At 68.2% G+C, this 114,611-nt stretch carries 106 protein-coding genes and 3 pseudogenes (1 of these 109 running past the window's edge); 80 read left to right on the forward strand and 29 right to left on the reverse strand.

The window, feature by feature from the left end; all coding sequences use genetic code 11:
* Together ATL42_RS00010 and ATL42_RS00015 are read right to left on the reverse strand one after the other, a co-directional pair.
* A partial coding sequence (locus tag ATL42_RS00010) for an alpha/beta fold hydrolase (protein ID WP_143556652.1) occupies positions 1-755 on the reverse strand: 755 nt, incomplete at its 3' end.
* Between the two features lie 861 nt (positions 756-1,616).
* Positions 1,617-2,081 (reverse strand): GNAT family N-acetyltransferase, encoded by a 465-nt coding sequence (locus ATL42_RS00015; protein ID WP_211281752.1) that lies wholly within the window; start codon positions 2,079-2,081, stop codon positions 1,617-1,619.
* A 439-nt stretch (positions 2,082-2,520) separates the two neighbouring features.
* On the opposite strand from ATL42_RS00015, the gene ATL42_RS00020 reads away from it, so the two are divergent.
* Together ATL42_RS00020 and ATL42_RS16105 are read left to right on the forward strand one after the other, a co-directional pair.
* Entirely contained in the window at positions 2,521-2,700 is a 180-nt protein-coding gene (locus ATL42_RS00020) for a hypothetical protein (RefSeq protein ID WP_143556653.1), read from the forward strand.
* Between the two features lie 200 nt (positions 2,701-2,900).
* Positions 2,901-3,206, forward strand: a complete 306-nt coding sequence (locus ATL42_RS16105) for an SdpI family protein (RefSeq protein ID WP_169925298.1) — start codon at positions 2,901-2,903, stop codon at positions 3,204-3,206.
* On the opposite strand, the pseudogene ATL42_RS00025 reads toward ATL42_RS16105, so the two are convergent.
* Positions 3,192-4,003, reverse strand: a pseudogene (locus ATL42_RS00025) (transposase family protein). The gene ATL42_RS16105 and the pseudogene ATL42_RS00025 sit on opposite strands and share 15 nt — an antisense overlap.
* Positions 4,004-4,490: 487 nt before the next feature.
* A pseudogene (locus tag ATL42_RS16930) lies at positions 4,491-5,504 on the reverse strand (IS30 family transposase).
* A 298-nt stretch (positions 5,505-5,802) separates the two neighbouring features.
* On the opposite strand from ATL42_RS16930, the gene urtA reads away from it, so the two are divergent.
* The 13 genes from urtA (at position 5,803) to ATL42_RS00090 (ending at position 16,564) form a co-directional block, all read left to right on the forward strand.
* Entirely contained in the window at positions 5,803-7,056 is a 1,254-nt protein-coding gene (urtA, locus tag ATL42_RS00035) for an urea ABC transporter substrate-binding protein (RefSeq protein ID WP_098453595.1), read from the forward strand.
* Positions 7,057-7,159: 103 nt separating this feature from the next.
* A complete protein-coding gene (locus ATL42_RS16805; RefSeq protein WP_281254250.1) occupies positions 7,160-7,411 on the forward strand; it encodes an ABC transporter permease subunit in 252 nt (83 codons plus the stop codon).
* Complete coding sequence (gene urtB, locus ATL42_RS00040; protein WP_281254251.1) at positions 7,408-8,043, forward strand: urea ABC transporter permease subunit UrtB; 636 nt, start codon at positions 7,408-7,410, stop codon at positions 8,041-8,043. Before ATL42_RS16805 ends, urtB begins: the two co-directional genes overlap by 4 nt.
* A complete protein-coding gene (urtC, locus tag ATL42_RS00045; protein WP_098453596.1) occupies positions 8,040-9,191 on the forward strand; it encodes an urea ABC transporter permease subunit UrtC in 1,152 nt (383 codons plus the stop codon). The genes urtB and urtC overlap by 4 nt, the downstream gene beginning before the upstream one ends.
* Positions 9,184-10,107: an urea ABC transporter ATP-binding protein UrtD gene (urtD, locus tag ATL42_RS00050; protein WP_098453597.1), complete on the forward strand. Its 924-nt coding sequence runs from the start codon at positions 9,184-9,186 to the stop codon at positions 10,105-10,107. The genes urtC and urtD overlap by 8 nt, the downstream gene beginning before the upstream one ends.
* A 1-nt stretch (position 10,108) precedes the next feature.
* Complete coding sequence (urtE, locus tag ATL42_RS00055; RefSeq protein ID WP_098453598.1) at positions 10,109-10,801, forward strand: urea ABC transporter ATP-binding subunit UrtE; 693 nt, start codon at positions 10,109-10,111, stop codon at positions 10,799-10,801.
* Positions 10,801-11,103, forward strand: coding sequence for an urease subunit gamma (locus tag ATL42_RS00060; protein ID WP_098453599.1), 303 nt, complete (start codon positions 10,801-10,803; stop codon positions 11,101-11,103). The genes urtE and ATL42_RS00060 overlap by 1 nt, the downstream gene beginning before the upstream one ends.
* Before the next feature lie 9 nt (positions 11,104-11,112).
* Entirely contained in the window at positions 11,113-11,520 is a 408-nt protein-coding gene (locus ATL42_RS00065) for an urease subunit beta (protein ID WP_098453600.1), read from the forward strand.
* Entirely contained in the window at positions 11,513-13,228 is a 1,716-nt protein-coding gene (locus ATL42_RS00070) for an urease subunit alpha (RefSeq protein WP_098453601.1), read from the forward strand. Before ATL42_RS00065 ends, ATL42_RS00070 begins: the two co-directional genes overlap by 8 nt.
* A complete protein-coding gene (locus tag ATL42_RS00075; RefSeq protein WP_245861874.1) occupies positions 13,228-14,010 on the forward strand; it encodes an urease accessory protein UreF in 783 nt (260 codons plus the stop codon). The genes ATL42_RS00070 and ATL42_RS00075 overlap by 1 nt, the downstream gene beginning before the upstream one ends.
* Positions 14,003-14,788, forward strand: a complete 786-nt coding sequence (ureG, locus tag ATL42_RS00080; RefSeq protein ID WP_098453602.1) for an urease accessory protein UreG — start codon at positions 14,003-14,005, stop codon at positions 14,786-14,788. Before ATL42_RS00075 ends, ureG begins: the two co-directional genes overlap by 8 nt.
* 11 nt (positions 14,789-14,799) lie before the next feature.
* On the forward strand, positions 14,800-15,576 hold the full coding sequence (locus tag ATL42_RS00085) for an urease accessory protein UreD (RefSeq protein ID WP_098453603.1): 777 nt from the start codon (positions 14,800-14,802) through the stop codon (positions 15,574-15,576).
* On the forward strand, positions 15,563-16,564 hold the full coding sequence (locus tag ATL42_RS00090) for an energy-coupling factor ABC transporter permease (RefSeq protein WP_098453604.1): 1,002 nt from the start codon (positions 15,563-15,565) through the stop codon (positions 16,562-16,564). Before ATL42_RS00085 ends, ATL42_RS00090 begins: the two co-directional genes overlap by 14 nt.
* On the opposite strand, the gene ATL42_RS00095 is transcribed toward ATL42_RS00090, so the two are convergent.
* The 12 genes from ATL42_RS00095 to ATL42_RS00155 all read right to left on the reverse strand — a co-directional run bounded on the left by ATL42_RS00095 (position 16,527) and on the right by ATL42_RS00155 (position 31,212).
* Entirely contained in the window at positions 16,527-16,808 is a 282-nt protein-coding gene (locus tag ATL42_RS00095) for a DUF4031 domain-containing protein (protein ID WP_098453605.1), read from the reverse strand. The genes ATL42_RS00090 and ATL42_RS00095 overlap by 38 nt on opposite strands.
* 102 nt (positions 16,809-16,910) lie before the next feature.
* Positions 16,911-17,918, reverse strand: coding sequence for an IS481 family transposase (locus tag ATL42_RS00100; protein WP_098453606.1), 1,008 nt, complete (start codon positions 17,916-17,918; stop codon positions 16,911-16,913).
* Positions 17,919-18,037: 119 nt separating this feature from the next.
* Positions 18,038-18,328 carry a WXG100 family type VII secretion target gene (locus tag ATL42_RS00105; protein ID WP_098453607.1) on the reverse strand — a complete coding sequence of 97 codons (291 nt, stop codon included), beginning with the start codon at positions 18,326-18,328 and terminating at the stop codon, positions 18,038-18,040.
* Positions 18,329-18,508: 180 nt separating this feature from the next.
* Complete coding sequence (locus ATL42_RS00110) at positions 18,509-19,234, reverse strand: HD domain-containing protein (RefSeq protein WP_098453608.1); 726 nt, start codon at positions 19,232-19,234, stop codon at positions 18,509-18,511.
* 135 nt (positions 19,235-19,369) lie between these two features.
* Positions 19,370-20,986, reverse strand: a complete 1,617-nt coding sequence (locus ATL42_RS00115; RefSeq protein WP_245861876.1) for a sensor histidine kinase — start codon at positions 20,984-20,986, stop codon at positions 19,370-19,372.
* A complete protein-coding gene (locus tag ATL42_RS00120) occupies positions 20,983-21,711 on the reverse strand; it encodes a response regulator transcription factor (RefSeq protein ID WP_098453609.1) in 729 nt (242 codons plus the stop codon). Before ATL42_RS00120 ends, ATL42_RS00115 begins: the two co-directional genes overlap by 4 nt.
* 122 nt (positions 21,712-21,833) lie before the next feature.
* A complete protein-coding gene (locus ATL42_RS00125) occupies positions 21,834-22,412 on the reverse strand; it encodes an NYN domain-containing protein (RefSeq protein ID WP_098453610.1) in 579 nt (192 codons plus the stop codon).
* 146 nt (positions 22,413-22,558) lie between these two features.
* The gene (locus tag ATL42_RS00130) at positions 22,559-23,332 is read right to left on the reverse strand and encodes a PspA/IM30 family protein (protein WP_098453611.1); all 774 of its coding nucleotides are present in this window, start codon (positions 23,330-23,332) and stop codon (positions 22,559-22,561) included.
* A 65-nt stretch (positions 23,333-23,397) separates the two neighbouring features.
* A complete protein-coding gene (locus ATL42_RS00135; protein WP_245861879.1) occupies positions 23,398-25,422 on the reverse strand; it encodes a TPM domain-containing protein in 2,025 nt (674 codons plus the stop codon).
* A gap of 151 nt (positions 25,423-25,573) precedes the next feature.
* Entirely contained in the window at positions 25,574-27,268 is a 1,695-nt protein-coding gene (locus ATL42_RS00140) for a DNA repair helicase XPB (protein ID WP_098453612.1), read from the reverse strand.
* Positions 27,269-27,338: 70 nt separating this feature from the next.
* The gene (locus ATL42_RS00145; RefSeq protein ID WP_098453613.1) at positions 27,339-29,771 is read right to left on the reverse strand and encodes a helicase-associated domain-containing protein; all 2,433 of its coding nucleotides are present in this window, start codon (positions 29,769-29,771) and stop codon (positions 27,339-27,341) included.
* A gap of 418 nt (positions 29,772-30,189) precedes the next feature.
* Positions 30,190-31,212 (reverse strand): hypothetical protein, encoded by a 1,023-nt coding sequence (locus tag ATL42_RS00155; protein ID WP_098453614.1) that lies wholly within the window; start codon positions 31,210-31,212, stop codon positions 30,190-30,192.
* A gap of 664 nt (positions 31,213-31,876) precedes the next feature.
* Between ATL42_RS00155 and ATL42_RS00165 the strand changes: the two genes are divergently transcribed.
* From ATL42_RS00165 to ATL42_RS00175, 3 genes are read left to right on the forward strand one after another with little or no spacing between them, the layout of a single operon-like run.
* Entirely contained in the window at positions 31,877-32,260 is a 384-nt protein-coding gene (locus tag ATL42_RS00165) for a cold-shock protein (protein ID WP_098453615.1), read from the forward strand.
* 7 nt (positions 32,261-32,267) lie between these two features.
* Complete coding sequence (locus tag ATL42_RS00170) at positions 32,268-33,260, forward strand: DUF3027 domain-containing protein (RefSeq protein WP_098453616.1); 993 nt, start codon at positions 32,268-32,270, stop codon at positions 33,258-33,260.
* Positions 33,257-36,580: a sacsin N-terminal ATP-binding-like domain-containing protein gene (locus tag ATL42_RS00175; protein WP_098453617.1), complete on the forward strand. Its 3,324-nt coding sequence runs from the start codon at positions 33,257-33,259 to the stop codon at positions 36,578-36,580. Before ATL42_RS00170 ends, ATL42_RS00175 begins: the two co-directional genes overlap by 4 nt.
* 35 nt (positions 36,581-36,615) lie before the next feature.
* Here ATL42_RS00175 and ATL42_RS00180 read toward each other — a convergent pair whose 3' ends face one another.
* From ATL42_RS00180 to flgN, 5 genes are all read right to left on the reverse strand, one after another.
* Positions 36,616-37,785 carry an EAL and HDOD domain-containing protein gene (locus ATL42_RS00180; protein WP_098453618.1) on the reverse strand — a complete coding sequence of 390 codons (1,170 nt, stop codon included), beginning with the start codon at positions 37,783-37,785 and terminating at the stop codon, positions 36,616-36,618.
* A 165-nt stretch (positions 37,786-37,950) separates the two neighbouring features.
* Entirely contained in the window at positions 37,951-38,337 is a 387-nt protein-coding gene (locus tag ATL42_RS00185; RefSeq protein WP_098453619.1) for a flagellar assembly protein FliW, read from the reverse strand.
* On the reverse strand, positions 38,334-39,242 hold the full coding sequence (flgL, locus tag ATL42_RS00190; RefSeq protein WP_098453620.1) for a flagellar hook-associated protein FlgL: 909 nt from the start codon (positions 39,240-39,242) through the stop codon (positions 38,334-38,336). Before flgL ends, ATL42_RS00185 begins: the two co-directional genes overlap by 4 nt.
* Complete coding sequence (gene flgK, locus ATL42_RS00195; RefSeq protein WP_098453621.1) at positions 39,239-40,657, reverse strand: flagellar hook-associated protein FlgK; 1,419 nt, start codon at positions 40,655-40,657, stop codon at positions 39,239-39,241. The genes flgL and flgK overlap by 4 nt, the downstream gene beginning before the upstream one ends.
* A 7-nt stretch (positions 40,658-40,664) precedes the next feature.
* Entirely contained in the window at positions 40,665-41,147 is a 483-nt protein-coding gene (gene flgN / locus ATL42_RS00200; RefSeq protein WP_098453622.1) for a flagellar export chaperone FlgN, read from the reverse strand.
* 348 nt (positions 41,148-41,495) lie between these two features.
* Here flgN and ATL42_RS00205 point away from each other — a divergent pair, with 348 nt between their 5' ends.
* The 53 genes from ATL42_RS00205 to ATL42_RS16120 all read left to right on the forward strand — a co-directional run bounded on the left by ATL42_RS00205 (position 41,496) and on the right by ATL42_RS16120 (position 96,453).
* Positions 41,496-42,389 (forward strand): sigma-70 family RNA polymerase sigma factor, encoded by an 894-nt coding sequence (locus ATL42_RS00205; protein ID WP_245861881.1) that lies wholly within the window; start codon positions 41,496-41,498, stop codon positions 42,387-42,389.
* Positions 42,390-42,476: 87 nt separating this feature from the next.
* Positions 42,477-44,021, forward strand: coding sequence for a glycosyltransferase family 2 protein (locus ATL42_RS00210; protein ID WP_098453624.1), 1,545 nt, complete (start codon positions 42,477-42,479; stop codon positions 44,019-44,021).
* A 151-nt stretch (positions 44,022-44,172) separates the two neighbouring features.
* Entirely contained in the window at positions 44,173-45,021 is an 849-nt protein-coding gene (locus ATL42_RS00215) for a flagellin N-terminal helical domain-containing protein (protein WP_098453625.1), read from the forward strand.
* A 216-nt stretch (positions 45,022-45,237) separates the two neighbouring features.
* Positions 45,238-46,098: a flagellin N-terminal helical domain-containing protein gene (locus tag ATL42_RS00220; RefSeq protein WP_098453626.1), complete on the forward strand. Its 861-nt coding sequence runs from the start codon at positions 45,238-45,240 to the stop codon at positions 46,096-46,098.
* A 232-nt stretch (positions 46,099-46,330) separates the two neighbouring features.
* Positions 46,331-47,155 carry a flagellin N-terminal helical domain-containing protein gene (locus ATL42_RS00225; RefSeq protein WP_098453627.1) on the forward strand — a complete coding sequence of 275 codons (825 nt, stop codon included), beginning with the start codon at positions 46,331-46,333 and terminating at the stop codon, positions 47,153-47,155.
* 156 nt (positions 47,156-47,311) lie between these two features.
* On the forward strand, positions 47,312-48,700 hold the full coding sequence (gene fliD, locus ATL42_RS00230) for a flagellar filament capping protein FliD (RefSeq protein WP_098453628.1): 1,389 nt from the start codon (positions 47,312-47,314) through the stop codon (positions 48,698-48,700).
* Positions 48,701-48,742: 42 nt separating this feature from the next.
* Entirely contained in the window at positions 48,743-49,201 is a 459-nt protein-coding gene (gene fliS, locus ATL42_RS00235; RefSeq protein WP_098453629.1) for a flagellar export chaperone FliS, read from the forward strand.
* Entirely contained in the window at positions 49,191-49,538 is a 348-nt protein-coding gene (locus ATL42_RS00240; RefSeq protein WP_098453630.1) for a hypothetical protein, read from the forward strand. The genes fliS and ATL42_RS00240 overlap by 11 nt, the downstream gene beginning before the upstream one ends.
* 153 nt (positions 49,539-49,691) lie before the next feature.
* Complete coding sequence (gene flgB / locus ATL42_RS00245) at positions 49,692-50,033, forward strand: flagellar basal body rod protein FlgB (RefSeq protein ID WP_098453631.1); 342 nt, start codon at positions 49,692-49,694, stop codon at positions 50,031-50,033.
* Positions 50,033-50,437, forward strand: a complete 405-nt coding sequence (gene flgC / locus ATL42_RS00250) for a flagellar basal body rod protein FlgC (RefSeq protein ID WP_098453632.1) — start codon at positions 50,033-50,035, stop codon at positions 50,435-50,437. The genes flgB and flgC overlap by 1 nt, the downstream gene beginning before the upstream one ends.
* Positions 50,437-50,766, forward strand: coding sequence for a flagellar hook-basal body complex protein FliE (fliE, locus tag ATL42_RS00255; RefSeq protein ID WP_098453633.1), 330 nt, complete (start codon positions 50,437-50,439; stop codon positions 50,764-50,766). The genes flgC and fliE overlap by 1 nt, the downstream gene beginning before the upstream one ends.
* Positions 50,766-52,367: a flagellar basal-body MS-ring/collar protein FliF gene (fliF, locus tag ATL42_RS00260; RefSeq protein WP_098453634.1), complete on the forward strand. Its 1,602-nt coding sequence runs from the start codon at positions 50,766-50,768 to the stop codon at positions 52,365-52,367. Before fliE ends, fliF begins: the two co-directional genes overlap by 1 nt.
* Positions 52,364-53,377 (forward strand): flagellar motor switch protein FliG, encoded by a 1,014-nt coding sequence (fliG, locus tag ATL42_RS00265; RefSeq protein WP_098453635.1) that lies wholly within the window; start codon positions 52,364-52,366, stop codon positions 53,375-53,377. The genes fliF and fliG overlap by 4 nt, the downstream gene beginning before the upstream one ends.
* Positions 53,367-54,035 carry a FliH/SctL family protein gene (locus ATL42_RS00270; protein WP_098453636.1) on the forward strand — a complete coding sequence of 223 codons (669 nt, stop codon included), beginning with the start codon at positions 53,367-53,369 and terminating at the stop codon, positions 54,033-54,035. Before fliG ends, ATL42_RS00270 begins: the two co-directional genes overlap by 11 nt.
* A 5-nt stretch (positions 54,036-54,040) precedes the next feature.
* Positions 54,041-55,375, forward strand: a complete 1,335-nt coding sequence (locus ATL42_RS00275) for a FliI/YscN family ATPase (protein WP_425443210.1) — start codon at positions 54,041-54,043, stop codon at positions 55,373-55,375.
* Complete coding sequence (locus tag ATL42_RS00280; RefSeq protein WP_098453638.1) at positions 55,372-55,806, forward strand: flagellar export protein FliJ; 435 nt, start codon at positions 55,372-55,374, stop codon at positions 55,804-55,806. Before ATL42_RS00275 ends, ATL42_RS00280 begins: the two co-directional genes overlap by 4 nt.
* The gene (locus tag ATL42_RS00285) at positions 55,803-56,519 is read left to right on the forward strand and encodes a C40 family peptidase (protein WP_098453639.1); all 717 of its coding nucleotides are present in this window, start codon (positions 55,803-55,805) and stop codon (positions 56,517-56,519) included. The genes ATL42_RS00280 and ATL42_RS00285 overlap by 4 nt, the downstream gene beginning before the upstream one ends.
* A gap of 5 nt (positions 56,520-56,524) precedes the next feature.
* Positions 56,525-58,072, forward strand: a complete 1,548-nt coding sequence (locus tag ATL42_RS00290; RefSeq protein ID WP_098453640.1) for a flagellar hook-length control protein FliK — start codon at positions 56,525-56,527, stop codon at positions 58,070-58,072.
* A gap of 12 nt (positions 58,073-58,084) precedes the next feature.
* A complete protein-coding gene (locus ATL42_RS00295) occupies positions 58,085-58,543 on the forward strand; it encodes a flagellar hook assembly protein FlgD (RefSeq protein WP_098453641.1) in 459 nt (152 codons plus the stop codon).
* Between the two features lie 24 nt (positions 58,544-58,567).
* Positions 58,568-59,740 carry a flagellar hook protein FlgE gene (locus ATL42_RS00300; RefSeq protein WP_098453642.1) on the forward strand — a complete coding sequence of 391 codons (1,173 nt, stop codon included), beginning with the start codon at positions 58,568-58,570 and terminating at the stop codon, positions 59,738-59,740.
* Between the two features lie 146 nt (positions 59,741-59,886).
* Positions 59,887-60,222 carry a flagellar FlbD family protein gene (locus ATL42_RS00305; RefSeq protein ID WP_245861886.1) on the forward strand — a complete coding sequence of 112 codons (336 nt, stop codon included), beginning with the start codon at positions 59,887-59,889 and terminating at the stop codon, positions 60,220-60,222.
* Entirely contained in the window at positions 60,222-60,995 is a 774-nt protein-coding gene (locus ATL42_RS00310) for a motility protein A (RefSeq protein WP_098453644.1), read from the forward strand. The genes ATL42_RS00305 and ATL42_RS00310 overlap by 1 nt, the downstream gene beginning before the upstream one ends.
* Positions 60,992-61,876, forward strand: a complete 885-nt coding sequence (locus ATL42_RS00315; RefSeq protein WP_098453645.1) for an OmpA/MotB family protein — start codon at positions 60,992-60,994, stop codon at positions 61,874-61,876. The genes ATL42_RS00310 and ATL42_RS00315 overlap by 4 nt, the downstream gene beginning before the upstream one ends.
* Before the next feature lie 3 nt (positions 61,877-61,879).
* A complete protein-coding gene (locus tag ATL42_RS16810; RefSeq protein ID WP_281254252.1) occupies positions 61,880-62,398 on the forward strand; it encodes a flagellar basal body-associated FliL family protein in 519 nt (172 codons plus the stop codon).
* Positions 62,399-62,520: 122 nt separating this feature from the next.
* The gene (locus tag ATL42_RS00325; protein WP_245861889.1) at positions 62,521-63,456 is read left to right on the forward strand and encodes a flagellar motor switch protein FliM; all 936 of its coding nucleotides are present in this window, start codon (positions 62,521-62,523) and stop codon (positions 63,454-63,456) included.
* The gene (gene fliN / locus ATL42_RS00330) at positions 63,453-64,169 is read left to right on the forward strand and encodes a flagellar motor switch protein FliN (RefSeq protein WP_098453647.1); all 717 of its coding nucleotides are present in this window, start codon (positions 63,453-63,455) and stop codon (positions 64,167-64,169) included. The genes ATL42_RS00325 and fliN overlap by 4 nt, the downstream gene beginning before the upstream one ends.
* A complete protein-coding gene (locus tag ATL42_RS00335) occupies positions 64,169-64,738 on the forward strand; it encodes a flagellar biosynthetic protein FliO (protein ID WP_098453648.1) in 570 nt (189 codons plus the stop codon). Before fliN ends, ATL42_RS00335 begins: the two co-directional genes overlap by 1 nt.
* Entirely contained in the window at positions 64,735-65,613 is an 879-nt protein-coding gene (gene fliP / locus ATL42_RS00340; RefSeq protein ID WP_245861890.1) for a flagellar type III secretion system pore protein FliP, read from the forward strand. The genes ATL42_RS00335 and fliP overlap by 4 nt, the downstream gene beginning before the upstream one ends.
* A gap of 7 nt (positions 65,614-65,620) precedes the next feature.
* Positions 65,621-65,893: a flagellar biosynthesis protein FliQ gene (fliQ, locus tag ATL42_RS00345; protein WP_098453649.1), complete on the forward strand. Its 273-nt coding sequence runs from the start codon at positions 65,621-65,623 to the stop codon at positions 65,891-65,893.
* 3 nt (positions 65,894-65,896) lie between these two features.
* Positions 65,897-66,655: a flagellar biosynthetic protein FliR gene (locus ATL42_RS00350; protein ID WP_098453650.1), complete on the forward strand. Its 759-nt coding sequence runs from the start codon at positions 65,897-65,899 to the stop codon at positions 66,653-66,655.
* Positions 66,652-67,785 (forward strand): EscU/YscU/HrcU family type III secretion system export apparatus switch protein, encoded by a 1,134-nt coding sequence (locus tag ATL42_RS00355; RefSeq protein WP_098453651.1) that lies wholly within the window; start codon positions 66,652-66,654, stop codon positions 67,783-67,785. Before ATL42_RS00350 ends, ATL42_RS00355 begins: the two co-directional genes overlap by 4 nt.
* Positions 67,786-67,825: 40 nt before the next feature.
* On the forward strand, positions 67,826-69,883 hold the full coding sequence (locus tag ATL42_RS00360; protein ID WP_098453652.1) for a flagellar biosynthesis protein FlhA: 2,058 nt from the start codon (positions 67,826-67,828) through the stop codon (positions 69,881-69,883).
* Positions 69,861-71,111 carry a hypothetical protein gene (locus ATL42_RS00365; protein ID WP_098453653.1) on the forward strand — a complete coding sequence of 417 codons (1,251 nt, stop codon included), beginning with the start codon at positions 69,861-69,863 and terminating at the stop codon, positions 71,109-71,111. Before ATL42_RS00360 ends, ATL42_RS00365 begins: the two co-directional genes overlap by 23 nt.
* Positions 71,112-71,148: 37 nt before the next feature.
* The gene (gene csrA, locus ATL42_RS00370) at positions 71,149-71,433 is read left to right on the forward strand and encodes a carbon storage regulator CsrA (RefSeq protein WP_098453654.1); all 285 of its coding nucleotides are present in this window, start codon (positions 71,149-71,151) and stop codon (positions 71,431-71,433) included.
* Positions 71,434-71,544: 111 nt separating this feature from the next.
* Positions 71,545-73,917: a chemotaxis protein CheW gene (locus tag ATL42_RS00375; protein WP_098453655.1), complete on the forward strand. Its 2,373-nt coding sequence runs from the start codon at positions 71,545-71,547 to the stop codon at positions 73,915-73,917.
* Positions 73,917-74,336: a chemotaxis protein CheW gene (locus tag ATL42_RS00380; protein WP_098453656.1), complete on the forward strand. Its 420-nt coding sequence runs from the start codon at positions 73,917-73,919 to the stop codon at positions 74,334-74,336. The genes ATL42_RS00375 and ATL42_RS00380 overlap by 1 nt, the downstream gene beginning before the upstream one ends.
* Before the next feature lie 55 nt (positions 74,337-74,391).
* Positions 74,392-76,035 (forward strand): methyl-accepting chemotaxis protein, encoded by a 1,644-nt coding sequence (locus ATL42_RS00385; protein WP_098456214.1) that lies wholly within the window; start codon positions 74,392-74,394, stop codon positions 76,033-76,035.
* Between the two features lie 227 nt (positions 76,036-76,262).
* Positions 76,263-77,489, forward strand: coding sequence for a methyl-accepting chemotaxis protein (locus tag ATL42_RS00390; protein WP_245861894.1), 1,227 nt, complete (start codon positions 76,263-76,265; stop codon positions 77,487-77,489).
* 8 nt (positions 77,490-77,497) lie between these two features.
* Positions 77,498-79,243, forward strand: a complete 1,746-nt coding sequence (locus tag ATL42_RS00395) for a methyl-accepting chemotaxis protein (protein WP_098453658.1) — start codon at positions 77,498-77,500, stop codon at positions 79,241-79,243.
* Between the two features lie 137 nt (positions 79,244-79,380).
* The gene (chvE, locus tag ATL42_RS00400) at positions 79,381-80,508 is read left to right on the forward strand and encodes a multiple monosaccharide ABC transporter substrate-binding protein (protein WP_098453659.1); all 1,128 of its coding nucleotides are present in this window, start codon (positions 79,381-79,383) and stop codon (positions 80,506-80,508) included.
* The gene (locus ATL42_RS00405) at positions 80,505-82,118 is read left to right on the forward strand and encodes a methyl-accepting chemotaxis protein (protein WP_098453660.1); all 1,614 of its coding nucleotides are present in this window, start codon (positions 80,505-80,507) and stop codon (positions 82,116-82,118) included. The genes chvE and ATL42_RS00405 overlap by 4 nt, the downstream gene beginning before the upstream one ends.
* Positions 82,119-82,147: 29 nt before the next feature.
* Positions 82,148-83,266: a protein-glutamate methylesterase/protein-glutamine glutaminase gene (locus ATL42_RS00410; RefSeq protein WP_098453661.1), complete on the forward strand. Its 1,119-nt coding sequence runs from the start codon at positions 82,148-82,150 to the stop codon at positions 83,264-83,266.
* Complete coding sequence (locus ATL42_RS00415; protein ID WP_098453662.1) at positions 83,263-84,087, forward strand: CheR family methyltransferase; 825 nt, start codon at positions 83,263-83,265, stop codon at positions 84,085-84,087. Before ATL42_RS00410 ends, ATL42_RS00415 begins: the two co-directional genes overlap by 4 nt.
* Entirely contained in the window at positions 84,084-84,467 is a 384-nt protein-coding gene (locus ATL42_RS00420) for a response regulator (RefSeq protein WP_098453663.1), read from the forward strand. The genes ATL42_RS00415 and ATL42_RS00420 overlap by 4 nt, the downstream gene beginning before the upstream one ends.
* Positions 84,464-84,934 (forward strand): chemotaxis protein CheX, encoded by a 471-nt coding sequence (locus ATL42_RS00425; RefSeq protein WP_098453664.1) that lies wholly within the window; start codon positions 84,464-84,466, stop codon positions 84,932-84,934. Before ATL42_RS00420 ends, ATL42_RS00425 begins: the two co-directional genes overlap by 4 nt.
* 49 nt (positions 84,935-84,983) lie before the next feature.
* Positions 84,984-85,343 (forward strand): response regulator, encoded by a 360-nt coding sequence (locus tag ATL42_RS00430; RefSeq protein ID WP_098453665.1) that lies wholly within the window; start codon positions 84,984-84,986, stop codon positions 85,341-85,343.
* Positions 85,340-85,825 carry a hypothetical protein gene (locus ATL42_RS00435; RefSeq protein ID WP_098453666.1) on the forward strand — a complete coding sequence of 162 codons (486 nt, stop codon included), beginning with the start codon at positions 85,340-85,342 and terminating at the stop codon, positions 85,823-85,825. The genes ATL42_RS00430 and ATL42_RS00435 overlap by 4 nt, the downstream gene beginning before the upstream one ends.
* A 151-nt stretch (positions 85,826-85,976) precedes the next feature.
* Complete coding sequence (locus ATL42_RS00440) at positions 85,977-87,872, forward strand: glycosyltransferase family protein (protein ID WP_245861897.1); 1,896 nt, start codon at positions 85,977-85,979, stop codon at positions 87,870-87,872.
* Between the two features lie 14 nt (positions 87,873-87,886).
* Positions 87,887-89,134 (forward strand): UDP-N-acetyl-D-mannosamine dehydrogenase, encoded by a 1,248-nt coding sequence (gene wecC / locus ATL42_RS00445; protein ID WP_098453667.1) that lies wholly within the window; start codon positions 87,887-87,889, stop codon positions 89,132-89,134.
* The gene (locus ATL42_RS00450) at positions 89,134-91,173 is read left to right on the forward strand and encodes a CgeB family protein (RefSeq protein ID WP_169925299.1); all 2,040 of its coding nucleotides are present in this window, start codon (positions 89,134-89,136) and stop codon (positions 91,171-91,173) included. The genes wecC and ATL42_RS00450 overlap by 1 nt, the downstream gene beginning before the upstream one ends.
* Positions 91,170-93,131: a glycosyltransferase gene (locus ATL42_RS00455; protein WP_098453669.1), complete on the forward strand. Its 1,962-nt coding sequence runs from the start codon at positions 91,170-91,172 to the stop codon at positions 93,129-93,131. The genes ATL42_RS00450 and ATL42_RS00455 overlap by 4 nt, the downstream gene beginning before the upstream one ends.
* Positions 93,128-94,726: a hypothetical protein gene (locus ATL42_RS16115; protein ID WP_143556655.1), complete on the forward strand. Its 1,599-nt coding sequence runs from the start codon at positions 93,128-93,130 to the stop codon at positions 94,724-94,726. The genes ATL42_RS00455 and ATL42_RS16115 overlap by 4 nt, the downstream gene beginning before the upstream one ends.
* Positions 94,726-96,453 carry a DUF6270 domain-containing protein gene (locus tag ATL42_RS16120; protein ID WP_143556656.1) on the forward strand — a complete coding sequence of 576 codons (1,728 nt, stop codon included), beginning with the start codon at positions 94,726-94,728 and terminating at the stop codon, positions 96,451-96,453. Before ATL42_RS16115 ends, ATL42_RS16120 begins: the two co-directional genes overlap by 1 nt.
* Positions 96,454-96,556: 103 nt before the next feature.
* Here ATL42_RS16120 and ATL42_RS16125 read toward each other — a convergent pair.
* A pseudogene (locus ATL42_RS16125) lies at positions 96,557-96,676 on the reverse strand (IS30 family transposase); the annotation flags it as partial.
* A 119-nt stretch (positions 96,677-96,795) separates the two neighbouring features.
* Between ATL42_RS16125 and ATL42_RS00460 the strand changes: the two are divergent.
* Positions 96,796-98,190, forward strand: a complete 1,395-nt coding sequence (locus ATL42_RS00460; protein ID WP_098453670.1) for an IS1380 family transposase — start codon at positions 96,796-96,798, stop codon at positions 98,188-98,190.
* An 86-nt stretch (positions 98,191-98,276) separates the two neighbouring features.
* On the opposite strand, the gene ATL42_RS00465 is transcribed toward ATL42_RS00460, so the two are convergent.
* The 6 genes from ATL42_RS00465 to wecB all read right to left on the reverse strand — a co-directional run bounded on the left by ATL42_RS00465 (position 98,277) and on the right by wecB (position 105,524).
* A complete protein-coding gene (locus tag ATL42_RS00465; protein ID WP_098453671.1) occupies positions 98,277-99,266 on the reverse strand; it encodes an IS30 family transposase in 990 nt (329 codons plus the stop codon).
* A gap of 136 nt (positions 99,267-99,402) precedes the next feature.
* A complete protein-coding gene (locus ATL42_RS00470; protein ID WP_098453672.1) occupies positions 99,403-100,308 on the reverse strand; it encodes an ABC transporter ATP-binding protein in 906 nt (301 codons plus the stop codon).
* A complete protein-coding gene (locus tag ATL42_RS00475) occupies positions 100,295-101,167 on the reverse strand; it encodes an ABC transporter permease (protein ID WP_098453673.1) in 873 nt (290 codons plus the stop codon). Before ATL42_RS00475 ends, ATL42_RS00470 begins: the two co-directional genes overlap by 14 nt.
* A complete protein-coding gene (locus ATL42_RS00480; protein ID WP_098453674.1) occupies positions 101,164-102,981 on the reverse strand; it encodes a glycosyltransferase family 4 protein in 1,818 nt (605 codons plus the stop codon). Before ATL42_RS00480 ends, ATL42_RS00475 begins: the two co-directional genes overlap by 4 nt.
* Positions 102,978-104,201 carry a glycosyltransferase family 4 protein gene (locus ATL42_RS00485; RefSeq protein WP_169925300.1) on the reverse strand — a complete coding sequence of 408 codons (1,224 nt, stop codon included), beginning with the start codon at positions 104,199-104,201 and terminating at the stop codon, positions 102,978-102,980. Before ATL42_RS00485 ends, ATL42_RS00480 begins: the two co-directional genes overlap by 4 nt.
* Positions 104,202-104,369: 168 nt before the next feature.
* Complete coding sequence (gene wecB / locus ATL42_RS00490; protein ID WP_098456216.1) at positions 104,370-105,524, reverse strand: non-hydrolyzing UDP-N-acetylglucosamine 2-epimerase; 1,155 nt, start codon at positions 105,522-105,524, stop codon at positions 104,370-104,372.
* A gap of 172 nt (positions 105,525-105,696) precedes the next feature.
* On the opposite strand from wecB, the gene ATL42_RS00495 reads away from it, so the two are divergent.
* The 4 genes from ATL42_RS00495 to ATL42_RS00510 all read left to right on the forward strand — a co-directional run bounded on the left by ATL42_RS00495 (position 105,697) and on the right by ATL42_RS00510 (position 109,691).
* Positions 105,697-107,541 carry a DUF4012 domain-containing protein gene (locus tag ATL42_RS00495; RefSeq protein WP_098453676.1) on the forward strand — a complete coding sequence of 615 codons (1,845 nt, stop codon included), beginning with the start codon at positions 105,697-105,699 and terminating at the stop codon, positions 107,539-107,541.
* A gap of 69 nt (positions 107,542-107,610) precedes the next feature.
* The gene (locus tag ATL42_RS00500) at positions 107,611-108,138 is read left to right on the forward strand and encodes an LPXTG cell wall anchor domain-containing protein (RefSeq protein ID WP_098453677.1); all 528 of its coding nucleotides are present in this window, start codon (positions 107,611-107,613) and stop codon (positions 108,136-108,138) included.
* Between the two features lie 81 nt (positions 108,139-108,219).
* Complete coding sequence (locus ATL42_RS00505; RefSeq protein ID WP_098453678.1) at positions 108,220-109,104, forward strand: L,D-transpeptidase; 885 nt, start codon at positions 108,220-108,222, stop codon at positions 109,102-109,104.
* Positions 109,101-109,691 (forward strand): CAP domain-containing protein, encoded by a 591-nt coding sequence (locus ATL42_RS00510; RefSeq protein WP_098453679.1) that lies wholly within the window; start codon positions 109,101-109,103, stop codon positions 109,689-109,691. Before ATL42_RS00505 ends, ATL42_RS00510 begins: the two co-directional genes overlap by 4 nt.
* 61 nt (positions 109,692-109,752) lie before the next feature.
* Here ATL42_RS00510 and ATL42_RS00515 read toward each other — a convergent pair whose 3' ends face one another.
* Positions 109,753-110,040: a DUF2530 domain-containing protein gene (locus ATL42_RS00515; protein ID WP_098453680.1), complete on the reverse strand. Its 288-nt coding sequence runs from the start codon at positions 110,038-110,040 to the stop codon at positions 109,753-109,755.
* 677 nt (positions 110,041-110,717) lie between these two features.
* Here ATL42_RS00515 and ATL42_RS00520 point away from each other — a divergent pair.
* The 4 genes from ATL42_RS00520 to ATL42_RS00535 form a co-directional block, all read left to right on the forward strand.
* Entirely contained in the window at positions 110,718-111,269 is a 552-nt protein-coding gene (locus ATL42_RS00520) for a hypothetical protein (protein WP_143556657.1), read from the forward strand.
* Between the two features lie 198 nt (positions 111,270-111,467).
* On the forward strand, positions 111,468-112,946 hold the full coding sequence (locus ATL42_RS00525; RefSeq protein WP_425443167.1) for an NCS2 family permease: 1,479 nt from the start codon (positions 111,468-111,470) through the stop codon (positions 112,944-112,946).
* Positions 112,947-113,005: 59 nt separating this feature from the next.
* The gene (gene manA, locus ATL42_RS00530) at positions 113,006-114,280 is read left to right on the forward strand and encodes a mannose-6-phosphate isomerase, class I (RefSeq protein ID WP_098453683.1); all 1,275 of its coding nucleotides are present in this window, start codon (positions 113,006-113,008) and stop codon (positions 114,278-114,280) included.
* Positions 114,281-114,412: 132 nt separating this feature from the next.
* On the forward strand, positions 114,413-114,611 hold the 5' end (the start) of the coding sequence (locus tag ATL42_RS00535) for a MarR family winged helix-turn-helix transcriptional regulator (protein ID WP_245861902.1). Its footprint extends 269 nt past the window's final position; the window shows 199 of its 468 coding nt (coding positions 1-199); it begins with the start codon at positions 114,413-114,415; the stop codon falls past the right edge of the window.

A 114,611-nucleotide genomic window follows, 5' to 3' on the forward strand; every position in this document is an offset into this window, starting at 1 on the left:
CTGCGGCCGCTCCATCGACGGGAGGTGGGCCACCTCGTCCCACACCACGGCGCTCGCGGTCTGGACGCCGGCCCACAGGTGCTCGCCTGCCTGCCTGATGCTTTCGATGTCGAGCCCTCCGGAGAGGACCAGGGTCGGCACCATGATCTCGCCGTAGCGGTACGGTGCAGCGGGGGAGAGGTCCTCCTCTCGGCGCTCCACACCTCGTCGGGCCACCCGCCCGTGATATCGAAGACGCGCCGCTGCATCGCACCGACCTTGTCCCGCACGCTGGCCGGCACGGCATCTGGACCGCGGCGTGGGCCGTCGACCCATGCACGGAGGTTCGCCTCGACGGCGGCGTCGAGGTCTCCGGCCTCGAGGGCGTTGCCCTCGGCCTCGAAGAACGCCACGAGCTCGTCGGTCCGCTCTGTGAGCAGGGCGCCGCCGGGCGCTACCAGCACGAGCGAGGCGACGGCCTCCGGGCGTTCGAGCGCCACCTCGACCGCGACACCCGCACCGAACGAGCACCCGACCACGTGCACGCGTCCGATCCCGAGGGAGTCGAGCGTCGCGAGCACGTCAGCGCGCGGCGACCACGGCCCGACCGGCTGTGCAGTCGACTCGCCGTACCCGCGAAGGTCCAGTCGCACGACATCCTGCACGGCGGTGAGTGCTGGCCAGACGGGGTCCCACATCCGGCGGTCCGCGATCCCCGCGTGAATGAGCAGGAGCGGGGTCCGCCCGACGGGACCGGAGCGTTCGTGTGCGAGCATCTGGCCAGTGAACGCCCTTGCGCTACCTGAGGCAACGCCTGAACGACAGGTCCGCCCTGACGAGCGGCATGACGAACGTGCCGTGAGCGAGCGTCGAAGGCCTCCGGGATCTCGATCTGCGGCGATCACCCCCGCCGGGCTCGGCGCAGGACCCTCGCACGTGTGGTGACGAAGGCATCCACGGCAGCTTCGTGCCAGCGTTACTCATTCGGCTCCCTCTCTCCCCTCGTCCCTGATGGACGGAACGCTCCGCTCCTTGATGCGCTCGGCACCGACTTTCTCCTCATCGGCGCCGTCATGGGAACGGCCAGGCGCCGGGCCTGAGGCAGGTTGGTGACCCCCACCCTCAGCTCCGATGATCCCTTTTTGGCCCTTCTGGTAGCATTTTTCTGATGAGTGCACTGAACGCAGGACATTGGGCAATTCTTGTCGCGCTTCTCTCCGCGATTCTTGTCGTCGGGGCGCTGGTTGTCGTATTCGTGATTCGCGCGCTGTCTTCGCGGTCAGGGAGTGCATCTCGACGGCAGTCGCCGCCCGACGATAGTCGCCACCCGGACGTCTAGGTCGGCGGAAAGCGTCAAGGCCATCGTTCACTCTGCGCAACGCCGCCGCACCCTTGATCGCGACGCGCGCGAGGGCCGTGACGACCAGTGCACCTCCAAATGCCCGACGTGTGAGCCTGCTCGGAGAGTCTGCGATGGTGACGCATCGTCGGGCCATGCCAGGACGAGGTAGTCCTCGACCGGGTCGATCGCCCTCCCCTGACGTCGTCTCTGGTGGACGCCGGTCACTGGGCCGTGTCGGCACCGTCAGCGCGGTCTGTCCACAAGAGCTCACCGTCGAGCACCTTTGTGGTCAGCTTCATGCTGAGAGAGCGGGCGACGGCGGCCGAGGCCTCGTGCTGGGGGTGGACATACGCCTGCAACGCCGTGACGCCTGCACCCGGAGCCATTCCGCGACGGCGCGCGCCGATTCTTGGGCGTAGCCATTCTGTTGGTGACGCACGCCGACGACCCAGGCGAGGTCAGCCCGGGCCGCGCAGCCGCCCCAGCCTTCGACCGTGGCCTGCACCGTACCGACGAGTTCACCGGACATCCTGTCCCTGAGCATCCAGTTCAACCAGAGCTGCGTGCCGTCAGGGCTCCGGCCGCCTTCGAACCGCGTGTACCGCTCGACGAGCTCGGCGCGGGTCGACGGGACTCCTCCCGTGAACGCGTGCAGATCGAGGCTGTCGAACGTGACGGCGGCCTCGCCGGCATGGGCGACGGAGACGACCTCCAGCTCGAGCCGGGAAGTGCTCAGTGGCGCAGTGGTCAGGATAGTCATGGCGTAACGCTAGCGCCGCCGTTGACGTGCGCTTCGAGGAATGCACGGCAGTCGTCCGCCGAATATCGGGCTCGATCAGCGATTGGCCGGCGACAGTCCGGCCGGTTGCCTCACCGGTTCCTGTGCGTGCCGATCGTGCCGCACAAGGCTGGCAAATATAGGAGACAGCCCGAGCAGCTGTGGGTCATGACGTCGTTGATACGCCTCAGTGTTATCCGGCGGCGACTGGCCATTCTCGTTGAATGTTAAATAACCTGAGGCTGGTCACCTTCAAGCAGAATTGACTGTGCAGGATTGTTGACCTGGTCCTGCGTCATCAGTACAGTTCGAGTGTGCGAATGGTGTTTGGTGTCGACTCAGCCGAAAGCGAGAACCAGGCGGCCACTCGTGTTGCACAAGCGGCGGAGCGGGCGTGATACACCTGAAAAAGGAGTGGGACATGAAGCGTTGGGGAACTATCATGATGAGCGTGGGTGGTGGGATCTTTATCGGGAGTGCTCTACTTCTCGGTAATTCCACCCTGAATGCCGTCGGGGCGGTGCTTATTCTTTTCCCGCCGGTGCTGTTCGTCATCCGGTATGTCGAAGAGAAGATCACTTTTCACAGGCCCGCGCGCTGACCGCTGCCGGGGTCGAAAGGTAGGTCAAGCGCCTGTCGAGGTCCTACGACAGGCGGCAGGCGCTAGGGCCTCGGCACTTGTTTCAGTCTATGAACTGTTCGCGATGTTGAAAGAAGGAGTGGTTTTCAGTGACTAGTCCTGGTTGGGGTGCAGCTATTGCGTGTGCCGCGCTGCTTGTACTGTTGGATACCGTGTTTCTGATGATTGTCATTCAGGCATCGCGTGGTGAGCGGAGCTACCTCGCGGGAATTCGGCTACCGGCACTCATGAAGAGCGATGGCGCCTGGCGCTCAGGCCATACTGCTGCAAGAAAGGCGCTCGTTCCGTTCGCTTGGGCGGGAATTGGGATCGCGGTAGTATCGATTCCATTTCAGGTGATTCCGGTAGTATACGTATGCCTGCTCGGCCTTTGGTTGGTGTTGACAATTCTGTCGCTTGCAGTGGTTTCGGTGGTGGCTGTCCGGGCGGCAAAAGCTGGCTATGAGGTGTTCTCACCAGAGTCTTGATCGGTTGCCTCGTTGAAGGTGGAGTAGGACGAGGGCTGTGGCGGTGTTTTCGGTGAGGTGGGATGGGTCGAGGGTGATCAGGCGTAGGGCTCGCCAGGTGTTTTTGATCAGGGCATTGGCGCGTTCGGCGACGGAGCGTAGCGAGGTCAGGATGCTGTCGCGGGCGACGTTGTCGAGGTCAGCGTTGTTCGTCAGGCGCAGCGGGTGTCAGATCCCGATCCCGGCGCTTTGGTAGCCCTTGTCGGTGAGCGTCACGACGCCCGCTGCGGCGGCCGGCTACAGCGCGGGCAGGGCGAAGGTGCGGGCGGCAGTGATGTCGTGGGTGGAGCCGGGGCTGGCGGGTGAGACCCAGACGGGGTAGCAGGTCGGATCGGTGAGGACCTGGATGTTCCCGCCGCGGGGGTGGTGCTTGCCGGAGTACCAGGACTCGGCGCCGGTGGGGGTCCGTGCAGCGCCGTGGTCGGGATCAAGGTGCCGTCCAGGCATACGGACGGCCAGTCTTCTTCAGCCGCCATTGCCAGAACTTCGTGCAGGTCCGGCGCATGGGCGGCGATCACGCTGATCCCCTCGTGCAGGTACCGGTAGGCAGCCGCGACCGAGATGTCAGCATCACGAGCCAGGGCCGAGACCCGCGCGCCGTCCTTGAACCACCGCAGCACCAAGACCACCTGCCTCCGAGCGGTGCCAGCTCGTTGCCAGCGGCGCCGGTCGATACCGCGGCGATGATCGGTGAGCCATCGAGTGACCACCTCCAGAGTGTGAGCAGGTACGTCGAGGCTGGCACGATAGGTGATCAAGCGGGGACCCAGGGGTCGCGGATGGGTGTTTGGCGACTTTCATCCTGGCGGCTGAGACCCCGCCCACCACACCCACCCCCCCAACCCGCAGGTCAGCGCACCGTCGCGCCCCTCACCTCAACTGCCCTGGTGAGAAAACCTCATTAATCTTTCAAATCTACTATCGATACTGGTCGGAGTCTGGATCACTGGCGCATTTGCTGCGACACCTTTGGTCCGGTGCGAAGATCGTGTCTCCTCGCCATGTGGGTGAGTGCCTGCGGCGACTCGAGCGGCTATGCAGCCCTGACCCTGGACGATGAGGTGGCCGCTCGGATCGGTCGGCAGTCGCCGTGGTGGACAGGCGACGCACGACCGCACTGACGCGGTCTCCGCTCATTTCCCTCGTGCGACCAGCACGTGAGGGTCGGACGGGGCTGACTAGCCCGGTACGTGTCGATCGCGTGGCTCCCGCGCGCCGCGTTCCACCCCCTGAGACCCCTTGGTGTCAAGGCGTGGAAGCAATGGTGGCGTTGAGGAGCTCTTCGAATTTCTCTCGCGGGGTGTAGAAGCCCAGGGCTGCTCGGGTCTGTCGTTGAGCTCTTCGGCGATGGCGTCGAGGTAGGGCTGGTGGTCGGTGATGACGGTGCCCTTGGGCAAGTACTCGCGAATGAGCCCGTTGGTGTTCTCGTTCGTGCCGCGCTCCCAGGGGGACCGGGGTGGGCGAAGTAGACGGGCATCGTCGTGGCCAGTGTGAGGGCGCCGTGGCGGGCCATCTGTGAGCCCTGGTCCCACGTCAACGACTTGCGCATCATGGCCGGCAGGGAGTTCGCGTGCTCGATGAGCAGGTCCGCCAACGGGCCGATGTTTTGCCCTGGGGCAAGCCCAGGATCACCACGAACCGGGTGGTGCGCTCGACCAGCGTTGCGACCGCGGAGCGGCCGAACGCCCCACGACGAGGTCACCTTCCCAGTGCCCGGGAACCCGGCGGTCAGCGACCGTGGCGTCGCGGTCGTCGATGGGGACCATCCCACGATCGGCCCGGTCCGTTCACCTGCAGGTTTGCGGGCCGGCGAGCGATCCGCTTGGAGCGCAGCATCACTGCGTGCTTGGCGAGGTCGCCCTTGGGCAGGGCGTAGATGAACCGGTAGATCGCTTCATGACTGGCCGTGGCGCCGCCAGCAGCAGGGGAATGACTCACCCTCGCAACGGTGGGGCCGACCGCTTCCAGAAGCAACCGGCCTGCGATCTGCCGGGGCGTCCTCGAGCGCTTCAGATCCGCCAAGACCCGAGCCCGAAGCACTTCGTCACCAGCGACCTTGCCGACCTGCGGGCGCCGACGGTTGCGCTCAGCCCGACAGTCCGCCGTCACCAACCGGTACCCCAACGTCTTCGTCGAGTTCCGGACAATCTCACGGCACACGACCGACGGCGCACGGTCGATGTGAGCGGCGATCCGGCGCATCGACCACCCCGCCTTGAGGCCCGTGGAGATCTCAACCCGATCAGCGATCGTCAACATCCTGCGCCCCACACCCGTACCCCTCGCCGACCAGCACTGTTGCTACGACGCTATGACACCAAGCCCCTCCGTCTACCCGCACCTGCCAGGATCGGCGCCCCGCCGCTGTCGAGTCCCGATCGTGACCTTCCGAAATGTCGTGTTCACACGAGTCGGGCACTGCCGAAACAGGGCGTCCTTAGCGTCTACCCACGTGAGCGGCACGCACGTACAGGTCTGGTCTCTGGATCCCCGGAGACCGTTCGTCGCTCACGTCGGCTGATTCCCGGTGGCTGCGGCCACGGCGAAAGGACCCCCGATGACCACATCGCGACGACTGGCCCGCGTACTGCCCGCCTCAGCGCTCGTTCTCGTCCTCGGCCTCTCCGGCTGCGGCGCCAAGACAGGCGAGAGCACCGCAGACACCTCCGCTGCCGCCTCGTGCGTCGAGACCGACGGTGATGCCGTGAAGATCGGCTTCCTCAACTCCCTCTCCGGGACGATGGCGATCTCCGAGCAGACCGTGCGCGACTCGCTCGACCTCGCCGTCAAGGAGATCAACGCCGACGGCGGAGTCCTCGGCAAACAGCTCGACGTCGTCGCGGAAGACGGGGCGTCCGAGCCCACCGTCTTCGCCGAGAAGGCTGAGAAGCTCATCACGAGCGACTGCGTCGCCGCCGTCTTCGGCGGATGGACGTCCTCCAGCCGCAAGGCCATGCTCCCCGTGTTCGAGTCGAAGAACTCGCTCCTGTTCTATCCGGTCCAGTACGAGGGCCTCGAAGCGTCGAAGAACATCTTCTACACGGGCGCCACGACCAACCAGCAGATCGTCCCGGGCATGGACTACCTCAAGGAAGAAGGCAAGACGAAGGTCTTCCTCGTTGGCAGCGACTACGTCTTCCCCCAGACCGCGAACAAGATCATCAACGCGTACGCCGAGGCGAACGGCATCGAGATCGTCGGCGAAGAATACGCACCGATGGGTCACACCGACTTCTCGACGATCGTCAACAAGCTCAAGGCCTCCGGCGCCGACGCCGTCTTCAACACGCTCAACGGTGACTCCAACGTCGCCTTCTTCAAGGAGTACAAGAACGTCGGCCTCTCCGCCGAGACCACCCCGGTCGTCTCCGTCTCCATCGCCGAAGAAGAGATCGGCGGCATCGGCATCGACAACGTCGAGGGCCAGCTCACCGCCTGGAACTACTACCAGACCGTCGACAGCCCCGCGAACACCGCGTTCGTCGAGGCGTTCAAGGCCGAGTACGGCGACGACCGCGTGACGTCCGACCCCATGGAAGCCGCCTACACGTCCGTCTACCTGTGGAAGAACATGGTCGAGAAGGCCGAGTCCTTCGACGTCGCCGACATCCAGGCGGCCGCCGACGGCGTCAGCTTCGACGCCCCCGAAGGCACCGTCACCATCAACGGCGACAACCACCACATCGCCAAGACCGCGATGGTCGGCAAGATCGCCGACGACGGCCTCATCTACACCGAGTGGAGCTCCGAGGAGCCCATCGAGCCCGACCCCTTCCTCGAAGGGTACGACTGGGCCGCCGACCTCTCCTGAGCACACCCGCACCTGAGCGAGGGAGGGAGCACCCGCTCCCGCCCTCGCCCACCTGGACCACCAGCGGACCCCGCTCAGCAGACACCGCACCCGGAGGCGCTCGATGGATGTTCTCTTCTCCCAGCTCTTCGCAGGCCTGAGCCTCGGCTCCGTCCTGCTCCTCGCCGCGCTCGGCCTCGCCCTGACCTTCGGCCAGATGGGCGTCATCAACATGGCCCACGGCGAGTTCATGATGGCCGGCGCCTACACCGCCTACGTCGTCCAAGGGATCGTCTCGAACGCCGGGGTGTCCCTCATGATCTCGCTCGTCGTCGGGTTCCTCGTCGGCGGGACGCTCGGCTCGTCCTGGAGATGACCCTCATCCACCGGATGTACCGGCGACCGCTCGACACGCTCCTCGTCACGTGGGGCGTCGCCCTCGTCCTCCAGCAGGCCGCCCGCAACATCTTCGGTGCACCCAACGTCGACGTCCGCGCCCCCGAGTGGCTCCGGGGCGCCATCAGCATCGCCGGCCTCGACGTGCCACGCACCCGACTCTTCATCATCGCGCTCGCCGTCGTGTGCGTCGTCGCACTCTCGCTCGTCCTCAAGCTCACGCCCCTCGGCCGCCGCATCCGCGCCGTCGTGCAGAACCGCGACCTCGCCGAGACGAGCGGCATCTCGACGAAAGCCACCGACCGCCTGACGTTCTTCATCGGCTCCGGCCTCGCGAGCGTCGCCGGCGTCGCCCTCACGCTCCTCGGATCGATCGGCCCCACCCTCGGCACCAACTACATCGTCGACGCCTTCCTCGTCGTCGTCGTCGGCGGCATCGGGCAGATCAAGGGAGCCGTCATCGCAGCCTTCGCCCTCGGCATCCTCCAAGCCACCATCGAGTACTCCACCACCGCGAGCATCGCCAAGGTCCTCGTGTTCGTCGTCATCGTCGCCTTCCTCCAAGCCCGGCCCCAAGGCCTCGTCTCCGTCCGACAGAGGGGGATCGCATGAGCACGCTCACCGGGCTGCTCGCCCGCCCCGGGCGCACCCGCACCCTCGCAGGGTTCGCGCTCGCCGCCGTCCTGCTGTTCGCCGTCGCACCCGCCGTCCTCTCCGACTTCCGGCTCAACCTCCTCGCCAAGTTCCTCTGCCTCGCGATGGTCGCCGTCGGCATCGGCCTCGCCTGGGGGCGCGGCGGCATGCTCACCCTCGGCCAAGGCGTCTTCTTCGGCCTCGGCGCCTACATCATGGCGATGCACCTCAAGCTCGCCGACGCCGGACCCGACGGGGTGCCCGACTTCATGAGCCTCTACGGCAGCGGAGAGGTCCCCGCCTGGTGGGAACCGCTCCGATCCGCACCCGTCGCGATCCTCGCGATCCTCGTGGTGCCGTGCGCGCTCGCCGCGCTCCTCGGCTTCGCCGTCTTCACACGGCGCGTCCGCGGCGCCTACTTCGCGATCCTCTCCCAGGCGCTCGCCGCAGCCTTCGCGATCCTCCTCATCGGCCAGCAGAAGGTCACCGGCGGCACCAACGGGCTCAACGGGTTCCGGTCCTTCTTCGGCTACGACCTCGCCGACCCCGTCAACAAGCGCATGATCTTCTTCATCGCCGCAGGCGTCCTCCTCCTCATGGTCGCCCTCGTGCGCCAGCTCATGGTCTCCCGCTTCGGCGAGCTCCTCGTCGCCGTCCGCGACCAAGAGAACCGCGTGCGGTTCCTCGGGTACGACCCCGCCGTCATCAAGGTCGTCGCCTACGTCGTCGCCGCAGGCATGGCCGCCGTCGGCGGTGCGCTGTTCGTCCCCGTCGTCGGGATCGTCTCCCCGGCCGACGTCGGTGTCGTGCCCTCCATCGGGTTCCTCGTCGGTGTCGCGATCGGCGGACGAGCCACCCTGCTCGGTCCCGTCCTCGGCGCGATCGGCGTCTCCTGGGCGCAGACGTCGCTCTCCGAGTCGTTCCCCTCCGGGTGGATCTACTTCCAGGGCGCGCTGTTCATCGTCGTCGTCGCGTTTCTGCCCGGGGGGCTCGCCTCCCTCGTCAGCAAGCTCCGGCGCACACCGCGGGAGCAGACCGCCGCAGTCCCCGACGCACCAGTCCCCGACGCACCGCCCACCCCCGCCGCTCCACCCGTCCCTGCGACCGCCGGAGGCCACGATGACTGAGCCGACGCACCCCACACCCACGCCGGTCACCACCGACAGCACCGCACCAGCCGTCGACGGCGCCGGGATCGACCTCGACTCCGCCGGCGCCGTCCTCGGACAGGACACCGACCGGTTCCGGCACGACTACCTCGAGGTGCGCGGCCTGCACGTCGAGTTCGACGGCTTCGTCGCCGTCGACTCCGTCGACCTCACTGTCGTGCAAGGCGACCTGCGGTTCCTCATCGGGCCCAACGGCGCCGGGAAGACGACGATCGTCGACGCCATCACCGGGCTCGCGAAAGCGAGCGGGTCCGTCCGCTTCGGCGGCACCGAGCTCCTCGGGCGCACGGTGCACAAGGTGGCCCGCGCAGGCGTCGGTCGCACCTTCCAGACGGCGAGCGTCTTCGAGGAGCTCACCGTCCTGCAGAACCTCGACATCGCCGCCGGCTCCGGCCGCAGCCCCTGGGAGCTCCTGCGCCGACGCAGCGGCGTCCCCGAGAACGTCGAGGCCGCCATGGAGACCATCGGCCTCACGCACCTGCGCGACGTCCAGGCAGGCATCCTCGCCCACGGCCAGAAGCAGTGGCTCGAGATCGGCATGCTCCTCGTCCAAGACGCCAGACTCCTCCTGCTCGACGAGCCCGTCGCCGGCATGAGCCACGCCGAGCGCGAGCAGACCGGCCTCCTCCTCCAGCGGATCGGCGAGCAGCGCACCGTCGTCGTCGTCGAGCACGACATGGAGTTCCTCCGCGCGTTCGCGTCCTCCGTCACCGTGCTGCACATGGGATCCGTCCTCTCCGAGGGCACCTACGCCGAGGTCCAGGCGGACCCGCGGGTCCAAGAGGTCTACCTCGGCACCGCGGGCGCGTCGCGCGGCGCCCGCCGCACGCGTCCCCGGCCAGCGACCACGACCACCCCGACGACGGAGGCCTGACATGCTCGAGATCCGCGACCTCCACGTCGGCTACGGCCGCAGCCTCGTCCTCTACGACGTCTCCGTCACCGTGCCGTCCGGTGGGGTCGCCGCTATCCTCGGCCACAACGGTGCAGGCAAGTCGACGCTGCTCCGTGCGACGCTCGGCCTCCTGCGACCGCGCTCCGGCACGATCACCTTCGACGGGGAGGACATCACGACGATGCCGACCTACCAGCGCGTCCGCCGCGGTCTCGCGTACGTCCCCCAGGGGCAGCAGTCCTTCGGCGACCTCACCGCACGCGAGAACCTCCAGCTCGTCGCCGACACCCGCAAAGACGGGACCACGCGGCTCGACGAGGCGCTCGACCTCTTCCCCGCCCTGAGCAGCCTCCTCGGCAGGCGGGCCGGGCTCCTCTCCGGCGGCCAGCGCCAGCAGCTCGCGATCGCCCGTGCGCTCATCACCGGCCCGCGCCTGCTGCTCCTCGACGAACCGACCGAAGGCATCCAGCCCTCCGTCGTCACCGAGATCGAAGACGCGATCGTCGCGCTGACCGACTCGGGGGAGATGTCGGTCCTCCTCGTCGAGCAGCACGTCGGCTTCGCGCTCGGGGCCGCCGACGCGTACTACGTCGTCGAGTCCGGCAGGGTCGTCGACTCCGGCGGCGGTGGCGTCGACGCCGAAGACCACGTCCGCGCAGCGATGGCCATCTGATGCACTTCTCACCAGCAGACCAAGAAAAGCTGCTCCTCGCCGTCGCCGGGATGGTCGCCCGCGACCGGCGAGCGCGCGGCATCCGGCTCAACTACCCCGAGACGGTGGCCCTCCTCACCACGTGGGTCATCGAAGAGGCCCGCGCCGGCGGGACCGTCGCCGACCTCATGGTCGCCGGTCGCGAGGTCCTCGGGCGCGACGACGTCATGGACGGCGTCGCCGAGATGCTCCCCGACGTCCAGGTCGAAGCCACCTTCCCCGACGGGCGCAAGCTCGTCACCATCCACAACCCCATCGCCTAGGAGCCCGCCATGGCAGGAATCTCCACCACCGGTCCAGGCGCCGTCCGGCTCGGGTCCGACGCCCCGATCGTGCTCAACGGCGACCGGACGCCGGCCGAGCGGCTCACGCTCGTCATCGAGAACACCGGCGACCGCCCGGTGCAGATCGGCTCCCACCTCCACCTCCCCGACTCCAACACCGCGCTCGCGTTCGACCGCGTCGCCGCGCGCGGCTTCCGGCTCGACATCCCCTCCGGGACGTCGCGCCGCTTCGAGCCCGGCGCGTCCGCCCAGGTCGAGGCGGTCGCGCTGCGCGGCCTGCGACGCGTCCCCGGGATCCAGCGAGACAAGACCGCGGCGCACAGCGACGTCTCCCAGCCCGCACCCACCCGACCCGTCGCGCTCGCACCGACCGAAGGAGACCGCACCGATGGTTGAGGTTCCCCGCGCCCAGTACGTGGCGCTCTACGGCCCCACCACAGGCGACCAGGTGCGCCTCGGCGACACCGACCTGTGGATCGAGATCGAAGAGGACCGCACCGTCGGCGGCGACGAAGCCGTGTTCGGCGGCGGCAAGTCCATCCGCGAGTCCATGGCACAAGGCACCACCACGCGGGCCGACGGCGCCCTCGACACCGTCATCACCAACGCGATCGTCCTCGACTGGTGGGGCGTGGTCCGCGCCGACGTCGGCATCCGTGACGGCCGCATCGTCGCGCTCGGCCGCGCCGGCAACCCCGACATCGCCGACGGCGTCCACCCCCGCCTGCACATCGGACCGAGCACCGACGTGGTCAGCGGCGAGGGCAAGATCCTCACCGCAGGCGGCATCGACTCCCACGTCCACCTCATCTCCCCGTCCCAGATCGTCGAGGCGCTCGCCACCGGGCTGACCACCGTCGTCGGCGGCGGGACAGGTCCGAGCGAAGGCACCAAGGCGACGACCGTGACGCCCGGCGCCTGGCACCTGCGGACCATCCACCGCAGCCTCGACCGCCTCCCGGTGAACATCCTCCTGCTCGGCAAGGGCAACACCGTGAGCACCGCAGCGCTGCGCGAGCAGGCCATGGCCGGCGCCGGCGGCTACAAGGTCCACGAAGACTGGGGCTCCACACCCGCAGCGATCGACGCCGCACTCACCGCAGCCGAAGACTGGGGACTGCAGGTCGCTCTCCACTCCGACTCCCTCAACGAGGCAGGCTTCGTCGCCTCCACGCTCGACGCCATCGGCGGCCGGTCCATCCACGCCTTCCACGCCGAAGGCGCCGGCGGCGGCCACGCACCCGACATCCTCACCGTCGCGAGCCACCCCAACGTCATCCCCGGCTCCACCAACCCGACCCTCCCGCACACCGTGAACACCGTCGCCGAGCACCTCGACATGCTCATGGTCTGCCACCACCTCAACCCCCGCGTCCCCGAAGACCTCGCGTTCGCCGAGTCCCGCATCCGAGCGACGACCATCGCGGCGGAGGACCTCCTCCACGACATGGGCGCCATGTCCATCACCTCCTCCGACGCCCAGGCGATGGGCCGCATCGGCGAGGTCATCACCCGCACCTGGCAGGTCGCCCACGTCATGAAAGCCCGCCGCGGAGCCCTCGAAGCACCCGGCCCCGACACCCTGCCTGCCGACAACCTCCGCGCCCGTCGCTACGTCGCCAAGTACACGATCAACCCCGCCGTCGCCCACGGCATCGACGCCTACGTCGGCTCCGTCGAGCCCGGCAAGATCGCCGACCTCGTCCTGTGGGAGCCCAAGTTCTTCGGCGTCCGCCCGTCCGTCGTCATGAAGGGCGGAGCCCTCGTCTGGGGAGCGCTCGGCGACCCCAACGCGTCCATCCCGTCGCCCCAGCCCGTCCTCATGCGCCCGGCGCTCGCGGACGCGGTCGCCGCCGACGTCTCGTTCACGTTCGTCTCGCCCGCAGCGCTCGACGACGGGCTGGCCGAGCGGCTCGAGCTCGACCGGACGCTCCTCCCCGTCGCCGACACCCGCGGCGTCGGCAAAGCACAGATGCGCAACAACGACGCCCTGCCCACCATCGCGATCGACCCCGAGACGTTCGCCATCCACGTCGACGGCGACCTCGTCGAGCCCGCCCCCGCCGCGAGCCTCCCGCTCGCTCAGCTCTACTCGATGTTCTGATGCACCAGATCACCGGCACCAGCCCCGACGTCATGATGATGCTGCTCGCCGACGCGCGCCTGCCCACCGGTGGTCACACCCAGTCCGCCGGGCTCGAGCCCGCGCTGCGAGCGGGCATGGCGCCGCGCGACGTGCCCGCCTACATCGCGGCGCGCCTCGCCACGACCGCCCGCGTCGAGGCAGGCACCGCGGTCGTCGCGCGGCACGTCGCGCTCCAGCACAGCGACATCCAGCACAGTGACATCCCGCACAGCGACCTCCAGCACGGCGACCTCGCCCACGTGCGCGCCGCCTGGGCCGCCCGCACGCCGAGCCCGGCGCTGCGCGAGACGTCCGAACGGCTCGGGCGTGGTTACCTGCGCCTCGTCCGGCGGCTCTGGGCCGACCACGCGGCGCTCGCCGCGCTCGAACGAGACCTTCCCTCGCGGGGGCGGCCGCCCGGCGGCCCTGCAGCCGGTCCGCAGCGCGTCCTCGGCGGCGTCCCACGCCCGGTGGTCCTCGGCGTCCTCGCCGCGTGCTCCGGTCTCGACGCCGGTCGCCTCGCACGCCTCGTCGCGTACGACGACGCCCAGACGGTCGCGGCGGCGTCCCTCAAGCTCGAGCCCGTCGACCCCGCCGACGTCACCGCCTGGGTGCTCGCGGCCGGCCCCGACATCGACGACCTCGTGCGCGAGGTCGAGGACCTCACCCATCCCGACCAGATCCCTGCCCACGGCGCACCGCTCATGGAGCAGTGGGCCGAGCACCACGCCCGCACCACAGAAAGGCTCTTCAGTGCCTGAGAACCACGTCCCCGACGTCACCCCCGCACCCGTCCGGACCCGATCGCTGCGCCTCGGCGTCGCCGGGCCCGTCGGCACCGGCAAGAGCTCGCTCATCGCTCTCGTGTGCCGAGAGCTCGCCGGCGAGCTCTCGCTCGGCGTCATCACCAACGACATCTACACCGACGAGGACGCCCGGTTCCTGCGCTCCGCCGGTGTCCTGGACCCTGAGCGGATCCGCGCCGTCGAGACCGGGGCCTGCCCGCACACCGCCATCCGGGACGACATCACCGCCAACCTCATGGCTGTCGAAGACCTCGAGGATGACTTCGCGCCGCTCGACGTCGTCCTCGTCGAGTCCGGAGGCGACAACCTCACCGCGACGTTCTCGCCGGCGCTCGTCGACGCCCAGATCTTCGTCCTCGACGTCGCCGGGGGCGGCGACGTGGCCCGCAAGGGAGGTCCTGGCATCGCCCGAGCCGACCTTCTCGTCGTCAACAAGACCGACCTCGCGCCCTACGTCGGCGTCGACGTCGCGCAGATGGTCGCCGACGGCGAGGCCGCCAGGGAGGGCCGCCCCGTCCTCGCCCTGTCACGAGAAGACCCCGTGTCGCGCGCGACCCTCAAGGCCTGGGTGCTCGAGATGCTCGCCGAGCACACCGGCGGCAACCACGTCCCTCAGGACCCGGGGCCGATGGCACCGCACTTCCACGCTGACGAGGACGACGACCACACCCACGACGACCACACCCACGGTGACGGCGAGCACGCACACAGCCACTCTCGCTCGCACGCCTGAACGTCGGCGCCATGACCCAGATCGCCGTGCACGTCGACGGAGGACGAGCCCGGTGCGCCCTGCGGACCGGGCTCCTCAGCCCGCGCGTGCTCTCCTCCGACCATGCGGGTGCCCGCGTCGCGCTCGTCGCGACCGGAGCGCTCCTCCTCGCCGGCGACCACGTCCGGATCGACGTCCGGGTCGGGCCCGGTGCCTGGCTCGAGGTCGTCGAGACGTCGGGGACCGTGGCGTACGACGCACGGGGCGGCGCGGCAGCCTGGGACGTGACGATCCACGTCGACGAGGGCGGGACACTCGTGTGGGAGGGGCTCCCGTTCGTCGTCGCGTCGGGCGCCGACGTGACCCGCCGCACCACGGCGACGCTCGCGCACGGGGCGGTGCTGCTCCTGCGCGAGACCCTCGTGCTCGGCCGGACCGGCGAGATCGGCGGTGACCTCCGGTCGCAGACCCGGTGCTCGCTCGACGGACAGCCCGCGTTCGTCGAGGACCTGCGCCTCGACGTCTCACGCACGGCACCCGGTGTCCTCGGTGACGCACGGGTCCTCGACTCCGCCCTGTGCATCGGGACGCGGCCGCCCCCGAGCGAGCCCGTCGCGGGCCAGGTGCACCTCGACCTCGACGCCCCCGGCGCCGTGCTGCGGTCCGTCGGCCAGCACGCCCACACGGGATCGGTCGGAGCCCGGTGGGCACGGTGGACCGAGCACGTGCGGCACCGCCCTCCGCCCCTCCTGCCCAGCCCTCTCCGTCTCGCCTCCGACCCGAAGGAGCCCCACCATGCACGTTCCTGACCACATGATCGACGACCCGACGTCGGTCGCGACCGCGACCGTCGCCTGCGCGACCCTGGCGTACGCCGCCTACCGCTCGCGGACAGAGCTCACCCGACGCACCATCGCGACGACCGCAGCCACCGGCGCGCTCGTCTTCGCCCTCCAGATGGTCAGCTACCCGGTGAGCACCGGGACGAGCGGGCACCTCATGGGCGGTGTCCTTGCCGCCGCGCTCGTCGGCCCGTGGCTCGGGATGATGAGCGTGACGCTCGTCCTCGTGGTCCAGGCGACACTCTTCGCCGACGGCGGGATCACTGCGCTCGGCACGAACACGCTCCTCATGGCGGTGATCGGGACAGCAGCAGGCTGGGCCGTCACCCGTGGGGTCCAGCGTGCGCTCGGCGGTCGTCTCGCCGACACCCGCTACGCACCGCTCGCGGGAGGCGTCGGTGCGCTCGTGAGCGTGCCGGCGTCCGCGCTCGCCTTCGTCGCGCTCTTCGCCTTCGGGGGCACAGCCACGGTCCCGCTCGGAGAGCTCACCGCCTCGATGCGCTCGGTGCACGCGCTCATCGGGCTCGGCGAAGGGCTCATCACCGCGCTCGTCCTCGCCCTCGTCCTGGCCGTCGCCCCGGGCGTCGCCCGCATCGACGCGCGACGCCAGAGCGCGGCTGCGCTCGTGCACGCACCCGTCGGACGCGCCGTCGGGGCGCTCTCCGGGATCGCGGCCGTCAGCGCGGTCGTCCTCTCGTCCTTCGCGGCAGCGGCCCCTGACGGCCTCGAGGCGACCGCCGCCGAGCTCGGCTTCCTCGACGTGGCCGGGCCGCATGCTCTGGCTGCGCTCCCGCTCGCGGACTACGGCGCGACGAGCGGGAGCCCCGTCGGCGTCGCCGGGCTGCTCGGCACCGTCATGGTCGCTGCGCTCTCGACAGTGCTGCTCGCGGCGGTGCGCGAGCGTGTCGCAGCGCCCGTCACGGTACGGAGCGGGTCCGACGCTCGTGCGCGGTGACGCGCAGACCTGAACCGCGCAGCCGTCGGACGAGCTCGCGACGCTCGACGCGCACCGCGCCGAGCAGCACGAGCGCCTCGTAGCGTTCCGCGGGGACGTCGTAGTGGTCGAGATCGAAGCTGCGCGGGGGCAGGCCCGCCTCCCGGGCGAACGCGTGCAGCTCGTCGAGCGACTCGTCGCTCACGAGGTGTCCCCAGACGGTCGAGTGCTTGGGCCACAGGGGAGAGTCGAGGAGAACGGTCACACGGCATCATCGCACCGGCGGTCTCACCGGCGCGAGAGAACCGACCACGGGGCAGCGAGCAGGGGGAGGCCCGCGCCCCGTGGCCGGGGTCGTGGGGGCCGACTAGATGTTCTGTGTCATGACGTTGGTGACACGTGCTGGCATGCGTGAGGCTGGGGGTCGGTCACCGATTGCAGTATGGGGTCGATGGTAGTTGTAGTGGATGTTCCAGACGGTGATCGCGTTGGCCCGCTGTGTCTCTGAGGTCCATTCGGTGGCGTAGAGGAGCTCTTCGGCGAGCGTGCGGTTGTAACGTTCGACCTTGCCGTTGTGCTTGGGCGTGTGGGGGCGGATGCGCTGGTGGCGGGCGGCGGTGCCCGCGATGGTGCGGTGGAAGTCGCGGGCGCGGTAGTTCGACCCGTTGTCGGTCACGACGCGGGTGAACCGGGTGATTCCGTGGGCGGTGAAGAACGCCCTCGCGCGGGCCCAGAACGCGATCGTGGTGACTGCTTTCTCGTCGGGCAGGGCCTCGGTGTAGGCCAGGCGGGAGAACCCGTCGACGGCCGAGTGCAGGTAGACGTATCCGGCTCTGGCGCCCCTGGTCTTGGCCCGGTCAACGGCCTTGGCTGCCTCGGATCCGCGGCCGTGAGCCCGCCAGCCGCCACCGTCGGGGATCCGCCCGACCTTCTTGACGTCCAGGTGGACCATGTGGCCGGGATACCTGGCCACGATCTTCTTGATGACTCGGTTGCTCGCGCCGGTGGGGTCGATGTCCCGGCGCCGGGAGATCCCCAACCGGCGCAACCAGCGGGCGACGGTCACGGGCGCGATCTGATGACCCTCACGGACCAGCTCGAGATGAATCTGTCGGGCCGTCCACTTGTGGGTGCGGCGCAGTTCCTCGATCCGTACGACCACCTCGGGCGGGGTCTGGGTCGGGGACGAGTGCGGGGCGCTGGACCGGTCGACCAGACCGACCTCCCCGACGGCTTCGTAGCGGCGCAACCACTTCGTCACCGTCTGGCGGGCGACGCCCGCCTCGGCCGCGACGTGAGCGATCGGACGGTACTCGCAGCGCTGCACCAGGCGCAGTCTTCCGGCTGGGGTCAACGGGGCATTAGCGTGGGTCATGAGGGGTAGGTCCTTCAAGCAGGCGGATGTAGGAGTACTTCCATCCTGCAAGACCGGGACCTACCCCTTCCTCACGCCCACACTCCCCGGCATGTCACCAACGTCATGACCCACAACAACTAGAGCGCGAAGTGCCCTGCGGCCATGCTCTCTGCGTCCTCGTACGTCGTGGCGGTGCGGCTCAGCGCCGCGGTGATGGCGTCGAGCCCGGACTCCACCTGGGTCTGGGTGACCTGCCACTGGGCGACGACACCCGAGAAGGTCGCCGCAGCCCCGCCCGTCCACGAGCCCTGGAGATCGGTGAGGTTGCGCATCATCGTGGCCACCTCGGTGCGGATAGACGTGACCGAGATGTTCACGGCCGTGCTCGCACCGGCCACCTGGCTGACGTCGACGCCGAACTTGCTCATTGCTGCCTCCTGTTCACGCGCCGGCCCGGCACCCGGGCGACGACGGTGCGCCGGGAGGTTCCCCGGCGCTGTGAGAAGGACGCTAGGGCGCGCAGACGAGAACCGGGCGGGCGACGCCGGTCGATCAGGGACGCGCTCGCGCAGGCTCGCCCTGTGGGCAGGCTCTACGACGGGCAGGCTCTACGACGCAGCAGCGCTGGGCGGCGCGGCGTCGAGCCGGCGCAGCTCCTTCGCGATGCGCGACGCCTCGGCCCCGAGGTTCTGGCGCGCAGCCTCTTCCCACGCCGACCCGAGCGGGCTCGCGTAGAGGGCCTTGCGGCCGAGGAGCTTCGTGAGGATCCGGTGCCGTGCCGTGAGGTAGTCCCGGAGCGGGATGTGCTCGTACTCCTTGCGGATGTCCTCGAGGTACGCCTTGTAGCGCTGCGGCTCCGTCGCAAGGATCCCCATGTCCGCGTCGCAGAGCACCGCGCAGTCGAAGTCCTGCGGGATGGACTTGTGCCGCACGAGCGCGGTGACGAGCGACGTCACGCGCTCCGCGTCGCGGTCCGGGACCCCGAGGCCGAGGAGCTCCTCGCGGGCGAGCGCCGCGCTCGCGACCTCGTCCTCGCCGCCGTGGGCGGCGTACGCCACGTTGGACGCTGCGTTGAAGATCGCCCCGTGGTACCAGGCGGCCAGTCGTACGAGGTCGGGTTCGTGCGTCTCTTCAGCGAGCTCGTCGACGCGGCTGAGAACGTCGGCCAAGTGCCGGACCGTGTGATAGACCCGGCACGGCTCGCTCCACCGGTCGAGCAGAGCGTTCCCGACCCGCTGGATGTCGGCGACGGGTGCGGTGGCGCCAGCCGCCGTACAGCTCCGGACCCATGAGGACAACAGCCACTGAGGCGCATCTGCGCTGCCAGGAGGCATGGACCAGCTTTCGACGGGTGAGCGTGAGCGCTCACGTGAGGTCTACGACCCGTAATCGTATCTCCGGATCGTCCGATGTACGTGGGGGACTGTACCGCCCACACCGAGCCAGGTCGAAGACTGCAGGTGAGAGGCCTACGCCTCCGCAGCTGCGGGCAGCTCGATCCGCACGGTGAGCCCACCGCCCGGCGTCTCCTGCACCCGCGCTGCACCGCCGAGACGCTCGACGATCGCTGCGACGATCGCGAGCCCCAGGCCCGAACCGCCGGAGTCGCGGTTGCGGGACGAGTCGACCCGGAAGAACCGCTCGAAGACCCGTTCGCCGTGCTCAGACGGGATGCCCGGCCCGTGGTCACGCACCTCGAGCACCGCCGTGCGCTCGCCGTCGTCGTCGGTGTCGAAACCGAGCGCGACCTCGACCGGTGTGCCCCGCGGTGTGTGCCGTGCGGCGTTGCCGACGAGGTTCGCCAGCACCTGCCGGAGCCGGCCCTCGTCGCCGACGACGACGCACGCACCCGTCTGACCGTCCGGCTGCAGCGGGACGAGCCGCACCTGTCGCGAGGGGTCGAGCGCGTGCAGGTCGCTCATCGCGTCCGAGGCGACCACGGCGAGGTCGACGGGGACGTTGTCGAGCGGGCGCCCTTCGTCGAGCCTGGCGAGCCGCAGGAGATCCTCGACGAGCGAGCCCATGCGCGTGGCCGAGTCCTCGATGCGGCGCATCGTGTCCGAGAGCGCCTCCGGCGTGGTCAGCGCACCCATCCGGTAGAGCTCGCCGTAGCCGCGGACCGTCGCGAGCGGGGTGCGCAGCTCGTGGCTGGCGTCAGCGATGAAGCGCCGCATCCGTGCCTCGGAGGCCTCGCGTGCGTCGAAGGCCTGCTCGATCTGGGAGAGCATCGAGTTGAGCGAGCGGGCGAGGCTGCCCACCTCGGTGGACGACGGTGCCTGCGGCACACGGCGGCTGAGGTCGCCCTCCGCGATCGCCGCAGCGGTCCGTTCGATCTCACCGAGCGGCCGGAACGACTGGCGGACGGCGAGGTAGCCCACCGCCGCACCGAGCGTGGTGATCACCAGCGCGGAGATCGCCAGGAGCTTCTGGATCTGCCCGACGGTGTCGCGGACCGAGTCGAGCGGCAGCCCGACGAAGACGATGCCCTGGTCTTCGCCCCCTGAGCTCGCGGTGAGCGCGATGACCCGCCACTGGGCGTCGGACGGGATGTCCGAGCCGGAGATGTTGACGGCCGCCGTCGTGAACGGGCCCGGCGGGATGTCGGAGTTCGCGAACGTGTACGGGCCCACCTTGGGCACGCCGTGGAGCTCGACGTTCTCCGCCTGGTACCAGCCCCGGGAGCGTCCGGAGTACGGGAACAGGACGATGTAGTAGTCGCTGGGGAGCGTCTGCTCCTGCTCCGTCGACAGGGACGCCAGCGCCTGGTTGGCGAGCTGCTCGGCCGTGCTCTCGAGCTGGCTGTCGATCTGCGCCTCGAGCGTCCTCGACACGAGCGTGTTCGTCACGGCGGCCGCGATCGCGAGGCTCGCGAGCAGCACGAGGGTGACGATCCCCACGAGCCGGACCCGGAGCGGGGTGCGAGCCCAGGCGGAGAGGATCGGCCCGACGTGCCGGCCCTCGTCGCTGAGGCCGGCCCGCTCGGTGTCCTCGAGCTCGGCCTCGTCGAGGTCCTGGGTCCGGTCCCTGCTCTCCGGGGGTGGAGGCGGGACCGGACCCATGCCGGCGGGCCGGATCTCGGTGCTCATGCCGACCGCTTGGGCGCCGGCTGACGCAGCAGGTACCCCACCCCGCGCTTCGTGGCGATGAGTGGCTCGAGCGTGGAGCCGTCGGGCAGGGGCGCGTTGTCGATCTTTCGTCTCAGGTACGAGATGTAGGACTCGACGATGTTCGCGTCGCCGCCCCAGTCGTACTGCCACACGTGATCGAGGATCTGCGACTTCGAGAGCACGCGCCCGGGGTTGAGCATGAGATAGCGCAGAAGCTTGAACTCGGTCGGGGAGAGCTCGACGGTGCGCCCTGCGCGCCGCACCTCGTGAGAGTCCTCGTCGAGCTCGAGGTCCGCGAAGCGCAGCACAGCGTCGTCGACGGGTGTGGGCTGGGTCCGACGCAGGACAGCACGGATGCGCGCGACCACCTCTTCGAGGCTGAACGGTTTGGTGACGTAGTCGTCGCCGCCGACCGTGAGGCCGGTGATCTTGTCCTGCGTGTCGTCGCGCGCCGTGAGGAACAGGACCGGCATGTGCTGGCCCTTCTCTCGGAGCCGGCGCGTGACGGTGAAGCCGTCCATGTCCGGGAGCATGACGTCGAGCACCACGAGGTCGGGTTCCGTGTCGCGGATGAGCGTGAGGGCGCTCATGCCGTCGGCTGCTGCGAAGACCTCGAAGCCCGCGAACCGCAAGGAGGTGGAGAGCAGCTCGCGGATGTTGGTCTCGTCGTCGACGACGACCAGGCGCGCTTCAGGTTGCGTCATGCATCCAGTGTGCGACGCAAGTCTGGACGGCGCCTGGGAGCCACCTGTGCGCGTGCGACGTGCAGGTGGCTCCCAGGCGCACCGTGACGGCTGTGCGGCCGTGACCAGCGGGTGCGCTGCGGTCAGATGTAGCGCAGCGGGTTGAACTCCTCGATCGGGATGATCCGCACGCGCGGCAGCTGCGTCGTGAACGCCCCGACGCTGTCTTCGAGGTCGTAGAACTTCAGGCCCCGCGAGGCCAGCTCACCGAGGCGGCTGTTGACGAACTCGCGGAAGCAGAGGATCCCGACCTTGCGGTTCCCGTCGAGGAGCGTCTCGACCTGCGGGAGGAAGTCGCCGTCGTGGCTCGCGAGCAGGACGTCGCCGTCGACGTCGGCGATCGCTTCCAGCGTGCGCTGGATACCGATGTCGACGACCTTCTCGTGGCTCGCGCCCGCCAGCGGGATCGGCCGGTAGCCCATCGCGAGCAGCGCCTGGACGAACGGCATGGGCATCTGCCCGGAGGACGCGTTGAGGAAGAACAGCGGCGTGACCGGCTGACCCCACAACGACGAGGCAAACTCCGTGATGCGGTCCCAGCGCGGTCGCTCTTCTGGGTTCGGGCGGTGCCCCAGCACGTTCATGCCGAGCGTGGCGTCGATGTTCTCGCCGTCGACGAGAAGGTACGTGGGGCGCACTGTGTGCAGTTCTGTGCCGGACATGGGTCCACTGTATGGCGAAAGTCCGCAGACCCGGCTCCGTCGTCGTCGGACGTCAGCCTGTCGTCGGCCGCCAGATCACCCGGCAGGCCACGGACCCGGCGCGGCGCCTGAGCGGCGCGCAGAGGGCGTGGCCCGCCGGCGCGACGTCAGTGCTGGGTGATCTCGGGCGTCACCGGAGTGGGGCTCACCTGCGGCGCGGCAGCGGTGCTGCCGTGCTTCAGCGCGGCCAGACGTGCCTCGATCTCGATCTGCGCACCCGAGGACTCGAGCTCCTCGAACTGGGCGTCGAGCGACGACGCAGCGACCTCGGCCTGACCGAGCGCCTTCGCCTCCTCGCGCCGCACCTTCTCCTCGAAGCGAGAGATCTCGCTCGTCGGGTCGAGCACGTTGATCGAGCTGATCGCTCCCTGGACGGTCTGCTGCGCCTCGGCCGTCTTCGCTCGCGCCACGAGGTTGTCGCGGCGCGACTTGAGCTGGGAGAGCTTCTCCTTCATCTGCATGAGGCCGGTCTTGAGCTTCTCGACAGTCTCGCGCTGCGACGTGATGAACGGCTCCGCCTGACGCACCTCTGTCTCTGCGTCGATCTGCCGCTGCAGAGCGACCTTCGCGAGGTTGTCGAACTTGTCGGCGTCGCCCGCGTTGCCGGCGGTGCGGTACTGGTCGGCACGCTGCGACGCTGCGACGGCCTTGCCACCCCACTCTTGGACAGCGGCGACGTCGGCGTTGTAGTCCTGCTCCGCCAGACGCAGGTTGCCGATCGTCAGCGCGACGGCGTCCTCGGCCTCGGCGATGTTGTTCGTGTAGTCACGCACGAGCTGGTCCAACATCTTCTGCGGATCCTCGGCGTTGTCGAGGAGCGCGTTGATGTTCGCCTTGGCGAGCTGTGCGACCCGACCGAAGATGCCCTGCTTCTCTGCCATGGAATTGCCCTTCTCAGTGCTGGATATGTCGTTCCGTGCTCTCTGGACCCGCTGTGGGGCGGACGCTAGAAGCGTCCCCCTCGTCCGCGGCTCCCGCCGCCCCGACCGCCACCGCCGCCACGACCGCCTCCGCCACCGCCGCTGAAGCCGCCACCGCCACCGCGGCCACCGCCGCTGAAGCCGCCACCGCGCCCGCCACCGAAGCCACCGCCGCCGAAGCCGCCGCCGCCACGCAGGAGCGAGTCGATGAGGATACCGCCGAGGACCATCCCGCCCACGTTGCCGCCGCCCCGTCCACCGACGCCTCCGCTCCCGCCGAAGCCTCGTTGCTGGTCTTCCCACCGGCTGACGTCGGCCTGAGCGAGCTGCTGCGCCGAGACGACCATCTGCTCCGCCAGGCGTGCCTGCTCGAGCGCGGCCGTCGCGTCGACGGGGCCGAGCGCGCGGGCCTCGCCGAGCAGCCGGACTGCCTCGGAGAGCCGCGTGCGTGCTTCCGGCCCGACGGCTCCCTTGCGCGTCGAGATGAAGCTGTCCACAGCGCGGACCTGGGACTCGACGCGCCCGAGCGTCTCGCGCAGCAGCGCCGCCGCTCGGTCCTGGCGCTCTGCGTCCTCCCGAGCGGGGGCGAGCGCTGCGTCGAGGCTGGCCTCCGCCGCGGTGAGGTCACGGATCGCAGCCAGGGCGTCGCCGCCCGCGCGCGCTGCCTGCGCGGCGGACACAGCAGCCTCGGCACGCGACGCGGCAGCCCCGACAGCGGGGTCGTCTGCGCCGATGGTGCGGGCGTCCACGAGGTCGGACTGGATCGAGACGAGCGCTCCGTCGAGCCGCGAGCTTGCGAGCGCGAGATCCTCGTCGGCGCTGGCGACCGCGTCGAGCAGCACGCTGGCCTGCGCTGCTGCGTGGGTGGCGGCACGGGCGTGGGCCACCGCTGTCCCACGGTCGCCTGCTGCGACGCTCGCCTCGCCGGCCCGGACCGACTCCGCAGCCGCGTCGAGAAGCTGCTCAGCCTGGTCGGCGTTGAGCGAGACCGACGCGAGGGCCGACGCAGGATGGGTGACCGCGAGCGTCGTGAGGGTGGCGCGGGCCGGGGCGAGGCGAGCGCGGAGCGTCGTCGCGCGCTCGGTGGTCTCGGCGAGGACCTGCGGGACCCTGGCCTCGAGGTCGCGGAGCTCGTCGAACGTCTTCGCGTCGGCAGCGAGCGACTCGGAGGCATCGGCGCACAGGCCGATGATCTCCGCCATGATCTCTCGTGCCTGCGGTTCGGTCTCGGGGGTCGAGTCGTCCAGCTGCTGGCGGAGCGTGAAGGCGCGGGTGACCTTCGACTTCGCGTCGGCGAGCGTCCGGGTGAACGCGGCCGTCGCCGCGTCACCGAACTGTGCCTGCGCGAACCCCAGCTCCTGCTCGGACGTCTTGAGCTCGTCGTCGATCGCGACGAGGGCCCCGCTGGCGCGCTGGTTGAGATCGGTGGTGGACAGCTTCGAGAGCTCGTCCCGCGGGCCTGTGCCCGACGCGGTCGCTCTGCCGCGACGCTTGCTCGCCATCCAGGCCAGCGCGAGCAGGAGCGCGATGAGGACGAGCCCGCCCACGAAGAGCCAGGTCACGAGGCTGCCTGACGCACCGCCGTTCACGTCGGCACTTAGGACGCTCACCGCAGCGCTCACCGAACCGGCCCAGTCGTCGTCTGCGAGCTCGTCTTCGATCGCTGCGGCGAGGTCGTCGTACTGCGCGTCCGTGATGGGCGCGTCGAGGGAGATCGCCAGGCCGTACTGGCGCTCGTCGATCGCGACGGCGAGCAGCGCGTCCTGCGTGCCCATGCCGGACAGGCTGTACGTCTCTTGTGCCCAGTCAACGGGGTCCTCTCCGTCGAACTCGTCGACGAACACGACGAAGAGCTGCATGTCCGTCTCGTCGCGGAGCTGGTCGAGGTCCGCCTGCACCGCCGCTGTGTCGCTGCCGAGGACGTCCGCCTCGTCGGTGATGTCCGCCGGCACGTTCATCGGGTCGGATGCGCTCGCCGGCGACGCGACGAGCCCGCCGAGGGCGAGAAACATCACGACCAGCAGCGTGCGCACCGCGTGACGGGACGTCACGCCCCGACGGAGGGACGGTTCGGACAGCTGAGACGACGACCTGGTGACCACACTGCGATCCTTGACCAAGCATGGGTAAAGCGCAACGCGGCCTCGTGCCACGAGATCCTCGGGACGGCGTCGCGCACACCGTCCCGAGAGCGCAGCAGGCCTAGGCCTGACCCGCCGGGCCGTCCGCTTCCGCGAGCCCCTCGAGGTCTTCCGCGTCGACGATCCGGTAGGCGTACCCCTGCTCGGCCAGGAACCGCTGCCGGTGCGCTGCGAAGTCTTGGTCGACCGTGTCGCGCGAGACGACGGCGTAGAAGTGCGCCGTGCGCCCGTCGGCCTTCGGCCGCATGACACGACCGAGACGCTGCGCCTCCTCCTGCCGCGATCCGAAGGAACCCGACACCTGGATCGCCACCGACGCCTCAGGCAGGTCGATCGAGAAGTTCGCGACCTTGCTCACGACGAGCTTGGTGATCTCCCCGGTGCGGAACGCCTCGAAGAGCCGCTGGCGCTCGCGCACCGTCGTCGCGCCCGTGATGACCGGCGCACCGAGATGCTCGCCGAGCTCTTCGAGCTGGTCGAGATACTGACCGATGACGAGGGTGGGCTCGCCTTCGTGCTTCGCGACCAGCTGCTCGACGATCCGCATCTTGCCCGGAGCGCAGGCTGCCAGGCGGTACTTGTCTTCTGGCTCGGCCGTCGCGTAGAGCATGCGGTCACGCTCCGGCATCGTGTGCCTGACCTCGACGCAGTCCGCAGGCGCGATGTAGCCCTGCGCCTCGATGTCCTTCCACGGCGCGTCGTAGCGCTTCGGGCCGATGAGCGAGAAGACCTCGTCCTCGCGGCCGTCCTCGCGGACGAGCGTCGCGGTCAGCCCGAGGCGGCGCCGGGCCTGCAGGTTCGCCGTCATGCGGAAGATCGGCGCCGGCAGCAGGTGGACCTCGTCGTAGATGACCAGGCCCCAGTCGCGCGCGTCGAGCAGCTCGAGGTGCGTGTACACGCCCTTGCGCTTCGTCGTGAGCACCTGATAGGTGGCGATCGTCACCGGCCGGACGTCCTTGCGGGCACCGGAGTACTCGCCGATCTCCTCGTCCGTGAGCGTCGTGCGACGCAAGAGCTCGTCTCGCCACTGGCGGGCGCTGACGGTGTTCGTCACGAGGATGAGCGTCGTCGTGCCCGACTTCGCCATGGCACCCGCACCGACGATCGTCTTGCCGGCCCCGCACGGCAGCACGACGACGCCGCTGCCGCCGTGCCAGAAGCCGTCGATGGCGTGCCGCTGGTACGGCCGCATCTCCCACGGCTTGTCGTCTTTCGCCGGGTCCGTCGGAGACAGGTCGATGGCGTGCTTCTCACCGTCGACGTAGCCCGCGAGGTCCTCGGCGGGCCAGCCGAGCTTGAGCAGGACCTGCTTGACGTTGCCGCGCTCGGACGGATGGACGACGACGGTGTCCTCGTCGAGCCGGTCTCCGAAGAGGCCGGCCGTCCGCTTGGACTTCATCACCTCGGCGAGAACCGCACGGTCCGTCGCCTGGAGCACGAGGCCGTGGACCGGGTGCGTCGTGAGCTGGAGCCTGCCATAGCGGGACATCGTCTCCGCGACGTCGACGAGCAGAGCGTGAGGGACCGTGTACCGGCTGAACTCCAGCAGCACCGCGACCACCTGCTCCGCGTCGTGCCCAGCAGCCCGCGCGTTCCACAGGCCCAGCGGCGTGAGGCGGTAGGTGTGCATGTGCTCCGGGGCGCGCTCGAGCTCCGCGAAGGGAGCGATCGCGCGTCGGGCAGCGTCCGCCCGCGGGTGGTCTACCTCGAGGAGAAGGGTCTTGTCGCTCTGGACGATCAGTGGTCCGTCGGTCATCCGGGACTCCTTCGCTGTCTGCTGTGTGCTCGTGTGCGTTCGCTGGGTCGTGCGCGGGGGCTGTCCTGACTCAGGTCTCGACCGGGACGAGCTCGACGCTGATGATCCGGTGGACAGCGACCGTGAGCTCAGACTCACGCGCCACGTCGACAGCGCGCAGACGACCCGCGTCCACCCGCAGCGGCCGCACCCGGCGACGCTGGTGCTCGCCGACCGGCCCCGTCATGTCGAGCCACACCTCACGACCGTCCGCTGCCGCCTCGCGCAACATCCCCAACGCCACGACCGGCTCCGTTGTTCCGGGCAGCGCGCTCCCGCGCACCGAGTCCCGGTGGCGGTACTCGCCCGCACCCCGGGCACGGCCCGTGCCAGGGTCGTCCGACGGACCGTCCGACGCCGAGCCCTCGTCGACCCGAGGCTGCGCGCCCGCCGCGGGGGTGTCCCGCCGCAGGGCAGCGACCAGGGTCGCGAGCCTGGCTGCACGGTCGTCGCGCCCGGTCCGTGCCACAGCTGAACGGTCCGGCAGCCGCACACCAGGACGTGCGCCCGGCCCAGACCCCGGACGCCGGCTGCGTCGTGCAGGCACACGCACCCGTGGGGTCCGACGGTCCGCGAGGACGATCTGGCCGTCCGGTCCCTCCATCGCCGGCGCCATCCCGCGCTCTCGCAGCGCCGCGAGCAGCTGACCGATCGGCGCCGTCGCCGCGAGCACCGTCGGCGCGATCCGGAACAACCCCAGCGGCCGCAGACGCTGGTCGTCGATGAGCCCCGCGAGCAGCGTCGGGTCCTCCACGCGCACATAGCTCGACGCGACACCGAGCCGCACCTGACCATGCCGACGCGCAGCATCACGCACGAGGTACTCGAGCGGTTGCGGCACCGGGGTGCGCGAGTGCAGCGCGAGCTCGGCGAGAAACTCCTCGCCCGTGCGGCCCGCGTCGAGCGACCGGGTGACCGACGTCGGCGTGAACCGGACGGTGATCGCCGCACCACGAGACTCGACGTCGGCAGAGTCCGCGAGCAGGGCCTCGAGCGCAGGCGACGGGCGGCCCGGCACCACACCGGTCAGGTCGCCCTGGAGCAGGATCTCGTCGACGGCCTCCGGGAGCAGCTCCGTCAGGCACGTCGTCAGCCGGACGACCACACCGTCGTCCGGGACGGTCTGACGCGGGACGTCCGCGAGAACGGCGCCACCCGGAGCCAGGGCGCCCGCCCCCGTCACGCCGAGCATCTCCGCCTCGCCCAGGAGCGCGGCGACAGCATCGATCGGCGGTACCGACCTGGGCGTCCGCCAGCGCAGCACCGCCAGGACGTCGTCAGGCGAGAGCGGCGTGAGCGGTGCCTCCGCGAGAACGTCCAGCACCTCACCGCGCAACCGCGGCACCCACGCTCGGTGCAGCTCGGGCTCGAGAGCGTTGCGCAGTGCCCCGCGCTCGTCCCGGCTCCCGACGAGCCACGGAGCACGAGCCGTCGCGAACCACGCCGTGACGAGCGCCGCCCACCGCGACGGGACGTCCGCAGCCAACCAGTCGTCCGCATCGAGCGTGGGAGAGTACGACGCCGGGTCGTCACCGTCGTCGACGACGAGGCCAGCGACCAGCGCGAGCTCGGTGACGAGAGCCGCCGTCCGGTCGTTCACCTCGAGGCGGGCCGCCAGCCTCCGCAGGTCTCGCACACCCAGGCCGCCCGACTTGAGCACGGACGGCGGTGCCACCTGCCACGTGCTGATGAGCTCGGCGAGGAGGCGGACCGCCTCCTGGGCAGCACGCACCGACTCCGCCGCGACAGTCTCTGGCGCTCGCTGTGAAGGACCAGCGGCAGCCTCCGACGGTGCCCGGGAGAGCCGTTGGTGCGTCCTGCCGCCACGCAGCGCCATCGCGACACGGCGCGGAAGCACCACGTGCTGGGCGTCCGCCTGCTTGACGAACCCGTTCTGCACGAGCCATCGCGTCGGAGCCGCCGCCGGTGCGCCAGCCACCGTCGGGATCCGGCCGATCGGCGGGCCCCACGTGAGCGCGGAGAGGATGCTGCGCGCACCGGGCGGGGCGTCCTTGAGCAGGTCCGGGTCGGGAACGGCGTCCTGTGTCCGGCCGATCGGGCCGAGCCCGCCCGGGTACGCGTCCTGGACCTCGTCGACGCCGGGCGCCGGGCGCAGCGCTGTGCCGTCGGGCGACCAGACGAGCGCCATCTCGTCCAAGGTCGTGAGGATGGCGCGGACCGCTGCAGCATCGTCGTCGTGCGCGGTCCCGGTGATCGCCGCGACGACGCGGTCGGCCGTGATGTGCTCGCCGAGGCTCTCGAGCACGGTGACAGACTCGAGGACCTCGAGGTGAGCCGCGTCGAGCGCGTTCGTCGCGCGCTGGAGGCTCGCGCGGCTCGTCGCGCGCGCAGCGAGAGACAGCAGCGTCGCAGGCGACGGAGATGCAAGATCGGGGCGGTGGGTGAGCAACGCGACGAGGTGCTCGTCGCTCCGAGCACGGATCGAATCGCTGAACGTGGCCATCCGCACAATTTTACGCGCCAGGTTGCCACGCACCGCACGCTCCCGCGGCTGACCGGCAGCGATTTCGCCCGCTTCCGCCCGCTCTCACCAAGGCCCCGACGGCCCTCCGCGTGCCGGCCGTGGAACCTGTGCCGGTCGCGGTAGCTGCCCCGATCGTGCAGGCTGCACCGATCGTGCTGGCCGCGCCGATCGTGCAGGCCGCGCAGGCCCTGCTGGCCGCACTGGCCCTGCTGGCCCTGCTGGCTGCGCTGGCCCCGTCGGTCCCGCTGGCTGCGTCGGCCCCGCTGGCCGCGCCGGTCCCGGTGGTCGGCGAGCTCGGGCATCTGTCTCGATCTCGGGCTGTTGATCGCCCGAGATCGAGACAGATGCCCGAGGTCGACTCGGGCGTTTGGCGTCGTTGTCAGCCACCTCGGGTTCGTCAGAAGCCCTGGAGGAGGTGTGGGGCCGGACGCAGGGGGCACTGCGCGCCGACGGGCAGGAGCCGCTGCACGCGCTCGCGGAGGCTGTTCGACGGCTGCACGTCTTCTCGGGTGGCGCGCACCACGCGCCACCCGGCCTCGACGATCGCGTCGTGGCGCCGTTTCTCCTCGAAGATCACCCGCCCGGGATCGCCAGCAGCGAGGGTCGTGTACTTGACGAGGCCGTCGAACTCGACAGCAACCTTCCAGTCCTCCCACCCGAGATCGGTGCGGAACGCCCCCAGACGTGTGACGACACGAACCTGGGTGCTCGGTCTCGGGAGGCCTGCGCCCACGAGCACGAGGCGCGTCGCAGACTCCCAGGGCGACTCGGCGCCGCCGTCCGCGAGATCGATGACCGCACGAGCGATCCGGACGCCCCGGGCAGGCCCCAGGTCCTGCAGCCGTGCGCGCAAGGAGTCCGGATCGACGCCACGTCTGAGCGCAGCGTCAGCGACGACGAGTCCGGAGACCGCGCTGGACGATCGTGCGCAGTCCACCACAGTCCGCTCCAACGACGTGACCCGGAGCCCGGAGCGCACGACGACGTCCGATGCATCGAGCACCCCAGAGCTGCGCGACACGTCCTGAGACGCGTGGCCCGAGCGCAGCGAAGGGTGGTGGACGTGGACCCGATCGGGGGAGCGCCACAGCGGCAGGCCCCAGATCAGCGCCGCGGACTCGTGAGTGAACGTCACGGCCGGGGACAGCTGGCGTGCGACCGCGGCGATCCTCGCGAGCTCCCTGGTCTGCGGCGCCGCGTCGGGCAGGAGAGAAGCTGTGGCGACGTAGGCCCCGCGCCGGACTCGCGTCCACGCTCCAGACGTGACCTGGGCCTGGACGAGCTGTGGTGACAGCTCGCGGGCGAGGAAGACGGTGGGCAGAAGAGCGACGGTGGGCAGACGGACGGTGGGCAGCGGGGGAGCGCCCCGCTCGAGAGGGGGCGGTGGGTGGCGCAGCGTGGTCGCGGTCTGAGGTGCCATGCCACCAGCAGACGATGTCGCGCAAGCCTGCAGGTCGTGACCTGGCTCAGGTGTGGACCGACCGTCAGCGCCATGCCTTGTGGGCAGCTCTCAGCCAGCAGGGCTCCTGTGTCGGCCAGCACCACCCTGAGCGCTGAGGCTAGAAGACCTAGCTCCGCAGGCTCTGCTGCGCTGGCCTGCTCCGCCTGCTCCGCCAGCACGTCAGCCAGCCCGCCCGCCAGCAAGCGAGCCAGTCAGCCAGCCAGTCAGCCGGGCCGGGCTGGGCCGGGCCGGGCTGGGCTGGGCCGGGCTGGGCCGGGCTGGGCCGGGCTGGGCCGGGCCGGGCTGGGCCTGGCTGGGCAGGCCCGGCTGCGCCAGTTGCCGCCGAGCTCGGGCAGATGTTTCGAGCTCGGGCGGTTCAACGCCCGAGCTCGAGACAGATGCCCGAGCTCGGGGAGGCTGCTTCTGCTTTCGCTTTCGCTTTCGCTTCCGCTTCTGTCAGCCGGGTGGCGACCCGGAGGGATGCGGAGGGCGCGCGGTGGGTGAAACTGGTGTGCCGGGGGTGTGCGTTAGGCGGGTGGTCGTCGTGGACCGATAATGGGAAGGACTCACTGCCGCGCTCCGGAACCATGCGCAGCCCGGTATCCTGTGAGGTCACATCCCGACGAGCACTCCGAGGTTTCACGTGCCCACCGGCAAGGTCAAGTTCTTCGATGCCGAACGCGGCTTCGGTTTCATCGCCAGCGAAGACGGCGAGCAGGTTTTCCTGCACGCCTCCGCGCTGCCCGAGGGCATCACCGCCCCCAAGCCCGGAGCCCGGGTGGAGTTCGGCGTAGCCGACGGTCGTAAGGGCCCCCAGGCCCTGTCCGTCAAGATGCTCGACCCTGTGCCGTCGGTTGCCAAGGCGCAGCGCAAGCCCGCCGAGGACATGTCGATCATCATCGAGGACGTCATCAAGCTCCTCGACGGTGTCGGCAACTCCTTGCGACGCGGGCGATACCCGGACAAGGCGGCCGCCTCCAAGGTCGCCACGGTTCTGCGCGCCATCGCGGACGACATCGAGGCCTAAGAAACACATGCCTGCACCTACATCTACCCCCACCAAGACACGAACGTCCCGGCCGAAGCCTGACGCGGTGCTCCTCGCCGCCGTCGACCTCGCGCTCGCTGCGGCACGTGCCGGTGCCGAGCACGTCGACGACGTCGGCGAGCACCTCGGCGCAACCACCGACGCCGAGCGCTTCGTCTCCCACCGCTTCGCGTGCACGATGCGCGGCTACCGCGGATGGCGCTGGACCGTCACGGTCGCTCGCGCCCCGCGCGCCAAGATCGCCACGGTCTGCGAGGTCGAGCTCCTCCCCGGCGACGGCGCGATCCTCGCGCCCGACTGGTTGCCGTGGTCCGAGCGTCTTCGCCCGGGCGACATCGGCCCCGGCGACGTCCTGCCCTTCCACCACGACGACCCACGGCTCGTTCCCGGCTACACGCCGACAGGTGACGACGACGAAGACCGCGTCGCTATCGAGGAGCTTGCGCTCGCCCGCGTACGTGTCCTGGCGCCCGAAGGTCGCGACGAAGCCGCGCAACGCTGGTACGAGGGCATCCGTGGGCCGACGGCACCCGGCGCCATCCAGTCGGCCGCAGGCTGTGGCTCCTGCGGTTTCATCGTCCCGCTCCAGGGTGCGCTCGGACAGGTCTTCGGCGTCTGCGCCAACGCTTGGTCGGACGCCGACGGACGAGTCGTGTCCCTCGACTACGGGTGCGGCGCGCACTCCGAGACCGAGGTCGCGACCCACCCGACCGACTGGCCCGCACCCGACCCGATCATCAACGAGATGACCCTCGAGACCGTGTCGATGCCTGGTGACCCAGCATCCGAAGACCACGAGCCGTCGGCATCCACCGACGGTGCCTCGGCGACCGACAGTGCGTCGGTCACTGACAACGCCTCCGCCACTGACAGTGCGCCCAGCACTGACAGCGCGTCGGCCACCGACACCGTGTCGGCCACCGACACCGCGTCCGTCTCCGAGAGCGCGTCCGATGTGGAGCCGGCCCCCGAGCCGTGACCACCGATCGCGTCGGGCAGGCGGACGATCCGTTCGGCACCGCGGAGCTGCGCTCCGCGGTGCTCGCCGCCTGGGAGCGGTCGCCTGCTCGTTTCCGTGAGGACGCGAACACGGAAGAGGATCACGGTCGCGGGTACTACCGCGACCGGGTCGTCGTCGAGCTCGCGCAGAACGCGGCCGACGCCGCCGCGCGCCTCGGCGAGCCTGGGCGGCTCCTCCTTCGCCTGACCGACGACGGCGCTGGCGGTGCGACGCTCCTCGCCGCGAACACCGGGGAAGCGCTCGCCGCCTCCGGGGTGGCGTCGCTCGCGTCCCTGCGTGCCTCAGCGAAACGGCCCAGCGCACCCGGCGACGCTCGCGCGCCTGGCAGCGGCCAGGACACATCTGTCGAGCGACCCCGGCTGGTGGGCAGGTTCGGCGTCGGCTTCGCCGCCGTCCGGTCGGTCTCCGACGATGTCAGCGTGGTCTCCGCCGGGGGCGGCGTCCGGTTCTCGGTCGAGGGGTCGAGGGCAGTGCTCGCCGGAGCGGTCGCTCGGTCGTCCGGGCTCCGCACCGAGGTGGAGGCCCGGGGAGGATCGCTGCCCGTGCTGCGGCTGCCGACGCCTCTCGGCGCAGGCATCACCACCCCGACAGTCACTATCCCCACAGCCACCCCTGCGACGGCGTACGCTGCGACCACCACGACCCCGGCAGTCCCCGCGGGCTACACGACCGCGGTCGTCTTGCGGCTGCGCGACGCGGCCGCGCTGGCGGCGGTCCGAGCCCAGCTCGCGCTCCTGGACGACGCCCTCCTGCTCGCTCTCCCGTCGCTGGGCGAGATCCGTGTCGAGACCGACGGGGACGTCAGGGTCCTCGCTGACGTCGTGAGCCGGTGGATCGCGGTCACGCGGACGGGAGCCGTGCCGTCTGCGCTCCTCGCTGATCGCCCGGTCGAGGAACGCTCAGCGGCGTCGTGGTCCGTCACGTGGGCGGTCCGGTGTGACGGCGGCGGCCGAGGACGGCTCGCCGACGACGGCGTGGTGCACGCACCGACCCCGACAGACGAGCCGCTCACGGTCCCGGCCCTGCTCGTCGCGTCCTTCCCGCTCGATCCGTCGCGTCGCCACGTGGCGCCCGGTGCGCTGGCGGACCTCGTGGCGAGCGAGGCCGGCCGTGCGCTCGCTGACCTGGCGCTCCTGGTCCCGCAGCCGCTCGAGCTCGTACCGACCGGCCTGCCCGGAGGCCGGCTCGACGCCGAGCTCCGCGAGGCCGCCCTGACGGCGCTGCGGGCCGCACCGATCCTCGCCGGGCGGTTGGCGTCCGGCACGGTGCTCATCGACGGGGACGTCGGTGACGCTCTCGTCGACGCGCTGAGCGTCACCGGCCTCGGGGTGGTCTCGGTGCCGGCGAAGCACCGCGCGGCCGCACGGCTCCTCGGCGCGACGACGATGTCTCTCGCCGATGTCGTCGACTCCCTACCAGCAGGCCTGACACCGCCGCAGTGGTGGCATCTCTACGACGCTCTGGCGCCCTACGTCGACGGGGACCGCACCGTCCGTGAGGCGCTCGGTGGGATCCTCGTGCCGCTGGCAGACGGGACGACGACACGTGGACCGCGCGGGCTGGTCGTCGCTGGGCCTGCTGTGGCTGCGCTCGGGCTGCGCGTCGTGCACGCGGGTGCTGCCCATCCGGTCCTCGTGCGCCTGGGCGCCCTGGCGGGCGACGATCCGCAGGTTCTTGCGCTCCCGGCTGTCGAGGCGGTCGCCCGGGACCTTGCGGACGACCTGCTCGACTCGGACGTCGAGGTGGCTGAGGGGTGGCCCGACGACCTCGCTGCGCTCCTTGCGCTGCTCGCTGGTGTCGCGGAGAACCCTGAGCACCGCGAGACCCGCGAGCCGCTCGGCCACGAGGTGCCGTCCTGGGTCGGGTCGTTGCCCCTGCCGGCGGACGACGGGTCGTGGCGGGCTGCTGACGAGCTCGCGCAGCCTGGTTCGTGGGCGGCCGAGCACCTCGATCTTGCGGTCGTCGACGTGCCGGACCGCTGGGCTCCGCTTGCTGCGACGACCGCCCGGATCCTCGGGGTGCGGGAGCACCTGGTCGTGCGGACGGTCGACGAGCACCTCACCGGCCAGGGCGCACGTCTCCGCGGAGACGACGACCGCAGGTCTCGGGACGAGAACCCGGACCAGCAGGTCTCGGGCTGGGACGAGTACGACGACTACCTCACGGCCGTGCTCGGTGCAGACCGACCGGTCGGGGACCTCCGCGTCGTCGCCGACCTCGATGTGGTCCACGACGACGCGTGGGGCGCCGTCGTCGACGTCCTCACGCACGAGCCAGACGCGCGCGCAGCGCTCCTCACCCCGGTCCGTCCTCTCGATGCGCTCGGGAGCGCCCAGGCAGAGCCTCGGCGCGAGGGCTCGGGTTCCGGCGGAGAGGCGCCGACCGCGGTCTCCTACACCGCGTGGTGTCTGCGTGACGTGCTGCGCGCCCCGTTCGCTGCGCCGGCTGCCGCGTCGCGGGCCGACGGTGTGCAGCGGGCCGACGGAGTTCACGGTGCCGGCGCGGACGCGGGGCTGGGCGTCGTGCTGCCGGCCGCCCCCGCTGAGCTTGCCGGCGTCGTGGACGACCGCGTCCTCGAGGCGCTCGGTGCGATCCGCGACGTGACCGACCTGGAGACGTTCCTCTCCGTCGCGGACCCTGCGGGCTGGGACGCGTTCTGGTCGGGGCTGCCCGAGGTGGGCGCCCCGGTCACGATGCCCGTCGCGCGTGCTGTGTGGTCGGCGCTCGCGACGGCGGCCGCGGCCGGGCTCGAGCTCGATCCGCTCCCCGGACGGGTCGTGGCGCTCCAGGGCGGTGTCCCACGGGTGGTCGCCGCGGACGATGTCGTCGTCGCGGGGGAGCCTATGTGGGCTCAGCTGCGGGCTGTCGTCCCGGTCGCGGACCCGGTGTCGATCGACGAGGTCGCCGACGCCCTGGACGCTGCTGTCGCTGATGCGTCCGTCGTCGCGGTCCGTGCGAGCGAGGACACCGACGAGCGCTCGGTGCCCGAGCGGCTCGCACTCGTGGTGGGACGCACCAGCGACACCTTTCCGGCGACGTGGACGATCCATGACGAGCTCGTGGTCGACGGCACAGCGGTCGAGTGGTGGGTCACGACGGATGGTGGCGTGCACGTCGCGGCGTCCGAGATCCCCGAGGTCGCGGCAGCGCGCGGCCTCGCCCAGGCCGCCGGGCTGTGGGCGTCGCGCCACGCGATCGAGATCGTCCTGCGTGACGCAGGCCGGGCAGCGGAGATCACTGCCGAGAACGCCTGGGACCGGACCGCCGTGTCGCGGTGACCGGACCGGGCGCCTCGACGGAGGCGCCCGGCGGGTCAGAGGTTGAGCTGGCGGACCGTGTCGAGCGCCCAGGGGAGGGCGGTGAGGTATGCCTCGGAGACCTGCTCCGGCGTCCACGACGTCTCGGTGATGCTCTGGATGTCCCCGTGCTCGTGAGCGACGACCGCGCGGAGCGTGGCGCCGAGCTCACCCTCGTAGCTCGAGAGCGCCGCAGCGACCTCGGCCGACACGAGGGTCTTCTCGATGAGGATGTCGATGGGGATGCCGGTCTCTTCGGCGAACGCTGAGAGGAGCCCCACCGTGTAGCCGGTGTCGTCTCCGATGAGCTCGCGGCAGGCCGCGGCACGTGCGAGGAGGAACCACAGCGCGTCCATCTGCTGGACGCGCGAGCTGATGAGTGACGCCATGACGAGCGTGGTGAGGCGGGTCGGTCCGAGCATGACGATCGACCGGTGCAACGAGTCGACGCGCTGGGGCAGCCCGACGGCGACGGAGTTGACGAGGTGGAGCACCCGCACAGCCATCTCGGGGTCGCTCCCGAGGACTGCTGCGATCCTCGCCGTGTCGACCTCGTCCTGGGCGAGCAGCCGGACGACCTCGAGGCACTGGATCTCGCCCGGCGCGAGGCTGCGCTGAGCTGCGGGGCGCTCGTGCTGGTAGATCGAACCCATGATGTAGTCGACGCCGAGCGTCCATGCCTTGGCCGGGCCGGACTTGCCGCGGACGTTCTCCGCGATGACGCTGATCCCGGCGTTGTGCGCGATCTCGATGAGGCCGGGGAGCGCGAGCGCCGGGTTGGAGATGTCGATCATGACGTGCGTGACGAACGGCAAGAGAGCGCGCTGGCCCGGGGTGCCCTCGAAGTTGACGAGGATGGTCGGGACCTTGTGCTCGGAGAGGGCGATGACGTGCTCTGCTCCGTCGGCCCGCAGGGTCGCGTTCGGGTGGATGAGCAGGCCGAGGCCGCCGGACGCAGGAGGCAGCGACTGGGTGCCGTCGAGCATCTCGGCCGTGCCCCAGATGAACGCCGGGCGGTCGGCGATGTACTTCTCGAGGTCGAGCGACTCGTACGCCTCGTGCAGCAGCGCGCTGAGGTCGGCGGGTGTGCGCCCAGCGGCGTTCGTGATCGGGAGCGCGTACGCGAGGACACGGCGCTGACGGTCGACGATCGCGAGGCGGCTGAACGCGGGCGCAGCGGTGGACACCGCCGAGGACGGGCCTCCAGGTGCGCGGCTGGCGTCGGGCTGGGGGGCGCGCGGTGCGCTGGGGGAAGAGCCGTCGGTGACGGCGACTGCGAGCTGGCGAGTTCCATGAGGTTCCTCAGGTGGTATGCCGCGTGGGGGCGTGGCGGCGGCGTGCAGATGGGGGCGTCAGGCTGCCACGAGCGGTGCGCGCAGGGGCCACGGCGCTCCGTCGAGGATGACTTGCAGAGCGTCCCCGGTCTCTGTGTTCAGGACGATGGGTGCGAGGAGGTTCGCGGTCGTCGGTGCTTGCTCGGAGCCGGGGGTCACGATGACGAGCACAGCGCACCGGTCGTCGTCGCTGGTCAGTCCGAGCGAGGCGAGGGCCTCGCCGGCGATCGCTGGCGCGTACTCCGCGAAGTACGGGCCTGGCTGGACCATGAACAGGCGCGGTGCGCCGTCGGCGCCGGCGCGCAGCGTGAAGAGCAGCCCGGCGTCGTCGAGCGGTGTGAGGACGTAGTCCTTCGAGCCAGGAAGGCCGGCGAGCGACTCGAGGAAGTGCACCGAGGAGATCACTGGAGGTAGTCCATGAGGCTCGGCTGGAGCACACGCGCGGCAGCGCCGAGGGCGGCCTTGTAGCCGACCTCCTGCATCTGCAGCTCGATGATCGTCTGGGCGAGGTCGATGTCCTCGACACCGGAGAGGTCGCTCGCGAGGGTCATGGACTGGTTCGACAGCGTGTCTTGCGCCGCTGTGAGCTGGTTGGTCCGTGCTCCGACGCTCGAGCCGACGCTCAGCATGGACTGGATGCGTGAGTCGATCTCGGTCAGTCGCGTGGACACGTTCACTCCTGGGTTGCGCAGATCGGCGGCGATGTTGGTGAGGAGGGAGAAGACGGACGCTGCGCCGTCGCCGAACACGGCTGCGCCGTCGGCGTCGACGCGGACGGTGGTGTTCTCCCCGACCCGGCGCTCGACGGTCCCGTGCACGGTCGCAGCGGTGTAGGAGACGTCGCCTGTCACAGGGTCGGTCGCTGTGGTGAAGGCGCTCCCGTTGGCTGTCCCGGCGAAGACGGAGCGGCCGATGTACGTGGTGTTCGCCTGCCCGAGCAGCGCGTCCCGGATGCCTTCGATCTCGACAGCGAGCGCGTCGCGACCAGCAGCCCCGATCGCACCGGTGTTGGCGCCCTGGACCGTGAGGTCGCGTGCTCGTTGCATGAAGTCGACCGACGACTGGATCGCGCTGTCGACGGTGTTGAGCCAGCTGACGCCGTCCTGGGCGTTGCGGGCGTACTGCTCGGTGGCGCGCTGCTCTTTGCGCAGCGCCATCGCCTCAGCAGCCTTGGCTGGGTCGTCGGAGGCCTTGTTGATGAGCTTTCCGCTCGAGGCCTGCGACTGGAGGTCTGACATCTTTGCCAGGTTGGCCTGCATGTTCGCGAGCGACATGCGCTGCGTGGACTGGTGCGTGACGCGCGTGATCATCGTCCAACGACTCCCGTTCGGTTGATGAGCTGGTCGAGCATCTCGTCGATGGCGGTCATGACGCGTGCAGCGCCCTGATACGAGCGCTGGAAGGCGAGCATGTTCACGCTCTCCTCATCGAGGTCGACGCTGGTCTGTGCGAGCTGGAGGTTGTCGGCGGTGGCGCGTGCGCTCTCGGCGACGACGGCGCTCTGTGTCGCGGCCTTGGACTTCACACCGATGGCGACGACGAACGAGGACCATGCTTCGTCGGGGCTGCCGGCAGCGCTGCCGATCTGGGAGATCGCGTCGGCGATCGAGCCGTCCGCGCCGCCCTGACCAGGATTGATCTCGGAGGGGTCGGTGATGGCGACAGCGAGCGTGAGCGCAGCCGGCCCGGTGGCCGAGATGGTGAAGATGGGGCCGCCCGTGGATCCGTCGGCGCGGGCGGACTCGTGGATCGTGTTGACGCTCGTCGCGACCTTGGTCGCGAGGGCGTTGTACGAGGCGGCGGCCTCGGCGAGGAGTCCGCCTGTCCCTTGGCTGTCGGCTGGGGCGAGGACGCTGAGCACACCGGCGAGCTCTCCGCCGCCGAGGGCCGCCGTGGTCCCGGCGGGGACGCGGTCCCAGACGACCCGGACTGCGTCCGTGCCCGTTGCTCCCGTCACGGTGGTGCCACCGGCGACGGCGAGCTTCTGGGCCCGGATCCCGGAGACGATGGAGTTGCCGCCGATGTTCACGTCGGCGGTGCCGTCGGGGTACTCCCGGACGGTGGCCCCAGCGAGGGACGCGAGCGAGGTCGTCAGGACGTTGCGCTGGTCGATGAGCTCGTTGGCGTTGCCGCCGGAGACGGTGATGGACCGGATCTTCTCGTTGAGCTCTGCGACGGAGGCAGCGGTCGTGTTGATCTCTGAGACGAGGGTGTCGGCCTTGGCGCGCGTCTGGTCCCACTGGGTAGAGACGGCGCTGTAGCCCGTCGAGATCGCGCGCTGGACGGAGTTCGCGCTCTCGATGAGCACCTGCCCGGCGGCGGCGCTCGTCGGGTTGTTCGACACGTCTTGCCACGTCGCCCAGAAGTCGTCGAGCTCTGCGGCGATGCCGTTGGTGCCAGGCTCCGCGATGGTCGACTCTAGGCGGGTGTATGCCTCAGAGCGCGCTGCGAGGAACGCAGCGGACGACGTCGTGGTGCGGACGCGAGCGTCGAGGAACAGGTCGCCGAGACGGCTGATGCCGCTGACCTGGACGCCGTTGCCGACCGAGCTGCCTTGCGAGAACATCGTCGCGCTCTGGCCGGATCCGACAGACTGGAGCTCGGCGCGCTGGCGGGTGTAGCCCACCGTGTTGGAGTTGGCGATGTTCTGCCCTGCGACCTCGAGCGCCTGGCGCTGTGCGGTCAGGGCCGTGAGCGCGGTGGACAGTCCGGAGAAGGTGCTCATGTGGTCCTCAGAAGCTCTGGTCGAGAAGTCGGGCGGCGACCTCGCGAGGCGCCGTCGAGCCTGACGAGTCGTATGTGCTGGAGTCCTGCTGGAGGTTGGCCAGCGCCTCTTGCGTCGCACGGTGGGACGTGAGGAGGAGCTCACGGTTGCCTGCGGCGAGCGAGTCGATCTGGTGCGTGATCTCGATGAAGGCCTGGCGGTGGGCGCGCAGGAGGTCGTCCCACGGCTCAGGGGCCTTGTCAGCGAGCTCGGACAGGCTGCGGCCTGCCTCGAGCCCGAGGGTGCGGGCGACGGCGTCCGACTCGACGGACCGTCCGAGCTCGACCTCACGGATCTGTTCCAGCACGTTCTCTACCTCGCGGGTCGCGTGGCTCAGCCAGCGCGTCCGTCCGGAGGTGAGCAGCAGCTGCTCTTCCTCGAGCTTGAACAGCAAGAGCTCGAGGAGCTGGCGCTCGCGCCACAGGACGCTTGTCAGCGCTTGCAGGCTCATGGGTGCTTCAACTCCTCAACGATGGTCACGACCAGCGAGGGTGCCAGGTCGTTCAAGGGTCATATCGGAAGTGCAAGGGGCCGCATGAGGGTTTCGACAGGCTAGATACGTCGATGGGGACCCCATGGGGACCTCAGATCCAGGATATGGCTGAAATCGGTGGGGCGCAGGGGGTGAAGCCGACCTATCTCTGCAGGTGAGAGCGGTGTGAGCAGAGTGTGAAGATCCGTCATGGGGAGTGCATGGGTAGTTCTCCCCATTGCGGGGAGGTAACGGATGTGTGCAGTGTCGGGTGAAAACGGTTGCCAGGGGGTTGAGTTCTCACGGTTCCACCCGGATATTTGACGCATGCAACCGATGGACACGGACCGCTCAGAGCTGGTCACCGAGAACCTCCCGCTGATCGGGTACCACGTCAGCGAGATGCTCATGCGTGTACCGAGCCACGTCTCCCGGGACGATCTCGCATCCGCTGGCGCACTCGCTCTCGTCCAGGCCGCACGGGCCTACGACGCGACGACGGGGGTGCCGTTCAACCGTTATGCAGCGATCCGCATCAAGGGCGCCATGGTCGACGAGCTCCGCTCGATGGACTGGGTCTCCCGCGGTGCCCGTCAGCGCGTCCGCAAGCTCACGACGGTCGCGGACGAGCTCACCGCACAGCTCGGGCGCACACCGACCCGTGAAGAGCTTGCCGCCTCGCTCGGCGTCGAGGTCTCCGAGGTCGACACGGCCCGCGAGCACGCCGCGACCCGGGTGCTGTCCCTCGAGGGATACGACGGCGCTCTCGCCGAGGTGCTCCCCACCCGTGAGGTCGGCCCCGAAGAGGCCCTCCTGACCGGCGAGCGTCTGCGCTACCTCCATGCCGCCGTCGCGACGCTCCCTGAGCGCCTGCGCGAGGTCGTCGAGCAGGTCTTCTTCGAGGACCGTTCCGTCACCGACATCGCCAAAGACATGGGCGTCACCCAGTCGCGTGTCAGCCAGCTCCGCGCCGAGGCGATGGTCCTGCTCCGCGACGGTCTCAACACGCACCTCGACCCGTCGCACGTGCCGGCCTCGGCACAGCCGGACGGCGTCGCGCAGCGTCGCCGCGAGAAGTACTTCGCCTCGATCGCCGAGCGCGCCAGCCGCAACGGCGCGAGCGTCGCGATCGCCGGTGCGTCTCTCGCCGCAGCCTCCACCTTCGTCCCTGCGGCCTCCGCAGCACGCACGGCCCAGCCCGGCTTTGTTGCCGTTGGTTAACGTTCACAACTCGGTCGTGTGACCTGAGCCTCATAGGTGCGGTATGCCGGCCGATAGGTCGAGGACAAACCGACCGGGGAGCAACGCATGGCCAGCACGACCGCGACACCGACCATCTCTGCCGTCCTCATCGTCAAGGACGAAGAAGACGTCCTCGAGGCGTCGCTCGCAGCCCTCGGCTGGGTCGACGAGATCATCGTCTACGACACCGGCTCGACAGACTCGACCCGTGACCTCGCCGGGCGACACACTCCTCACGTCATCGAGGGCTACTGGGACGACGACTTCGGCGCAGCACGCAACCGAGCCCTCGAGCACGCGACGAGCGAGTGGGCCCTCATCGTCGACGCCGACGAGATCTTCGAGGGCGACACCGCCCACCTCCTCCGACGGCTCGCCGCCGACGAAGCGAACCTCTTCCTCGTCGCCGTCGAGACGGTCGACGGCGACACTCCACGCCCAGAGGGACCCAACGTCACCGCGCGGATCTTCCGTCGCTCCGAGTACAGGTACGCCGGACGGCTCCACGAGCAGGTCGTCCCCATCGACCCGTCGACACGACCGGTGCTCGAGCCGGTCCTTCACGTCTGTATCAAGCACTCGGGCTACACCGACGCGGCGATCGCCAAGCACGACAAACGCGCTCGGAACCTGACGATCGCCCAGCGTGACCTCGACGAGGCGCTCGCCCGGGAGACGCCGCCAGTGATGCTCGACATCCTCCGCACCAACCTCGCCCGGGCCCTCGGTATGGCGGGGGAGCACGAGGCGTCTCTCGCGCTGGCCACGGTCGTCCGCACGAACGGTGTCGTGCCCGCCGTCGGCCTCACAGATCTTGCTGTCTCTGCGGTCGGCAGCGCTCTCGCGCTCGAGCTGGACGACGTCGTCGACGAGTGGCTCACCGTGTGGCAGCACGCCGACAGCTCTCCTGTCTGGGCGCGCGCCACGCGGGTCCGGATCCTGGCCGGGCGCGGCGACCTCCAGGGGGCGCTCGACCTCCTGGACCAGCTGCCGACGACGTCCGTCGACTCCTCAGGACGACGTTTTCACAAGCACGAGCTGAGCGGGATCGCCGTGAGCGCCCTCGCTGCGACCGGTCGACGCCGCGCCGCTGCGCGGGCCGCACGCGAGTCTGCGCTCGCGGGGTACGCCAGCGTCGGCCCGACGATCCTCTCGCGCATCTTCGTCCAAGCCGATCGCCTCGACTCCTACATCCGTGACCTCCCAGACCAGGTGTGGCGTGAGCATGCCGTCTGGTGCGTCCACGAGGCGACCCCGGACTCCATCGCCTTCCTCATGGCGATGGCCGCGGTGCGCCCCGACGACCTCACCGTGCTCTTGTGCCTGGCCAAGATCGCACCGTCGCTCGGGCTCGAGGACCTTGCGGTCAGTGCCGCAGCCTTGCGGAGGGTCGGTCTCGCCGAGCACTGCCCGCTCGTCACGGTCAGCCGGTCGGGAGACGTCGAGCCACAGCTCCGCGCCATCGCGTCGGCGATGGCGGTCGGAATCTACGAGGACGACCGCGCTGTCCCTGGTCTCGAGGCAGCGCTCGCTGCGGTGGCCCCACAGGACGAGGCCGAGCTTCTCCGTCAGCTGGAGATCGTCACCCCGGGGCTCGTCACCGCTTCGTGACGCAGGTGCCGGGCGACCCGAGCAGGCGTGTGACGTCGGCAACAAGATTCGTCGTGCCGAATCGCTCATGCCTGTCGGCGGTTGCCGATAGGGACTGTGGCAGCCCACGGACGGGCACCGCACTCGGCCCCACTCACGGAAGAAGTTCATCATGGGTCTCTCGATCAACCAGAACATCGCGGCAGTCAACTCCTACCGCAACCTGTCCAACACGCAGAATGACCTGTCGAAGTCGCTGGAGAAGCTCTCCTCCGGTTTCCGCATCAACCGTGCGGCGGACGACGCTGCTGGTCTGGCGATCTCTGAGGGTCTGCGTTCGCAGGTCGGTGGCCTCAAGGTTGCCGCTCGTAACGCTCAGGACGGCATCTCGGTCGTGCAGACCGCTGAAGGCGCACTGACCGAGGTTCACGCGATCCTCCAGCGCGTGCGCGACCTGTCGGTCCAGGGTGCTAACGACTCCAACAGCGCCGAAGCCCGCACCAACATCGAGACCGAGATCACGAGCCTCGGCGAAGAGCTCGACCGCATCTCCGTGTCGACGAACTTCAACGGCACGAAGCTGCTCGACGGCTCCAAGACGAGCCTGGCGTTCCAGGTCGGCGCCGACGGCGACGCGAACAGCACCATCACCGTGGCGCTCGACAACGTCGCGACGACCGTCGCCGGGATCAAGAACCTCAAGGTGTCCGACACCGTCGCAGGCGACGGATCGGCGAACGTGAACGCCCAGGCATCGATCGAGCTCGTCGACGACGCGATCGAGGCGATCTCGACCACGCGTGCCGGACTCGGTGCGATGCAGAACCGCCTCGAGCACACCATCAAGAACGTCAACGTGTCGGTGGAGAACCTCTCGGCGTCCGAGAGCCGGATCCGCGACACGGACATGGCGCAGGAGATGGTGTCCTTCACCCGCGCGCAGATCCTCTCCCAGGCCGGCACCGCGATGCTCGCCCAGGCCAACCAGATCCCCCAGGGCGTCCTCTCGCTCCTGCGCTGATCATCTCAGCGTCTGATCGGCTGACAGGTCGATGACGTGTGGCCCCGCCGTGACCCGGCGGGGCCACACGTGCGCCTGGCCGGCGACGACCGTCCTACGAGGGCTCAGAGAACCGTCTGTCAAGAATCCTTCATGCCTGTCGGCGGTTGCCGATAGGGACTGTGGCAGCCCACGGACGGGCACCGCACTCGGCCCCACTCACGGAAGAAGTTCATCATGGGTCTCTCGATCAACCAGAACATCGCGGCAGTCAACTCCTACCGCAACCTGTCCAACACGCAGAACGACCTGTCGAAGTCGCTGGAGAAGCTCTCCTCCGGTTTCCGCATCAACCGTGCGGCGGACGACGCTGCTGGTCTGGCGATCTCTGAGGGTCTGCGTTCGCAGGTCGGTGGCCTCAAGGTTGCCGCTCGTAACGCTCAGGACGGCATCTCGGTCGTGCAGACCGCAGAAGGCGCACTGACCGAGGTTCACGCGATCCTCCAGCGCGTGCGCGACCTGTCGGTCCAGGGTGCTAACGACTCCAACAGCGCCGAAGCCCGCACCAACATCGAGACCGAGATCACGAGCCTCGGCACCGAGCTCGACCGCATCTCCGAGTCGACCAACTTCAACGGCACGAAGCTCCTCAACGGTGGCACCAGCGGTGCAGCGTCCACCGCTACGGTCTCCCTGGCGTTCCAGGTCGGCGCCGACGGCGACGCGAACAGCACCATCACGGTCGACATCTCCAACGTGGCCTCCATCGTCTCCGGGATCAAGGACCTCAAGGTCTCCGGTGGCACGAGCGCCAACCTCACCGCACAGGACTCGATCAACGCTGTCGACACCGCGATCGAGGCGATCTCGACCACGCGTGCCGGACTCGGTGCGATGCAGAACCGCCTCGAGCACACCATCAAGAACGTCAACGTCGCGGTCGAGAACCTCTCCGCGTCCGAGAGCCGGATCCGCGACACGGACATGGCGCAGGAGATGGTGTCCTTCACCCGCGCGCAGATCCTCTCCCAGGCCGGCACCGCGATGCTCGCCCAGGCCAACCAGATCCCCCAGGGCGTCCTCTCGCTCCTGCGCTGATCATCTCAGCGTCTGATCGGCTGACAGGTCGATGACGTGTGGCCCCGCCGTGACCCGGCGGGGCCACACGTGCGTCTGACCGACGACCAACGGTCTGTGACCTCGTACCGATCTGGAAGTCAAAAAAGTTGGTCGCCAAAAATCCTTCATGCCTGTCGGCGGTTGCCGATAGGGACTGTGGCAGCCCACGGACGGGCACCGCACTCGGCCCCACTCACGGAAGAAGTTCATCATGGGTCTCTCGATCAACCAGAACATCGCGGCAGTCAACTCCTACCGCAACCTGTCCAACACGCAGAATGACCTGTCGAAGTCGCTGGAGAAGCTCTCCTCCGGTTTCCGCATCAACCGTGCGGCGGACGACGCTGCTGGTCTGGCGATCTCTGAGGGTCTGCGTTCGCAGGTCGGTGGCCTCAAGGTTGCCGCTCGTAACGCTCAGGACGGCATCTCGGTCGTGCAGACCGCTGAAGGCGCACTGACCGAGGTTCACGCGATCCTCCAGCGCGTGCGCGACCTGTCGGTCCAGGGTGCTAACGACTCCAACAGCGCCGAAGCCCGCACCAACATCGAGACTGAGATCACGAGCCTCGGCACCGAGCTCACTCGTATCGCCGACTCGACGAACTTCAACGGCACGAAGCTGCTCGACGGCTCCAAGGGCACGCTCGCGTTCCAGGTCGGCGCCGACGGCGACACGAACAGCACCATCACCGTGACGCTCGACAACGTCAAGTCCACGGTCGCCGGTATCGCTGCGCTCAAGGTCACCGACAACACGACCGCTCAGGCGTCGATCAACGCTGTCGACACCGCGATCGAGGCGATCTCGACCACGCGTGCCGGACTCGGTGCGATGCAGAACCGCCTCGAGCACACCATCAAGAACGTCAACGTCGCGGTCGAGAACCTCTCCGCGTCCGAGAGCCGGATCCGCGACACGGACATGGCGCAGGAGATGGTGTCCTTCACCCGCGCGCAGATCCTCTCCCAGGCCGGCACCGCGATGCTCGCCCAGGCCAACCAGATCCCCCAGGGCGTCCTCTCGCTCCTGCGCTGATCAGGTCCCTGACTGAGCCGAGAGACTCGGCACAGAGGTAGCAGGACCGCAGCATCGGCCGGCGGTGGTGGGACAACCGTCCCCCCACCGCCGGTCGGCATTCCGGAGCCGCGCGGCACGCGGCACGCACAGCACGTCAGAGGGCAGGAGAGCGTCATGGCATCGTTCGGTATCGACGGGCTCGTCAGCGGTCTGGACACGACCTCGCTCATCACACAGCTCATGGCTGTCGAGGCCGCACCTCAGACGCTGCTCAAGGCGAAGGTGTCGACCACCCAGACGTTCATCTCGACCCTCCAAGGCCTCAACACGCGGGTATCTTCCCTCGCCGACGCAGCCACGACGGCCACGAAGACCGCGTCCTGGTCCGCTGTCAAGGCGTCGACCACCGGAACATCAGCGACCGCGACCGCCTCCAGCACCGCGCAGGCCTCCTCGTTGACCTTCACCGTCGACAAGCTGGCCAAGGCGCAGACCTCCGTCACCGGGAACGTCACCTCCCTCGCAGACCTCTTCGGCGGCACCGTCCCTTCGAGCGTCACCATCGCCAAAGGATCGGCCGACGCCACAGCCACGGCCACCGTCGTTGACCTGACGGGCGTCACCGACCTCGCCGGCTTTGCCGCGAAGCTCAACTCTGCCGGGGTCGGCATCAGCGCGAGCGTCGTGAAGATCTCTGCGACCGAGTCGCGACTCCAGCTGACCGGCTCGGGCAGCGGCGACGAGGCGGCGTTCGAGCTCCACTCAGGCACCGTCGCCGAGGCAGACATCCAGGCAGGCACCGCACCCGCCGCGCTCATCAAGCGCAGCGACGCGATCATCGCCGCGAGCGACGCGCAGATCACGCTGTGGGGCAGCCAGCCGGTCAAGTCCGCGACGAACACCTTCTCAGACGTCCTCACAGGCGTCGACATCACCGTCTCTGCGGTGGACGCGACCTCGACGACGGTCACCGTCGCACGCGACGACACCGCATTGACGAAGCTGGCTTCAGACCTCGTGGGCGCTCTCGGCGTCGTGCTCTCCGAGATCAAGTCACGCACGGCCACGACGACGACGACCGCGAGCGACGGCGGGAGCGTCATCACCGCGGGGATCCTCGGTGGCGACAGCGCGACGCGCTCGCTCAACCAGGCGATCATCACCGCGGCGTCCTACCCTGTCGACGGCACATCGCCGTCCGAGGTCGGCATCATCCTCAGCCGGGACGGGACGTTCAGCTTCGACGAGACCGTGTTCGCTGCCGCGATGGCGGCGGACCCGGCCAAGGTGCAGAAGATCATCAGCGGCCTCGCCGAGAGGGTCGAGGGCGTCGCGACGAGCGCGTCAGACTCGATCGACGGCACGCTCACCCTGAAGATCACGAACCAGCAGAGCTTCAGCAAGGACCTCTCCACCCAGGTGGACGACTGGGACCGCCGCCTCGCCACACGCAAAGAGGGACTGCAGGCGACCTACGCGGCGCTCGAGGTGTCGCTCAGCGCGCTCAACGCACAGTCCTCGTGGCTCACCAGCTCGCTCGCATCACTGTCCACGTGGAGCTAGCGAAAGCCTCACACCAGCGTGGTCGCCGTCGATAGGTCGGGTATGAGCCAGCAGATGAACTCCGACGCCCAGCGCGCGCAGTTTCTCAATGACACGGTCCTCAGCGCGAGCCCCGCTCGCCTCCTGACGATGCTCTACGACCGGCTGGTGCTCGACCTCGACCGAGGGATGAAAGCACAGGTCGCCGGGGACGTCGCCGAGGCGAACTCTCGGCTCACGCACGCACAGGACATCGTCGCTGAGCTCATCGTCACTCTCGACGTCGACGCGTGGGAGGGTGGCCCGGGGCTCAAGGGCTTGTACTCCCACCTTCTCAACGAGCTGGTCCAGGCGAACATCAGCAACGACCCTGTCCGGACCGCCGCGTGCCGCTCGATCGTCGACCCTCTGCGGATGGCCTGGCACGAGGCGGCAGGCGGCCTCGCACAGGAGGCCGCCCAGAACGTGCCGGTCGGCGCAGGGAGCATCTCGGCCGGGAGCGGGTTCCTCGGTGTCGGCTGACCAGCCCCGCTCGGAGCCCACACCGTGGATCGACGCATGGTCGGCAGCGCTCGACGGGTTCGAGATGAGCCTCGCCGAGGCGGAAGATCTGGTCTCGACCGGTCACCTCATCGACTCGGCCTTCGAGTCCGCGAACCTCGCGTGGAGCCCGCCGACGGACCTCGGTCCGTTGCCGCCGGCGCTCAAGGACCGGGCGACGGCGATCCTCGACCGTCAGCTCGAGATGGCCTCGCGTCTTGCTGAGGCGGCCCGTTCTGCACGGCAGCACCTGACCGTGGTGGACAACCTTCGCGATCGGCGACCGTCCGTCCCGGTGTATATCGACCTCGTTGGTTGATATGCCCGGGTGAAAAGGACCCGGAGCGCGAACTACTGGGGCATTGAACCTCTTATGAGGGGCCTCGCACGACCGATAGAGAAATCGAGCCAGGAAGGCTCGAGCATCAGGCCACGGATCGGCCGCACCATTCACTTACCTGTAGGGGTTGGCGTGTTCGATTCTGTGGCCTTTGTCGCGCTCAACAGCGCGCTCGACGGACTTGCTCTCCGTCAGCGAGTGATCGCCAACAACGTGGCGAACATCAACACGCCCAACTACCTCGCGGGCAAGGTCTCGTTCGAGAAAGAGCTGGAGACCGCGGTGTCTCGCGGCGACGGGGCGGTCACCGCGACCGAGGCCCGCTCCCTGGAGCCCACCCGGACCGACGGCAACAACGTCAACCTCGACGAGGAGACGCTGCTCAACGTCGACACCAACCTGCGCTACCAGCTGGCGACCCAAGCGGTCGACGGCACCTTCTCGTCCCTGCGGACCGCGATGAGGACCAGCTGATGACGACCTTCGGAGCAATCGGGATCGCCTCGACAGGCATGACCGTCAACCGCAAGTGGCTCGACGCCGTGAGCGACAACCTCGCGAACATGAGCACCGTGACCGCGACCAGCGAAGACGCGTTCCAGGCCCGGTACGTCGTGGCCAGCGCCGTCGGCTACCCGGAGAACGGCCAGGGCGTCCAGGTCGCCGGCGTCGAGCTCGGCAGCGCCGAGGGCCGCATGGTCTACGAGCCCGAGCACCCGCTCGCCGACGCCGAGGGCTACGTGAAGTACCCCGACATCGACATGTCGAGCCAGATGACCCAGATGATCATGGCGCAGCGTGGCTACCAGGCCAACGCTGCCGTGGTCGACCGCGCCAAGGCCACCTACGAGGCCGCACTCCAGATCGGACGTAACTGATGAGCATCCCCGCACTGGAGAGCGTGAGCGCGCTGAGCTCGCTCGGCTCCGTCTCCCCGACCGGTTACATCGACCCGACCGAGGGCGGCGGGAGCACCGGGTCCGCGTCCGGAGCGTTCGGCGGTGTCCTCGCCGACGCGGTGACGAACCTCCAGGGGCTCCAGACGAAGGCGAACGACCTCGCGGTCCAGGCCGTCACCGGTGACCTCGACGACATCCACGACTACACGATCGCGGCGAGCGAGGCGAAGGTCACCCTCGAGCTCACCGCAGCGATCCGCAACAAGGCTGTCGACGCGTTCAGCGAGATCATGCGGATGCAGGCCTGATGCCCGCCCAGATCACGTCGGCGTTCGGCCGTCTCACCACCTCGATCCGTGAGTTCACCGTCGCGCAGCGCACGCTCGCGCTCATCGGTGCGGCTGTCCTCGTCGTCGGCATCATCGCGCTGAGCACGTGGTTCACGAAGCCGCAGTTCTCCCCGCTGTACACAGACCTGGCGCCGGCGGACGCGAGCGTCATCGTCGACCAGCTCACCGCACAGGGTGTGGCGTACGAGCTGACCAACGGTGGCTCGACCGTCATGGTTCCCACCGACGCGGTGTACGACATGCGCCTCAAGGTCGCCGCGAGCGGCATCTCGCCCACGAGCGACGGCGGCTACTCGCTGCTCGACGACATGGGCATGACGTCCTCGGAGTTCCAGCAGGACGTCACCTACAAGCGGGCGCTCGAGGGAGAGCTCGCGAAGACGGTCTCGGCGATGTCCGGGGTCGAGGTCGCGACGGTGAAGCTCGCCATCCCCGAGGACACGGTGTTCGTCTCCGAGACTGCTGACCCGACCGCCTCGGTCTTCATCCAGGCGTCGTCCGGCATGACGCTCTCCGACGACCAGGTGCAGTCGGTCGTCAACCTCGTCTCCGCGAGCGTCGAGGGCATGAAGCCCACCGACGTCGCGGTCATCGACTCGACCGGCGCCGTCCTCTCGGCTGTCGGCACCGGGACGTCCGGCACGGGCTCGAGCAAGCAGACCCTCGCCTACGAAGACCGCGTCGCGGCGTCGATCCAGTCGATGCTCGACCCGATCCTCGGCCCCGGCAAGGCGGTCGTCTCCGTGACGGCCGACCTCGACTACGACGCGACCGAGAGCACGCAGGAGACCTTCACCGCCACGGACGGGGTCCCCGCGCTCATCGAGAAGAACACCCTCGAGGAGTACACGGGCGACAACACGGCAGCGACCGGCGTGCTCGGCCCCGACAACATCGCGGTCCCCGAGGGCGACGGCACCGGAGACGGGGCCTACCGCAACGAGACCTCCGAGTCGAACAACGCGGTCGACAAGCTGACGACGCACACGGTCGCTGCACCGGGCACGGTCCGCCGGCAGTCTGTCTCGGTGGCCGTCGACCAGACGGCAGCCGCTGCGATCGACCTCGCCACGCTCGAGACCATGGTCGGTTCGGCCGCCGGGATCGACGCGACACGCGGTGACGTCGTCACCGTCTCCCGGATGCAGTTCGACACGACCGGTGCGGTCGCGGCGCAGGAGGCTCTCGCGGCTGCCGCCGCAGACCAGGTCGCCGCCGCCGAGGCGCTCCAGCTCCGCAACATCATCATCGCGGCAGCAGTCTTCGTCGCCCTCGTCATCCTCGGGATCGTCCTCGCGCTGCGCAAGCGGCGCAGGGGAGACCCGCGCGAGGCCGTCGACCTCGGCGAGCTCACGCGTCTCGACGACGCCCGTGCTCTCGAGGCTGCGCAGATCGCGCACGACGAGATGCTCGCGCTCGCTGAGGTGCCTGAGGTCCCGGACCCCACCCAGATCGCGATCGAGCGCAAGCGCAGCGACGTCGCGGCCCTCGTCGACGACCAGCCCGAGCAGGTCGCTGAGCTGCTCCGCGGCTGGATGGACGCGAAGGCCAACGCATGAGCACTGCGATCTTGAGCGGCACGCAGAAAGCCGCCCTCGTCCTCATGCAGATCGGACGAGACCGCGCCGCGAAGATCATGTCGCGGCTGGACGAGACTGCTGTCGAGGAGCTCACCGCGGAGATCTTGCGGATGGAGCGCGTCGACCGCGACGTCGCCGACGGTGTCATCTCCGAGTTCCACCAGATCACCATCGGCGGCGGCACGAGCATCAGCAACGGTGGCCTCGGCTACGCGCAGCAGCTGCTCGAGGCGACCATGGGGACCGACCGCGCGCAGACGATGCTCGACCGCCTCGCGACATCGATGGCCGGTCAGCCCTTCGAGTTCCTCCAGCAGGCGGACGCCCGCCAGATCCTCGCTCTCCTCAGCGGTGAGCACCCGCAGACGATCGCTCTCGTGCTCGCCCACCTGCGGCCCGAGCACGGTGCCGCGATCCTCGCGGGGCTGCCGCCGCAGTCGCAGGCCGAGATCGCGCACCGCATCGCTCTCATGGAGCGAGCGGCCCCGGACGTCGTGACGATCATCGCGGACGCCCTGCGTCGCAAGGCCTCCGCGGTCCTCACCCCGCGCGAGACCTCCGCGATCGGTGGCCTCGACCCCTTGGTCGAGATCATCAACCGTGCCGACCCGGGCACCGAGAAGCTCATCCTCGAAGGTCTCGAGGCGCGTGACAGCGCCCTCGCCGAAGAGGTCCGCAGCCGCATGTTCGTCTTCGCCGACATCGTCCTCCTCGAGGACCGTGCCCTGCAGCTCGTGCTGCGCGGCGTCGAGTCGGCGAGCCTGGCGCTCGCGCTCAAGGGCGCCGGCCCCGGCCAGCGGGACGCCGTCCTGCGCAACCTGTCCGAGCGCGCCAGCGAGAACCTGCTCGAGGAGATCGACGTCCTCGGCTCGGTCCGCATGTCGCAGGTCGAGGAAGCCCGTGCGGCGATCGTCCAGGTCATCCGCAGGCTCGAGGAGAGCGGCCAGATCGTCATCCGCCGTGACGGGGAGGACGAATATGTCGACTGACACGTCAGCCTTCAGCGCGGCTCGTCTCACGGTCGTCACCGACGACCGCGTGCGCAGCGTCCAGGAGAGCGCACGCGTCTCCGGGTACGCGGCGGGGTTCGCCGCAGGCAGCCGGGCCGCCGCCGAGAGCACGCGACTCGTCCAGGAGCGTCTGCGCGACGAGGTCGCAGCGAGCGAGGCAGCACGCGACGCCGAGCACCGCGCCGCGGTCCTCACGCTCGAGCGAGCAGCCCGCGCTGCTCAGGAACGCCTCCTGCCTGTGCTCGACGACGCCCGCGACCTCCTGCACACGCTCGCGTTCGACCTGGCTCGTTCGGTCGTCGGGCACGATCTCGCTGACTCCCAGGCGTCCGCGCAGGGCGCGCTGCACCGCGCTCTCGCGGTCCCGCACGACGTCCGCATCCAGACGGTCCGCCTCCACCCGTCCGACCTCGCGATCCTGCGGGCGTCCGGGACGGACGCCGTCGACGGCATCGAGCTCGTCGCGGACCCCTCGCTCTCTCCGGGCGACGCGGTGAGCACGTTCGAGGGCGGCTACTTCGACGCCCGGATCCGGTCCTCCTTCGACCGCGCGCTGCGTGCTCTCGAGGAGTCCGCTGCCGCCTCGGCCGAGGCCCAGGCTCCGGTGCAGGGCGCCCGGGCCGGAGCGATCTCGTGAGCGCCGTGACGAGCACCTGGGCCGAGACCCTGCTCGCGGCAGCGCCCGAGCGCGTCGGTCGGGTGAGCGCCGCGGTCGGTCTCTCGCTCGACGTGGTCGGTCTCGACTGCGCTCTCGGCGACGTCATCGCGCTCGGCGACCCCTCGACCACGGGTTCGGAGAGCGCGGAGGACTCGATGCTCGCCGAGGTCGTCGCCCTGAGCAACGGCTCCGCACGCTGCATGCCGCTCGGAGCGATGAGCGGTGTGCGCCCGGGGCTCGCGGCCCGCTCGACCGGCGGCTCGCTGCGCGTCCCGGTCGGCGCCGGCCTCCTCGGCCGGGTCATCGACGGGCTCGGACGCCCGCTCGACGGCCGTGGTCCCCTCACCGGCACGACCGTCGTCCCGCTCGAAGGGCGGTCGCCTCACCCTCTCGAGCGTCAGCGCGTCGCGCAGCCGCTCAACCTCGGCGTCCGCACGCTCGACACACTGACGACCGTCGGTCGGGGTCAGCGCATGGGCCTGTTCGCCGGCTCCGGCGTCGGCAAGTCGACGCTCCTGTCCATGATCGCCCGCGGCACGGACGCGCAGATCTCCGTCATCGCTCTCGTCGGCGAGCGTGGACGCGAGGTCCGCGAGTTCATCGAGGACGACCTCGGCGCTGAAGGTCTCGCACGGTCCGTCGTCGTGGTCGCCACGTCTGACGAGCCCGCGCTCGTGCGGCTGCGTGCCGCGTTCGTCGCGACCCGCATCGCCGAGTTCTTCCGCGAGGCCGGCCAGGACGTCGTCCTCATGATGGACTCGCTCACCCGGGTCGCGATGGCCCAGCGCGAGATCGGTCTCTCCGTCGGGGAGCCGCCCGCCACCCGCGGATACCCGCCCTCCACGTTCTCCCTCCTCGCTGCGCTCCTCGAGCGCGCGGGGACGTCCGCCAAGGGCTCGGTCACCGGCATCTACACGGTCCTCGTCGACGGCGACGACCACAACGAGCCGATCGCCGACGCCGCACGATCGATCCTCGACGGGCACGTGGTCCTCGACCGCAAGCTCGCCGTCGCCGGCCACTTTCCCAGCATCGACGCGCTCGCCTCGATCTCCCGTGTCGCGACCCGCGTCACGACGCCGGAGCAGCGGGCCGACGCGACAGCGCTCCGCAAGGTCATGGCGGCGCGCCGCTCCGTCCAAGACCTCGTCGACGTCGGTGCCTATGTCGCCGGGAGCAACCCGCTCGTCGACTCTGCTCTCGCGAACCAGGGCGCGATCGACGACTTCCTCCAGCAGGGTGTCGACGAGAACGCTCCGTCCGACGCGTCGTGGGCGAGCCTCCGGGCGCTCGTCGGCGGGCTGGGGGTGGCAGCATGAGCGCCTTCCGCCTCGCCGGCCTCATGCGCTTCCGCAAGCTGCAGGAGGACCAGGCTGCTGCCGACCTCGCCTCGGCCAACGCCTCGCGTCGACGCGCAGAGGCGCGCCGTGCGCAGGCGACGCGTGAGCTCACCATCCACGAGTTCCAGACCGACCTCGGTGTCGCCGTCTTCCACGCGTCCGTGGCGTCACGCGCCGCGCTCCGCAGCTTTGCCACCGAGACGTCGGTCGCCGTCGAGGTGGCTGCCACCGAGGTGCAGCAGCGCGAGCTCGCCTGGACCGATGCGCGCAAGCGGTCCGTCCCGCTCGAGAAGCTCGCCGAGCGCCACATCGAGCGTGAGAACGTCGAAGACCTGCGTGTCGAGCAGCTCGCTCTCGACGAGATCGCCGGGCGCGCCCCGTCGAGCAGGATCGACGGGGACGACGCATGACCGGCATCGCGGCCGTCCTCGGCCGCATCCAGGAGATCGAGACCGTCATCAAGGCGGTGGCGCCGGCGGCGTCCCGGAGCGTGAGCACCGCAGCGGCCTCCACCTCGGCGGCGTCCGTCTCGGCAGCGTCGACGTCGTTCGCGTCGGTCCTCGACGCGTTCGCCGTCCAGGACACGAGCACCGACCTCGTCGCGCAGGCCGCCGCAGCGACCGCGACCGTCCCCGCAGCGTCGAACCCGGCAGCGTCGACCCCCGGTGCGTCGGGCGAGGCGCTCGTCGCCGAAGCCCGGAAGTTCCTCGGCGTCCCCTACGCATGGGGCGGCGAGTCCATGAGCGGTATCGACTGCTCCGGCCTGGTCCAGCGGGCGCTCGGCGCCCTCGGGGTCGACATGCCGCGCGTCGCACGGGACCAGATGAAGGAAGGCGTGGCGGTGGCCTCGATGGCCGAGGCTCGCGCCGGCGACCTCCTCGTCTTCGGTGGCGGGAGCCACATCGCCATCTACGTCGGCGACGGTCGGATGATCGACGCGCCGAAGCCCGGTGACGTCGTGCGTGAGCGTGACGTGTACGAGACCCCCACCGCGATCCGACGTGTGCTTCCCGACGCCACCTCGGTCGCCTCGACGACCCCAGCCACCCAGATCAGCGAGATCCTCGCGTCCAGCGCGGCGCAGCGGTCTTCCCTCGCCCTACTGCTCGGAGCTGCAGCATGACACCCATGACCGCCCTCCCGGCGCGCTCGACCGACAGTCCCGTCCAGGCTGCTGCCGGCCGCTCGCCCTCGGTCCGCGAGGACCTCGCCAGGTCCCGTGACGACTTCGCCCGCACGCTCGAGCGTGCGTCGTCCGCGCCCGACCGGTCTGCTTCTCGTGCGACCGACTCCGCTGACGCACGCCGCTCGGCAGCGCGGGACGCGGCCAAGGCCGCCGGCGACCGGGACACGAACGACCGTGGCACGAACGACAACGACCGCACCGCGGGCTCGACCGCGACCGGACAGGCCGTCCGGGCTGCCGAGCGCGCGGCTGCCCTCGCCGCGAACGACGCGGCAGGGTCCACCCCGACGACAGACGACGCCACGCCGACGTCCGGTGCGCTCGACACGGCACCTACCGCCACCACCGACGGTGCGACCACCGCAGGAACGAGCGGGCTCGAGGCCGATCCCGGGGCAGCGGTCCTGCCCGCAGACGGCACGGCGGCCGGTCTCGTCCTGCCCGCGCACAGCGCTGGGTCCGCGCAAGAGGCTGCGGCGCTCGCTCTCGCCGCGACCCTCGCGGCATCGGTGGCGGGCACCGAGACCGGTGCGCTGGTCTCCGCCGACCCGACGCTGCAGACGCAGGCCGGCTCACAGGCGACGACCGGCACGGCCGCCGACCAGGCCGCCGTCGCGGAGCTCGACGCCTCGACGACCGCTCCTGCAGGCGCCGAGAAGTCCACCACGGGACCGGGCACCGGAGCCGCAGCAGCCGATCTTCTCGTCGACGGGGCGCGGGTCGTCCTCACCGGTCCGGCCCAGCCCGGCTCGGCCGGTGCTGGAGCGGCTCTCGCCGGTGCGGCCGCGGCTGCCGCCGGACAGGAGCCCCAGGCCGCCTCGGCCGGGACGCAGCTGCCAGCCGTCCCCGGGACGGACGCGGCCACCTCGACCGACGCGACCGCCGCCCGCGCAGAGACCACCCCGGCGAGCGCGGCCCAGGCCCCCGTGACCACGCCGCAGACAGCGACCGGTGCGGCCTTCGCCCAGGCGCTCGGAGCGACCGACCGCGTCGCCGCACAGGCACCCGCGACTCCTGCGAACACCCCGCACGTGCCGCTCGCCGAGCAGGTCCGCGGGCCGCTCGTCGCGCTGCGGACCGCCGCGCCGGGGGAGCACATGCTCACCCTGCGCGTGGACCCGGAGCACCTCGGCCCGGTCCAGGTGCGGGCCCACATCGGTGCGGACGGCATCCGCATCGAGCTCGTCGGGGCGACCGACGCTGCACGGGACAGCCTCCGGGGCCTCCTCACAGACCTCCGCCGCGACCTCTCTGCGACGGGTATGAACGCGACCCTCTCTCTGGCGGCCGACACCGCCGGTCAGCAGAGCCGCCACCCCGCTGGCACCGGCGACCTCGCCGGTGGCCAGCAGGACACCTCGGCTCGCGGCGGACCGCGGGACCAGCGTGACGGAGCGACGAGCCCCTGGGCTGCTCCCGACCAGACCACCGAGGCGCGCACCGCCGCCTCGACCGACCCAGGCGCCCACGGCGTCGACGTCCTCATCTAAGGAGAACGACACATGACCGTCGACACGTCAGCCGTGAACGGTGCCTCTGGCCTGTACACCAGCTCGACCGGCACCTCGACAGCCAAGAAGGAGCTCGACAACGAGACCTTCATGACGCTGCTCGTGGCCCAGCTCAAGTACCAGGACCCCAGCTCGCCGATGGACACCACCGAGATGATGGCGCAGACCACGCAGCTCGCCAGCATGGAGCAGCTCACCACGCTCTCCACGACGATGTCCGAGAGCTTCGCGCTGCAGATGCGCATGGCTGCAGCGAGCCTCATCGGGCAAGAGGTCACCTATGCGGGCGCCGACGGCGCCATGGTGACCGGGACCGCGACCGCCGTCTCTTATGCGGACTCGGTCCCCACCGTCACCGTCGGCGGCACGAAGGTGCTGCTCGACGCCGTCGCCTCCGTCACCCAGCCCGGCAGCACTCCCGCAGCCGCGGGCCAGTCTTCAGCGTCCTAGTCCGCATCCTCGAAGGGAACTCTCATGCTTCGCTCGCTCTTCTCCGGAATCTCCGGGCTCCGCGCACACCAGACCATGCTCGACGTCACCGGCAACAACATCGCCAACGTCAACACGACGGGCTTCAAGGCCTCTCAGATCCAGTTCAAGGACACCCTCAGCCAGGTGCTCACCAACGCCGGTGGTGCGCAGGACGGTGTCGGTGGCACCAACCCGGCCCAGGTGGGTCTCGGTGTCCAGGTCGCTGGCGTCACGACCAACTTCCAGCAGGGCGCCTCGCAGGTGACCAACCGCAGCACCGACATGATGATCTCGGGTGACGGCTTCTTCGTCGTGAGCAAGGGCGGGCAGAACTACTACACCCGCTCCGGCGCGTTCGACTTCGATGCGAACGGCAACCTCGTCACCAGCGAGGGCGCGCTCGTCCAGGGCTGGGCCGCCGCCGCGGACGGGACCATCAACACGAACGGTGCGCTCTCGGCGCTCAAGCTCCCGACGACCACCCTCACGCCGGCCTCGGCGACGACCGCCGCGTCGTTCAGCGGCAACCTGCCGTCCGACGCGGCCGTCGGCAGCGAGCCGCTCAACCGTGACATCGAGGTGTTCGACGCGCTCGGCAACGCACGCACGATCAGCCTGACGTTCACGAAGACCGCGGCCGGGTGGGACATGACGTCCACAGCCGGGACGACCGCCGTGGCGTTCAACGCGACGACGGGTGCGATGACGACGCCGGCAGGCGCCGTGACGATCGACGGCGTGGCCGTCGACCTCACCGCCGTCACCGGGTTCGCCAACCTGTCGACGATCACCAAGTCGGCTGTCGACGGTCAGCAGGCCGGGACGCTGCAGTCCTTCACGATCAACGCGGACGGCACGATCATGGGGGCGTTCTCCAACGGCCTGAAGTCGGCTGTCGGCAGGATCGCGCTCGGGACGTTCGCCAACCCCGTCGGTCTCGAGAAGGCTGGTGGCTCGCTCTACACGACGACGGTCAACTCCGGCGACGCCGAGATCGGTACGGCCGGCACGGGTGGCCGTGGCGGCCTCGTCGGTGGTGCTCTCGAGATGTCCAACGTGGACCTGTCGAGCGAGTTCACCAACCTCATCATCGCCCAGCGCGGGTTCCAGGCGAACTCTCGCGTCATCACCACCTCGGACGAGCTGCTCCAGGAGCTCGTCAACCTCAAGCGCTAGCGGAGGCGCCGCCGCGGATCACCCGCGGCGGCCCCGTCGTTATCGGTCCGACATCTCATACCTGGGCCCCTGTGGCCGAAGGGTCTTGAGAACGGCTCATGGATGGGCCTCAGCAGTGCTCCACGGATGGATTCCCAGTGATAGTCGTGACGCGCCTCAACGGCCCCCCTTTCGCGGTCAACCCCGACCTCGTGCAGCGCATCGACAGTGCGCCTGACACGATCCTCACGCTCGTCGACGGCACCAAGTACATCGTCGAAGAGCCGATGGTCGACGTCATCTCGTCGATCAACGAGCACCGTTCCCGGATGATCGCCCGCGCCCAGGAGATCCAGCGCGAAGACGCTGACCACAACCACCTGCGCAGCGCCCCGGCCTTGCGCGAGGACCACGACGAGGACTCTGACGACGACTCGGCCCCACCGCGGACCGATCGCGCAGAGCTCGCCCTCGTCAAGCGGATCACCAGGGAGGACTCCTAGTGGATCCGGCAACCATGATCGGGATCGGCGTAGCGCTGGGCTCGATCCTCACGATGATCCTCCTCGAGGGCGCGAGCCCGATGTCGATCCTGCTGCCCGCCCCGATGATCCTCGTGTTCGGAGCGACCTTCGCGGTGACCCTCGCCGGCGGCACGCTCAAGGACACCCTCGGCGCGCTCAAGGCGCTCCCCTCAGCCTTCGTCAGCAAGCCCAAGAACGCCGCCGCCTCGATCGACACGATCGTCGGGCTCGCGGACCGCGCTCGTCGAGAAGGTCTTCTCGCCCTCGAGGACGCGGCGCGCGACATCGACGACGAGTTCCTCAAGGGCGGCCTCCGGTCGGCGATCGACGGGACGGACCCTGAAGACCTGCGAGCCATCCTCGAAGACCGCATCCACTCCAAGCGCGTCTCGGACAAGCTCGCGTACAAGTTCTTCCACGACATGGGCGGGTACGCCCCGACGATCGGGATCGTCGGGACGGTCGTCTCCCTCGTCCACGTCCTCGAGAACCTCGCCAACCCGGACGAGCTCGGTCACCTCATCGCGGCCGCGTTCGTCGCGACGCTCTGGGGCATCCTCTCCGCCAACGTCATGTGGCTGCCGATCGGCAACCGGCTCCGGCGGCTCTCGGAGCTCGAGTGCAGCCAGATGGAGCTCGTCGTCGAGGGCCTGCTCTCTGTGCAGGCCGGAGCCAACCCGCGCCTCGTGGGCGAGCGTCTGCGCAGCCTCCTGCCGCTCAGCGAGCAGACCGCAGGCAAGGAAGCAGCATGAGCTCGGGCGGAGCCCGCAAGGGCAAGAAGGTGATCGAGGAGGAGCACGAGAACCACGAACGGTGGCTCGTCTCCTACGCCGACATGATGACCGTCCTCGTCGCGCTCTTCATCGTGCTCTACGCGATCAGCCAGGTGGACGAGGCCAAGTTCGACCAGCTCCGGACGTCGCTCGCTGCCGGGTTCGGGGCACCCCAGGTGTCCATCCTCTCGGACGGGAGCGGCCCGATGGCCGAGACGAGCACCGACGTGGTCATCCCGACCATCGAGGACATCATCCCGACGATCAGCGACAGCATCCAGGAGAGCGAGGTCTCCGCGGTCACCGGGTCTGCCGACGCCATCGACGCGGGCGACCTCGCGGTCGCACGGCTCGAGTACTCGAGCTTCGAGGACCTCGCCGCCCAGATCGAGGCCGCCCTCACCGCCAAGGGGCTCCAGGGAGTCCTGGAGTTCAAGATCGACGAGCGAGGCCTCGTCATCGGCATGGTGACGAACGAGGTCTTCTTCGCGGCAGAGAGCGCCGTGCTCACCCAGACGTCCCAGATCGTCATCGACACGATGTCTCCGTTCGTCGTCGGCCTGCCGAACGAGATCTCGATCGAGGGCCACGCCAACACGGAGCCCACCACGGTCTACTCCTCCAACTGGGAGCTGTCGTCCGACCGCGCGACCCAGGTGCTGCGGCGCATGGTCGAGGTCGGCGGCGTCCCCGGAAACCGGGTCGCGTCCGTCGGCTACGGCGAAGCACGCCCTCTCGTCCCCAACGACACACCCGAGGGCCTCGCGTCCAACCGGCGGGTCGACCTCGTCGTCCTCTCCGACAAGCCCGAGCGCATCCGTGCGCTGCTCCCGCTCGTCCCGACACTCCAGGAGGGCTGACACATGCCCATCGAACAGCGCGTCATGAACGCACCCACCCGTCCCGCCCCGGCACGCCCGAGCGGCATCAGCCCGAAGAAGGACGCCCCCGCGGCAGAGGTCGAGGAGATCAAGCCCAAGAAGAAGCTCAAGCTGATCGTCATCATCCTCGTGGCGGTCCTCGCCCTCGCTGGTGCCGGCTGGTACTTCTTCCTGCGCACCCCGTCCGAGCCCGCTGCCGAGCCAGAGCCCGAAGCCGGCGAGATGCTCACGGTCGAGGCCATGAGCATCAACCTCGACGACGGCCACTACCTGCGCCTCGGCCTCGGTCTCCAGCTGACGCTGGACGCCAGCGAGCACGGCACGATCGACGAGGCGGCCGCGAAAGACGCCGCCATCGCTCTCTTCTCCGGACGGACGGTCGCCGAGATCTCCGACCCCACGACACGCGACGCCCTCAAGGCCGAGCTCACCGAGACTCTCAAGGTTGCCTACCACGAGGAGGTCATGGAGGTCTTTCTGACTGACTACGTCACCCAGTGATCATTTCTGGGTGATCTGTGACCGGCACGGATGCCGGTGAGTCGAGGCGCCATGGAGGGCGCCACACGATGAGGACGCAACATTCCCTCATACCTGCTGCGACAGTGCCGATGGTGCTTTTCGTGACGGTTCAGGACACAGCGCGGAGCAGTGCGCGCAGACAACGCTCAGGCCAGCCAGAGGCCTACGACTTCCGACGCCCGATGACGCTCGCCCGCGAGCACGGACGAGTCTTCGAGATGGCCTTTGAGACCTTCGCCCGCCAGTGGGGCACCCAGCTCACCTCGCGGCTGCGCGTCATGGTGGGGGCGACCCTCGACGGCGTCGAGATGATCTCCTACGACGAGTACGTCCGCAGGCTCCCCACCCACACGACCATGGTCCTGTGCAGCGTCGAGCAGACGCGAGCGACCGCAGTGCTCCAGATCCCCAGCGACACGTCGCTCCTGTGGATCGACTACGTGCTCGGCGGCCCGGGCCTCGCCCGTGAAGAAGCCCCCCGCGAGCTCACCGAGATCGAGACGACCCTCATCACCGACATGCTCTCGAGCGCGCTCGCGGACCTGCGCTACGCCTTCGCTGCTGTCGTCCCGCTCGACGTGCGGGTGCGGTCCATCCAGTACAACCCCCAGTTCGTCCAGGCCGTCCCGGCCTCCGAAGCCGTGCTCGTCGCGACCTTCACCCTGCTCATGGGGGAGAACTCCACGACGACGACGCTCATGCTCCCGGCCGACGTGCTCCTCGCCCCGATGCGGGCCGGAGAGGGCGCGGACACCCGCAGCGCAGCCGAGCTCCAGAGCCACGCGACCGCCCGCGCGACCGTGCTCCGCACGGTCCAGACCGTGCCGGTCGACGTGTCGGTCCGGATGACCCCCTTGACGATCCACCCGCGCGACGTCATCCACCTCGCCGTCGGTGAGGTCATCCTGCTCAACCATCCTGTGTCCCGCCCGCTCGAGGTCGTCGTGGACGACCGCGTCATGGCGCGCGGAGTAGCGGGCAACAACGGACGTCAACTGGCCTGCAAGGTCGTACACGCTGAGGAGAACGAACGATGAACACCCCCGGAGCAGGAACCGACCAGTCACTGGCGCAGGACGCTGCTGACGCCCTCGCTCTCCTCATCCCGTCTGAGGTCCCGCTCGTCGCGGTCCCGCGCTCTGCGGGTACCGGGCCGGCCCCGGACCAGGAGACCGTCTCGGCCGCGTTCGTCGGCGGCCGCAGCGCGGAGCTCATCCTCGCGGCCGGATCAGCGATCGGCGAGGCCCTCGCGGGCGCCGGCGCGCTCGTCTCGGTCGCTGACGCCCTGCGCCCGGCGCTCGAGGCCGCAGCAGCGACTCTCGGCGAAGGCGTGCTCGGTGCTGCCGAGACCCGCGATGCCGGTACGGCGTTCGACGACGACGACGTCCTCCTCTTCGCCCTCGAGGGCGCCGGCGAGGTCCGCGGCTGGTTCGGTCTCCGCCTGCGCCCCGACCTCTCGAAGGCGTCTCCCGCCGCGACCGGACGCTCGGGGTCGTCACCGGACAACCTCCGCCTCCTCTACGACGTCGAGATGACGCTCACCGCCGAGATCGGCCGCGCCAAGCTGCCGGTCCGCCAGGTCCTCGACCTCGTCCCCGGGACGGTCATCGAGCTCGACCGCGTCGCAGGCAGCCCCGCCGACCTCATGGTCAACGGCCGCCTCATCGCCCGCGGCGAGGTCGTCGTCATCGACGAGGACTACGGACTGCGGATCACCGAGATCGTCGACCACTCGGAGGCAACCGCCTGATGGACACCGCCGTCCTCGTGCTCCGCACGGTGCTCTCGCTCACCGCTGTCCTCGGCCTCATCTGGTACGCGGGCCGCAAGCTCAACGACTCGGCCAACGGCCAGGGCGGTGACGGGTTCCTCGCCCGTCTCGTGGGCGGTGCGGGCGGTACCCGGCGCGCAGGACGGCGCGGCCAGCACCCGGCGGTCGTGGTCACGGTCGTGGCCCGTCAGGTGCTCGGCTCCAAGGCGAGCCTCGCCGTCGTCGACGTCGGCGACCAGCGCCTGGTCCTCGGTGTGACCGAGTCCGGGGTGAACGTTCTCAGCACCCAGGAGATCCCGCCGGCGGAGGAGACCGCAGACGACCTCGTTGCCGTGAAGGCCGAGGTCCGCGAAGAGATCTCGCTCACCAAGGTGGCCGCCACTGCGACCAACGTGACGTCGATCGTCACCCCGCTGACGACGCCGCACCAGCCGGCGCTCGCCGCCGTCCGGACGGCGTCTGCCGGACCGCTCGGCAGCTCGATCCTGTCCCCGACCACGTGGCGACAGACCCTCTCACTCATGCAAGGGCGCACGGTCCGACGATGACATCATCACTCCAGGCATCGCCCGTCATGGGACGGGGGGTGCGAGCGTTCCTCCTCGCGCTGACCGTCGCCCTGATGGCGTTCGCCGGGGTGCTCGCCACCTCCGGCGCCGCGTCGGCGGCCACAGCACCCGTGGCGGTGGAAGCCGTCAGCATCGTGCCCGCCGCTCCCGGCGACCCTGTCGATCCGGTCGCTCCGGTCGAAGGACCGGACGGTCTCGTCAGCGTGAACATCGACGGCGACGCGACCAAGCCGCTCAGCTCCGTCGTCGTCCTCCTCGGGATCACGCTGCTGTCCGTCGTCCCGTCGATCCTGCTCATGATGACGAGCTTCACGAAGATCTTCGTCGTCCTCGCCCTGACGCGGAACGCCCTCGGGCTCACCGGCGTGCCGCCCAACCAGATCCTCGCGGGCCTCGCGCTCTTCCTCAGCCTCTTCATCATGGGACCGATCCTCGGCGACGTGAACACCGCCGGCGTCCAGCCCTACATCGACGGCTCGCTCGACTTCACCGCAGCGGTCGACGCCGGCTCGGCGCCCTTGCGGGAGTTCATGATCGGTCAGACGCGCGAGGAAGACATCGCGCTCATCACCCGGGCCGCCGAGATGCCCAACCCGGAAGACGCTGCATCGGTGCCCATGCTCACCCTCATCCCGGCGTTCATGCTCTCCGAGCTCCGTGCGGCCTTCATCATCGGCTTCGTCATCTTCATCCCGTTCCTCATCATCGACCTCGTCGTCTCCTCGGCGCTGATGTCGATGGGAATGATGATGCTCCCGCCCGTGATGATCTCCCTGCCGTTCAAGATCTTGCTCTTCGTGCTCATCGATGGATGGGGGCTCATCATCACTGCCCTCGTCGGAAGCTACCAGTAGGCCCGCCATGGATACCTCAGCCGTCCTCGACATCGGGGTCCAAGGACTCATCATCGCCGCGAAGCTCTGCGCGCCGATCCTCATCACCGCGCTGGTCGTCGGCTTCGCCGTCTCCCTCCTGCAGTCCATCACCCAGATCCAGGAGGTGACCTTGAGCTTCGTGCCCAAGGCCATCGCGGTCTCGCTGGCGATCCTCGTCTGCGGCCACTGGATGATCGCCGAGATGGTCGCTTTCACGCACGAGCTGTTCGAGCGCATCCCCGGTCTCCTCGGGAGCTGAGCCATGACCATCAGCCTCGCTCTCGGGTCGCTCGAGTCGCTCATGCTCGTCGCGGTGCGGATCGTCGCGTTCCTCGTCATCGCGCCGCCCTTCGCGCACCGAGGCATCCCGGCGACGGTCAAGGTCATGCTCGCGATGGGGCTGGCGCTCGCGATCAACCCGCGGGTCGAGGCAGGCGCGGCGAGCAGCACGGCTGCGTACATGGGCGACCTGCTCTTGCAGGTGGTCATCGGTCTCGCGCTCGGGTTCCTCGTGTTCCTCGTGTTCGCGGCGGTCCAGTCCGCCGGCTCGTTCATCGACCTCACGGGCGGGTTCTCTCTGGCTCAGGGGTTCGACCCGATGAGCCAGGTGAACGGTGCCCAGTTCGCGCGGCTCTACCAGCTCACCGCGATCGTCCTGCTCTTCGTGTCTGACGGCTACCAGCTGGTCATCGGTGGCCTGGTCCGCACCTTCGACGCGCTGCCGATCGGCGAGTCGATCGACCTCTCGCTCGTCGCCGACGCCGCGACCACCGGTCTCACCGGCATGTTCCTCGCGACGATCCAGATCGCCGGCCCGCTCGTGGTCGTCCTCTTCCTCGCTGACGTCGGCCTCGGGCTCCTCACGCGTGTGGCGCCCGCGCTCAACGCGTTCGCGCTCGGCTTCCCGCTGAAGATCCTCCTCACGCTGTCGCTGTCCTCCCTGACGTTCCTCGCGCTCCCGCGCATCATCGAGGCGCTCACGGGAACCGCTGTCGAGACGATGCTGGGGGTGATCCCATGAGCGACGACTCCGGTGAGAAGACCGAGCAGGCGACACCGAAACGGATGAAGGAGGTCCGAAAGGACGGTTCCCTCCAGAAGTCGCAGGACGTGAGCGCGTGGGTCGGTATCGGCTCGGCCGTCGTGACGATGCCGCTGGTGCTCGAGCGGGCAGCCGGGGCCGCCGAGGAGCAGGTCGTGACGCTGCGCTCGGTCATCGCGAACCCTGACCCGCTCGAGGTCGTCGACCTCCTCGGCACCGCGATGGGCACCATCCTCACGTCGGTGCAGCCGATGCTCATCGCTGTGGTGCTGGCCGCGCTCATCGGCAACGCCGTCCAGGGCGGCGTCCACATCTCGACGAAGAAGCTCAAGCCGAAGTTCAGCCAGTTCAACCTCGTCAAGGGCGTCAAGAACACGTTCGGCACCCAGGCGCTCTGGCAGGGGGTCAAGGCCCTCGCCAAGACGCTCGTGGTCGGGTTCGTCCTGTATCTCGCGGTGCAGAACCTCACGCCGGTGCTGCTCACGGCCGGCGGGCTGTCCGTGGACGCGCTGCTCTCGGCAGCGACCGGCGGCATCGCGACGCTCTTGTGGTCCGCGGTCGTGGCCGGCATTGCGCTCGCGATCGCCGACGTGGTCGTGATCATGAAGCGCAACAAGAAGAAGACCCGCATGTCGAAGTTCGAGATCAAGCAGGAGAACAAGCAGCAGGAGGGCGACCCGCAGCTCAAGGGCGCCATCCGGTCGAAGCAGATCGCGATGAGCCGCAACCGCATGATCGCCGACGTGGCGTCCGCGGACGTGGTGCTCGTCAACCCGACGCACGTCGCGGTGGCTCTGCGGTACGAGGCAGGCAAGGGCGCACCGCGGGTCGTGGCCAAGGGGTCGGGCCACGTCGCGGCCCGGATCCGTGAGGTCGCCGCCGAGAAGCGGGTCCCCATGGTCGAGGACGTCCCGCTCGCCCGGGCGCTCCACGGAGCCTGCGAGATCGGCCAGGAGGTCCCTGCCGACCTGTTCACCGCCGTCGCCCAGGTGCTCGCGTTCGTCATGGCGCTCAAGCGCCGTGGGGGAGCGGGCGCCGGGATCCGCACGATGCCCGTGCCCACCATCGTTCCACCGTCAGCCACCAGCGCGAGGACAACTGCCGCATGAACGCCCCAGCCGTCACCCACCGCACGGAGGTCGAGGTCTCGTGAAGAACCGTGACATCGGAAAGATGGCCGTCCCCATCGGCATCGTCGGGGTGGTCCTGCTCCTCGTCATCCCGCTGCCCGCCTGGATGCTCGACTTCCTCATCGTCGTGAACATCGTGGGATCGCTCGTCATCCTGCTCACCACGATGTACGTCAAGCGACCGCTCGACTTCTCGGTCTTCCCGTCGCTCCTGCTCGTCGCGACGCTCTTCCGCCTCGGGCTCAACGTCGCGTCGACACGGCTCGTGCTGCGTGACGCCTATGCCGGTGACGTCATCGAGGCGTTCGGGCACTTCGTCGTGGGCGGGTCGCTCATCATCGGCCTCGTCATCTTCCTCATCCTCGTGGTGATCCAGTTCGTCGTCATCACCAACGGTGCCGGCCGTGTGGCAGAGGTCGGGGCGCGATTCACGCTCGACGCGATGCCCGGGAAGCAGATGGCGATCGACGCCGACCTCAACTCCGGGCTCATCACGGAGGACGCTGCGCGCCAGCGCCGTGCCGACGTCGCGGCCGAGGCCGACTTCTACGGTGCGATGGACGGTGGGTCCAAGTTCGTCAAGGGGGACGCGATCGCCGGGATCATCATCACGATCGTCAACATCCTCGGCGGGATCGCGATCGGTCTCGTGCAGCGCGGCATGGAGATCAGCGAGGCCATCAACACGTACAGCCTCCTGACGATCGGCGACGGGCTCGTCACGCAGATCCCGGCGCTCCTCCTGTCGGTCTCGACCGGCCTCATCGTCACCCGTGCGACGGCGGAGTCCGACCTCGGGACGTCGACGAGCAAGCAGCTCTCGCAGTCGAGGACGTCGCTCCTCATCGCCGGTGGCGCCGCGGTCTCGCTCGCTCTCCTGCCGGGGATGCCGAAGCTCCCGTTCATGGTCGTCGGTGCGCTCCTTCTCCTCGCCTCGCAGCGGATCAAGGCGACGGAGGCCCGCGAGGCCAAGGACGAGCTCCTCGAGCAGGCGGTCGCGGTCGCGGGCCCTGCGGCAGACACGCCCGAGCGGCTCATCGAGGAGATGCGGGTCTCGGCTCTCGAGATCTTGCTCGCACCGGACCTCGTCGACCTCGTCAGCTCAGGGTCGGACGACGACCTCTTGGCCCGTATCCGTGGGCTGCGTCGCAAGATCGCGCTCGATCTCGGCATCGTCGTGCCGCCGGTGCGCACGCGCGACTCCGTCGAGCTGCCCGCCTCGACGTACGTCCTGCGGATCTCCGGTGTCGAGGCCGCGCGGGGCGAGGTCCCGCCCGGGCGGGTGCTCGCGCTCGGCGACGACCTCGGGTCCCTGCCGGGGACCGAGGTGCACGAGCCCGTGTTCGGGCTCGCCGGCAAGTGGGTCCCGAGCGAGATGCGGTTCGCGGCCGAGATGACGGGCGCGACGGTCGTGGACCGGGTCTCTGTGCTCATCACGCACCTGAGCAGCGTCATCGGTGCGAACGCCGACCGGCTCCTCAGCCGTGAGGACGTGCGGGTCCTCACGGACGGCGTCAAGCAGGTCAACCCGTCGGTCGTCGACGAGCTCGTCCCCGGGCTCTTGTCGCTCGGCGAGGTCCAGCGGATCCTGCAGCGGCTGCTGGCCGAGCACGTGCCGATCCGCGACCTCGGCCGCATCTACGAGGCGCTCAGCCTGCGCGCGAAGGTCAGCAGCGACCCTGAGGGGCTCGTCGAGGCGGCACGTCTCACGCTCGCGCCGGCGCTCACCGCGCAGCACAGCCGTGACGGGCTGCTGCGCGTCATGACGCTCGACCCGGTGCTGGAGCAGGCGCTCCTCGAGGGCCTGCGTCCGGGCGACCAGGGGAGCCAGATCCTTCTCGACCCCGCGCGGCTCGACGCCATGATCCGGTCCTACGTCACTGGTCGGACCGCGGCCGAGAACCAGGGGCACGTCGTCGTCCTCGTGTGCGCACCTGCCCTGCGCCCGGCGCTGCACTCGCTCATCGTGCTCCACCACGGCGAGGCGGCTGTCCTCTCGTACTCTGAGGTGACCGGGTCCGGGTTGAAGATCGAAGCCGTGGGGGTGGTCCGCGATGCCGAAGCGATTGCTGCTTGAGGGGAACGACCTCGAGACCTTGCTCTTGCGGGTGCGTGCGGAGATGGGCCCGCAGGCGAAGGTCGTCAAGGCTGAGCGTGTGCGCACCGGGGGCGTCGGAGGTTTCTTCGCGAAGGAGCGCTTCGAGCTCACGGTCGAGATGCCCGACCCGGTGGTCGAGCTGAGCGTGCTGGACACCGATCCGCCGGTCGTGCGGAGCCAGCCGCTCGTGACGCCGGCGAGCCGCGGCCCGGTCGCCCCTCCCGGGCTCTCCGGCATCGATGCGCTCCTCGACGCGGCGGACTCCGGCGACGGTCCGGTCCTCGAGGAAGACATCCCGGTCTCGACCGAGCGCGACACGTTCGCGAACGTCCTCGACTCTGTTCGTCAGCTCGCCTACGAGACGTCCGCCGGGGCGCCGCTGCGCGACCCTGACCGTGCGCGGGCGACGGCGCCGCCGACGTCGGGCGCCGGATCGACGCCCGACACAGCCGCGCGGGCACCGGAAGCCACGGCGCCCGTCCCGACGCCGGTCGCCGAGGTGCTCGGCAAGACCGTGCGCCCGGCCGAGTTCGTGGCGGTCCGCACGACGGGCGCGACGTTCGGCGAGCTCGTCGACCTCGGCGTCCCGCGGGGCGTCCTCGAGCAGCTGCCGCCGGGCCAGGGGCGGTACACCCTGTCTCAGGTGCTCTCTCTCGTGCCGAAGGCGCCGACCCTGCTCCGCGAGCCGGCGTCTGTCGTCATCGTCGCCGGGGTGGGGGAGCCGGTCATCGACACCGCGTCCACGATCGCCCGGCGCCTCGGGCTGACCGACTCCCAGATCAGCCTCGCGGGACGGTTCACCCCGCGCTCTGGGTACGGCCCATGGGTGCTCACGGGGATGTCGGCGCGCCGGCTGAGGGCAGCGACGGTCGAGACGGAGAACACGCTGGTCGTCGCGCTGGGGGTCGGCGTCGACGCCTCGGACTGGTCGGTGGCGGCGGGCCTCGTCGACGCCTTCGACCCGGACCAGGTGTGGGCGGTCGTCGAGGCCGACCGCAGCGTCCGGGACGCACGTCGCTGGATGGGCGCGCTGGGGGAGCACCGTCCGCTCGACGCGATCGCGGCGTGCAACGTCACGTCGACGACCGCTCCGGCTGCCGTGCTCGAGCTCGGTGTGCCCGTCGGGATGATCGACGCGGTCCCTGCGTCGGCCGTCGTGTGGGCGGCGGCGCTGAGCGAGCACCTCGCCGACCCGCAGTGGGACTGATCCCGGTCTGCGGGGCTCGCTGGGGTAGTCTCGGTCCATGCTGGTCCTGAGTCGTCGCGTCGGAGAGAAGCTCCTTATCGGCGACGACATCGTCATCACGATCATCGACACCCGGGGTGACGGTGTCCGCATCGGTATCGAGGCGCCACGCTCGACGCGGGTCAACCGCGCCGAGGTCGTCGAGGCCGTCACAGCGAGCAACCTGGCGGCGATCGCTGCTGGTGAGGGTGCGGAAGACGTCCTGCGCCAGCTTGTGCGTCCCGCGAGCGGCACGACGCCCGCTCCCACGGCCTCCACGGAGCCGGACGAGACCGTCTCCTGACGCTGTTTTCATCCGCGGTGCCCGCGATGAAGTCTCATACATCTGAGTTCTCGACCGATCTGCTGTCTTGACGGATAGATCCATCCGTCATGAGGCGGAGGGAGCGAGTCGGTGGATGACATTGACGACATCGTTCAAGAATTCTTGGTCGAGAGCTACGAGAACCTCGACCAGCTCGACCAAGACCTCGTCGCCCTGGAGAGTGCGCCGTCGTCCCGTGAGCTGCTCTCGAGCGTGTTCCGGACGATCCACACGATCAAGGGAACGAGCGGATTCCTCGCCTTCAGCGACCTCGAGCGTGTAGCGCACGTCGGGGAGTCGCTCCTCGTCCAGCTGCGCGACGGTCAGCGGCAGATGGACCAGCACACCACCGACGTGCTCCTGCGCATGGTCGACACGATCCGCGAGATCCTCGGACGCATCGAGTCGACCGGCGCTGAGGGCGGTGTTGAGGTCGACGACGTCGTCGCGGCCATCCAGCGCACGCTCGACGGCGAGACCGCACCTGCTGCGCCCGCCGCCCCGAGCGAGGCTGTCGAGCCGGCCGCGACCGCGACGGCCGCTGAGCCTGAGCCTGAGCCTGAGCCCGCGCCTGCACCGGCGCCGGAGCTCGCGCCTGAACCTGCCGCGCACGCGGCACCCACCGGTGGCATCCGTACCGCCACCGCCCCCCAGCCGGCATCGGCGTCCTCTATCACCCCCCCTGTGGGGACGCCGGTGTCTTCTTCGTCGACCAAGGACGTCCCGCCGACCAAGGACGTCTCGTCGAGCAAGGAAGCACCCACCGGTCGGTCGTCCGGCGAGTCGTCGATCCGCGTGGACATCGGGCTCCTCGACGAGCTCATGCGCCAGGTCGGCGAGCTCGTGCTCGTGCGCAACCAGATCTCCCAGCTCGCGGGCTTCGACTCCGACGCTGACCTGACCCGCTCGTCCCAGCGGCTCTCCCTCATCGCTTCCGAGCTGCAGGAGGGGGTCATGAAGACCCGCATGCAGCCGATCGACCACATCTGGTCGAAGATGCCGCGGATCGTGCGTGACCTCGCGGCCGCGTGCGGTGTCGAGGTCCGCCTCGACATGATCGGTGGGGACACCGAGCTCGACCGCAGCCTGCTCGAGTCGGTGAAGGACCCCCTCACGCACCTCGTGCGCAACGCGATCGACCACGGCATCGAGACCCCCGCCGTGCGAGCCGCGACCGGCAAGTCCTCCACCGGAGTCCTGACCTTGCGGGCCTACCACGCAGGTGGTCAGGTCATGGTCGAGGTTCGTGACGACGGCGCGGGGATCGATCCCGCACGCGTCGCGGCGAAGGCTCTCGAACGTGGTCTCAAGACTGCTGAGCAGCTCGACGCGATGACGAGCAACGAGATCCTCAACCTCGTCTTCCTTCCCGGCTTCTCCACCGCCGCCGTCGTGACGAACGTGTCCGGCCGAGGCGTCGGCATGGACGTCGTCCGGAGCAACATCGAGTCCATCGGTGGCTCGGTCGAGGTTGACAGCGACGTCGGTCGTGGCACCACGTGGCGCCTGCGCATCCCGCTGACGCTCGCGATCATGCCTGCGCTCACGGTCCGCAACGGCGCTGAGATCTATGCGATCCCGCAGGTCAGCCTGCAAGAGCTCGTCGCTCTCGACAAGCAGAAGACGCGCGACGCGATCGAGCACATCGGTGCTGCCGAGGTCTACCGGCTGCGTGGCGCGCTCCTGCCGCTGGTGCGGCTGAGCGACGTGCTCGGTCAGCCTCAGGGCGACGCGGACTCGGCGGTCATCGCTGTGCTCCAGGCGGACAACCAGAGGTTCGGCCTCATCGTCGACCGCGTCCTCAACAACGAGGAGATCGTGGTCAAGCCGTTGGCTACCCAGCTCAAGGCGATCGGCATCTACGCCGGGGCGACGCTCATGGGCGAGGGGCAGGTCGCACTCATCCTCGACATCCAGGCGATCGCTCGCCGCACGCTCTCTGGTGACATCCCGGACCCGGACCAGCGTGGGGCCGATGCCTCGGCCTCGGCTGCGCACGACGTCCAGGAGCTGCTCGTGGTCACCGCGGGCGCGGGGCGTCGTGTGGCGATCCCGCTCGCGGCCGTCACCCGGCTCGAGCAGGTCCCTGCCGACCGGATGGAGCTCGTCGGCGGGCACGAGGTCATCCAGTACCGGAACGCGATCGTCCCGGTCATGCGCCTGGCGCGTGCGCTCGGCTCGTTCGACGGCGAGCACGAGGACCTCTCGCTCGTCGTGTTCACGCGAGGCGACCGCACCATCGCGATGGTGGTCGAGGAGATCATCGAGATCGTCAACGACGACGGCGTGGAGCGTTCGGCGGTCGACGACATCGGCCTTCTCGGGTCCATCGTGCTGTCGGGCAGAGTCACTGAGCTCCTCGACGTCCCTGCGGCGCTCGCTCAGGCCGACCCCTTGTTCTACACGGACGAGATCGACGACGTGTCGTCGCTCACCAAGACCTCAGAGATGGCGGGCGTCTGATGTCGACCCAATATGTGACGTTCCGCATCGGCGACGCCCTCTACGGCGTCGAGGTGATGCGGGTCTCGGAGACTCTCGGCCACCATGCGCGCACCCCCGTGCCGCTCGCGCCGGTCGGCATCGCCGGCCTCGTCAACCTGCGTGGCCAGGTCGTCATGACCGTGGACCTGCGACCGCGGCTCGGGCTCGAGGCGCTCGCGCCGGAGAACGAGTCGATGATGGTCGTCGTCGAGGTCGAGGACGGCTCGATCAGCCTGCTCGTCGACGAGGTCGGCGAGGTTCTCAACCTCGAGGACGACCAGTTCGAGACGCCTCCGGACACTCTCCCGGCGCACGTCCGTGACCTCATCACCGGTGCGTTCAAGCTGGACACAGGCCTTCTTCTCACTCTCGACGTGGATGCCGCGCTGGCGGCCTGAGCCCGAGCACCAGCGCGCGTTCGCCACCTATCTCTCTCTTTCAGAAGGACCACTCATGCCCACGTCCCCCGTACCGGGTCCCGCCTCGGCGCTCGCGACCGCCTCCTCGGAGCCCGACGTCACCGTCCGTTTCGGTATCCGCGCCCGCATCCTTGCGCTCGTCGGCGTGTTCGTCATCGTGCTCGTGGTCGTCAGCTCGCTGAGCATCAGCTCGATGCGCAGCAGCAGCGACGACGCGAACTCGATCGCTTCCCTGAACTCCGCGATCGGTGCCCCCTTGAACCTGCTCCACCAGGACCAGATCAAGGCCCGGATGATCATCGCGGAGATCGGTGTCGCGCCGGACGAAGAATCAGAGAACATGTGGCTCGACACGCAGACGGCGAACGACGCGGAGATGGCTGCGAGCATCGAGCAGCTGCAGGCCGCGGTGCCCGACGGGGGCAGCCCGGCGCTCACGAGCTTCTACCCAGCGTTCCAGGAGTGGCTCACGGCCCGTGACGAGACCATCCTCCCGGTCGCGCTGGGCGAGGACCCGGTGGAGTACGTCGAGGTCTACACCGAGGTCTCGAAGCCGCTCGTCGACGCATACCTCGTCTTCCTCGACGAGGCGCACGTCGAGCTGGACGTCTACGCCCAGGGCATCGCCGACGAGTCGGCTGACGCCTCGTCACGTGCGACGACGATCGTCGTGGTCAGCGGCATCCTCGGTGTCGTGGTAGCGCTGGCGGGCGGGATGTACGTCGCCGGCGGGATCCGCCGCTCGGTCGGTGCGGTCCAGCGCTCGCTCAAGGCGCTCGCCTCCGGAGACCTCACCGTCCCGGCCGAGGTCACCTCGCGGGACGAGACCGGTGTCATGGCGAGCGACCTCAACCACGCTCTCGAGAAGCTGCGCGAGGCCCTCTCCGGGGTTGTCGGGTCTGCCGGGCTGGTCACCGACTCGAGCCACGAGATGAGCGCCGGTGCCGCACAGATGCTCCAGGGCGCAGAGGAGTCCAGCGCACAGATCGGTGTGGTCGCAGCGGCGGCCGAGCAGGTCTCCCGCAACGTGCAGACCGTGGCCGCAGGGGCCGAGGAGATGGGCGCGTCGATCCGAGAGATCGCCCAGAATGCGAACGACGCGGCCCGGGTCGCACAGTCAGCGACAGCGGTCGCCCGCACCACGAACGAGACGGTCGCCAAGCTCGGTACCTCCTCGCAGGAGATCGGCAACGTCGTCAAGGTCATCACGGGGATCGCTGCCCAGACGAACCTGCTGGCGCTCAACGCGACCATCGAGGCTGCTCGTGCCGGTGAGGCGGGCAAGGGGTTCGCCGTCGTCGCCAGCGAGGTCAAAGACCTCGCTCAGGAGACGGCTCGCGCGACGGAGGACATCGCCCGCCGGGTCGAGGCCATCCAGCTCGACACCGTCTCGGCGGTCGCGGCGATCGGGGAGATCTCAGAGATCATCGCGAGCATCAACGACTACCAGCTGACGATCGCGTCCGCTGTCGAGGAGCAGACGGCCACGACGCAGGAGATGTCGCGGTCCGTGACCGAGGCCGCGACCGGCTCGGGCGAGATCGCGGCGAACATCTCCGGCGTCGCTCAGACCGCCGAGTCGTCCAACGGCGTCATCAGCGAGATGGGCCACCGCGTCAGCGGGCTGGACGGCATTGCGCTCCAGCTCCGTGAACGGATCGCAGCGTTCGTCTTCTGACGCTGGGCGACGCCCCCTCCTCGATCGACGAGGAGGGGGCGTCGCTGTGTCGTGGTGACGTGGTGACGTGGGCGAATCTCACCCGGTTCGGCGCGAACGTCCTGCTCACGACGCTTTACACAGAGGGCTGTCCTGCCGATAACACGGTCAGGAATCCGGTTTCCACAGCCGGAGACGGACGGACGCACCGACGCGTCTGACCGAGCAGCAGCATGAAAGGACAGCCCATGTCTTCCCCTGTCGGCGTCGCCCCAGAGATCCGCTACGGCCTGCGGGCCCGCATCGCGACGTTCGTCGCTGTGTTCATCGTGGTCGCCACCACTCTCGCGGCCGTCGCGATCCGAGCCGCGAACCTTCTCGGTGACCAGGCGGAAGCCCTCGCAGCGACCGACCCCGAGATGGCGGCAGCAGGCTCGTCCTCGTCGTCGTCGCTCATGTGGACGGCCGTGGTCGTCGTAGTCGTCGGTGTGCTCGGCGCGGTGCTCGTCGGGGCGCGGCTCGCGCAGCGCATCCGCCGCGGGATCCTCGCCGTGTGCGCGGCTGCCGACGGGCTCGCCGCAGGAGACCTCACGGTCGAGGTCGTCGTCCGGACGAACGACGAGCTCGGTGCGCTGGCACGATCTCTCAACCAGGCCCAGTCCTCCTTGCGGGAGACGATGACCGGCGTCGTCGGCGCCGCTCAGGCGGTCGCCGACGCAGCAGCAGGCCTGTCCGCCGGTGCATCGACCATGAGCGTGGGCTCGGCGGAGTCGACGGGGCAGATGAGCACCGTGGCCTCCGCCGTCGAGCAGGTCACCCGGAACGTCGAGACGGTCGCAGCAGGCGCCGAAGAGATGAGCGCATCGATCCGGGAGATCGCCCAGAACGCGAACGAGGCAGCGAAGGTCGCGCAGTCCGCGACGGCCGTCGCGCTCACGACGAACGAGACGGTCGCCCGTCTCGGTACCTCCTCGCAGGAGATCGGGAACGTCGTCAAGGTCATCACGAGCATCGCCGAGCAGACGAACCTGCTCGCGCTCAACGCGACCATCGAGGCCGCCCGCGCGGGCGAAGCAGGGAAGGGCTTCGCTGTCGTCGCGAGCGAGGTCAAGGACCTCGCTCAGGAGACTGCTCGAGCGACCGAGGACATCGCGCGCCGCGTGGCCGCGATCCAGGTCGACACCGGTTCGGCGGTCGAGGCGATCGGGGAGATCTCCACGATCATCGCGAGCATCAACGACTACCAGATGACCATCGCGTCCGCGGTCGAGGAGCAGACAGCCACGACGAACGAGATGGGACGCTCCGCCGCCGAGGCCGCGACAGGCTCTGGCGAGATCGCGGGCAACATCGTGTACGCCTCGCAGTCTGTCGGTCGGTCAGGTGAGGCGATCATCGACATGAACGAGAGCATCATCCAGCTCTCGGAGATCGCCGCCGATCTCCGCAGCCGCGTCTCGACGTTCACCTTCTGAGGCCCGGGATGCCTGCTCTGCGGACACCACCGGTGCTGGTCCGCGGCCTCGCCGGATCGATCACGACAGCCCGCTCGCGGGTCGCCGCCACGTGGGCGAGCTCAGGCGGACGCCTGCGGGCTCGCGCCACCTCCACCGCACCGACCGGCCAGCCTGCCCGCCAGCCGGGCGGGCTCCGGGCGCGCTGGACCGACAGATCGATCGTCACGAAGATCATGGTCGCCGTCGGTGTCATGGCCGTGGCCGCGGTGCTGGCCGGGGGAGTGGGCGCGGCGTCCCTCGCCACGGTCGACCGCCAGTCCGACGAGCTCTACGTGTCGCACGTCGTGCCGATGCAGTACCTGTCGGACGTCCAGGCGATGTTCCAGGCCGACCGTGCGCGGACGCTGCAGTACGGGCTCGTGAACGAGTTCACGCGCGCGGAGCTCGAGGCCCAGCTCGAGCAGAGCCTCGGCGAGCTCCAGGCGCTCATCGTCAAGTACACCCCGTACGCGATCAGGTCCAACGACATGGAGACGCTCGCGTACGGCATAGACAACTACCACGACATGGCGGCCTCGGGCCTCTTCCCGCTCGTCGACAGCGAGAGCGAACGAGCCTTCGGGCTCTACGTCGACGGCACGATGGAGCCGTTGAGCTCGATCGTCGTCGACCCGTTGCAGCGAGAGACCCTCGCGCAGTCCGACGCGGTCGCCGAGCTCTCGGCGCAGATCCACACCACAGCGACGCGATCGACCATCCTCATCGTCGTTGCCACCGCGCTCGGTGCGCTCTCGGCGCTCGGGCTCGCCCTCGTCGTGGCGCTCTCGGTGAAGTCGCGTCTCGGATCGGTGCAGACCGCGCTCGCCGCGGTCGGCGAGGGCGACCTCACGGTCGCGTCGGGGATCACCGGGCACGACGAGATCGGCGACCTGGCCGGGTCGTTGGCTCTCACGCAGGAGAACCTGCGGACCTTGGTCGCGAAGGTCGCCGCCGCGTCGCACAGCGTCCGGGGTGCGGTGAACGACCTCTCCGACGCGAACGCGACCGTGGCGACAGGCTCGGAGGCGACGAGCACGCAGGCGGTCGTCGTCGCGTCTGCGGCGGAGGAGGTGAGCCGGAGCATCCAGACCGTCGCTGCGGGCGCTGAGGAGATGGCGGCCTCGATCCAGGAGATCGCGGTGAATGCGCAGGCTGCTGCCGAGGTCGCCCGCAGCGCGACGTCCGTCGCCGACTCGGCCCATGAGTCGGTCGGCCGGCTCGGGGTCTCGAGCGAGGGGATCGACGCCGTGGTCCGGTCGATCGTCAAGATCGCCGCGCAGACGAACCTTCTGGCGCTCAACGCGACGATCGAGGCGGCACGGGCAGGGGAGGCCGGCAAGGGCTTCGCTGTCGTCGCGAGCGAGGTCAAAGACCTTGCGGCGTCGACGGCGCGCGCGACTCAGGAGATCGTCGAGCGGGTCGGCGCGATCCGTCTCGACACGGCGTCGGCGGCTGGTGCGATCACCGAGATCGCGACGATCGTCGCGACGATCGACGACTACCAGATGACCATCGCGTCGGCGGTCGAGGAGCAGACGGCCACGACGCAGGAGATGACGCGGTCGGTCAACGAGGCGGCGACGGGTTCCGGCGAGATCGCTGCGAACATCACGGGGGTCGCCTCCGCCGCGTCGGAGTCGAGCGAGACCGTGACGCGGATGGGATCGACGGTCGAGCTCCTGCTGCGAACCTCGGGCGAGCTGGACGACCAGGTCACCCAGTTCACCTACTGACAGGGCTGACCGGTGCTCGCCGGCTGCGTCGACAGTTCACCTCCCGCCGGTACGGCGAGCGCCTCACACCCTGTGAGCCGTGGCCGATAGGAGGATCGGCCACGGCGCACGCGCGTGACCTGGACAGGAAGCAGGACATGAAAAGCATCTCGGGCAGGGCACGTTCCCGTGCGGTGGTGGCGCTGACGGCAGTCGTCGCGTCGATCACGCTCGCGGCGTGCAGCGCAGGCGACGTCACGGCAGGAAACGACGACCAGCTGGTCGGCGTCGCCATGCCGACGACCACCTCTGCCCGATGGGTCGCTGACGGGAAGAACGTCGAGGCTCAGCTCGAGGCGCTCGGGTACACGGTCGACCTCGAGTATGCAGAGGACGACGTACCGACCCAGGTCGCGCAGATCCAGAAGATGATCGACGACGGCGCGGACCTCCTCATCGTCGGCTCGATCGACGGCACGGCCCTCACGGCGCAGCTCGCCGCGGCGGCCGCTGCTGACATCCCTGTCATCGCCTACGACCGTCTCATCCGCGACAGCGCGGACGTCGACTACTACGCGACGTTCGACAACCATCGTGTGGGCGTCCAGCAGGCCACCATGCTCCTCGAGGGGCTCGGTGTCGTCGACGACGCCGGCGCGCCGACAGGTGCGACGGGCCCGTTCGTCGTCGAGCTCTTCGCGGGCTCTCCGGACGACAACAACGCGACCGTCTTCTACGACGCGGCGATGGACACCCTCCAGCCGTACATCGATCGCGGGGTCCTCCAGGTCCCGTCGGGCGAGACCGACTTCGAGACCGTGGCCACCCTCCAGTGGAACGGCGACACGGCGGCCGAGCGCATGAACAGGCTCCTCGCCGACACCTATGCGGGCACCGACCTCGTCATCGACGGTGTCCTTGCCCCGAACGACGGCATCGCGATCGCCCTCCTCGCCGCGCTCGCGGCCGACGGGTACGGGACAGACGCCGAGCCGCTCCCGGTCACCACGGGCCAGGACGCCGAGATCCCGTCGGTGAAGTCGATCATCGCGGGCGAGCAGTACGCCACGATCTACAAGGACACCCGCCAGCTCGCCGAGGTCGCGGTCTCCATGGGCGACGCGCTCCTCAAGGGCGAGGAGCCCGAGGTCAACGACGTGACGTCGTACGACAACGGCGTCCAGGTCGTCCCGACCTACCTCCTTGCTCCGGTCGTCGTCGACGCGTCGAACTACGAGGCGCTGCTCGTCGGCGGCGGCTACTACACGGAGGACGAGCTCAGATGACCGCCACGTTCTCGACAGACCTGCGCACGCACTGGTTCTGGGACCGCCCCGTCTGGGCGAAGATCGCGACGTCGCTCGTGGTCATGGCGGTCGTCTTCGGAGCGGTCGGCGGGCTCGGTGCCGTCGCCCTCGCCCGGGCAGGCACGCACCTCGACGAGGTGAACACGCTCACGGGCGAGCTCCAGGGCGACCTCGGCGACCTCCGCGCGGCGCAGGCCACCAGCCACCTCCTCGTCCGCCGGGCGGCCGGCGCGACGGACGACGCGATGCGCGAGCAGATCCTCACGTCCTCGGCGTGGAACGACCGGACGGTCGAGCAGCTCATCACCGAGGTGGAGGGTTACGAGCAGTCGAACACCCAGCAGTGGAGCGACTTCGTCGATCGCTGGGAGGCATGGACCACCTACCGCGACGCGACGGTGCTCCCGCTCGCGACCGCGGGCGACGTCGCCGGTGTCGAGAACGCTCTCGCCGCTGACGTCGCCGGCGACCCGGACAGCGCAGGGCGGGCGCTCCTGCTCGCTCAGGGGCAGATCGACTTCCAGGTCGGTGCCGTGCTCGCTGGGGCTCAGGACGAGGTGCGGCGCACGATCATCGCGCTCGTCGTCGGGTTCGTCGTCGGCGCAGGCATCGCGGTCACCGTCGCTGTCCTCGTGACGCGCCGGATCACGACGTCGATCAACGACGTCAAGGTCGCGCTCGAGACGATGGCGACCGGGGACCTCACGCACACGGTCGAGATCCGCAGCCGCGACGAGCTCGGTCAGATGTCGGCGTCGTTCGACGAGGCGCAGGTGAACCTGCGCGCCGTGATCACGGGGGTCATCGACACTGCCGCCACCGTTGCTGCTGCTGCGGAGGAGCTCGCCACCGCGAACTCCGAGGTCGCTGCCGGGACGGAAGAGACGAGCGCCCAGGCGGGCGTCGTCGCAGCGGCTGCAGACGAGGTCAACCAGAACGTGCAGACTGTGGCCGCGGGCGCCGAGCAGATGGGTGCCTCGATCCGCGAGATCGCGACCAACGCGAACGAGGCCGCGAGGATCGCCAGCCGGGCGGTCGAGCACTCCACCGAGACTGCCACGACCGTCGGCCAGCTGGGCGAGACGTCCCAGGCGATCGGCACGGTCGTCAAGGTCATCACGAGCATCGCGGCTCAGACGAACCTCCTCGCGCTCAACGCGACGATCGAGGCGGCCCGCGCCGGCGAGGCAGGCAAGGGCTTCGCGGTCGTCGCCGGCGAGGTCAAGGAGCTCGCGTCCGAGTCGGGCCGTGCGGCCGAGGACATCGCCCGCCGGATCGAGGAGGTGCAGAGCCAGACGGCGTCTGCCGTCTCTGCGATCAGCGAGATCACCGCGATCATCTCGAGCATCAGCGACTTCCAGCTCACCATCGCGTCGGCGGTCGAGGAACAGACCGCCACGACCAACGAGATGAGCCGGGGCGTCTCCGAGGCTGCGCTCGGTGTCGGCGAGATCGCCGCGAACATCGGCGGTGTGGCATCAGCCGCTGCCGTCTCCTCCGAGATCGTCACGCAGATGGGCGATTCGGTCTCCGAGCTCGCCAAGATGTCTGCCGACCTCCGTGTGCGCGTCGCGCAGTTCACGATCTAGGGGCTCGACGACATGAACAGGACCAGCAGATGACCATCCGTGTAGTAGTGGTGGACGACTCGGTGGTGATCCGCCGGCTCGTCGTGCAGGCGCTCGAGAGCGACCCTGACGTCGAGGTCGTCGCGACGGCGGCCAACGGGCGCCTCGCGCTCGCGAAGATCGAGCAGCACGCGCCGGACGCTGTGACGATGGACATCGAGATGCCCGAGCTCAACGGCGTCGAGTCGGTGCGCGAGCTGCGCAAGCGCGGGCACACGATGCCGATCATCATGTTCTCCACGCTCACCGAGCGTGGTGCGACGGCGACGTTCGACGCTCTCGACGCGGGGGCGTCCGACTACGTGGCCAAGCCGTCCAACGTCGGGAGCATCAGCGAGTCGCTCAAGGCGGTCGCCGACCAGCTCATCCCCAAGATCCGTGCTCTCGTGCCGAGGCCCCTGACCAGCTCGCCGACGGCACGCTCCGCAGGCACCGTTCCCGGAGGCGTCCGTCCGAGCGTCGCGGCGCAGCGGCACACGGTGATGCTGCGGGCGACCCCCCGCAACCACCCGGTCCGTGCGGTCGTCCTCGGCAGCTCGACCGGCGGGCCCGAGGCGCTCTCGCGCGTCGTCGAGCGCCTCACGGAACCTTTGCCCGTGCCGCTCCTCGTCGTCCAGCACATGCCGGCGATCTTCACGCGCCAGCTGGCGCACCGGCTCGACCGCCTGGGGCCGTCCCAGGTGTTCGAGGCCGTCCACGGCCAGGTCCTCGAGCCCGGGTGCGTGTACATCGCCCCGGGCGACACGCACCTGGAGCTCGAGGGCACGGCTGGCCGGTATCGGGCGAAGATCACGCACGGCGCCCCGGTGAACTTCTGCCGGCCGTCGGTCGACGTCCTCTTCCGGTCGGCGCTCACGGTCGTGGGCCCCGATCTCCTGGCAGTCATCCTCACGGGCATGGGTGCCGACGGCAAGGTCGGTGCGGGCGCGGTGGCCGACGCCGGTGGGACGGTCGTCGTCCAGGACGAGGAGACGTCTGTCGTGTGGGGCATGCCTGGCGCGACAGCGATGGCCGGGTACGCGCACAGGGTGCTGCCGATCAGCGAGATCGGCCACACCATCGCAGGGATCGTCCGAGCGAGCCAAGGTGCACAGGAGGTGTCACGGTGAGTCTGACTGCAGAGAGCTTTACGTTCGTCGCGGACCTGGTCCGCAAGAAGAGCGCCATCCACTTGCCTCCGGGCAAGGAATACCTTGTCGAGAGCCGGCTCATGCCGCTCGCTCGGCGAGCAGGGCTGTCGGTCGACGACTATGTCCGACGACAGCGCACATCGGCCAGCCTCACGGAGGCGGAGCTCATCGTCGAGGCGCTCACCACGAACGAGACCAGCTGGTTCCGGGACGCGCTCCCGTTCGTCACGCTCGCGGGGCATGTTCTGCCCGAGGTCATGGCCAACAAGCCGGTGACCGCTCCGTTGAAGATCTGGTCCGCCGCGTGCTCGACGGGGCAGGAGCCGTACTCGATCGCGATGGCGCTCCTCGACGCGCTGTCCGGACCGTCGCCGCGCATCGAGATCACGGCGACCGACCTCTCGGGCGAGGTCCTCGCCAAGGCAGAACGAGGCGCGTACTCGCAGCTCGAGGTCAACCGCGGGCTCCCCGCCAAGTACCTCGTCAAGCACTTCACCAAGGCGGGCACCGAGTGGCAGATCAGCAAGGAGCTGCGCTCGCTCGTCCGCTTCTCCAAGCACAACCTGCTCGGCGCACCACCTGTGGGGCCGTTCGACATCGTCTTCCTGCGCAACGTCCTCATCTACTTCGACGTCGAGGTGAAGCGGGACATCCTGCGGCGCCTGCGGACGTCTATGCGGCCCGGTGGCTTCCTCGTCCTGGGGGCGGCAGAGACGACAGTCGGCATCGACGACCTGTGGCAGAGGGTCCAGGTCGGGCGGAGCTCCATCTATCAGAACACGACAAGGAGCAGGACATGAAGGCGCTCGTCATCGACGACTCACGCACGATGCGACGCATCGTGTCTACGGTCCTCAGAGACCTCGGATACGAGACGACAGAGGCCGGAGACGGCCAGGAAGCGCTGGACGCGCTCGAGGCCGGCGGGGTGTTCGATCTTGCGTGCATCGACTGGAACATGCCCGTCATGGACGGGCTGACCTTCGTCACGAAGGTTCGAGAGAACAAAGACTGGCGGTCCCTCACTCTGATGATGGTGACCACCGAGAGCGAGCACGGCCAGATCGTTCGAGCACTCGCGGCGGGGGCCCACGAGTACCTCATCAAACCATTCACCCCGGACGCGCTCCGGGACAAGCTGGAGCTGCTCGGGCTGCTCCCGGTAGAGGAGACAGTGTGATCGCCGGAACGTTGACCGTGGACAGGGATCAGATCCTGGCCATCTCCCAAGACGTCTTCGCGGCCATGATCGACGGAGGCGAGACGATCGTCTTCGAGCGCTTCGGAGCCGTCCCTGAGCCCGCCGACCCGATCGTCGCGTGGGTCGACATGACGATCGGTGGCCTCGGCATCGGTGCGCGCGCGGTCGTGCGCACCGGGCGCCCCGTCGCGGACGAGCTCACGCGTGCCCTCCTCGTCATGAACCCCGACGAGGTCGTGACCCCCGAAGACCTCGCCGACGCGTTCGGCGAGATCGCCAACGTCGTGGGGGGCAACGTCAAGTCGCTCCTCGCGGCGCACGCCGTCCTGAGCCTGCCCGCCGTCGCGAGCGAGGCCCCGGCCATGGCCGAGCACCAGTTCTTGCAGGAGATTCCTCTCGACTGGCGCGGTCACGTCCTTGTCATGTCACTGTGGTCATTGAGCTGACCGACGAAACGCACCACCAGCACACGTTCGACCAAGGGGAGGGAAACCTATGTACGTCCTGATCGCTGACGACAGCCGCGTGATGCGGCAGATCGTGATCCGCACGCTCCGGCAGGCGGGCTACGACTGGAAGATCATCGAGGCCGCAGACGGCCAAGAGGTCTACGACCTGGCTCTCGCGGAGGAGCCAGATCTCATCTTGTCTGACTGGAACATGCCGAACGCCACGGGTATCGAGGCGCTCAACGCGCTCCGCCAGGCCGGCTGCATGATCCCGTTCGGCTTCGTGACCTCGGAAGGGTCACCAGAGATGCGCGACCAGGCTGACGAGGCGGGTGCGCTGTTCCTCATCGCGAAGCCCTTCACGGCTGAGTCGTTCCGTGACGTCATCGACCCGGTGCTCGTATGAGTGCCACGCCGCTGCCGAGCGCCCTGGAGGTCCGTGAGGTCCTCCAGGGTCTGCTCGGGCGAGATGTCGAGACGCTCACGGGTGGCGCGATGGTCGATCCGGGTGCACCGGGCGGCGCGCTCGTCGCGGAGTACATCTCGGACCAGATGCAGCTTGCTGCGCTCATCGTCATGGACCTGCCGATGGCGGCCCGGGCTGGGGCCGCGATCGCGCTCATGCCGTCGACGGCGTCGGAGGCCGACGTCGAGGCGGGGGAGATGTCGGACGTGCTTCTGGAGAACGCCGGCGAGATCCTCAACGTCCTCGCGTCGTTGTTCAACGCGGAGGGCGCGCCGCACCTGCGGCTCAATGCTGTGCACGCGCCGGGGGCGACGATCCCGGCTGACGTCGCTCCGTGGGTGATGGCGTACGTGGCTCGGCTCGACCTGGAGTGCGACGTCTCGGGCTACGGCCCGGGCGGGTTGTCCCTGCTCGTCATCTGACGTCTGCACGGCTCGAGCGGGTGAAAAAGAGGCCCTGGGGCAACCTGCGTCGTTGATCGCTGTGGTGCGCGCCTCTGGGTGCGGACCCGCAGGCTACGGTGTCGGTGAACTTGTGCTGGGGCTGTGAACGACCACGGGGGCGGGGGTGCGCGTGAGGCAGGCTGGCGGTCGTGTCGACGGTGCGCGCCGGGCTCTGTGGCACCTGCGCACGGGAGGTGTCCGTCAGCTGCGGACCTGGGCACGGCGCCGCCGGATCGCCGCAGGCCTGCCTGCGCGCTCGGGTCGTCTCGACCGTCATGGGCGGCTGACGTTCGACCCGTGGCCGCTCCCGGAGCGTGCCCCTCGACGCGCTGACCTGCGCGTGGGCGTCGTCCTCGACGACTTCTCCCGGCTCGCCTTCGGGTTCGAGTGGGAGCAGGTGCTGCTCGAGCCGTCGTCGTGGCAGCGGGTCCTCGAGGATCGGCCGGTCGACGTGCTCTTCGTCGAGTCGGCCTGGGCCGGCAACGGTGGGGCGTGGAGCTATCACCTCACCGGGCCGACCGCGCCGCGTCCGGCGTTCGTCGAGCTGGTGGCCTGGTGCCGCGAGCACGGTGTGCCGACCGTCTTCTGGAACAAGGAGGACCCGGCGCACTTCGAGGACTTCCTCGACGCGGCCCGGTTGTTCGACCACGTCTTCACGACGGACAGCGCCATGGTGCCTGCGTACCGTGACCGGCTGGGCCACGACAGGGTGGGGACGCTGGGCTTCGCAGCGCAGCCGGTGATCCACAACCCGGTGCGGGCGCACGGGCGCGGTCCGGAGCGTGACGTCGCCTTCGCGGGGATGTATTTCGCTCACAAGTATCCGGAGCGTCGTGAGCAGATGGACCTGCTCCTGGGCGCTGCCCATCGGGTGAGCGGCCGCATGGAGACGGGCCTGGAGATCTTCTCTCGTCAGCTCGGGGGCGACGAGCGGTACCAGTTTCCGGTTCCGTATGCGGAGCACGTGGTGGGTTCGCTGACGTACGAGCAGACGCTCGCTGCGTACCGCGAGTACAAGGTGTTCCTCAACGTGAACTCGGTGGTGGACTCGCCGAGCATGTGCGCGCGGCGCGTCTTCGAGATCAGCGCGTGCGGCACACCCGTCGTGAGCGCACCGAGCGTGGCGATCACGGCGCTCTTCCCTCCGAACGAGGTCTTCACCGTGTCGGAGCCGGACGAGGCCGAGCACACTCTCCGCGCTCTGGTGCGCTCTCCGGAGCTGCGCGACCGTGCGACCCACCTGGCGCAACGGCGGATCTGGGAGGAGCACACGTACTCTCACCGTGCGGCGCAGGTGCTCGCTGCTGTCGGTATCGATGACGACGGTCTCCGGCGCCCGAGCGTCACGGCGATCGTGTCGACGAACCGCCCGCACCAGCTCGACCACGTGCTGCGGACCCTGGGCGCCCAGGTGGGCGTCCGCCCCCAGCTGGCTCTGCTGGCGCACGGCTTCGATCCTGACTGGTCGGAGATCCGTGCCACGGCTCGCGACCTCGGCATCGACGACCTCGTGACGCTCACGGCAGACGCGAGCGTCACGCTCGGCGCGTGCCTCAACCTCCTCGTGGATGCCGCTGACGGCGACGTGGTCGCCAAGATGGACGACGACGACCTCTACGGCCCGCACTACCTCTCCGACCAGATGTACGCCATGGACTACAGCGGGGCAGACGTCGTGGGGAAGCAGGCGCACTACATGTACCTGGAGGCTCTCGACGCGACCGTGCTGCGGTTCGCGGAGAAGGAGCACCGGTTCACCGACTTCGTCATGGGCCCGACGATCGTCGCGTGCCGCGACGTCGCCCGTGCTGCGCGCTTTGCCGACGTGGCCCGCGGTGAGGACACAGCGCTGCTCCGGAGCGCGGACGGCCTCGGCGCCACGATCTACGCCGCTGATCGGTTCGGCTTCGTCCAGGTTCGGCACGACGACGTCGCTGCGCACACCTGGTCCGCGTCGGTGGCTGAGCTGCTGGCCGGTGGCGAAGTACAGCTTTTCGGGCGCGCTGACAAGCACGCCTTCGTCTGAGCAGGGGAGCTCGTGTGGAGAACATCAAGACTGTTGCTGTCATCGGCCTCGGGTACATCGGGCTGCCGACCGCGGCGATCCTTGCAACCCAGGGGCTCGATGTCATCGGTGTCGACATCAAGCAGTCGACCGTCGATGCCGTGAACCGTGGCGAGGTGCCTTTCGTCGAACCGGACCTGGGCACCTACCTCGCGGGCGCGGTCAAGCAGGGGAACCTCTCGGCGAGCACGAAGACGCCGGCTGCGGACGCGTACATCGTCGCGGTCCCGACGCCGTTCTGCGAGGACCACGCACCTGACCTGTCGTATATCGAGGCGGCTGCGGACGCGCTCGCGGAGCAGCTGGTCGGTGGTGAGCTCATCATCTTGGAGTCGACGTCTCCTCCGGGGGCGACGGCGCACATGGCGCAGCGCATCCTGGCGGCGCGACCGGACCTGGATCAGGCGGACGAGCGGACGATGCTCTACTTTGCGCACTGCCCCGAACGAGTGCTGCCGGGACGGGTCATGATCGAGCTGGTCACCAACGACCGGATCGTGGGCGGGTTGTCGGACCGAGCGGCTGAGCGTGCAAAGTCGTTGTATGAGACCTTCTGTCAGGGGGAGATCCTCCTGACGGACGCGAAGACCGCTGAGATGGCGAAGCTCGTGGAGAACTCCTTCCGAGACGTGAACATCGCGTTCGCGAACGAGCTCTCCCAAATAAGTGATCGGCTAGATATCGATGTGTGGGAGCTAATTCGCCTCGCAAATCGGCACCCACGGGTCAATATTCTCCAACCAGGACCAGGTGTTGGTGGGCACTGCATTGCGGTGGACCCATGGTTTATTGTCGAAGCAGCTCCGGATCTCGCTCACTTGATTCGCACGGCACGGCATGTGAATGATGCGAAGCCACAGTGGGTTATTGATAAGGTGTGTGCAAAGGCGGACCAGGTGGCTCAACCCGTGGTGGCGATCTTCGGCCTCGCATTCAAAGCGAATATTGACGACCTCCGGGAATCGCCAGCGCTAAAGATCGTCGACTCTCTCTCCCGTAGACGACCTTCGGCTCAATTCCTTGTCGTTGAACCGCATGTCAAACAGCTGCCCGAAGAGTTGATCAGCCGGGACAATGTGAGGCTTGTCGGTCTGGATGAAGCGGTGGAAAAAGCAAACGTAGCTGTTCTTCTAGTGGACCACGCAGACTTTGCAAGTGACAGCATCGATCCGATATCAGCAGCATTCGAGCATGTGGTAGACACTCGCGGAATGTGGCAATGATGAACCTGGACAAGTGGAAGATGCGGATGGCTTCAATTTCTGGTTACGCTGTCAAGCGTAAAAATCATCTAAGTGTGTTTTCAGGTAAGGCCAGCGCTGCTCAGGTGCTGATTTGGGTCGCGACCGCGAGTGCAGTATCTGTTGTCCTCATCTCAGTGGACATCGATCCGGTAATCGTCATAACTATTGCGATTCTGTTCGTTGCCAACGTAGCCCTCGTCGCGCGAGCTGAAAGGCGTCGAGATCTTCGTGAGGGGCGGATCGAGGCTACTCTTCGGAACGTGGCAGAGAATTCTATTCGAAACTCGAGAGAGTATCGGAGTTTGGAAAAGCGTGAGCCGTCGATACTGGAAGGTGAACTCTCTAAAGCAGTGGCCGTTGCGGTAACACCTCCCGAGTCGCACGATCGCATCTCACCACCAGCTCTGGTCGTTGCTAAACCACAGGACAGCGGCACATCGGCTCTCAGGCCAGTCAACGGAGTTGATTGGGCCGTTGAACGGCAGATTCTTCCGCGAGTGGTAACCAGAACCGACGTCGCGGGTGCGTATCGTGCTAGTAGAGGCACAAAGGCCGAGCATGTCACGGTAGCAATAATCTGCGACGAATTTACCCACAATAGTTTCGCACCGGAGTTCGCAACCGTGCCGCTGTCGCCCGATATGTGGCGTGAGCAGATGGAAGAGTCTCGCCCCGAGTATCTTTTTTGCGAATCTGCTTGGGCTGGGGTAGATCCAGTCGCCCGGCCATGGCGAGGAAAAATCTATGGAAGCGTGAAGTTTCCCTATGAAAACCGTCGGACACTCTTTGAAATCCTTGAGTACTGCAAACTGCAAGACATCCCCACGATCTTCTGGAATAAGGAAGATCCGACTCACTTCAGCGATCGTGTCAACGATTTTGTAGATACAGCCAGCAGATTTGACTACGTCTATACTACTGCTGAGGAGTGCATTGGAGAGTACCAGAAGTTTATGGGTGTGGGCAGGGTGGGGCTATTACCATTCGCTGCGCAACCGCGAATATTCCACCCGCTACCGCTGGCGCCGCGGCGAGACCGGGTAGTTTTTGCCGGTGCGTGGTACAGAGTTCATGAAGAACGTGCGCGTGTTACTCGCGAAATGTTCGACGCGATCATCGGGTCTGGCCGCGACCTTGCGATCTACGACAGGGACTCAGGAATCGACTCACCTGAGCGAGGCTTCCCAAAAGAGTACCAAAACTTCGTACACCCAGCAGTTTCCCACGCCGCAACAGCAGAGCTATACCGAGGCTCGACAATCGGTATGAATATCAACACTGTGACCTCCTCTGAGAGTATGTTTGCGCGACGGGTCTTTGAACTTGCCGCGTCGGGGTCGATGGTCGTGTCCAACTACTCGCCAGGGATAGAACGATATTTCGGCGACTCAGTCATTTTCCTGGACCAGGTTCCCGGCGCACTCGGAGAACTGGACGAAAAGACAGTAGCTGAGAAGGCTCTGCAAGGTCTAGAGACGGTGCTGGAAAGCCACACCTATCGCGACCGTGCTCGGACTGTACTGACAACCTTTGGTCGCAAAGACCTCTCGCGGACGCAGTTGCCAACCTTGGCGTTTATGGTCGACTCGATACAAGGCGCTGAAACTGCATGTGGGATGTACCGCCGGCGCGCAAGCGAATTCCACAAACTTCTCCTTGTGGTCGATGCGTCAATACCTTCCCATCGAGTCGGCGAGTTCTACACAGCATTCAATGACTCCATGTGTTCCGTGATCTCAGCACGGCTAGCGAGCCGGCAGACTGTCGATCCAGCACGTCTGATCGAGACCCCCGATCTGCTACTTGTGAGATCACAGATCCCGTCGAAGGCCATGGTGCGACGCATGGTCCTTCATCGAGAATACTGGCTCGGTCCGATCGTCGAAGGCGCATCGCACGAACTCGCGTGGGGTGTCAGCCACCCTGGAAAACCGTCTCTGATTAGTGCTGCTGACCTCTTGTCGCTGGTGTTGCAACCACAATTCGCGGTCCCAGCTTTGGAGGTTCCATCCGCATGAGCAGCGAATATTCGAACGAAAATCTCTTCCTGACCATAGTAGTTCCGATGTTTAATGCTCAGGATAAAATGGATCATTGTCTCGCGAGCCTGCGCGAACTACCGTCCGAACTGTCTCACGAAGTCATATTTGTCGACGACTCCTCGGACGACGGGACTTTTCAGCGGCTCGTTGCTGAGGCTTCTGGCGAGGATGCCTGGAGCGTCCTGACAACCCCCGAGAACACTGGCACGCCGTCTGCCGGACGAAACCTTGGAATTCGAGAGTCCAAGGGGGAGTGGGTGTTCTTTCTTGACGGTGACGACTCTGTTTGTCCAGACGGCCTGGCCTCCGGAGTCCAACGTGCGCGTGAAGGTGGTGTCGACATGGTTCGCGGATCAGTTGACCTTGTGCACGTGGGGGTTCGGGAGCTAACGATCGACCGGGTTGATCCAGCCGTGATGAGTTTTGATCGCGTGCGGAGAATCGCCACAATAGCCCAGGCGCAGAGCCTGACCTGCATGGCATTGATCCGTAAGAGTCTTCTTCTCGATAAGGGCATCTATTTCGACGAAAAGATCCGAATGGGTGAAGACATAGTCTTTACCGCACAGGCGTTAACTTCGGCCGTCGACGTCGCCTACATTGATTCGTCATTCTTTAGATACTGGCGGCGCCAAGGAGGCGCAGAATCTGCAATGCACTCCCTTGGATCGAGAGAGATCTCGGAACTCGCTGACTCATGGACGCGCGTTGAAGAAGCCTTTCAGCTTGTTGGGCTGAGTTATATCGAACTGCACGGCCTCAGCACCATCGGGTATGCTCTTCGACAATTGATTCAACATCGTCGTGAGAATATTTCGTATCAAGCTTTTTCGACGCTTTCTGCTTTTTCGGTGCGCTTTTCAGTCGCAATTCAACGTCTTGTATTTCCTGAGAGGCTCCAACTCATCGTGGACTCTCTCACTTCTGGAAGCTTTCAAGATTTTGAACTCCAGATCCGACCCCGCCTTGTGATAGCCGGACACGACTTGAAGTTCATACGCGACGCGGAACCCGAGCTTTCAACAGTGTTCACGATTCGATACGATGAGTGGCCATCGGAACGTGTCCATGACCGCGATGCTTCGACTGCGACTGCGGTATGGGCTGATCTGGTCTGGTGCGAATGGCTAACGGAATGTGCGGTGTGGTACTCCAACAACATATCGCCTCCGACAAAAATGGTGGTTCGTGTGCATCGGTATGAACTCGGGCGAACATATGGCGACCAGATCAACGAGACTGCCGTCTCGGCATTTGTCGCAATCGCACCGCACTGCTACGAAGATCTCGTCGATAGGTTCGATTTTTCAAGGTCGAAGGTTCGGTATATTCCGAACTACTACCGCGTCTCTGAATATGAGCAGGGAACAGGGAAAGAACGGCTCAAGCGGCTCGCAATTATAGGTATCGCGCCGCGGAGGAAGGGCTACTTAAAAGCGCTCCAGGTTCTCGAGGATCTTCGGCGAGAAAATGGCGAGTATACGCTCACCGTCTTCGGCAAAGATCCTCTTGAGTATCCGTGGATCAGCGGAGACCCAGAGGAGCAGGCCTACTATTCCGCTTGCAAGTCATTTATTGAGCAGAGCGACCTAGGTCGTTTCGTGATTAACGCGGGTTGGGTTGACACGAAACAAGCGACAAAGGACTTCGGTTTTGTACTTTCGACTAGCGAGCATGAGGGCTCTCATGTTGGACCGGGGGAGGCGTTCTGTGCGGGCAATCAAGGGGTGTTTCTACCATGGCGTGGGGTGGAATATGTTTACCCTGAGCGCTTTGTCTTCGAAACACCTTCGGCTATCGCGGATCATATTCGTGCGAACCAGGAGGTCGAGCACTTTGAGAAGCTTGCGGCCGAGGGGCGATCTTTCATGGTCGAAACCTATGATGTTTCCCTCTTTCTTGACCGTGTAGTGAAACTTTGGAAGTCACTGTGAATAGCGAGGAGCTGCGCGGTTATGTGAGCGCCTATCGCGACTTCTCACCGCACGGCTGGAAAGGGGGTCCCGATGAAGCCGGCAGCGGCTTTGTCGTGACTCTACCCAATGGGTATAGTTTTTTAATTGACGCCTCGTACTTTCCGGTCGACTGGTGGAAAGTATATGAATATAACCACGTAACGACGCGACTGTGGCAACGCTCCCTCTGCTATCTCCCGCTTCTTGCCGATCACATTGATGGCTGGCAGATCATCCAGTCGATGCTCCGTGACTTTTCTGCGCTAATGACTCGAGCCGTTGATGAACCGTCGATCCTTGGAATGAATAGCCTCGATCATTCGGTTGCGCTCCAACTGAGATCGCTGTGCACACTCCGTGCACAGCTTGCCTCGTTCGATACTCCCGATGCGATCTGGGTTGAGGAGATGGATTATCTGCTGAAGGGCCTTGTTTGCAGGTTGGAAAACCTTGCCCGTTCCGAAGGCTTCCGCCTCGTGAATAATCATGGTGTAATGCTGGGCCTGGCGCTTATGCACTCACGAGCAGTATTTTCTGACATTGAACGTTCGAACCAGATGGTCGAGGAAGATGATTGCTGGATGATGACTGCTTTGGACGAGATCGTCGACTCCGACGGTCTCGTCTTCGAGAATACACCCCAGTATCAGCGGCTATATATTGATGTGATCGAGCAGATTGTTCAGGTATCTGGGGATCTACTCGGTGAGCTCGATAGGGTTGACGCGTATGATGGTCGTCTAAAACGTGTTGTCTCGGGATATCGCCATTTGCTTACAGCAGATGGGACCGTCCCTGCGATCGGAGACGCGCAACGTACGAAAGACAAGAAGTATCAATATCTTCCCGGAATCTTCTGCTCACCGCTGAATGGTCTATATATCCGTAACGCTCAGCGTGCTCAGTTGGTTGTGACATCTGGATGTCGATCGCATGTGCACAAACAGATGGACGACACGGCCATTCGATTGATAGTCGACGATATCGACATGCTTCTTGACGGCGGCCTCATAAACTACGACTCGCACGATGCTGCTGCAGTTGCCGTACGCGCACAGCCAGGACACAGTGGACTGTTCTTTTCAAGGTTTGACGATAGGCCGTGTCATTGGTTCTACCCTGCGGGAATGAGTGCTCGCATTGAAGCATCAATAGGTCGAGTTACTGATCCTTCCGGGAGGGAAGTCGTTAGTTGCCGGTACGTGCTCGAAGAGATGTACGAAGCTCGGCGGGAAGTCGCAGTGAGATCCGCTGTAGATTTCGTTGTCACGGATCGTTGCTGGGCACCGGAGCCTGCTTCGCAGCGATTCGTGCTCCCCCCGGCCTCGTGCATCGAGGTGTCAGGACAGGTTGTGACGGTCAGGTCACCGATTGGTCCTGTACTGAGGATCGAGGCTTTAGAAGGTAACAAGACAGTTCAATGGGGGATCACCAGAGTGAAGGTTGGCCTCGAACGCACGCCAGTTGAGACGTGGTCTCTCCAACGCCCCGTACCGCCTGGTGGAGGGCCTGTTGTGAGTCGCGTGTCCGTTTTCGAGCCCGATGGTCGGGCACTTTTCGAAGGGGGGCATTGATGACGTTTGAGGTCGCGGATGCAGAATCCAGACCCACTCGAGTCTTTGTTTTCGGGAGTTGCGTTGGGCGCGATAGCGTGGCGCTAGGTTCGGAAGTCGAGTCTACTCTTGTTGGTTACGTCGCGCGCCAGAGTCTGATTAGCGCCATGGGCGGTATGGTTAAAGGTGTCCCGAGTCTCGCGGAAACCCTCCCGTCTAAGTTTCAGCGCACGATGGTCGAAGGTGATCTTGCCGGAAATCTGACGGACGAGCTTCTGCGCCGGCGGTCTGAGATTGATGTATTGCTTTGGGATTTAACCGATGAGCGATTTGGGGTACGTTCGTTTCGGGATGCCTTCTTTACGCCGTCTGCTGAGGCGAACGTCGGGTTTTCTGGAAGTCAACTTTTGGTTGACTCGGACCTGATCGACTTTGGCTCTGACGCGCATTTTGGTCTCTTCAAAGATGCTGCCTATCGTTTCTCCGCGTTCTTGAAGAAAAATAGTCTATTTGAATCGGTTTTGCTACTTGGCATTCCTCACTCCGGCTTGGTAACGGATGGAAACGATTCGTTGTTAGATCGTACTCTTGAGGCCCGTGCTGCGGAGGGCAACCGTTCGTTTGCGCGCTATCTGAAACTCTTGTCGTCAGAACTTGGGTTCGGCATGTTGGCGCTGCCTCATTCAGAAGTGTCGGTCGATAGTCATCATCGATGGGGCTTGGCCCCATTTCATTATTCGTCGTCTGTTTATAAGTCGGTCATGGAAGCGGTTCAATCTGTCAGTAAAGCGTCAAATGGGGGGGAGTCTTCGTTCGCCTCTGCCCCACCGCGTAGGTTTAGCCGTCACAGCGAAACGCGACCAGTTTGGACCTGGGATTCTCTAGGTTCCTTTCTGTCAGGCGGAACGGTGGCGGCTGGCCATCATGTGGTTTTTGTCTCGAGCGGATTGTTTGTGGATTTTTTGGTGGTCGGAGACGTTGGCTCTAGCGCAACACTACCTGTCTTCTTTACCGGCGCAATCAGTCAGGAGTACTCGCATTCTCCTGCATTCTCTGGTGTCGGACTTGCTTCTGAACTTGAGACTCCTGTAATTGCTTTTGCGGATCCTACTCTGAGCCATTCGCCTCGTCCCGTGATTGGCTGGTACTTGGGTGGCCAGTTTGGGAGCCCGGATTTAGCGATTGGGGCAATTCTGGAACATATTCGAAACGTGTATGGCTGCAAGTTCATCATGTGTGGTGGTTCTGGTGGCGGTTTTGCGGCCCTGAAGTTTGCTTCTCTGTCGACAGATTCTGGTGCGCTCGTCTGGAATGCGCAGACGGATGTGCTCAAGTATGGATGGTCTAGCGTGGACGCTTACCTTGCATCCGCCTTCCCGAGTGAGTATGTTCTGCGTGGGAAGAATGTCGATGCAGAGGAATGGCGTAGTGTGCTGGAAGAGTACAATATTGCTCCCTCCATACTCGATTTCAATACGATTGCGCGTCTGCGAAAGGTGTTGTTCCTGCAGCAGGCCTCCGATTGGCACGTCCAAGCACACTTCGAGCCGATGCTTGATGCTGCTGTTGCCCGCGAAGTGGTTTCGGGGCGCTGGCGTGCCCCAGGTGATCTTGTGTTGATGAAGAGGGAGTGGATGGGGTCTCACGCGCCCCCGTCTCGTGCAGTTCTGCTGTCTGCTCTAGGATCGCTCCTGATGGGCTCTTCTGCATCGGAGGCGGCCGATGGGCTTGACGGCCTTAGCTGGTAACGCTACTGGTAATTCTTCCCGATCGGCAGGTGGTGATTTTTTAGTGCACATTAGGACCTAAGAAAGAGTAGGAGCCTATCTGGACGTGTATCTGGCCTTGGTGTCAAGGCGTGGAAGCAATGGTGGCGTTGAGGAGCTCTTCGAATTTCTCTCGCGGGGTGTAGAAGCCCAGGGCTGCTCGGGGTCTGTCGTTGAGCTCTTCGGCGATGGCGTCGAGGTAGCCTCGGGCTTTCATGGCGGGGTGGGTCTCAGTAGGTGTCATGACGCAAGAAAGTGCTCCTGACCTGGAAGAATACGGTTTGTTGAGGACCGATTCTGACTAGTTCGAGGAGCACCTTCAAGGTGAAGACTACCGTCGCGTATCCCCGTCTGAACATCGTCACGTCGGCGACGTCCGCGGTTGGTCAGGCTGGTGGGGTGCTGTTGACCGAGACGGTCCGGGCGACGGGTCTGGATCGGGCGTTGTCGACGGGCTTGGCGCGGTGGCGTAAGCCGACGGCGTTCCACGACCCGGGCAAGGTGATCGTGGACCTGGCGGTCGCCCTGGCGTTGGGTGGGGACGCGTTGGCGGACGTCGCGGTGCTGCGTGCCGAGCCCGGTGTCTATGGCGCGGTCGCCTCGGATCCGACGGTTTCGCGCACGATCGCGGCGTTGGCCGCTGATGCCCCGGCAGCGTTGGCGGCGATCAACACCGCCCGAGCTGCGGCCCGTTCGGCGGCCTGGCGCCTGGCTGGTGAGCGCGCCCCCGACGCGGGCGCCAGCGCGGTGGACCCTCTGGTCATCGACCTCGACGCGACGCTGGTCACGGCGCATTCGGAGAAGGAGAACGCGGCGCCGACGTTCAAGCGCGGGTTCGGGTTCCATCCCCTGTGCGCGTTCGTCGACCACGGCGGCGCCGGGACCGGGGAACCGCTGGCGATCATGCTGCGGCCGGGCAATGCCGGGTCGAACACCGCCGCCGATCACATCGCGGTTCTCCGAGATGCTCTGGCTCAGCTCCCTGGTCATGGCGGGCGGACGCGGGGCAGTAAGAAGATCCTGGTCCGCACCGACGGCGCAGGCGGAACCAAAACCCTCATCGAATGGCTCACGACCCACCGCCTGGGCTACTCGGTCGGGTTCACGCTGCCTGGCAACACCCCCGACCTGCTGGCCCGCATCCCCGAGCGTGTCTGGGCCCCGGCCCTGGACGCTCACGACGAGGTCCGTGACGGCGCCTGGATCGCTGAGCTCACCGACCTGATGGACCTGACCGCCTGGCCGGCAGGCATGCGCGTCATCGTTCGCAAGGAACGGCCCCACCCCGGCGCCCAGCTGCGTTTCGAGGACGTCGACGGGATGCGCATCACCGCGTTCGTGACGAACACGCCAGCCGGTCAGCTCGCTGACCTTGAGCTGCGTCACCGCCGCCGCGCCAGGTGTGAAGACCGCATCCGCATCGCCAAGGACACCGGTCTGCGCAACCTCCCCCTCAAGGCCTTCGCCCAGAATCAGATCTGGTGCGCCATCGTCGCCCTCGCCAATGACCTCCTGGCCTGGATGGGCATGCTCGCCCTCACCGACCACCAGGCCCGCCGCTGGGAACCCAAACGCCTGCGACTACGCCTGTTCACCATCCCCGCGGTCATCGCCCGCACCGGCCGGCGCACCTGGCTCCGCCTCTCCAACCGAGCGCCCTGGGCAGCGCTGGCCGCTCAAGCAGTCCAAGCCCTGCGAGCCCGACCCGCACCCGGCTGAGCGCCAGCACACCCTTGACTCAACGACCCCCGCGCGACCACCCGGACCTGGAACCGGCGCCCAACCCGACGACACGGGACCATCTGTCATACCCACAAGGCAGAATCACACCCGAGCAGGCGCCCTGACGCCCAAACGACCCACCTCATGAGCCCGATGAAAGATCGAGGGTAGGGCTCGTGGTCGGTGATGACGGTGCCCTTGGGCAAGTACTCGCGAATGAGCCCGTTGGTGTTCTCGTTCGTGCCGCGCTCCCAGGGGGACCGGGGGTGGGCGAAGTAGACGGGCATCGTCGTGGCCAGTGTGAGGGCGCCGTGGCGGGCCATCTCCGAGCCCTGGTCCCACGTCAACGACTTGCGCATCATGGCCGGCAGGGAGTTCGCGTGCTCGATGAGCAGGTCCGCCAACGGGGCCGATGTTTTGCCCTGGGGCAAGCCCAGGATCACCACGAACCGGGTGGTGCGCTCGACCAGCGTTGCGACCGCGGAGCGGCCGAACGCCCCCACGACGAGGTCACCTTCCCAGTGCCCGGGAACCCGGCGGTCAGCGACCGTGGCGTCGCGGTCGTCGATGGGGACCATCCCCACGATCGGCCCGGTCCGTTCACCTGCAGGTTTGCGGGGCCGGCGAGCGATCCGCTTGGAGCGCAGCATCACTGCGTGCTTGGCGAGGTCGCCCTTGGGCAGGGCGTAGATGAACCGGTAGATCGCTTCATGACTGGCCGTGGCGCCGCCAGCAGCAGGGGAATGACTCACCCTCGCAACGGTGGGGCCGACCGCTTCCAGAAGCAACCGGCCTGCGATCTGCCGGGGCGTCCTCGAGCGCTTCAGATCCGCCAAGACCCGAGCCCGAAGCACTTCGTCACCAGCGACCTTGCCGACCTGCGGGCGCCGACGGTTGCGCTCAGCCCGACAGTCCGCCGTCACCAACCGGTACCCCAACGTCTTCGTCGAGTTCCGGACAATCTCACGGCACACGACCGACGGCGCACGGTCGATGTGAGCGGCGATCCGGCGCATCGACCACCCCGCCTTGAGGCCCGTGGAGATCTCAACCCGATCAGCGATCGTCAACATCCTGCGCCCCACACCCGTACCCCTCGCCGACCAGCACTGTTGCTACGACGCTATGACACCAAGGGCTTGAACTGCGCCATGATCGCGACTGCTTTTTGTGAGCGCGAGATGTGACTCTGGTGTATTTTGCAGTCCGCTAGTGAGGCCGTGCGTGCCGAGGCCACGACCCACGCGCGATGGGCGTCGTGAGCTCGATCCGCGACGGCTGCCCGGCCTCGATCGCTTCCTTCAGCTGTTGCTTCGCCGCCGCGTGCTCGCCCTTGCTGACGTTCCACGCCCACGACCGGTAGCGCCGGGCAGTCTCCACCGCAGGCCCGTCGAGGACCACGCGACCACGGTCGAGCCAGATCGCTCGCGTGCAGATCTCCTCGATCACCTGAGCCGCATGGCTGACCACGAAGACGGTTCCCGCATGGGCCCGCAGCTCTTCCATGCGGCGTTCGCTCCGCTCCTTGAACGCCGCATCGCCTGTCGAGAGGGCCTCGTCGATGAGGAGGATCTTCGGGTTGGCGGCCGCAGCGATCGCAAACCTCAACCGTGCGCCCATCCCCGACGAGTACGTCTTCATCGGATAGTGGATCGCCTTGCCGAGGCCAGCAAGATCGACCACGTCAGGGATCAGACGCTCGGTCTCCTCCGGGGAGAGCCCCATCGCCAAGCAGCCCAGCCGGACGTTCTGCTCACCCGACAGGTCTGGCACGAGCGCAGCGTTGACGCCCAGCAGCACAGGGCTCGTCTCAGCCACCACCTGGCCGCGAGACGGGACCTCGAGACCAGCGATCACCCGCAGCAAGGTGCTCTTGCCCGACCCGTTGGTGCCGACGATGCCCACCGACTCCCCCCGGTAGGCAGCCAACGACACGCCAGCGAGCGCGCGGACGAGCACCTTAGGCTGACCGCCCGTGACCTTGGTGAGCGCACGGGCAGATCGCGAGGACCTCGACGAGCTGACGTGCTCGGTGGACGGGACCCGATAGTGCACGTGGACGTTCGCGACCGCGACCGTGACGTCGTCCTCCCAGAACAACCTATTCGCGACCATAGGTCTCCTCTCCTCTCCAGAAGAAGAGGAACCCGACGAGGAGGGCTCCGGCAGCCCATGCTCCGAGGACGGCCCACGATCTGAGGTCGGGTGTCTGGCCGTAGAGCAGCACGTCGCGCGTCATGTCGAGGACGAGGAAGAGAGGGTTGAGCTCGACCACCGCGAGGACCGTCGGGTGAGACACGAACGCGTCGAAGGAGAAGAAGACCCCGGATCCGTACAGCCAGAACCGTGTCACGAACCCGATGACGAGGTTGAGGTCGGGGACCCGCGCCACCATGCGTGCCGCGAGCAGCGCGATGCCGGTGTTGAACACCACCTGCAGAGCGAAGACGAGCGGGAACAACACCCACCGCCAGGTGACCACCGCATGGGGTGGGATCACCAGGACGAGCACCACCATGGAGACCACGACAGGAACCATGCTCAGCGTCTCGCGCAGCACAGCGGCGATCGGCAGCGCCGCACGCGGGAAGAGGAAAGACCGGATGAGGTTCCGCCCGCTCGTCACCGACGACGCCCCCGCGGAGAGGCACCGTGCCGTGAACTGGAACATGAACACGCCGATGAGCAGATAGCCGATGAAGTTCTCGATCCCGCGGCTCGACTTGAGGACGAGCCCGAAGATCACGAGGAACACGAGCCCGTTGAGCATCGGATTGAGCACGAGCCAGACGTTCCCCAGCACCATCTGACGCGTGCCGCTCGTCACCCGTGCGCGGGAGTCCGCGACGATGAAGTGTCGGCGGGTCCACAGCTGCGACACATAGTCGCGCAGCGCAGGCCGACGACCCACCGGGTGCAGACCCTGGAGCTGCACCACGGCGAGCTGTTGCCCCGCAGCTCTCTCGACGCTCATACCGCTACCCCCCGGTGCGCGACGCTGCGCATCACCTCACGGTACGTGGCACCCACAGATCCCCACGTCCGCGTCGAGGCGAACGCACGGCCGCTCGCGCCCAGCGACGCCCGCAGCGCCTCGTCCGACGCAAGCTCCTCCAGCACGTCAGCGAGCGCTCCCGGGGCCTCGGGGGAGACGACGCGTCCGCTGCCAGGCGCGGTGACGAGCTCGGCCAGCGCAGGCAGGTCGCTCGCGACGACCGGGCGTGCGCACGCCATCGCCTCCACCGGCTTGAGCGGCGTCACGAGCCGGCACACCCGGAGGTCTCGTCGAGGAACGACGAACACGTCGAGCGCCTGGTGGTGCACCGCGGCTGCGGCACGGGGGACCCGACCGGTGAACGTCACCGCGGATGCGACCCCGAGGGCACGCGCCTGAGCCTCGAGCCCTGGTCGGGACACCCCGTCCCCGACGATCAGGCCGCGAGCGTCGATGCCGCGTCCTCGCAGCTCGGCGATCGCGTCGACGAGGGTGTCCAACCCTTCGTAGTCGACGAGGCTCGAGACCGTCCCGACCCAGAAGCCGTCCTCGGGCAGCCCGAGCGCCCGACGTGCGGCGGCGGGGGACAGGCTGGTCGTCAGCAGTGCTTCGTCGACAGCGTTCGGCACGACGGTGATGTGCGCGTCGGGGATCCCCCGCTCGACGAGCTCGTGACGCAACGTCTCGCTCAGCGTGAAGACGTGGTCGGCGGCCAGCGCCATCTCGGTCTCGCGAGCACGCAGCACGGCGTACTTCTCGCTCGTCGCGGCACGCTCCTGCTCGGCGACGCTGGGCCGGCTGGCGACCCACGTCTCCTCGAGGAGCCCGCGGACCTCGTACACCCACGGGATGCCGAGCCGCTGCGCTGCCGACCGCGCGACGACGGCGTTCATGTAGTTGGTCGTCGCGTGCAGGATGTCGGCACCGTGCGCACGGGCCACGGGGACGAGCCGGTCGACGGCGTCGAGCACCCGCTCGTGCGCGGTCCGCTCAGCGACCGGTGCGATGAGCCGGTGGTAGGTGATGCTGTCGACGACGTCCGTGTGCCGAGCGTCGATCCGGCCGATCGAGACGGGATAGCCCAGGCGCGTGACAGCGGCTGCCTGGAGCCCGGCGCTCTGCTGCGCGAGCAGCACCGAGTGGCTGCGCTGCGCGTAGCCGCTCTGCGTGTGCGGCAACGAGTTCGTCAGGACGTGGAGCACGCTGAGCGCCGACGGTCCGGACATCGACGACGGCTCCGACGCCTCTGGCGGCATCGACGTCCGGGTGGTCTGCGGCGGCGTCGGGTCTCCCGCGAGCGCGCCCGGGGTCATGACGTGCAGCTCGGACGCGAGCCGTGCGTGCAGCGCGCGCGTCGAGCGGTGAACGTCGGCGGCGGTGACCGCGGCGGTGAGGTCTCCCTGGCTCCACAGTGCGCGCGCACGTATGGCGGGGAAGCGTTCTAGGACGAGGTCCGGTACCAAGGACGTGCAGCCGAGCTGGACAGCCATCTCGCCGTGCAGACGCGACCGCCACCCACCCGGTCTCGGCGTGGGGACCTGCGCCAGCACCGATCGTGCCTCGTCTGGGCGGTCCACGAGCCAGAACCCCGCCGCACGCCGGACCGACCCCTCGCGTCGTGCGCCCGAGCGCAGCGCACGGCCGGCGGCTTCCCGGGCCCGGCGCGGCAGGCGCCGGCTCGTCTGGAGGACGAAGTTCAGCGGGTCGTCGGTGAGGTGCCTGGCCGACGTGGTGCCTGCGAGCGCGACGTTGCACACGAGCTCGCCCAGCCGTGCAGGGGCGAGGAAGGTCATGCGGCGACGCTCTTGAGCAGGCGGAGGTACGAGAGCGCGAGCTCGTCGAAGTTCGCGTGGTCCATCGCCCACTCTCGCCCCGCCGGACCGACCGCAAGCTGTTCTCGGTGCCGCGCCAGACGCCCCCACAAGAGGGCAAGAGCCGCGTCGTCTCCCGGAGAGACCACGTCGCCGGCGTGCACGGACGTGATGAGCCCCGCCGTCTCGCCTGCCACGACGGCGGACACGTGCCGCTGGAGGGCGAGCGCCTCGTAGGTCTTCGACGGGACGGTCCACTCGAACGGTGCCCAGTCCCGCAACGACACGAGCACCGTGTCGGCCCACCGGTAGTGGTCGACGATGTCGCCCACAGGGACGCGGCCCACGAACGTGACCGGCGCGCCGAGCGTCTGGGCCAGCGTCTGGAGCTCGTCCTCGTCAGCGCCGCCGCCGACGAACCGGAGCTCGACCGGGATGCCGAGCGCCGATGCTGACGCCGCAGCCCGGATCGCGACGTCGAGACCTTGGCTGCGTCCCATCGTCCCCACGTAGGCGATGTGCAGCGCGTCCGACGTCGGTGCAGGGGGAGCGAGCGGCTCGAGCTTGTCGAGCGGTGCACCGTTGCGGATCACCTCCACCTGCTGGACCCGCCGCGACCGCAGGACCTCAGCGAACGAGTCCGTGGTCGTGACGACGACGGCTGCAGAGCGCTGCAACCAGGTGAGCACCCGGTCCGCGACGAGAGTCAGGACGCGACGCTTCGTCGAGACTCGCGTCTGACCATTGCGCAGCATGCCGCTCGCATGGATGAGGTCGGGCCACGCGTCGCGCATCTCGATCACGTGCGGAACGTGCAAGAGCAGGCCGAGCAGCCATCCGGCTGCGATCGACGGCAGGCCGGGAGCCGTCGAGACGATGACGTCCGGGCGCGACGCCCGAGAGCGGAAGAGCCGGAGCCCGAGCCATGCCGAGTCGAGCGCGGCCACCGCCTGGTCGATCGAGCGCGAGCGCAGCCCCTGGCCGTGCTCGCGAAAACGCACCCGGTAGACGGTCTCGCCGTGCTCGCCCGATGTGACGGTGCCGGGAGCGTGCTCGCTGGTCAGGTCGTCCCGATGCCCAGCGGGGTAGTGCGGCGGCGGCGCGATGACCGTCACCTCGACGCCGTCAGCGACGAGCCGCGGGACCAGCGCCGACCACCGTCGTTGGGGGGCGTTGTTCTCCGGTGCGTAGTGATGGGTCACGAGGAGGACGCGCAACCTGCCACCCCCGCCTGTCTCGCTGGCTCCGCTCCGACCCGGAGCGGGTGGTCCTCTGGTCCAGAGGGTACCGACCGTACCCGGCGCAAACCCTGGGAAGCCGGTTCAACAGGGTGGTTAGCCGAGGTATCGGAAGAATTCACCCGGTGCGCGTCAGGTCGTGTGCGCCCCGAAGTCGTCGGCTCGTTCCCCGACGCCGAGGAGCGCACCGATCGCCGCGACCGCCCGGGCGCTCGCCCGCCCGTCGCCGTACGGGTTCACGGCGTGAGCCATCGCGTCGTACGCACCAGCGTCGGTCATGAGGCGCTCGACCTCGTCGACGATGCGGTCCTCGCCGGTGCCGATGAGAGCGACCGTCCCCGCCGCGACCGCCTCGGGCCGTTCCGTGGTGTCACGCATGACCAAGACCGGCTTGCCGAGGCTCGGCGCCTCCTCCTGGACACCGCCGGAGTCCGTCAGGACGATCCGGCTCACACCCAGCAGACGCGTGAACTCCCCGTACGCGAGCGGTTCCGTGACGAGCACGTTGGGCAGCCCGGCGAGGTGCGGGAGGACCGCCTCGCGGACGATCGGGTTGCGGTGCGCAGGCAGCACCACCACATACTCCGGGTGCGCCAGCGCGATCCGGCGCAGCGCGCGCCCCACGTTCTCCATCGCGTCACCCCAGTTCTCCCTGCGGTGCGTCGTGACGAGCAGGACCGGCCGACCCGACGCGGCGACCTCCTCGAGCCGGGGGTCCGCGAACGGCAGATCCTTGGCCACGGTCTCCAGCAGCGCGTCGATCACCGTGTTCCCCGTCACCACGACGTCGGCAGGGTCAACGTGCTCGCGCAGCAGGTTCGCCCGGCTCTCCGCGGTGGGAGCCAGGTGGAGCGCTGCGAGCTGCGTCGTGATCCGACGGTTCGCCTCCTCCGGGAACGGCGACGTGATGTCGCCCGACCGCAGCCCTGCCTCGAGATGGATCACCGGGATCTGCCGGTAGAACGCAGCCAGCGCAGCAGCCGTCGACGTCGTCGTGTCTCCCTGGACCACGACAGCCGCGGGCGCGACCTCGAGCAGCACCGGGTCGAGCCGGTCGAGGATCCGCGCAGCCACCCCGGACAACGACTGACCGTGACCGAACACGTCGAGGTCCACGTCCGGGACGATCGCGAACAGCTCGTTGACCTGGTCGAGCATCTCTCGGTGCTGCCCCGTCACCACCGTCATGCTCGCGAGAGACATGCTCGCTTCGAGGGCGCGCACCAGCGGCGCGACCTTGATCGCCTCAGGGCGGGTGCCGTACACAGTCATCACGAGCGGCTTCATGCCGAGGATGCTCCCACCGCGACCACCGGAACCAGGGGAGTGACGCGCCGAGCGCACCACGTGCACCCGCCCCGACCAGACACGCCCCGCCCCACCTCGGCACGCCGCCGCGCAACGCGATCGGCGCGTGGCAGCATGTCCCGCGGACAGGTTGGACTTCCAAGGGGGCGCCGTGCAGGACGAGACGATCGACATCTTCGGCGAGGGCTCCGGCCCCGGCGACCAGGCACCACGACGGCCCCGACACCGAGCGCTGAAGATCGTCGCGTTCTCCGCCCTCGGCCTCGTCATCGTGACCGGTGCGCTCGCCGCCTGGGTCGGGTACGACCTCCTGTCCGTCCGGAGCTCGCTCACCGCAGCCTCCGACCTCGTGCCCGAGCTCCAAGACGAGATCGCTGCCGGCGACGGCGACGCCGCGCTCGCCACCCTCGCCGAGGTCCAGGACCACGCACAGGACGCAGAGGCCTCCTCCCACGGGTTCCACTGGTCGGTCGTCTCGCTCCTGCCCGTCGCGCGACCCAACATCCAGGCCGTCCAGGTCGTCACCGAGGTCGTCGAGTCTCTCGCTGTCGACGCCCTGCCCGCGCTCACCGAGGCCGCGGTGCTCGTCGGCCCCGACGGACTCAGCCCCGTCGACGGGCAGATCGACCTCGCGCCCCTCGTCGCCAGCGCCCCACAGCTCATCGCCGCGGACCTCTCCCTCCGACGAGGGCTCGCGGACCTGCGTGCCGTCGAGACCGACGAGGTCCTCGACCCGCTCGCCGATGCGGTCACCGACCTTGAGAGCACGATGTCCGACATCGCGAGCACCACGTCGACAGCCGCGCGCGCCGTCCAGATCGCCCCCGCGATGCTCGGTGCCGACGGCCCTCGCCGCTTCCTGCTGCTCGTCCAGAACAACGCCGAGCCCCGCGCGACAGGCGGCATCCCGGCATGGGTCATCCTCCTCACCGCCGACGACGGCGTCCTCCAGTTCGCCGACCAGCGCTCAGCGAGCGAGTTCCAGCCCGACGCACCCGTCCTGCCGATCACGGATGCCGAGCGCGCGCTCTTCGGCGACGACCTCGCGCAGAAGATGGCCGACGTCAACTTCACGCCCGACTTCCCCCGGACCGCCGAGCTCGCCAGCGCGCTGTGGCAGCAGCAGGACCCCGGAGAGATCGACGGAGTCCTCTCCCTCGACCCGGTGGCGCTCGCGGACATCATGAAGACGACAGGGTCGCTGAGCTTGCCGTTCGGACCACAGCTGGACGCCGATAATGTTGCCGACTACCTGATGAACGGTGTCTATCTCCAGATTGCCGATAAAGACCAGCAGGATGCGCTCTTCCAGCTCGTGGCCGCCGCAATGTTTGCCCAGATCCTCAACGGACCGGGTGAAATATCGAGCGCATTTCCAGCATTGGCCGACTCGGCGGACGAAGGACGCCTCATGCTCTGGTCTGCACACCCTGACGAGCAGGAGCTGCTGCAGCCGACCGCACTGAGCGGAGCTCTCGTCGGCGATGCTGCGGACAGCGACGGCGGCGCAGATCGGCCGATCGTCGGGGTCTACCTCAACGACGGGACCGCCGGAAAGATCGGCTACTACCTCGAACGCTCCATCACCGCAGACGTCACCGAGTGCCGTGCGGACGGCTCTCAGGCCCTGAAAATCACCCTTTCTCTGACCTCGACGGCTCCTGCCGACGCGGCCACCCTCCCCGAGCACGTCACCGGTGTCTCCGGCGACGTTCCCCCGGGAGACATCCGCACGAACGTCCTCGTCTACGCCCCCGCAGGAGGTCAGCTCGAGAGCGTCACCGCAGGTGGGGAGCCTGTCGGCATTCAGTCCCAGCTGCACGACGACCTCTTTGTCGCAGGGCTCACGAACAACCTCTCTCCCGGAGAGAGCGAAATCTACGAATACGAGATCGTCACCGGACCAGATCAACGCGGAGTGCCACTGTTGCGCTTTACACCTGGACCACGGGATACTCACACCCAGGTCACAGGTGCCACGTGTAACGGTGCCTGAGAACACAACTTCGGGTCGCTGTGACGACGGCTTCCGCACTCCATCATCGATGTATCTAGGGGACAGAACATGAATCGACGTATCGCGGCAACGGCCGTAGCAGCACTGGCGCTCGCCGTGGTTCCGGCGACCACCGCCTCTGCGTACGAGGCCATCGACTTCAGCTCGACGCTCTCGGCAACTTCCTTCTCGGCGGGCTCGCCGTTCAACTACGTCGTCGACGGCCCCCTCTACAACGACAAGATCACCGCGTCGGTCACGTCGACCAGCGTCGTCACCTCGGCCATCTCCATCGCGGGTACGTCGAGCCTCGCCAAGGCCACAGACGCCGCAGGCGACGCGACGTTCAACATCACGCTCGCAGCAGCTGGGTCGTACACGATCACGGCCGTCGACGCAGAGGGAACCGTCATCAACACGCAGACGATCGCGGTCGGTTCGGCTGCGACCTCCACCGGAGCCGCTTCGGGTGCAGCAACCCTGCCCGTTACGGGCTCCTCGCCTCTGCCGCTCACGATCGGTGCCGGTGCGCTCGCCGCAGCCGGCCTCGGAGCGTTCTTCTTCGCGAAGCGTCGCCGGGCAGCCCTGAACGCCTGACGCACCATCTCACGACGACCGAGGGCCTCCGGATTCCGGGGGCCCTCGGTCGTCTCTCGCACGGGAGCCACGGAGGACCGCATGCTGTCTCGAGGCCGTACGTCCGTGGTGAGCGCAGCAGGCGTGCTCGTCGTCCTGGCCGCCGTCGGGTTCACGCTGGGTCGATCGCCACACGAGACCGTCGTCGCGCGCGTGGAGACGGTCAGCGCACCTGCCGCTCCGTCCGCGCCGGCGCCGGCGCCGGCTGACGAGGGGCCTGCGGTCGACCCGACGAGCTACGACCTCGCCGCCCTGCCGAGCGTCGACGTCTTCTCTGTCCTGCCCGAGCTCCCGCTCGACCCGGCACCTGACCTCCCGCCCACCCAGGTCCTCGTGACACCCACGGGGGAGGCAGCCCCGGTCTTCGCGGAGCCGGGCTCACCTCCGGTCGCCCGGCTCGCGTCCGAGCAGGTCCACGACGGCACGACCGTGCCCGTCGTCGAGCAGCACGAGCACTGGTTGCGCGTCCTGCTGCCCGGACGGCAGGGCTACCCGTCCGCAGGGGTCACCGGTCAGGCGACAGGATGGGTCCGTGCCGCCGACGTCACCACGGCGGCCGACCCGTTCCTCGTGACAGTGAGCCTCTCGGGCGGCCTCCGCATCCTCGAGGACGGCGTGGCGATCTACGAGAGCCCCGACCTCGGCTACGGCACGCAAGCGACCCCGACACCTCTCGGAAGGACGTTCATCATGACGATGTTCACCGACCCGGCTGCGGCCTACACGCGCGGGCTCCCGATCGTGGCGCTCGGCGTCCAGTCTCCGACCCTCGACGGCTTCGGCGGGACAGACGTCGCGGTGACGGCCTTCCACTTCCACGACGACCGGGCGCAAGCAGTCTCCAACGGGTGCGTGCGCGTCGACGAGGCGACGATCGCGCAGCTTGCCGCGCTGCCGCTCGGCACACCGGTCGTGATCACCGCATGAGCCGTCGCGAACCGGGACGCTCAGGCTCCCGCAGGCGGCGGTCCGTACGCAGCGCGTCGCTCGCGCTCGCTCTCTTCCTCGCGTGCACCGCATGCAGCACAGCCGACGACGGAGGGCAGGCCGACGACGCAGGCCAGACGGCCGACCTGAGCGACTCGACCTCGGTCGAGGAGAGCCCAGCCCCCTACGACCTCGCTGCTGTCACGCCCGAGGAGTACGCGGCAGCCCTCGTTGCATCGACGAACGCCGTCCGCGAGGACGCGGGCCTCGACACGTTGTCCCCGTCGCTGTGCGCGCAAGAGCAGGGGCTCGTCCGTGCGACCGACCTGGTGGACGCCGGCGGAGAGCTCGTCCACGCGTCCCTCGACCCGGTCACCGACGGCTGCGGACCCGTGGAGATCACGGGAGAGAACCTCAGCCGGGCTGCGGCGTCACCGCAGGACGTCGTCGATGCGTGGATGCAGTCGCCGGGGCACGCCTCGAACATCCTCATGCCCGCCTACACGTCCATCGGCATCGCGTGCGTGCCCGTCGTCGACGAGTCCGAGACCGAGATGCTCTGCTCGCAGATCTTCCTCGGCATCTAGCCGGGCAGGGGCCCAGGGGCCACCGCACACCGCTCACCGCTCACCGCTCAGAGGCGAGAGCTCAGGGTTCCGTGGTGCTGGCGGCTCCCGCGCGGTAGCGGCGCCTGTTCGCCCGCTCCCACACGAGCCCCAGGAGACCGAGGACCACGCCAGCCGCACAGACGAGGAGCTGGTCGACGACCTCGTGGTCGGTGAAGAGCTGGAGCACACCGAACGTCGCACCGGCCACGACCCACAGCGTGATCCCGACGAGAACCACCACGCGCAGGTCGACGTCCATCGGGCGGACGTCGCGTCGACGCCGCTCCGGGTGCAACGTGAGATCGATCGCGGGGGGCAGGCGAGGCATGAGCCCACACTAAGCCTCGGCTCTCGAGCAGCGCCGGAGGTCATGGTGCACCGGGCGCGTCTGCGTCCGACCGGTCTGCACGGACCCCACGACGGAAAGTCCGTTTTGAGAGACTCGCGAGACCGAGGTCGGGTCTCCGTTTGTGAACAATGCGTTAACGAGGGCTATCGCGTGCGTCACACTTTCATTGAACGTCGGTTGGTAAAGGCCCGGACAGTTCTATTGATTGAAAATAGAGATACCGGCGACCAGCCGTTCTCACAAAGAGGTGGGCGTCTGTCTTCAGGAGTGTCGTCGCAGGTCCGCGCCACGGTAGGGGCGGCGGACACGTGGCCGCCTGCTCGGCGGGGCGTCAAGGCGCGTCATCGTGCTTCACGAGGTCAAAAACGGCGAGATACCAACGTTCTTGCCGCTTCGAAACTGTGTGAAACGGGCAAGGTGTACAGATTGCCGTGGGGTGCCCCGACGAGCCCCTGTGTCGTCCCGCAGGCCCGGTCGACCTCTCCTGACATTCCTCGAGAATGTCCGTGCCCATTTCGCACCTTGCATTGTTGCCGAGCCCCACGTAATACTTGTGGCGTACTCAGGAGTGCCTCAAGGCTCGGCGTTTGAGGGGGGAGCGCCTGAGACTGCCATAGTCCTTCACCGGACTTCCGACACCTTGCGGGGAGACACCCATGAATCGACAAGTCTTTGTCATCGCCGCCGTGGCCACCGGGATCGCACTCGTTCCCGCCGCCGCGCAGGCCGCACAAGCACCCGAGACGAGCGAGCGCACATCTGCGGTCGTCGCCGGATCGACCACCGAGGGCAACGCCGTCGTCTACGCGGTGAACGGCCCTGTCGACAACGAGTTCATCACGGTGAACGTCGTCTCCAACCCCGCTGAGCTTCCCGAGAGCGCCATCTCGATCGCAGGCACGGCCAGCATGAAGAAGCCCACCGCGGACGGCAGCGCATCGTTCGAGGTCACCATGGAGGCTGGCGGCACCTACACGCTCGTCGCCACCGGTTCTGACGGCGACCTCATCGACTCGCAGGTCGTCACCGTCGTCCCTGACGGGACCGCCTTCGCTGCAGGCACCACGGAGAGCGCGACGCTCGACGTCGTCTCCCCGGTCGGCGAGGCCTCCGGCGCAGGCGCTGCGATCGGAGCCGGCGCGATCGCCGTCGCCGGAGCAGGAGCTGTCTTCGTCGCCAGCCGCCGACGCGAGCTCATGCGCCGCTGAGCCCCGCTCGCACCACAGACTCGCATCACCCCACAGCGGCCCGTCCGCACAGAGGTCGATGCATCGAAGCACGGTTGAGGACCTCGGGGGTGGGGTCCTCAACCGTGCGGGTCCATACCCCAAGACATCGCGCGGGGCCGCCCCGGCACAGCGTGGGTGGCGTAGTCAGCCCAGCGCACCCGTGCAAAGATCATCCCCGTGACTGAGACAGCTGCCGCCGTGAGCGAGCCGAAGAATGCGATCGACAAGTTCTTCAAGATCACCGAGCGAGGCTCGTCCGTCGGCGCCGAGGTGCGCGGCGGACTGGTGACGTTCTTCACGATGAGCTACATCATCGTGCTCAACCCCATCATCCTCAGCACCATCCCGGACGGCACCGGCAACTACCTCGGTGGTGGCTCCGAGCCGAACCTCGCGATGATCGCCGCCACCACAGCGCTCGTCGCCGGCGTCCTCACCATCCTCATGGGAGTCGTCGCCAACTTCCCGCTCGCGCTCGCCGCGGGTCTCGGTCTCAACGCCGTGGTCGCCTTCTCGATCGCGAGCCTGCCAGGCATGACCTGGGCGGACGCGATGGGGATCGTCGTCCTCGAGGGACTCATCATCCTGGTGCTCGTCCTCACCGGGTTCCGGGAGGCCGTGTTCCGCGCGGTCCCCGTCGAGCTCAAGACGGCGATCAGCGTCGGGATCGGCCTCTTCATCGCGTTCATCGGTCTCGTCGACTCCGGGTTCGTGCGCATCCCCGCGAGCATGGCGACGCCGGTCGAGCTCGGGATCGACGGATCGCTCGCCGGGTGGCCGCTGCTCGTCTTCGTCTTCGGCCTCGTCGTCGCGATCGTGCTCATGGTGCGCAAGGTCCACGGCGCGATCCTCGTCGCGATCCTCTCCTCGACCGTCCTCGCCGTGATCATCGAGGCTGTCGCGACGGTCGGCCCCCAGACGCTCGACGGCAGCAACCCGACCGGCTGGGAGCTCAACACGCCCGAGCTGCCAGACTCTCTCGTCGCCGTCCCCGACTTCTCTCTGCTCGGGCAGTTCTCGCTCTTCGGCTCCTTCGAGAAGATCGGTGCCGTCGCCGTCATCCTTCTCGTCTTCTCTCTGCTCCTCGCCGACTTCTTCGACACGATGGGCACCATGGTCGCTGTCGGCGGCGAGGCCGGCCTGCTCGACGAAGAGGGCAACCCGCCCCGCACCCGCCAGATCCTCATCGTCGACTCGATCGCGGCCGCGGCAGGCGGCGCCGGGAGCGTCTCCTCCAACACGAGCTACATCGAGTCTGCTGCGGGAGTCGGTGACGGGGCCCGTACGGGCCTCGCGTCCGTGGTCACCGGGATCGCGTTCCTCCTGGCCACGTTCCTCTCCCCGCTCGTCGACATGGTGCCGTTCGAGGCGGCGACCCCGGCGCTCGTGGTGGTCGGGTTCCTCATGGTCATGCAGGTTTCCGGGATCGACTGGAAGAACTACGAGGTCGCCATCCCGGCGTTCCTCATGATCATCCTCATGCCGTTCACGTTCTCGATCACCGCCGGCATCGGTGGCGGCTTCATCGCCTTCGTCGTCATCAAGGTCTCGCTCGGCAAGGTCAAGGACGTCCACCCGCTCATGTGGCTCGCGTCGGTCCTCTTCGTGGCCTACTTCACACGAGGTCCGCTCGGGGAGCTTCTCGGGGCGTTCTGACCCAGGGTCAGTCTCAGGGCCAGTCAATCTGGGCCCCGCCCTGACGTACTGTCGGTGGTGTGAGACCGAGCCAGATCTTCCGTCTGACCAACACCGTGCAGCACTACGCGTGGGGATCGCCGACCGCTATCCCCGAGCTCCTCGGAGTCCCTGCGGACGGCCGCCCCGTCGCGGAGATGTGGCTCGGCGCGCACGCCCTCGCCCCGTCGCGCTGCGTGCCGCAGGGGGCCGGCGGCTCGGCCGAGGACCTCCACGAGGGCGTCGAGCCTGTCGCTCTCCCCGACCTCGTGCGCAGCGCGCCCTACACGACCCTGGGCGTCGCGGTCGTCGAGGAGTACGGCCCTCGGTTGCCCTACCTGCTCAAGGTCCTCGCCGCCGACCAGCCGCTCTCGCTCCAGGTCCACCCCAAGCCGCACGTCGCGCGTTCGGGGTTCAGCCACGAGAACGCTGCAGGCGTCCCTCTGGACGCCCCGGAGCGCAACTACAAGGACGACCAGCACAAGCCCGAGATGATGCTCGCGCTCACGCCCTTCGAGGGGCTGTGCGGCTTCCGGAGGCCTCTGCGCACGCTGCAGCTCTTCGACGGGCTCGACGGTGCCCTCCTCGGGTCGATGCGCGACGCGCTCCGAGCGTCGCCCGACGCGCGCGGGGTGCGGAGCGCCTTCGAGCTCGCGCTGGCCGCGCGGGGGACGGACTGCACCCAGGACATCGAGACGACCGTCGCGTCGATCCGCGCACGCATCGCCCGCGGCGGTGCCGGCTCGAGGAGCGGGGTCGTCTCGCGCGGCGACTACACCGCCGTCGCGCTCGCTGAGCACTATCCGGGAGATCCCGGCGCGCTCGTGTCCCTCATGCTCAACCGGGTCTCCTTGCAGCCGGGAGAAGCGGTCTTCCTCGCGTCCGGCGAGGTGCACGCGTACCTGTCGGGTCTGGGCATCGAGGTCATGGCGAGCTCGGACAACGTCCTGCGTGCTGGGCTGACGTCGAAGCGCGTCGACGTGGACGCGCTCCTCGCGTGCGCGAGCTACGTGCCCCGCCCGCCCGAGCGGCCGGTCGTCGTCCCCGGGGTGGTCGGCCAGACCCTCGCGACGTACCGGGCTCCTGTGCCCGAGTTCTCGCTCATGTACGGCACCGTGGTCGGGGACGCTCTCGTGGCGCACACCGGTCCGCGCATCGTCCTGTGCCTCGACGGGGAGGTCGTCGTCCAGAGCGGGGCGAGCACCGCCGGCCCGCCTGCGCGACTCCGTCGGGGTGAGTCGGCGTTCGTCCCGCACGACGCGGGAGCGGTCGCCCTGCGCGGGTCGGGGTCGGTCGTCGTCGCCTACGTCCCGTGAGGATGAAAACATCATCTCCTCAGGTAATTACGTAAGGTAATGAGTTAAGGTAAGGGAGTGCCTCAACCCTCCCTCCCCCTTGACGAACCAGCCCACACCACAGACCCCGCTCCAGCACCGACCACGGGCCAGGTGACGAACCAGACCACGGGCCAGATCTCGGGTCAGGCGACGGACCTCTGCGGCCCCGACACCCTGGCCGGACAGCTCCGCGTCGCACTCACCCGTGTCAGCAGGCGCCTGCGCGCGCAGAAGGGCGACGCCGAGCTCACCGAAGGCCAGCTCGCCGTCCTCTTCGCCATCCGCAAGCTCGGCCCGATGACGCCTGGCG

Origin of the sequence: Sanguibacter antarcticus, assembly GCF_002564005.1 — a bacterium.
Lineage (GTDB): Bacteria > Actinomycetota > Actinomycetes > Actinomycetales > Cellulomonadaceae > Sanguibacter > Sanguibacter antarcticus.

Excerpts from the sequence above, each read along its gene's own strand:
- ATL42_RS00365 (WP_098453653.1), top strand. The coding sequence starts at position 69,861 with ATGCCGAAGCGATTGCTGCTTGAGGGGAACGACCTCGAGACCTTGCTC.
- ATL42_RS00220 (WP_098453626.1), top strand. The coding sequence starts at position 45,238 with ATGGGTCTCTCGATCAACCAGAACATCGCGGCAGTCAACTCCTACCGC.
- ATL42_RS00105 (WP_098453607.1), bottom strand. The coding sequence starts at position 18,328 with ATGAGCAAGTTCGGCGTCGACGTCAGCCAGGTGGCCGGTGCGAGCACG.
- ATL42_RS00070 (WP_098453601.1), top strand. The coding sequence starts at position 11,513 with ATGGTTGAGGTTCCCCGCGCCCAGTACGTGGCGCTCTACGGCCCCACC.
- ATL42_RS00125 (WP_098453610.1), bottom strand. The coding sequence starts at position 22,412 with ATGTCCGGCACAGAACTGCACACAGTGCGCCCCACGTACCTTCTCGTC.
- ATL42_RS00430 (WP_098453665.1), top strand. The coding sequence starts at position 84,984 with ATGTACGTCCTGATCGCTGACGACAGCCGCGTGATGCGGCAGATCGTG.
- ATL42_RS00295 (WP_098453641.1), top strand. The coding sequence starts at position 58,085 with ATGACCGTCGACACGTCAGCCGTGAACGGTGCCTCTGGCCTGTACACC.
- ATL42_RS16810 (WP_281254252.1), top strand. The coding sequence starts at position 61,880 with ATGCCCATCGAACAGCGCGTCATGAACGCACCCACCCGTCCCGCCCCG.
- ATL42_RS00355 (WP_098453651.1), top strand. The coding sequence starts at position 66,652 with ATGAGCGACGACTCCGGTGAGAAGACCGAGCAGGCGACACCGAAACGG.
- wecB (WP_098456216.1), bottom strand. The coding sequence starts at position 105,524 with ATGAAGCCGCTCGTGATGACTGTGTACGGCACCCGCCCTGAGGCGATC.
- fliN (WP_098453647.1), top strand. The coding sequence starts at position 63,453 with ATGAACACCCCCGGAGCAGGAACCGACCAGTCACTGGCGCAGGACGCT.
- fliG (WP_098453635.1), top strand. The coding sequence starts at position 52,364 with ATGAGCACTGCGATCTTGAGCGGCACGCAGAAAGCCGCCCTCGTCCTC.
- ATL42_RS00465 (WP_098453671.1), bottom strand. The coding sequence starts at position 99,266 with ATGTTGACGATCGCTGATCGGGTTGAGATCTCCACGGGCCTCAAGGCG.
- ATL42_RS00500 (WP_098453677.1), top strand. The coding sequence starts at position 107,611 with ATGAATCGACGTATCGCGGCAACGGCCGTAGCAGCACTGGCGCTCGCC.
- fliP (WP_245861890.1), top strand. The coding sequence starts at position 64,735 with ATGACATCATCACTCCAGGCATCGCCCGTCATGGGACGGGGGGTGCGA.
- ATL42_RS16120 (WP_143556656.1), top strand. The coding sequence starts at position 94,726 with ATGACGTTTGAGGTCGCGGATGCAGAATCCAGACCCACTCGAGTCTTT.
- ATL42_RS00435 (WP_098453666.1), top strand. The coding sequence starts at position 85,340 with ATGAGTGCCACGCCGCTGCCGAGCGCCCTGGAGGTCCGTGAGGTCCTC.
- fliE (WP_098453633.1), top strand. The coding sequence starts at position 50,437 with ATGAGCATCCCCGCACTGGAGAGCGTGAGCGCGCTGAGCTCGCTCGGC.
- urtD (WP_098453597.1), top strand. The coding sequence starts at position 9,184 with ATGACTGAGCCGACGCACCCCACACCCACGCCGGTCACCACCGACAGC.
- ATL42_RS00210 (WP_098453624.1), top strand. The coding sequence starts at position 42,477 with ATGGCCAGCACGACCGCGACACCGACCATCTCTGCCGTCCTCATCGTC.
- ATL42_RS00505 (WP_098453678.1), top strand. The coding sequence starts at position 108,220 with ATGCTGTCTCGAGGCCGTACGTCCGTGGTGAGCGCAGCAGGCGTGCTC.
- ATL42_RS00155 (WP_098453614.1), bottom strand. The coding sequence starts at position 31,212 with ATGGCACCTCAGACCGCGACCACGCTGCGCCACCCACCGCCCCCTCTC.
- ATL42_RS00110 (WP_098453608.1), bottom strand. The coding sequence starts at position 19,234 with ATGCCTCCTGGCAGCGCAGATGCGCCTCAGTGGCTGTTGTCCTCATGG.
- fliS (WP_098453629.1), top strand. The coding sequence starts at position 48,743 with ATGAGCCAGCAGATGAACTCCGACGCCCAGCGCGCGCAGTTTCTCAAT.
- urtE (WP_098453598.1), top strand. The coding sequence starts at position 10,109 with ATGCTCGAGATCCGCGACCTCCACGTCGGCTACGGCCGCAGCCTCGTC.
- ATL42_RS00270 (WP_098453636.1), top strand. The coding sequence starts at position 53,367 with ATGTCGACTGACACGTCAGCCTTCAGCGCGGCTCGTCTCACGGTCGTC.
- urtC (WP_098453596.1), top strand. The coding sequence starts at position 8,040 with ATGAGCACGCTCACCGGGCTGCTCGCCCGCCCCGGGCGCACCCGCACC.
- ATL42_RS00335 (WP_098453648.1), top strand. The coding sequence starts at position 64,169 with ATGGACACCGCCGTCCTCGTGCTCCGCACGGTGCTCTCGCTCACCGCT.
- ATL42_RS00225 (WP_098453627.1), top strand. The coding sequence starts at position 46,331 with ATGGGTCTCTCGATCAACCAGAACATCGCGGCAGTCAACTCCTACCGC.
- ATL42_RS00115 (WP_245861876.1), bottom strand. The coding sequence starts at position 20,986 with ATGAGCACCGAGATCCGGCCCGCCGGCATGGGTCCGGTCCCGCCTCCA.
- ATL42_RS00100 (WP_098453606.1), bottom strand. The coding sequence starts at position 17,918 with ATGACCCACGCTAATGCCCCGTTGACCCCAGCCGGAAGACTGCGCCTG.
- ATL42_RS00520 (WP_143556657.1), top strand. The coding sequence starts at position 110,718 with ATGAATCGACAAGTCTTTGTCATCGCCGCCGTGGCCACCGGGATCGCA.
- ATL42_RS00380 (WP_098453656.1), top strand. The coding sequence starts at position 73,917 with ATGTCGACCCAATATGTGACGTTCCGCATCGGCGACGCCCTCTACGGC.
- fliF (WP_098453634.1), top strand. The coding sequence starts at position 50,766 with ATGCCCGCCCAGATCACGTCGGCGTTCGGCCGTCTCACCACCTCGATC.
- ATL42_RS00395 (WP_098453658.1), top strand. The coding sequence starts at position 77,498 with ATGCCTGCTCTGCGGACACCACCGGTGCTGGTCCGCGGCCTCGCCGGA.
- ATL42_RS00205 (WP_245861881.1), top strand. The coding sequence starts at position 41,496 with ATGCAACCGATGGACACGGACCGCTCAGAGCTGGTCACCGAGAACCTC.
- csrA (WP_098453654.1), top strand. The coding sequence starts at position 71,149 with ATGCTGGTCCTGAGTCGTCGCGTCGGAGAGAAGCTCCTTATCGGCGAC.
- ATL42_RS00215 (WP_098453625.1), top strand. The coding sequence starts at position 44,173 with ATGGGTCTCTCGATCAACCAGAACATCGCGGCAGTCAACTCCTACCGC.
- urtA (WP_098453595.1), top strand. The coding sequence starts at position 5,803 with ATGACCACATCGCGACGACTGGCCCGCGTACTGCCCGCCTCAGCGCTC.
- ATL42_RS00315 (WP_098453645.1), top strand. The coding sequence starts at position 60,992 with ATGAGCTCGGGCGGAGCCCGCAAGGGCAAGAAGGTGATCGAGGAGGAG.
- ATL42_RS00145 (WP_098453613.1), bottom strand. The coding sequence starts at position 29,771 with ATGGCCACGTTCAGCGATTCGATCCGTGCTCGGAGCGACGAGCACCTC.
- ATL42_RS16105 (WP_169925298.1), top strand. The coding sequence starts at position 2,901 with ATGATTGTCATTCAGGCATCGCGTGGTGAGCGGAGCTACCTCGCGGGA.
- ATL42_RS00300 (WP_098453642.1), top strand. The coding sequence starts at position 58,568 with ATGCTTCGCTCGCTCTTCTCCGGAATCTCCGGGCTCCGCGCACACCAG.
- ATL42_RS00450 (WP_169925299.1), top strand. The coding sequence starts at position 89,134 with ATGAACCTGGACAAGTGGAAGATGCGGATGGCTTCAATTTCTGGTTAC.
- ATL42_RS00075 (WP_245861874.1), top strand. The coding sequence starts at position 13,228 with ATGCACCAGATCACCGGCACCAGCCCCGACGTCATGATGATGCTGCTC.
- ATL42_RS00475 (WP_098453673.1), bottom strand. The coding sequence starts at position 101,167 with ATGAGCGTCGAGAGAGCTGCGGGGCAACAGCTCGCCGTGGTGCAGCTC.
- ATL42_RS16805 (WP_281254250.1), top strand. The coding sequence starts at position 7,160 with ATGGATGTTCTCTTCTCCCAGCTCTTCGCAGGCCTGAGCCTCGGCTCC.
- ATL42_RS00280 (WP_098453638.1), top strand. The coding sequence starts at position 55,372 with ATGAGCGCCTTCCGCCTCGCCGGCCTCATGCGCTTCCGCAAGCTGCAG.
- ATL42_RS00090 (WP_098453604.1), top strand. The coding sequence starts at position 15,563 with ATGCACGTTCCTGACCACATGATCGACGACCCGACGTCGGTCGCGACC.
- ATL42_RS00130 (WP_098453611.1), bottom strand. The coding sequence starts at position 23,332 with ATGGCAGAGAAGCAGGGCATCTTCGGTCGGGTCGCACAGCTCGCCAAG.
- flgL (WP_098453620.1), bottom strand. The coding sequence starts at position 39,242 with ATGATCACGCGCGTCACGCACCAGTCCACGCAGCGCATGTCGCTCGCG.
- ATL42_RS00015 (WP_211281752.1), bottom strand. The coding sequence starts at position 2,081 with ATGACTATCCTGACCACTGCGCCACTGAGCACTTCCCGGCTCGAGCTG.
- flgN (WP_098453622.1), bottom strand. The coding sequence starts at position 41,147 with ATGAGCCTGCAAGCGCTGACAAGCGTCCTGTGGCGCGAGCGCCAGCTC.
- ATL42_RS00515 (WP_098453680.1), bottom strand. The coding sequence starts at position 110,040 with ATGCCTCGCCTGCCCCCCGCGATCGATCTCACGTTGCACCCGGAGCGG.
- ATL42_RS00410 (WP_098453661.1), top strand. The coding sequence starts at position 82,148 with ATGACCATCCGTGTAGTAGTGGTGGACGACTCGGTGGTGATCCGCCGG.
- fliQ (WP_098453649.1), top strand. The coding sequence starts at position 65,621 with ATGGATACCTCAGCCGTCCTCGACATCGGGGTCCAAGGACTCATCATC.
- ATL42_RS00140 (WP_098453612.1), bottom strand. The coding sequence starts at position 27,268 with ATGACCGACGGACCACTGATCGTCCAGAGCGACAAGACCCTTCTCCTC.
- ATL42_RS00120 (WP_098453609.1), bottom strand. The coding sequence starts at position 21,711 with ATGACGCAACCTGAAGCGCGCCTGGTCGTCGTCGACGACGAGACCAAC.
- ATL42_RS00385 (WP_098456214.1), top strand. The coding sequence starts at position 74,392 with ATGCCCACGTCCCCCGTACCGGGTCCCGCCTCGGCGCTCGCGACCGCC.
- ATL42_RS00405 (WP_098453660.1), top strand. The coding sequence starts at position 80,505 with ATGACCGCCACGTTCTCGACAGACCTGCGCACGCACTGGTTCTGGGAC.
- ATL42_RS00285 (WP_098453639.1), top strand. The coding sequence starts at position 55,803 with ATGACCGGCATCGCGGCCGTCCTCGGCCGCATCCAGGAGATCGAGACC.
- flgK (WP_098453621.1), bottom strand. The coding sequence starts at position 40,657 with ATGAGCACCTTCTCCGGACTGTCCACCGCGCTCACGGCCCTGACCGCA.
- flgC (WP_098453632.1), top strand. The coding sequence starts at position 50,033 with ATGACGACCTTCGGAGCAATCGGGATCGCCTCGACAGGCATGACCGTC.
- fliD (WP_098453628.1), top strand. The coding sequence starts at position 47,312 with ATGGCATCGTTCGGTATCGACGGGCTCGTCAGCGGTCTGGACACGACC.
- ATL42_RS00455 (WP_098453669.1), top strand. The coding sequence starts at position 91,170 with ATGAGCAGCGAATATTCGAACGAAAATCTCTTCCTGACCATAGTAGTT.
- ATL42_RS00390 (WP_245861894.1), top strand. The coding sequence starts at position 76,263 with ATGTCTTCCCCTGTCGGCGTCGCCCCAGAGATCCGCTACGGCCTGCGG.
- ATL42_RS00510 (WP_098453679.1), top strand. The coding sequence starts at position 109,101 with ATGAGCCGTCGCGAACCGGGACGCTCAGGCTCCCGCAGGCGGCGGTCC.
- urtB (WP_281254251.1), top strand. The coding sequence starts at position 7,408 with ATGACCCTCATCCACCGGATGTACCGGCGACCGCTCGACACGCTCCTC.
- ATL42_RS00480 (WP_098453674.1), bottom strand. The coding sequence starts at position 102,981 with ATGACCTTCCTCGCCCCTGCACGGCTGGGCGAGCTCGTGTGCAACGTC.
- ATL42_RS00170 (WP_098453616.1), top strand. The coding sequence starts at position 32,268 with ATGCCTGCACCTACATCTACCCCCACCAAGACACGAACGTCCCGGCCG.
- ATL42_RS00470 (WP_098453672.1), bottom strand. The coding sequence starts at position 100,308 with ATGGTCGCGAATAGGTTGTTCTGGGAGGACGACGTCACGGTCGCGGTC.
- ATL42_RS00065 (WP_098453600.1), top strand. The coding sequence starts at position 11,113 with ATGGCAGGAATCTCCACCACCGGTCCAGGCGCCGTCCGGCTCGGGTCC.
- chvE (WP_098453659.1), top strand. The coding sequence starts at position 79,381 with ATGAAAAGCATCTCGGGCAGGGCACGTTCCCGTGCGGTGGTGGCGCTG.
- ATL42_RS00420 (WP_098453663.1), top strand. The coding sequence starts at position 84,084 with ATGAAGGCGCTCGTCATCGACGACTCACGCACGATGCGACGCATCGTG.
- ATL42_RS00020 (WP_143556653.1), top strand. The coding sequence starts at position 2,521 with ATGAAGCGTTGGGGAACTATCATGATGAGCGTGGGTGGTGGGATCTTT.
- ATL42_RS00350 (WP_098453650.1), top strand. The coding sequence starts at position 65,897 with ATGACCATCAGCCTCGCTCTCGGGTCGCTCGAGTCGCTCATGCTCGTC.
- ATL42_RS00290 (WP_098453640.1), top strand. The coding sequence starts at position 56,525 with ATGACCGCCCTCCCGGCGCGCTCGACCGACAGTCCCGTCCAGGCTGCT.
- ATL42_RS00060 (WP_098453599.1), top strand. The coding sequence starts at position 10,801 with ATGCACTTCTCACCAGCAGACCAAGAAAAGCTGCTCCTCGCCGTCGCC.
- ATL42_RS00085 (WP_098453603.1), top strand. The coding sequence starts at position 14,800 with ATGACCCAGATCGCCGTGCACGTCGACGGAGGACGAGCCCGGTGCGCC.